At 46.8% G+C, this 115343-nt stretch carries 106 protein-coding genes (1 of these 106 running past the window's edge); 100 read left to right on the top strand and 6 right to left on the bottom strand.

Annotated features, from left to right (window positions below; genetic code table 11):
* The 73 genes from E0496_RS06220 to pduL form a co-directional block, all read left to right on the top strand.
* Window positions 1–226 carry the 3' portion of a response regulator gene (locus tag E0496_RS06220; protein WP_028611027.1) on the top strand. It extends 137 nt beyond the left edge of the window, so only the last 226 of its 363 coding nucleotides appear in the window; its start codon lies off the left edge, out of view; it ends in the stop codon at window positions 224–226.
* Between the two features lie 11 nt (window positions 227–237).
* Complete coding sequence (locus E0496_RS06215; RefSeq protein ID WP_141500767.1) at window positions 238–882, top strand: flagellar biosynthetic protein FliO; 645 nt, start codon at window positions 238–240, stop codon at window positions 880–882.
* Between the two features lie 37 nt (window positions 883–919).
* Window positions 920–1627 carry a flagellar type III secretion system pore protein FliP gene (fliP, locus tag E0496_RS06210; RefSeq protein WP_241674615.1) on the top strand — a complete coding sequence of 236 codons (708 nt, stop codon included), beginning with the start codon at window positions 920–922 and terminating at the stop codon, window positions 1625–1627.
* Between the two features lie 21 nt (window positions 1628–1648).
* Window positions 1649–1918, top strand: coding sequence for a flagellar biosynthesis protein FliQ (fliQ, locus tag E0496_RS06205; RefSeq protein WP_102712145.1), 270 nt, complete (start codon window positions 1649–1651; stop codon window positions 1916–1918).
* Between the two features lie 11 nt (window positions 1919–1929).
* Window positions 1930–2727: a flagellar biosynthetic protein FliR gene (gene fliR / locus E0496_RS06200; RefSeq protein ID WP_141500765.1), complete on the top strand. Its 798-nt coding sequence runs from the start codon at window positions 1930–1932 to the stop codon at window positions 2725–2727.
* A gap of 12 nt (window positions 2728–2739) precedes the next feature.
* Window positions 2740–3837 (top strand): flagellar biosynthesis protein FlhB, encoded by a 1098-nt coding sequence (gene flhB / locus E0496_RS06195; RefSeq protein ID WP_141500764.1) that lies wholly within the window; start codon window positions 2740–2742, stop codon window positions 3835–3837.
* A gap of 22 nt (window positions 3838–3859) precedes the next feature.
* Window positions 3860–5890: a flagellar biosynthesis protein FlhA gene (flhA, locus tag E0496_RS06190; protein WP_141500763.1), complete on the top strand. Its 2031-nt coding sequence runs from the start codon at window positions 3860–3862 to the stop codon at window positions 5888–5890.
* Window positions 5887–7101, top strand: coding sequence for a flagellar biosynthesis GTPase FlhF (flhF, locus tag E0496_RS06185; protein WP_141500762.1), 1215 nt, complete (start codon window positions 5887–5889; stop codon window positions 7099–7101). Before flhA ends, flhF begins: the two co-directional genes overlap by 4 nt.
* Entirely contained in the window at window positions 7098–7967 is an 870-nt protein-coding gene (locus E0496_RS06180; protein ID WP_141500761.1) for a MinD/ParA family protein, read from the top strand. Before flhF ends, E0496_RS06180 begins: the two co-directional genes overlap by 4 nt.
* Window positions 7968–7993: 26 nt before the next feature.
* Window positions 7994–9352: a protein-glutamate methylesterase/protein-glutamine glutaminase gene (locus E0496_RS06175; RefSeq protein WP_141500760.1), complete on the top strand. Its 1359-nt coding sequence runs from the start codon at window positions 7994–7996 to the stop codon at window positions 9350–9352.
* Window positions 9353–9394: 42 nt separating this feature from the next.
* Window positions 9395–11488, top strand: coding sequence for a chemotaxis protein CheA (locus E0496_RS06170; RefSeq protein ID WP_141500759.1), 2094 nt, complete (start codon window positions 9395–9397; stop codon window positions 11486–11488).
* A gap of 14 nt (window positions 11489–11502) precedes the next feature.
* Window positions 11503–11964, top strand: a complete 462-nt coding sequence (locus E0496_RS06165) for a chemotaxis protein CheW (protein ID WP_141500758.1) — start codon at window positions 11503–11505, stop codon at window positions 11962–11964.
* Window positions 11965–11967: 3 nt separating this feature from the next.
* Window positions 11968–12588 (top strand): chemotaxis protein CheC, encoded by a 621-nt coding sequence (locus E0496_RS06160; protein ID WP_141500757.1) that lies wholly within the window; start codon window positions 11968–11970, stop codon window positions 12586–12588.
* A complete protein-coding gene (locus tag E0496_RS06155) occupies window positions 12585–13079 on the top strand; it encodes a chemotaxis protein CheD (protein WP_139998387.1) in 495 nt (164 codons plus the stop codon). Before E0496_RS06160 ends, E0496_RS06155 begins: the two co-directional genes overlap by 4 nt.
* Before the next feature lies 1 nt (window position 13080).
* Window positions 13081–13524, top strand: coding sequence for a hypothetical protein (locus E0496_RS06150; RefSeq protein ID WP_141500756.1), 444 nt, complete (start codon window positions 13081–13083; stop codon window positions 13522–13524).
* Window positions 13525–13528: 4 nt separating this feature from the next.
* Window positions 13529–14314, top strand: a complete 786-nt coding sequence (locus E0496_RS06145; RefSeq protein ID WP_141500755.1) for a FliA/WhiG family RNA polymerase sigma factor — start codon at window positions 13529–13531, stop codon at window positions 14312–14314.
* A 14-nt stretch (window positions 14315–14328) separates the two neighbouring features.
* A complete protein-coding gene (locus E0496_RS06140; RefSeq protein WP_141500754.1) occupies window positions 14329–15735 on the top strand; it encodes a DUF342 domain-containing protein in 1407 nt (468 codons plus the stop codon).
* A gap of 34 nt (window positions 15736–15769) precedes the next feature.
* Window positions 15770–16096 (top strand): hypothetical protein, encoded by a 327-nt coding sequence (locus E0496_RS06135; RefSeq protein ID WP_141500753.1) that lies wholly within the window; start codon window positions 15770–15772, stop codon window positions 16094–16096.
* 36 nt (window positions 16097–16132) lie between these two features.
* Window positions 16133–16699, top strand: a complete 567-nt coding sequence (locus tag E0496_RS06130; protein ID WP_141500752.1) for a DUF6115 domain-containing protein — start codon at window positions 16133–16135, stop codon at window positions 16697–16699.
* Window positions 16692–17288 carry a hypothetical protein gene (locus E0496_RS06125; protein ID WP_141500751.1) on the top strand — a complete coding sequence of 199 codons (597 nt, stop codon included), beginning with the start codon at window positions 16692–16694 and terminating at the stop codon, window positions 17286–17288. The genes E0496_RS06130 and E0496_RS06125 overlap by 8 nt, the downstream gene beginning before the upstream one ends.
* Window positions 17289–17467: 179 nt before the next feature.
* Window positions 17468–18166: a 30S ribosomal protein S2 gene (gene rpsB / locus E0496_RS06120; protein ID WP_141500750.1), complete on the top strand. Its 699-nt coding sequence runs from the start codon at window positions 17468–17470 to the stop codon at window positions 18164–18166.
* Between the two features lie 127 nt (window positions 18167–18293).
* A complete protein-coding gene (gene tsf, locus E0496_RS06115; RefSeq protein ID WP_141500749.1) occupies window positions 18294–18944 on the top strand; it encodes a translation elongation factor Ts in 651 nt (216 codons plus the stop codon).
* 104 nt (window positions 18945–19048) lie between these two features.
* Window positions 19049–19777 carry a UMP kinase gene (gene pyrH, locus E0496_RS06110; RefSeq protein WP_140000146.1) on the top strand — a complete coding sequence of 243 codons (729 nt, stop codon included), beginning with the start codon at window positions 19049–19051 and terminating at the stop codon, window positions 19775–19777.
* Window positions 19777–20331, top strand: a complete 555-nt coding sequence (frr, locus tag E0496_RS06105) for a ribosome recycling factor (protein ID WP_141500748.1) — start codon at window positions 19777–19779, stop codon at window positions 20329–20331. Before pyrH ends, frr begins: the two co-directional genes overlap by 1 nt.
* Before the next feature lie 61 nt (window positions 20332–20392).
* On the top strand, window positions 20393–21157 hold the full coding sequence (locus tag E0496_RS06100) for an isoprenyl transferase (protein WP_141500747.1): 765 nt from the start codon (window positions 20393–20395) through the stop codon (window positions 21155–21157).
* Window positions 21158–21184: 27 nt separating this feature from the next.
* Window positions 21185–21979, top strand: a complete 795-nt coding sequence (locus tag E0496_RS06095) for a phosphatidate cytidylyltransferase (protein WP_141500746.1) — start codon at window positions 21185–21187, stop codon at window positions 21977–21979.
* A gap of 18 nt (window positions 21980–21997) precedes the next feature.
* Window positions 21998–23137, top strand: a complete 1140-nt coding sequence (locus E0496_RS06090; protein ID WP_141500745.1) for a 1-deoxy-D-xylulose-5-phosphate reductoisomerase — start codon at window positions 21998–22000, stop codon at window positions 23135–23137.
* Window positions 23138–23225: 88 nt separating this feature from the next.
* A complete protein-coding gene (gene rseP / locus E0496_RS06085) occupies window positions 23226–24500 on the top strand; it encodes an RIP metalloprotease RseP (RefSeq protein WP_141500744.1) in 1275 nt (424 codons plus the stop codon).
* Between the two features lie 10 nt (window positions 24501–24510).
* A complete protein-coding gene (gene proS, locus E0496_RS06080) occupies window positions 24511–25959 on the top strand; it encodes a proline--tRNA ligase (RefSeq protein WP_141500743.1) in 1449 nt (482 codons plus the stop codon).
* 42 nt (window positions 25960–26001) lie between these two features.
* A complete protein-coding gene (locus E0496_RS06075; protein ID WP_141500742.1) occupies window positions 26002–30309 on the top strand; it encodes a PolC-type DNA polymerase III in 4308 nt (1435 codons plus the stop codon).
* A 169-nt stretch (window positions 30310–30478) separates the two neighbouring features.
* The gene (gene rimP, locus E0496_RS06070) at window positions 30479–30940 is read left to right on the top strand and encodes a ribosome maturation factor RimP (protein WP_141500741.1); all 462 of its coding nucleotides are present in this window, start codon (window positions 30479–30481) and stop codon (window positions 30938–30940) included.
* Between the two features lie 38 nt (window positions 30941–30978).
* A complete protein-coding gene (gene nusA / locus E0496_RS06065; protein ID WP_141500740.1) occupies window positions 30979–32076 on the top strand; it encodes a transcription termination factor NusA in 1098 nt (365 codons plus the stop codon).
* Between the two features lie 51 nt (window positions 32077–32127).
* Window positions 32128–32442: an RNase P modulator RnpM gene (gene rnpM / locus E0496_RS06060; protein WP_141500739.1), complete on the top strand. Its 315-nt coding sequence runs from the start codon at window positions 32128–32130 to the stop codon at window positions 32440–32442.
* Window positions 32429–32761: a L7Ae/L30e/S12e/Gadd45 family ribosomal protein gene (locus E0496_RS06055; RefSeq protein WP_139998422.1), complete on the top strand. Its 333-nt coding sequence runs from the start codon at window positions 32429–32431 to the stop codon at window positions 32759–32761. Before rnpM ends, E0496_RS06055 begins: the two co-directional genes overlap by 14 nt.
* 61 nt (window positions 32762–32822) lie before the next feature.
* Complete coding sequence (gene infB, locus E0496_RS06050; protein WP_421923340.1) at window positions 32823–35384, top strand: translation initiation factor IF-2; 2562 nt, start codon at window positions 32823–32825, stop codon at window positions 35382–35384.
* Window positions 35385–35391: 7 nt separating this feature from the next.
* Window positions 35392–35748: a 30S ribosome-binding factor RbfA gene (rbfA, locus tag E0496_RS06045; protein ID WP_139998426.1), complete on the top strand. Its 357-nt coding sequence runs from the start codon at window positions 35392–35394 to the stop codon at window positions 35746–35748.
* On the top strand, window positions 35745–36734 hold the full coding sequence (locus E0496_RS06040) for a DHH family phosphoesterase (protein ID WP_141500737.1): 990 nt from the start codon (window positions 35745–35747) through the stop codon (window positions 36732–36734). The genes rbfA and E0496_RS06040 overlap by 4 nt, the downstream gene beginning before the upstream one ends.
* A gap of 3 nt (window positions 36735–36737) precedes the next feature.
* Window positions 36738–37652 (top strand): tRNA pseudouridine(55) synthase TruB, encoded by a 915-nt coding sequence (gene truB / locus E0496_RS06035; RefSeq protein ID WP_141500736.1) that lies wholly within the window; start codon window positions 36738–36740, stop codon window positions 37650–37652.
* A gap of 45 nt (window positions 37653–37697) precedes the next feature.
* Window positions 37698–38657 (top strand): bifunctional riboflavin kinase/FAD synthetase, encoded by a 960-nt coding sequence (locus tag E0496_RS06030; protein WP_141500735.1) that lies wholly within the window; start codon window positions 37698–37700, stop codon window positions 38655–38657.
* A 203-nt stretch (window positions 38658–38860) separates the two neighbouring features.
* Window positions 38861–39130 carry a 30S ribosomal protein S15 gene (gene rpsO / locus E0496_RS06025; RefSeq protein WP_053375765.1) on the top strand — a complete coding sequence of 90 codons (270 nt, stop codon included), beginning with the start codon at window positions 38861–38863 and terminating at the stop codon, window positions 39128–39130.
* Between the two features lie 151 nt (window positions 39131–39281).
* Window positions 39282–41381 (top strand): polyribonucleotide nucleotidyltransferase, encoded by a 2100-nt coding sequence (gene pnp, locus E0496_RS06020; RefSeq protein ID WP_141500734.1) that lies wholly within the window; start codon window positions 39282–39284, stop codon window positions 41379–41381.
* A 204-nt stretch (window positions 41382–41585) separates the two neighbouring features.
* The gene (locus E0496_RS06015) at window positions 41586–42587 is read left to right on the top strand and encodes a polysaccharide deacetylase family protein (RefSeq protein ID WP_141500733.1); all 1002 of its coding nucleotides are present in this window, start codon (window positions 41586–41588) and stop codon (window positions 42585–42587) included.
* A 125-nt stretch (window positions 42588–42712) separates the two neighbouring features.
* Window positions 42713–43981, top strand: coding sequence for a M16 family metallopeptidase (locus E0496_RS06010; RefSeq protein ID WP_141500732.1), 1269 nt, complete (start codon window positions 42713–42715; stop codon window positions 43979–43981).
* Window positions 43962–44405, top strand: a complete 444-nt coding sequence (gene dut / locus E0496_RS06005; RefSeq protein WP_277755829.1) for a dUTP diphosphatase — start codon at window positions 43962–43964, stop codon at window positions 44403–44405. The genes E0496_RS06010 and dut overlap by 20 nt, the downstream gene beginning before the upstream one ends.
* 122 nt (window positions 44406–44527) lie before the next feature.
* A complete protein-coding gene (dpsA, locus tag E0496_RS06000) occupies window positions 44528–45427 on the top strand; it encodes a dipicolinate synthase subunit DpsA (RefSeq protein ID WP_141500730.1) in 900 nt (299 codons plus the stop codon).
* Window positions 45424–46011 carry a dipicolinate synthase subunit B gene (locus E0496_RS05995; RefSeq protein WP_141500729.1) on the top strand — a complete coding sequence of 196 codons (588 nt, stop codon included), beginning with the start codon at window positions 45424–45426 and terminating at the stop codon, window positions 46009–46011. The genes dpsA and E0496_RS05995 overlap by 4 nt, the downstream gene beginning before the upstream one ends.
* 32 nt (window positions 46012–46043) lie before the next feature.
* Window positions 46044–47078: an aspartate-semialdehyde dehydrogenase gene (locus E0496_RS05990; protein WP_141500728.1), complete on the top strand. Its 1035-nt coding sequence runs from the start codon at window positions 46044–46046 to the stop codon at window positions 47076–47078.
* Between the two features lie 58 nt (window positions 47079–47136).
* Entirely contained in the window at window positions 47137–48351 is a 1215-nt protein-coding gene (gene dapG / locus E0496_RS05985) for an aspartate kinase (protein WP_141500727.1), read from the top strand.
* Window positions 48352–48378: 27 nt separating this feature from the next.
* Window positions 48379–49254 carry a 4-hydroxy-tetrahydrodipicolinate synthase gene (dapA, locus tag E0496_RS05980; protein ID WP_141500726.1) on the top strand — a complete coding sequence of 292 codons (876 nt, stop codon included), beginning with the start codon at window positions 48379–48381 and terminating at the stop codon, window positions 49252–49254.
* A 440-nt stretch (window positions 49255–49694) separates the two neighbouring features.
* On the top strand, window positions 49695–51374 hold the full coding sequence (locus tag E0496_RS05975; protein ID WP_139998450.1) for a ribonuclease J: 1680 nt from the start codon (window positions 49695–49697) through the stop codon (window positions 51372–51374).
* Window positions 51375–51564: 190 nt separating this feature from the next.
* Window positions 51565–52299, top strand: a complete 735-nt coding sequence (locus E0496_RS05970; protein ID WP_141500823.1) for a ClpP family protease — start codon at window positions 51565–51567, stop codon at window positions 52297–52299.
* Window positions 52296–52508 carry a YlzJ-like family protein gene (locus E0496_RS05965; RefSeq protein WP_141500725.1) on the top strand — a complete coding sequence of 71 codons (213 nt, stop codon included), beginning with the start codon at window positions 52296–52298 and terminating at the stop codon, window positions 52506–52508. The genes E0496_RS05970 and E0496_RS05965 overlap by 4 nt, the downstream gene beginning before the upstream one ends.
* A gap of 81 nt (window positions 52509–52589) precedes the next feature.
* Entirely contained in the window at window positions 52590–55283 is a 2694-nt protein-coding gene (locus tag E0496_RS05960; RefSeq protein ID WP_141500724.1) for an FtsK/SpoIIIE family DNA translocase, read from the top strand.
* 118 nt (window positions 55284–55401) lie between these two features.
* Window positions 55402–56190, top strand: coding sequence for a spore cortex-lytic enzyme (gene sleB / locus E0496_RS05955; protein WP_141500723.1), 789 nt, complete (start codon window positions 55402–55404; stop codon window positions 56188–56190).
* Window positions 56191–56320: 130 nt separating this feature from the next.
* Window positions 56321–57613, top strand: coding sequence for an EF-P 5-aminopentanol modification-associated protein YfmF (yfmF, locus tag E0496_RS05950; protein WP_141500822.1), 1293 nt, complete (start codon window positions 56321–56323; stop codon window positions 57611–57613).
* A gap of 3 nt (window positions 57614–57616) precedes the next feature.
* Window positions 57617–58903: an EF-P 5-aminopentanol modification-associated protein YfmH gene (yfmH, locus tag E0496_RS05945; RefSeq protein ID WP_141500722.1), complete on the top strand. Its 1287-nt coding sequence runs from the start codon at window positions 57617–57619 to the stop codon at window positions 58901–58903.
* Window positions 58900–59646, top strand: coding sequence for an elongation factor P 5-aminopentanone reductase (gene ymfI / locus E0496_RS05940; RefSeq protein WP_141500721.1), 747 nt, complete (start codon window positions 58900–58902; stop codon window positions 59644–59646). Before yfmH ends, ymfI begins: the two co-directional genes overlap by 4 nt.
* Before the next feature lie 107 nt (window positions 59647–59753).
* Window positions 59754–60005 (top strand): DUF3243 domain-containing protein, encoded by a 252-nt coding sequence (locus E0496_RS05935; RefSeq protein ID WP_141500720.1) that lies wholly within the window; start codon window positions 59754–59756, stop codon window positions 60003–60005.
* Window positions 60006–60212: 207 nt separating this feature from the next.
* The gene (locus tag E0496_RS05930) at window positions 60213–60959 is read left to right on the top strand and encodes a DUF3388 domain-containing protein (RefSeq protein ID WP_421923302.1); all 747 of its coding nucleotides are present in this window, start codon (window positions 60213–60215) and stop codon (window positions 60957–60959) included.
* 18 nt (window positions 60960–60977) lie between these two features.
* Entirely contained in the window at window positions 60978–61904 is a 927-nt protein-coding gene (locus tag E0496_RS05925) for a helix-turn-helix domain-containing protein (RefSeq protein ID WP_141500719.1), read from the top strand.
* 30 nt (window positions 61905–61934) lie between these two features.
* Window positions 61935–62429: a YajQ family cyclic di-GMP-binding protein gene (locus tag E0496_RS05920; RefSeq protein WP_139998467.1), complete on the top strand. Its 495-nt coding sequence runs from the start codon at window positions 61935–61937 to the stop codon at window positions 62427–62429.
* Between the two features lie 157 nt (window positions 62430–62586).
* Entirely contained in the window at window positions 62587–62730 is a 144-nt protein-coding gene (locus tag E0496_RS35515; RefSeq protein ID WP_161601327.1) for a hypothetical protein, read from the top strand.
* On the top strand, window positions 62727–63302 hold the full coding sequence (gene pgsA, locus E0496_RS05915; RefSeq protein ID WP_139998469.1) for a CDP-diacylglycerol--glycerol-3-phosphate 3-phosphatidyltransferase: 576 nt from the start codon (window positions 62727–62729) through the stop codon (window positions 63300–63302). Before E0496_RS35515 ends, pgsA begins: the two co-directional genes overlap by 4 nt.
* A 90-nt stretch (window positions 63303–63392) precedes the next feature.
* Window positions 63393–64643, top strand: coding sequence for a competence/damage-inducible protein A (locus E0496_RS05910; RefSeq protein WP_141500718.1), 1251 nt, complete (start codon window positions 63393–63395; stop codon window positions 64641–64643).
* A 267-nt stretch (window positions 64644–64910) separates the two neighbouring features.
* A complete protein-coding gene (gene recA, locus E0496_RS05905) occupies window positions 64911–65963 on the top strand; it encodes a recombinase RecA (RefSeq protein WP_139998473.1) in 1053 nt (350 codons plus the stop codon).
* Between the two features lie 79 nt (window positions 65964–66042).
* Window positions 66043–66747 carry a RecX family transcriptional regulator gene (locus E0496_RS05900; protein ID WP_241674612.1) on the top strand — a complete coding sequence of 235 codons (705 nt, stop codon included), beginning with the start codon at window positions 66043–66045 and terminating at the stop codon, window positions 66745–66747.
* Between the two features lie 181 nt (window positions 66748–66928).
* Window positions 66929–68473, top strand: coding sequence for a ribonuclease Y (rny, locus tag E0496_RS05895; RefSeq protein ID WP_139998475.1), 1545 nt, complete (start codon window positions 66929–66931; stop codon window positions 68471–68473).
* 90 nt (window positions 68474–68563) lie between these two features.
* The gene (locus E0496_RS05890) at window positions 68564–69358 is read left to right on the top strand and encodes a TIGR00282 family metallophosphoesterase (RefSeq protein ID WP_141500717.1); all 795 of its coding nucleotides are present in this window, start codon (window positions 68564–68566) and stop codon (window positions 69356–69358) included.
* Window positions 69359–69495: 137 nt separating this feature from the next.
* Complete coding sequence (locus E0496_RS05885; RefSeq protein ID WP_006036664.1) at window positions 69496–69756, top strand: stage V sporulation protein S; 261 nt, start codon at window positions 69496–69498, stop codon at window positions 69754–69756.
* Between the two features lie 114 nt (window positions 69757–69870).
* Window positions 69871–70812 carry a dipeptidase gene (locus E0496_RS05880; RefSeq protein WP_141500716.1) on the top strand — a complete coding sequence of 314 codons (942 nt, stop codon included), beginning with the start codon at window positions 69871–69873 and terminating at the stop codon, window positions 70810–70812.
* A 182-nt stretch (window positions 70813–70994) separates the two neighbouring features.
* Window positions 70995–72752, top strand: a complete 1758-nt coding sequence (locus E0496_RS05875; protein WP_141500715.1) for a 2-oxoacid:acceptor oxidoreductase subunit alpha — start codon at window positions 70995–70997, stop codon at window positions 72750–72752.
* Window positions 72730–73596, top strand: coding sequence for a 2-oxoacid:ferredoxin oxidoreductase subunit beta (locus E0496_RS05870; protein ID WP_141500714.1), 867 nt, complete (start codon window positions 72730–72732; stop codon window positions 73594–73596). The genes E0496_RS05875 and E0496_RS05870 overlap by 23 nt, the downstream gene beginning before the upstream one ends.
* A gap of 101 nt (window positions 73597–73697) precedes the next feature.
* Window positions 73698–74273, top strand: a complete 576-nt coding sequence (pduL, locus tag E0496_RS05865; protein WP_141500713.1) for a phosphate propanoyltransferase — start codon at window positions 73698–73700, stop codon at window positions 74271–74273.
* Between the two features lie 107 nt (window positions 74274–74380).
* Here pduL and E0496_RS05860 read toward each other — a convergent pair whose 3' ends face one another.
* A complete protein-coding gene (locus tag E0496_RS05860; RefSeq protein WP_141500712.1) occupies window positions 74381–75874 on the bottom strand; it encodes an MDR family MFS transporter in 1494 nt (497 codons plus the stop codon).
* A 188-nt stretch (window positions 75875–76062) separates the two neighbouring features.
* Between E0496_RS05860 and E0496_RS05855 the strand changes: the two genes are divergently transcribed.
* The 5 genes from E0496_RS05855 to E0496_RS05835 all read left to right on the top strand — a co-directional run bounded on the left by E0496_RS05855 (window position 76063) and on the right by E0496_RS05835 (window position 80675).
* Window positions 76063–76665 (top strand): TetR/AcrR family transcriptional regulator, encoded by a 603-nt coding sequence (locus E0496_RS05855; RefSeq protein ID WP_206669717.1) that lies wholly within the window; start codon window positions 76063–76065, stop codon window positions 76663–76665.
* Window positions 76666–76732: 67 nt separating this feature from the next.
* Complete coding sequence (miaB, locus tag E0496_RS05850) at window positions 76733–78325, top strand: tRNA (N6-isopentenyl adenosine(37)-C2)-methylthiotransferase MiaB (protein ID WP_141500710.1); 1593 nt, start codon at window positions 76733–76735, stop codon at window positions 78323–78325.
* Window positions 78326–78348: 23 nt separating this feature from the next.
* On the top strand, window positions 78349–78843 hold the full coding sequence (locus tag E0496_RS05845) for a YlbF/YmcA family competence regulator (protein WP_141500709.1): 495 nt from the start codon (window positions 78349–78351) through the stop codon (window positions 78841–78843).
* Between the two features lie 178 nt (window positions 78844–79021).
* A complete protein-coding gene (locus E0496_RS05840) occupies window positions 79022–79528 on the top strand; it encodes an RNA polymerase sigma factor (protein ID WP_241674611.1) in 507 nt (168 codons plus the stop codon).
* The gene (locus E0496_RS05835; protein WP_141500708.1) at window positions 79521–80675 is read left to right on the top strand and encodes an anti-sigma factor; all 1155 of its coding nucleotides are present in this window, start codon (window positions 79521–79523) and stop codon (window positions 80673–80675) included. The genes E0496_RS05840 and E0496_RS05835 overlap by 8 nt, the downstream gene beginning before the upstream one ends.
* 75 nt (window positions 80676–80750) lie before the next feature.
* On the opposite strand, the gene E0496_RS05830 is transcribed toward E0496_RS05835, so the two are convergent.
* Complete coding sequence (locus tag E0496_RS05830; protein WP_141500707.1) at window positions 80751–81365, bottom strand: biotin transporter BioY; 615 nt, start codon at window positions 81363–81365, stop codon at window positions 80751–80753.
* A gap of 107 nt (window positions 81366–81472) precedes the next feature.
* Between E0496_RS05830 and E0496_RS05825 the strand changes: the two genes are divergently transcribed.
* Together E0496_RS05825 and E0496_RS05820 are read left to right on the top strand one after the other, a co-directional pair.
* Window positions 81473–82339 (top strand): ATP-binding cassette domain-containing protein, encoded by an 867-nt coding sequence (locus tag E0496_RS05825; protein ID WP_141500706.1) that lies wholly within the window; start codon window positions 81473–81475, stop codon window positions 82337–82339.
* Window positions 82329–84095, top strand: a complete 1767-nt coding sequence (locus tag E0496_RS05820) for an ATP-binding cassette domain-containing protein (protein ID WP_141500705.1) — start codon at window positions 82329–82331, stop codon at window positions 84093–84095. Before E0496_RS05825 ends, E0496_RS05820 begins: the two co-directional genes overlap by 11 nt.
* Here the strand turns inward: E0496_RS05820 and E0496_RS05815 are convergent.
* Complete coding sequence (locus E0496_RS05815) at window positions 84069–84677, bottom strand: HAD-IA family hydrolase (RefSeq protein WP_141500704.1); 609 nt, start codon at window positions 84675–84677, stop codon at window positions 84069–84071. The genes E0496_RS05820 and E0496_RS05815 overlap by 27 nt on opposite strands.
* Window positions 84674–85888, bottom strand: a complete 1215-nt coding sequence (locus tag E0496_RS05810) for an MFS transporter (protein ID WP_141500703.1) — start codon at window positions 85886–85888, stop codon at window positions 84674–84676. The genes E0496_RS05815 and E0496_RS05810 overlap by 4 nt, the downstream gene beginning before the upstream one ends.
* A gap of 166 nt (window positions 85889–86054) precedes the next feature.
* Here E0496_RS05810 and lepB point away from each other — a divergent pair, with 166 nt between their 5' ends.
* From lepB to E0496_RS05765, 9 genes are all read left to right on the top strand, one after another.
* Window positions 86055–86597 carry a signal peptidase I gene (gene lepB / locus E0496_RS05805; protein WP_141500702.1) on the top strand — a complete coding sequence of 181 codons (543 nt, stop codon included), beginning with the start codon at window positions 86055–86057 and terminating at the stop codon, window positions 86595–86597.
* A 16-nt stretch (window positions 86598–86613) separates the two neighbouring features.
* A complete protein-coding gene (locus tag E0496_RS05800) occupies window positions 86614–87555 on the top strand; it encodes a DUF4184 family protein (protein WP_141500701.1) in 942 nt (313 codons plus the stop codon).
* Window positions 87556–87745: 190 nt separating this feature from the next.
* Window positions 87746–89224, top strand: coding sequence for a sensor histidine kinase (locus E0496_RS05795; protein WP_141500700.1), 1479 nt, complete (start codon window positions 87746–87748; stop codon window positions 89222–89224).
* Window positions 89202–89891, top strand: a complete 690-nt coding sequence (locus E0496_RS05790) for a response regulator transcription factor (protein WP_141500699.1) — start codon at window positions 89202–89204, stop codon at window positions 89889–89891. Before E0496_RS05795 ends, E0496_RS05790 begins: the two co-directional genes overlap by 23 nt.
* 24 nt (window positions 89892–89915) lie before the next feature.
* Entirely contained in the window at window positions 89916–92939 is a 3024-nt protein-coding gene (locus tag E0496_RS05785; RefSeq protein ID WP_141500698.1) for an efflux RND transporter permease subunit, read from the top strand.
* A 346-nt stretch (window positions 92940–93285) separates the two neighbouring features.
* Window positions 93286–93513 carry a hypothetical protein gene (locus E0496_RS05780; protein WP_161601325.1) on the top strand — a complete coding sequence of 76 codons (228 nt, stop codon included), beginning with the start codon at window positions 93286–93288 and terminating at the stop codon, window positions 93511–93513.
* Window positions 93514–93668: 155 nt separating this feature from the next.
* A complete protein-coding gene (locus E0496_RS05775; protein ID WP_141500696.1) occupies window positions 93669–95627 on the top strand; it encodes a putative thiazole-containing bacteriocin maturation protein in 1959 nt (652 codons plus the stop codon).
* Window positions 95624–97561, top strand: coding sequence for a TOMM precursor leader peptide-binding protein (locus E0496_RS05770; RefSeq protein WP_141500695.1), 1938 nt, complete (start codon window positions 95624–95626; stop codon window positions 97559–97561). The genes E0496_RS05775 and E0496_RS05770 overlap by 4 nt, the downstream gene beginning before the upstream one ends.
* 31 nt (window positions 97562–97592) lie before the next feature.
* The gene (locus E0496_RS05765) at window positions 97593–99176 is read left to right on the top strand and encodes a SagB family peptide dehydrogenase (protein WP_141500694.1); all 1584 of its coding nucleotides are present in this window, start codon (window positions 97593–97595) and stop codon (window positions 99174–99176) included.
* A gap of 126 nt (window positions 99177–99302) precedes the next feature.
* Here the strand turns inward: E0496_RS05765 and E0496_RS05760 are convergent, their stop codons facing one another.
* Entirely contained in the window at window positions 99303–99854 is a 552-nt protein-coding gene (locus tag E0496_RS05760; protein ID WP_141500693.1) for a hypothetical protein, read from the bottom strand.
* A 162-nt stretch (window positions 99855–100016) separates the two neighbouring features.
* Here E0496_RS05760 and E0496_RS05755 point away from each other — a divergent pair, with 162 nt between their 5' ends.
* The 11 genes from E0496_RS05755 to E0496_RS05705 all read left to right on the top strand — a co-directional run bounded on the left by E0496_RS05755 (window position 100017) and on the right by E0496_RS05705 (window position 114563).
* Entirely contained in the window at window positions 100017–100349 is a 333-nt protein-coding gene (locus tag E0496_RS05755; RefSeq protein WP_141500692.1) for a DUF3889 domain-containing protein, read from the top strand.
* Window positions 100350–100435: 86 nt separating this feature from the next.
* Window positions 100436–100747, top strand: a complete 312-nt coding sequence (locus E0496_RS05750) for a YbjQ family protein (RefSeq protein WP_141500691.1) — start codon at window positions 100436–100438, stop codon at window positions 100745–100747.
* A gap of 209 nt (window positions 100748–100956) precedes the next feature.
* Window positions 100957–103332 (top strand): hypothetical protein, encoded by a 2376-nt coding sequence (locus tag E0496_RS05745; protein WP_141500690.1) that lies wholly within the window; start codon window positions 100957–100959, stop codon window positions 103330–103332.
* A gap of 89 nt (window positions 103333–103421) precedes the next feature.
* Window positions 103422–104354, top strand: coding sequence for an ABC transporter ATP-binding protein (locus E0496_RS05740; protein ID WP_141500819.1), 933 nt, complete (start codon window positions 103422–103424; stop codon window positions 104352–104354).
* Complete coding sequence (locus E0496_RS05735) at window positions 104351–105253, top strand: ABC transporter permease (RefSeq protein WP_141500689.1); 903 nt, start codon at window positions 104351–104353, stop codon at window positions 105251–105253. The genes E0496_RS05740 and E0496_RS05735 overlap by 4 nt, the downstream gene beginning before the upstream one ends.
* 130 nt (window positions 105254–105383) lie before the next feature.
* Window positions 105384–107135, top strand: coding sequence for a coiled-coil domain-containing protein (locus E0496_RS05730; RefSeq protein ID WP_141500688.1), 1752 nt, complete (start codon window positions 105384–105386; stop codon window positions 107133–107135).
* Between the two features lie 15 nt (window positions 107136–107150).
* Complete coding sequence (locus E0496_RS05725) at window positions 107151–108140, top strand: AAA family ATPase (protein WP_141500687.1); 990 nt, start codon at window positions 107151–107153, stop codon at window positions 108138–108140.
* Window positions 108137–109132, top strand: coding sequence for a DUF58 domain-containing protein (locus E0496_RS05720; RefSeq protein ID WP_141500686.1), 996 nt, complete (start codon window positions 108137–108139; stop codon window positions 109130–109132). Before E0496_RS05725 ends, E0496_RS05720 begins: the two co-directional genes overlap by 4 nt.
* Window positions 109133–109192: 60 nt before the next feature.
* Window positions 109193–111190 (top strand): vWA domain-containing protein, encoded by a 1998-nt coding sequence (locus E0496_RS05715; protein ID WP_141500685.1) that lies wholly within the window; start codon window positions 109193–109195, stop codon window positions 111188–111190.
* A complete protein-coding gene (locus tag E0496_RS05710) occupies window positions 111174–114101 on the top strand; it encodes a VWA domain-containing protein (protein ID WP_141500684.1) in 2928 nt (975 codons plus the stop codon). Before E0496_RS05715 ends, E0496_RS05710 begins: the two co-directional genes overlap by 17 nt.
* Window positions 114102–114251: 150 nt before the next feature.
* Window positions 114252–114563: a rhodanese-like domain-containing protein gene (locus E0496_RS05705; RefSeq protein WP_141500683.1), complete on the top strand. Its 312-nt coding sequence runs from the start codon at window positions 114252–114254 to the stop codon at window positions 114561–114563.
* Window positions 114564–114618: 55 nt separating this feature from the next.
* Here the strand turns inward: E0496_RS05705 and E0496_RS05700 are convergent, their stop codons facing one another.
* Window positions 114619–115278: a hypothetical protein gene (locus E0496_RS05700; RefSeq protein WP_175598017.1), complete on the bottom strand. Its 660-nt coding sequence runs from the start codon at window positions 115276–115278 to the stop codon at window positions 114619–114621.
* Window positions 115279–115343 lie beyond the last annotated feature (65 nt).

Here is a 115343-nt window from a genome sequence, read left to right as displayed (position 1 = left end):
GAAACCGGATCTGACAACAATGGATATTACGATGCCTGAAATGGACGGGATTTCTGCACTGAAAGAAATTAAAAAGCTGGATGGCAACGCAAAAGTCATTATGTGTTCAGCAATGGGTCAGCAAGCAATGGTTATTGATGCGATTCAAGCAGGCGCAAAGGATTTCATCGTCAAACCGTTCCAAGCTGATCGCGTTATCGAAGCGATCAAGAAAACTCTGGGATAACGGTAAGACTTATGCTTAACTTACCTTCGCGCATTTCAATGGTGTCTGCTCTTGGGATGGCGATATGGCCTCATTTTGCGGCTGCTGCTGCCTTAGACGGCAGCAGCGCAAACAATGATGAACAGATGGTGTTCAGTGGCACAAAGGATTTAGCGGGAAGCTTAGTCTGGGTTATCGTCGCGTTAGCGATCGTTATCGTATTAATTATATTGGTTATTAAATGGTTGTCTCAGCGCAGCCGAACGTGGGGGACGAATCGTTCGCTTCGTTCGCTCGGCGGTCTTGCGCTAGGACAAAACAACTCGCTTCAGGTAATTGAAATTGCAGGCCGCATTTACATTGTGGGCATTGGCGAGAATATTACCCTGATTGACAAGCTGGAGGAACCGGAGGAAGTTCGTGCGGTCATTGCCGCATTGGAACGACAGCAAGAGACGGTTTGGTCTAAAGATGTTGTTTCCCAGCTGTTAAGCAAGTTGAAAAACCGAAACGGGAAATCCGGTCCGGAGCCAACGAATGAGCAGTGGAACAATGCGGACTCATTCCAGAACTTGTTACATAGCAAGCTCAGCCAACAAGCTGATCGTAAGCAACAATTGGAATCATTGCTGCATGAATCTAAACCAAATGAACGGTTGATGGACGATGAAAAATAAGTGGTGGATATCAATCGTTGCTGTACAGCTGCTTGGAATGCTTATTCATAACCAAGCCTTTGCGGAGCCTTTGCCCGATGTTTCCATTAACATAGGAAACGGAAGCGGTGAAGCGCCTGGTACTAGCGCTTTATCCATTCTTCTATTAATAACAGTGCTCAGTGTTGCGCCTGCTATTTTGGTGCTTATGACAAGTTTTACTCGTATCGTTATCGTCTTGGGCTTTGTGAGAACATCGCTTGGTACACAGCAGATGCCGCCAAATCAGGTGCTTATCGGGCTTGCGATGTTTCTAACCTTCTTCATTATGGCTCCGACGTTCTCGCAGGTGAATGAAGTGGCACTACAGCCTTATCTTAAAGGTCAAATTTCTCAAACGGAGGCGTTTCAGGAAGCAGCCGTTCCTATGAAAAAATTCATGTTCTCCCATACCAGGGAGAAGGATCTGATGCTCTTTATGAATTACACCAAAACCGAGAAACCGGAAACCTTTGAAGATATACCAATTACGGTACTTATTCCTGCGTATGCCATTAGCGAGCTTAAAACTGCATTTCAAATGGGCTTTATGATTTTTATACCGTTTTTGGTTATTGATATGATCGTCGCCAGTACCCTGATGGCGATGGGTATGATGATGCTACCTCCGGTCATGATATCGTTGCCCTTTAAATTGCTGTTGTTCGTTTTAGTAGACGGATGGTATTTGATCGTCAAATCGTTATTATTAAGCTTCAACACGTGATTACAGCAGGGGGGACGCAAGATGAGTACTGATTTCATAATCGGATTGGCCGGGGAGGCCGTATTCGTAGTATTGAAAGCCAGTGCGCCAATGCTCGTTCTTGCTTTGGTCGTAGGTCTACTTGTCAGCATATTTCAGGCAACTACTCAGATTCAAGAGCAGACGCTTGCTTTTGTACCGAAAATCGTAGCTGTTTTCGTATCAATAATCATTTTTGGTCCATGGATTCTTAATACGGTTATCGACTTCACTTATAATCTGCTGAACAATCTTCATAATTACATCGGTTAGGTTGTGGGTGAATGAACGCGATCGTACAAGGCTTTCCTATTTTTTTGTTAATCTTTTGTCGAATAACTGCGTTTTTCGTCGTCGCGCCTGTCTTTTCTTCGCGAGGCGTGCCGAATGTATTTAAAATCGGTTTAGGTTTTTTCATTTCTTTTATCGTTTTTTTAACGTACGGCATGCAGCAAACGATTGTGCCGGATGCTGAATATATTCTTGTTCTGCTTCGAGAAATATTGATCGGCGTCCTCATGGGGTATGTCGTCTACCTGTTTTTTACTGTAGTACAAACCGCAGGAGCCTTTATGGATTTACAAGTCGGTTTTGCTATGGCTAACATTGTAGATCCTCATACGGGCACATCAGCCCCGCTGCTCGGTAATTTCAAATACATGCTGCTTATCGTTGTTTTTCTAATGATGAACGGCCATCACTTTTTGCTGACTGGCCTGATGGATAGTTACAAATGGATGCCGTTGTCCAATGAACTATTTAGTCGTTTGATGAGCGGCGGCATAACTGATTTTTTAACAAGGACGGTAGGCAATACTTTTTTGCTCGCTATTCAAATAGCTGCGCCGCTAGTCGTAGCTATGTTTTTGACGGATGTTGGACTTGGTTTTCTAACCAAAACAGCTCCACAATTCAATGTGTTCGTTATTGGGATACCGTTGAAGCTGATAATAGGTATGTTTTTGCTCATATTGTTAATGCCAAGTCTTGCTGGTCTGTTCGAAAGATTGTTTTCCATTATGTTTGATTCTTTGGAGCAGTTGTTCGGAATTGTGCAAGGACCGCCGCCTGAAGGGCAATAGGAGGATGCGATCGTGCGAGACTACCGGCTAAAGCTTGATCTACAGCTGTTTAGTCAAGAAAAGACTGAGCAAGCTACTCCGAAGAAAAGGGATGAAGCTAGAAAGAAAGGCCAAATTGCGAGATCCTCTGATTTGCCTGGTTCTTTTATCTTAATGTTTGTTTTTATGGGTTTCATTATGTTAGGGGACTACTATAAAAATAAGATTATGATGCTATTCAGTAGTTTATTTGAAGAATGGCTGTTGATGGAAGTTACCACTGGTAACATTATGGAGTTATTTAACGAGATTGCTATGGAGTTGTTACTCTTTTTATTGCCCATCTTTGCAATTACTATTTTAATTGGAATTCTCGGAAACGTTATTCAATTTGGTTTTTTATTAACGGGCGATCCCCTCAAAATGAAACTTAGCAAGTTGAACCCGATAAACGGGTTTAAACAAATTTTTTCAGCAAAAACGATCGTTGAGTTTCTGAAAAGTGTATTAAAGCTTCTTATCATCGGAGTGCTCGTTTATTCAGCAATATCGAGTGAATGGCAGCGCATATTAGTGCTTGCGAGTTTGCCCATTCAACAAATATTCAGCTTTACCGCTGGATTAACAGTGAAGCTTGGCATTGAGATCGGAGCCGTGCTAACCGCGCTTGCGCTCGCTGATTATTTCTATCAACGCTATGAGCATAACAAAAGCTTGAAAATGTCAAAGCAAGACATTAAGGATGAGTACAAAAAATCAGAAGGTGACCCGATTATTAAGGGGAAGATCCGAGAGCGGCAAAGAAGAATGGCCTTGCAGCGAATGATGCAGGAGGTTCCGAAAGCGGATGTTATTATTACAAATCCCACGCACTTTGCTATTGCATTGAAATATGATGCTACGAAAATGGAAGCGCCCAAGATCATTGCAAAAGGTATGGATCACGTTGCGCTTCGTATTAAAGAGATAGCCAAAGAAAACGGTGTGGTTACTATGGAAAATAAACCATTGGCCAGAGCGCTTTATGAACGAGCGGAAATAGGCGATGTCATTCCTCCGGACTTGTTCCAAGCTGTGGCTGAGGTGCTTGCATATGTCTATAAGATGAAAGGACGCGTGAAATCATCATAACACTACGGGAGGAGGCGGCGTCATGAAAGCAAGGGACTTTGTAGTACTTTTTGGCGTTATTGGAATTGTGCTCATGATGATAATCCCGATCCCAGTCCTACTACTAGATATCCTCATTATTCTAAATATTTCAATCGCATTAATGATACTGCTAATTGCCATGAATACGAAGGAAGCGCTGGATTTCTCAATCTTTCCCGCTATTCTCTTAATCACTACCCTATTTAGGCTAGCGCTAAACGTCTCCACCACTAGAAATATTTTGTCGCATGCAGAAGCTGGGGAAGTTGTAGCTACGTTCGGCAGCTGGGTAGGCGGCGGGCAAATTGCTATCGGTTTTATCGTCTTCCTCATCCTCGTTGTCGTCCAATTTATCGTTATTACCAAAGGTTCTGAGCGTGTTGCCGAGGTGGCAGCAAGATTTACGCTCGACGCAATGCCAGGTAAGCAAATGAGTATCGATGCGGATTTGAACGCTGGCTTGATCAACGAGCAGCAAGCAAGGGAGCGGCGGTCTAAGATTGAGCGCGAGGCTGATTTTTACGGAGCGATGGACGGTGCCAGCAAATTCGTAAAAGGGGATGCTATTGCATCCATCATTATCCTCGTAATTAACCTAGTAGGCGGATTTATTATTGGTATGGCCATTCATGATTTAAGCTTTGGAGAATCTTTATCTACCTTCTCAATTCTGACAATCGGTGATGGTCTGGTCAGTCAAATACCTGCACTGCTTATTTCAACGGCTGCCGGTTTAATAGTAACTAGGGCGGCATCAGATGGGAACTTGGCAGAGGATGTCACTTCTCAGCTATTCAAATACCCTAAATTGTTATTCATTGCAGCAGGTACAATCGGACTTCTTGGCCTTACGCCTATCGGCCCGCTCAGAACATGGCCATTTGCCATTATGTTAGCGTTTGGCGGGTGGTATATGCAGAAAGCGATTCACAAGCAGCAAGCCCAAGAGGAAATGCTTGTCGAAGAGCAGCAGATTGAAGAGGTGCGCAGTCCTGAAAGTGTCATTAGCCTTCTGCAGGTTGATCCGATTGAGTTTGAGTTCGGTTATGGACTTATCCCACTTGCAGATACACAACAGGGCGGGGATTTGCTAGATCGAATCATTATGATTCGTAGGCAATGCGCGCTTGAGCTTGGTCTTGTCGTTCCAGTCATTCGGATTCGGGACAATATTCAGTTAAAGCCAAACGAGTATGTCATTAAAATTAAAGGAAATACCGTTGCGCGCGGCGATCTGCTTCTTAACCACTATTTGGCAATGAGTCCCGGCTTTGAAGACGATTCGGTTGTTGGAATCGAAACGACTGAACCGGCGTTTGGGCTTCCTGCAATATGGATTGACGAGCAAATGAAAGAACGCGCGGAATTGTCAGGCTACACGGTTGTAGATCCTCCGTCCGTAGTTGCGACACATCTAACTGAAATTATTAAGCGTCACGGACACGAGCTAATTGGCCGTCAAGAAACGAAGCAGTTGGTTGAAAATGTGAAAGAGTCATACCCAGCGCTTATTGATGAATTGATTCCTTCTATTCTCACAATTGGTGATGTTCAGAAGGTTCTAGCTAAGCTGTTGCGGGAAAAGGTGTCCATTCGAGATCTGGTTACTATTTTTGAAGCGTTGGCTGATCACGGAAATTACACAAAAGATCCTGATATTTTGACCGAATATGTGCGACAGTCTTTATCAAGGCAAATCACGCAGCAATTCTCATCAGGTGGAGACACACTTCGCGTGATTACGGTAGGTCCTCAACTCGAAAAGAAGATTGCCGAATCGGTGCAGCAATCGGAGCAGGGTACCTACATTGCGCTCGATCCGGTATCTACTCAGCAAATCTATCAGAAGCTTAATGAGCATGTTAATCGTCAAATCCAATCTGGTCAGCAGCCCGTTGTACTGGCATCACCGACCATTCGCATGTATTTGAGACAAATTGTCGAGAGAACCATGCAGGATGTTCCTGTCCTTTCCTACAGTGAACTTGAACCGAACATTGAAGTTCAAAGCGTCGGGGTGGTGAATTTATGAGAGTAAAACGGTATATAGTCAATGCCTTGCCCGAGGCAGTTTCTATGATCAGGACTGAGCTTGGCAAAGATGCAGTTATTTTGAATACAAAGGAAATTAAGGTTGGCGGCTTTATGGGGATGTTTCGCAAGAAAAAGATGGAAGTGATTGCAGCCATTGAAACCAATCAGGCCAATCCTCCTTCGCAGCCGCAAAGGAACACAAATCCTCAAGTTGATGCAGCTGTTGAGAAAATTTTGCAAACGGCGCAGCGTGCTTCAGCAACTGCGGCCACAGCGGTAATAGAACCAATCGTTGCTCAGCCGATAAAGGAAAATCCAGCCAGAGTGGAACGTGAGCAGTTCATCATTGATGAGATCCGTGATTTAAGGGAATACATGGTCAAGCTATCCAAACAGCAAAGCAGCACTATTGCCATGAATGAACATTTGATTTTGCTTAAGGAGCATTTGATTGACCAAGAGATGGATGCGGAATGGATTGAGCGCTTGGTTCAATCGATAATTGATAAACAAACGGAAAATCGTGTTGAGTTTACCGGTGAACAGGTTTGGGATATGGCTGAGGCCCAGTTGGAGGAGTGGCTGCGACCTTATGAGGGAAGCGGCATCAGCAGTAATGCCAGAGTCGTTCACTTTGTTGGGCCAACCGGCGTAGGCAAGACCACGACCATTGCAAAGCTGGCAGCAGAGCAAACGATTAAAAATGGACGAAAAGTAGGCTTTATCACATCCGATACGTACCGAATTGCGGCGGTGGATCAGTTAAGAACGTATGCCAATATATTAAATGTACCGATTGAGGTCGTATTTTCTCAAATGGATTTACCTAGAGCGCTCAAGCAGTTGGAGGAACAGGAATTGATTTATATGGATACGGCGGGCCGGAATTTCAGGAGCGAGCTTCATGTATCCGAGGTAAACAGCCTGCTTCAGACAAACGAGCCTAGCGAAACCATTCTTGTCCTTAGCATGACAGGGAAAACGCGTGATATGGCTGCTGTAGCCGATCATTTCAGCAAATATGGTGTTCAAAAGGTGCTTTTTACAAAGCTTGATGAAACTTCGGTTTACGGAGCGATTTTCAACCTAATCATGAATTTCGAACTGCTGCCTACCTATTTGGCAAGTGGCCAGACCGTTCCGGATGATATAGAGAAGTTTCAAGTTAAGCCTTATATTCATAAGCTTCTTAGGGGCCAAAGCTTATGATGGACCAGGCCGAAGCTTTACGAAATTTAGTCAAAAAACAGGAGCTCCAAAATGAAGGCCGTACGACGCGCGTTATAACTGTAACCAGCGGAAAGGGCGGCGTAGGGAAGTCCAATTTCAGTCTTAATTTTGCCTTGGCACTTCAGCGGTTAGGGAAAAAGGTTCTAGTATTTGATGCAGATATTGGGATGGCTAATATTGATGTGCTGATGGGAGTTACATCTACCTACAACCTTTATCATTTGCTTAAGCAGGAAAAAACGATTTGGGAAATTGTCCAAGAAGGACCGGAGGGGCTGCATTTTATTGCAGGCGGCTCCGGATTTCGAGATTTAATGGACTTGTCGGTAGAGCAGCTTGATCGTTTTGCTGAAGAAATAAGCAAGCTTCACGGTCGATACGACATCATTTTGTTTGATACAGGTGCAGGACTCTCAAAGGAAACGGTGAAGTTCATTACCGCCGCCCAAGAGACAATCGTAGTCACCACTCCCGAGCCAACTTCAATTACGGATGCCTATGCCTTAATTAAAATGGTTAAGGGCATGGAAGTTGATGTTCAGTTTAAATTAATTGTCAATCGTGCTATGGATCATCGGGAAGGCAAGCAAACCGCAGAAAAAATCAGCATGGTTGCTGAACGGTTTCTACACTCGGAGTTGCCTCATTTAGGTATTTTACCTGACGACCCCAATGTATCTAAAGCGGTGAAGCGTCAAATTCCTTTTACAGTCGCCTACCCGGGAAGCGAAGCTTCGGTTGCAATTGATCGAATCGCTAAGCACTTTCTGGAGATTGCGCAAGGCTCTGCAAATAGCAGTGGCATCAAAGGATTTTTGCATAAAATGTTCAGACTCTCAAGATAATCCTTTGGAAGTGAGGAGGAAATGAAATGGCTCCTTATCGCATACTGGTTGTTGATGATTCCGGGTTTATGAGGAAAATAATTAGTGATTTAATTATTCAAGATCCTCAATTTACAATTGTAGCAACTGCAGTAAATGGTCAAGAAGCAGTAGAAGCGGTTCATAAATGGAAGCCGGATGCCGTTACACTGGATTTGGAAATGCCTTTAATGAACGGCATTGAAGCGCTGCAAATCATTATGAGAGAGCTTCCTACGCCTGTAATCATGCTCTCAGGGATAAGCGAAGACAATACACGTGAAACCATCAAAGCGCTGCAGTTTGGTGCGTTCGACTTTATAAGAAAACCGTCAAGCGCGATGTCGAACGATATTCATCATGTGGGTGACTTTTTGCTTGAGAAGCTGCGAATTGCCGTTTTAACCAAGCGATACCAGCCGATCATTTCGATTAGCGAAAAAGTTACAGCGGCATTTGAGGAAATGGCACCCTCTAAAGAAATGCCAGCTGTTTCAAAACAAAAGACAACATCACATGATGATCCATTGGCTGCAAAAATAAAAGCTGATGGGAAAGATCGAATCAAACCGGTCCTGCCGAAAGAAGGAAAGAAGCTTACCGAGAAAGCGGCAGATCCTCTACATAAAAAATTAACAGTGAAAAAGCCGGATGAAGCTTCAACGGTGAACAAGCAAACAAGCGAGTCTGTACGAACCATTTTGAACAACAAAACGCCAAAGATACCTAAAATCATGCAGGGAGAACCACCGGATGTTCATAAAAAAGCAGCCACCACTTCTACTGCATCTTTTAAACACATCGTAGCCATCGGAACCTCAACGGGTGGACCAAGAGCGCTTCATGAAGTCATTACTTCATTGCCGGCAGATTTTCCAGCACCAGTGCTCATTGTTCAGCATATGCCACCTAAATTCACCAAATCGCTTGCTCAGCGGCTAGACAGCTTTAGCGAGCTTCGAGTCGTAGAAGCAGAGCAGGGGGAACGTGTATCGGCTGGGGTGGTCTACATTGCTCCCGGGGGTTATCACATGGAACTCTCTAAGGATACTTCCGGCTATTCGATTCTTTTGACGGAACAGCCTCAACGCAACGGTCATCGTCCTTCTGTAGATGTACTCTTTGAATCAATATCCTCTTTTCGCGAGCTGAAGCGCCACGCGGTTATCATGACGGGGATGGGAAGTGATGGGGCCAAAGGCATGAAGCTTCTTGCTGAATGTGGAATTGATACCACGATTGCTGAAGCCGAGGAAACCTGCGTCGTTTATGGCATGCCGAGATCCGCTGTAGAAGCTGGTTGTGTGAATAAAGTATTGCCGCTGCAGCACATTGCTCCGCAACTTGTGCAAGTAGTGATGAAATAGATTGGATAAGCGCTTAAACATACTAACAGGAGGTGCTCGAAAATGGATATGAATGCCTATTTATCGATGTTTATTGATGAATCTAATGATCACTTGCAAGCATTAAATGAAAATTTGCTGCGGCTGGAAAGCGAACCTGAGGAACTCAGTATCGTTCAAGATATATTTCGTTCAGCTCATACGCTGAAAGGGATGTCCGCCACGATGGGCTTCGAGGATTTGGCTGCGTTGACGCATGAAATGGAAAACGTGCTGGATCTTGTTCGTAATAGCAAGCTTAAGATGGATAGCTTTATATTTGATACCTTGTTTAAAGGGCTTGATGCTCTAGAAGCCATGGTGCAGGATATTGTGGGCGGTGGAACAGGGAAAGCAGACGTAACGTCGATTGTCGCTTCCTTGCAAGTCATACTGAAGAGTGATTATAGCGCAGAAAAAGCGCCTGAGGCGCCTACAGTAGCTGCAAGCTCGTCTGGAGCAGCAACATCAAGCGCATCAGGGGCGATGCTGCTGGATGAGTTCCAGTCTTCCATTCTATTACAATCCGTAGAGTCTGGTCATAATGTTTTTCACATCCAAATCTCCATTCGTGAGAATTGTTTGTTGAAAGCTGTTCGTGCCTACATGGTCTTTGACCTGCTGGAGCGAAATGGAGAAGTTATTAAATCTGATCCTTCCGTGCAAGACATTGAGCAGGAAAAATTTGATTTTACTTTTACGGTGTTTACGATTTGCCGTCTTGGACAGGAAGACCTGCAAACGCAGCTTCTTAACATCTCCGAAATCGATGCAGCGGTCGTGACCTTGCTTGATGCAGAGTCTTTAGCTGTACTTAGCCAGTCCAACGCAGCCGCGGCTGTTGAGGTAGAGACGCCTACGCAGGCAGCGGTGCTGCCTGCTCAAAGCGCCACTAAAGAGGTTACCCCGCGAGAGGTTTCGCCAAGCAAAGCGGCAGCGCCTGCAGCGCAGGCAGCTCCGGCCAACGTTTCCAGAACGATTCGTGTAGACATAGAGCGGCTGGATACGCTGATGAATTTATTCAGTGAATTACTGATTGACCGCGTACGCCTTGAACAGTTATCCAGCGAAATTAAAAGGAATGACTTAACCGAAACGGTTGAGCACATGACGAGGGTGAGCTCGGATCTGCAAAGCATTGTTCTCAAGCTTCGGATGGTGCCTGTAGATTCGGTATTCAATCGATTCCCACGGATGATCAGAGATTTGGCTAAGTCACTGGATAAGAAAATCGATTTGGTAATTACCGGTGCGGATACTGAACTTGACCGTACGGTTATCGATGAAATTGGCGATCCGCTGGTTCACTTACTTCGTAATTCGGTTGACCATGGGATCGAGACACAGGAAGAGAGAATTGCAGCAGGGAAATCGGAGACGGGTACCATTCATCTACGTGCTTTTCATAGTGGAAATCATGTCTTTATTGAAGTTGAGGAAGATGGCCGTGGCATCCACCACGAGCGTGTTCTCAAAACAGCGATCAAAAATGGCGTTGTCACAGAGGAGCAAGCGAAGCTGCTTTCGCCAGACGAAATTAATATGTTGATTTTTGCAGCAGGTTTTAGTACTGCGGATAAAATATCTGACATTTCGGGACGAGGCGTTGGCCTTGACGTTGTGCGGTCTAAGATCACCTCATTGGGCGGAAATGTAACGATTGATTCCGCTTTCGGCAGAGGCACGAAGTTCTCTGTACAACTACCGCTGACGCTATCCATTATTTCAGCAATGCTGATAAAGCTTGGCTCAGAGAAATATGCGATACCGTTAACTTCAATTGTCGAAACAGGCATCATCCGCAAGGAGCAAATTTTGCATGTGCATGGCAATCAGATGATTGAATTCAGAAATGTCATTATTCCGCTCGTATCCTTAAGCAAAGTACTGGAATCACCTGATTTCAATGAAAATGAAGAGCAGGAAACTGAAATCGTAGTCGTTCGCAAAGGTGAAAAATGGGCTGCGGTGATGGTTGACGAATTTATTGGCCAAAGCGAAATCGTATTGAAAACGTTAGGCAAGTACTTAACGAACGTAGAAGCCGTGTCTGGCGCTACGATACTTGGAGACGGTTATGTCGCATTGATTATTGATCCGAACGCACTAATCAAATAAAGGGGGCTTTTACGATGGGAGAAGAATTAAAAGTTATCGTGTTCGCGCTCGGCAACGAAGAGTACGGAATTGAAGTAGACAAGGTTCGCACGATTGAAAGATTATCTCCGATTACACGTGTTCCAAAAACAGCTGCATTCATAAAAGGTGTCATTAATTTACGCGGCGTTGTCGTACCGGTTATTGATTTGCGTGGCCGTTTTAATCTGACAGAAACAACACCAACAGAAAACTCGAGAATTATCGTCGTAGCTGTGGCAGATATTGAGGTTGGATTTATTGTTGACGCTGCAAATGATGTCATTGATATCGATACCGATACGATCGATTTGCCGCCTGAAATTGTTGGTGGCATTAAAGCGAAATATTTAAGAGGCATTGCAAAGCTTGGTGAAGGTCGACTTCTCATCATGCTCAATTTGTCAGAAGTGTTAAACAAAAACGAAATTATTCAAGTCGAGCAGTTAGAGGGATAAAGCGTGAGTCTATTTAGCCGCTTTGAAGCTTTTGAGCTTGATGTTTTGAAAGAAGTCGGCAATATTGGGGCGGGTAATGCAGCAACCGCATTATCTCGCTTGTTAGATAAACCCGTTGATATGGCAGTACCAAAAGTTAGTTTGCTTCCATTCGAAGAGGTTGCTGAGCGTGTCGGCGGTTCTGAACAGATTGTAATCGCCGTGTTTCTTCGTGTAGAAGGAGAAGCGCCAGGAAACATGTTTTTTATTATTGAAGAAGAATCAGCAAAACGAATTTTGCGGCAGCTGCTTTCCATTAACATGGAAGAGCATGAAGGCTATACAGAAATGGAGCTTTCTGCCCTTTGTGAAATTGGCAACATCTTGGCTGGATCTTATTTGTCTTCGTTGGCTGATTTTACGCATTTATCGATGGCCCCATCCGTTCCAGCTGTAGCAGTAGACATGGCAGGTGCAATTCTTAGCTATGGTTTAATGCAGTACGGGGAGATGGGAGACTCGGCCCTACTTATTGAAACGACCTTTTTAGAGGATTGTCAATCGCTTGAAGGACATTTTTTCCTCATTCCGGACCCGGAGTCGTTTGAGAAAATATTCAGGGCTTTGGGAGTCGTTAGCGAATGATACAACAAAATTTGGTCAAAGTAGGCATGGCAGATTTAAATATCGCAACAGATGGAGCAATACTTAAAACGACCGGTTTGGGCTCATGCGTAGGGCTTACCCTTTATGACCCGGTTCGAAAAATTGCCGGTATGGCACATGTTATGCTGCCGTCTTCAGAAATTGCCCGTGAGACCAAAATGAATTTGGCCAAATATGCCGATACCGCTATTCCCGAGCTGCTAGATCGAATGATAGCAGCCGGTGCTTACATCGAACGGATGAAAGCAAAGATGGCTGGTGGTGCACAAATGTTTGCCATGTCGGGCCATACGGACTCCTTAAGAATAGGCCCGCGCAACGTAGAGTCTTGTACAGCGATGCTGTTGAGATTTAAAATCCCGATCTTGTCTCAGGATACAGGGGGAAGCTTTGGCCGGACGATTGAGTTTGACAGTGTTAGCGGTACGTTATCGATAAGAAGCGTTCAGTTTGGAACAAAGGAGATTTGATATGCTGGGAACATGGCGATGGAATGTCGTATTTGGAATATTAGGCACCGTGCTGACGGTAGCTTTCTCAATCGGAAACAATCCGATTACAGTTATGCTGCTTAGGAGTATGTATGCTTTCATCGCTTTTTTTGTTCTTGCGTATGGAGTAAGGGGCTTATTAGCATACATTCTTGTCCCTCCTTCACTAGTAGGGGAGCTTCCTGAAGAAATGGACGAGGAAGGCAAGGGCGCTCAGTTCGATCTTAAGACCCCGGACGAGGCGCAGGAATTAAACAATTTATTGAAATCGCAAATGCAAGAGGGAACATCAACGTCGTCTGCAGCTTCTTTATCTAACGAAGAAAAAGATTTTCGGCCGTTAACTCCTCCACAATTATTATCTACTAAAAATACAGAGCCTGAAGAATTGGTTAAAGCCATTCGTCACCTGACAGGAGAGTGAGTCGATGATTGAGCATAAAACCCCTCATCTGACAAACTTGCAGATGTGGCAAGCCTGGAGAGAACAAGGCGAGTTGGAAGCAAAGAAGAAACTGATCGAGCAGTACTTGCCGCTCGTTGATTATGTCACGAATCGCATGGCAATTGGGCTCCCAAAAAACGTAATTAAAGACGATCTTGCCAGCAACGGCGTAATGGGATTGATTGATGCGATCGAGAAATTCGATTATGGCCGTGGCTTGCAATTTGAAACCTATGCTTCATGGCGCATTCGAGGCGCCATTATTGACGGCTTGCGTCAGGGGGATTGGGTACCACGCTCTGTGCGGGAAAAAGCAAAAAAAGTAGAAGAAGCTTATCAGCATTTGGAGCAGCAATATTTACGATCGGTTACGGATGCGGAGATTAGCCGTTATCTCGATGTTTCCGAGAAAGAATTTATAACAATGCTGCAAGATATATCTGTAACTACCGTTTGCTCGTTGGAAGACCCGATTCGTGATGAAGAATCAGAGACAAGAATGTCGTTGCTCGTAGACGATAAAGCTAAAAACCCGGATCATAAAGTACATGAATTTTATTTGAAAGAATCATTAGTAAAAGGAATCGATCAACTAACGGAAAAGGAACGAACGGTTGTCTCCTTATTTTATTACGAAGAATTATCATTAAGTGAAATTGCAGAAGTAATGTCACTCTCACCTTCGAGAATTTCCCAGCTGCACTCGAAAGCGATTTTAAGGCTAAGAGGAGCTTTGGCTAAGCATAAAGATCAACTTATGGAGCATTAGAGAGGGGGGTTAAGGTGGATAATCTACAATTAGAATCGTACCTAAGCATCCAGACGTCAGCAGATAAGCTGTCTGCCTTTTTAACATTTAGCCGAATAACAGATGAATTTGAAAGTAATGGGGATGAGCTGGAACGGTTTTTGCGAAGTAAGGGAATCGTTTACGGCTTGCGTACTGATGTTCTTCACCAAATTGGGACAAATCCTCTTGCATATTGCAAGGAACAAACGTTAGTTGCCAAAGGGGACTCCCCTTTAAATGGTAAAGATGGGTTTATAAAGCTTGTTTTTGACATGGACAAAAAAAATAACGCCCCAACCGAGCTCGAAGATGGAAAGGTCGATTACAAAGAGGTCGTACAACTGAAAAACGTAAAACGCGGACAGTTGATCGCTGAACGTATCGACCCCGAGCCAGGGCCTTCTGGGAAAACCGTTACGGGGGAAGAGCTGCCGGCGAAGCTTGGGAAGCATGTTCGATTTAAAGTAGGCAAAAATGTGGTTTTGAACGATAATCAAACGGCGATGTATTCAGCCCTAGATGGTCTCATCTCTTTAACGGAGAAAGAAAAGATTAATGTGTTTCCGGTGTATGAAGTGAACGGAGATGTGGATTACAGCGTCGGCAATATTGATTTTGTCGGTACGGTCGTCATTCGTGGCAATGTACTCAGTGGTTTCCGGGTCAAGGCTTCAGGTGATATCCGAATTATCGGCGGGGTTGAAGGTGCTGAAATCGAGACAGAGGGCTCGATTGAAATTACCGGAGGGATACTTGCGGGTAACAAAGGATATGTCAAAGCTGGCCGCAATGTTCGTAGTACCTTCATTCAAGATGGAAACGTTATCGCCGGCGAGGAAGTCATTGTATCCCAAAGCATCATGCATTCGCATGTGAGAGCGGGTAAAACAGTGATTTGTTCGGGAACCAAAGGTTTAATCGTAGGTGGGCTGGTGCAAGCTGGCGATCTTGTTATTGCACGTATTGTTGGGAATTCGATGTCAACCGCAACTACCATTGAGGTTGGCGTTAAACCTGAAGACCGCGCAGAGCTGCTAGAGCTCAGAGCTAGTTTAAAGCAATATATGCAAAACCTCGACAAAACCGACAAGGCGCTTGTTATTTTAGACCAATTGGCAGCTGCAGGTCAGTTAACACCAGATAAGCTTGCATTGCGGATTAAGCTTACTGCATCGAAGCGCCAAATGACACTGGAGAATGAGGAAACAAAAAGCAGAATCCTTGAAATTGAAAGAACATTAGAGGATACCGACCGCTCAAAGATTAGTATAAGCAATATTGTTTTTGGCGGGACAAAAATTGTAATTGGCCGTTATACCAAGTTTGTAAAGGATTCTTCCCAGCGGGTCACATTCCAGTATTCCGATGGGGACGTTGTAATGATTCCTTACAATAAATAGCGTAAACGATGATTGGCCAAAGGGGTGAGTTGTGATGACATTCAAATCGATAGATTTGCAGATGTCAGTACCGCGCACGCAAGAATTTAGCGGTATGCATGGACAAGCTATTCATAAACCTGTAGCGGATCAGAATAAGTTGGCGGAACAAACAAGCAAGCAAACTGAGCTTTTAAGAGGTAAAAATACAGCTGTCGAGCAGTCAAATGGGCTTCATATCCGAAGTGACCATGAAGGACAGCAGGATAAAGGTCATAAACAAGCAAAACGCAATCATTCAGAGCAAGAGAGTGAAGATGGTGAGCAGGAGCCTAAGCCTACTCATCCGTTTAAAGGTCATAAATTAGATATTAAGCTGTAAAGCTTAAGGCGATCCAAGGAAGGCAGGTTAGGAACGATGCAGCCATACTTGCAATATATTGTATTACTCGGCGCGGTTGTCATTGTTGGCGCTTTTGTCATTCCTCGGAAAAAACAGGAAGCAGTTGTGCCCCCACAGTCGATGCAAAACATGGAAACGGCACTGGAGCAGTTTATGGAAAACATGGAGAAGGACAATGAGGAGCTCGTTTCACTCGTTAGAATGGCGCAGCAAGAGTCTAAATCCGATTCTGAGCGCAAGGAACAACGGATATCGGAGCTGGAGAAGAAATGCGAACGACTAACTGAACAATTGCAAGAATCCCGCTCCATTTCTGTCTCCTCGACAAATCAGGCCATGCCGCATTCCGAGACTCCCTCTTTTCTTATTTCCACACCAGAGTCAGACATTGCAAAATATGCAGAGCCGCTGCAAGAAGAAGTACCGAAGAAAGAAACGATTCATAGACGTTACCCTGATCTTTTTTTGCTCTACGAGCAAGGAAAATCGATCGAAATGATTTCAAAAAAGCTTGGCATGAACAAAGGTGAAGTCCAGCTTATTATACAGCTAGCCAAGCAAGAGGTGGCTGCTCATGCTTAAGAACCGTTTGTTTTTTATTGGACTGGGAGCTGGGATTATTGTAGGTGCACTACTTTTTCAATTAATGCTCTCAGGGGAACAGAGCAGAGAAAGATTAGGTCTTATGGGACAAGGTGTAGATGAGAAGCTGTATACACAAGCAGAGGTCGAGGCGTTGATCCAGGAAGAACGAGATTCCACACAAACTAAAGAAGAGCCTCAGCCAACATCGTCACCTGATGCTATCAAGGATGAGCCTGTTGCCGAGAATAATGCTTCTACAGATGCTCCTGCAATAGCGCCAACAGAAAACGTTACTGAAGCTCCAGTGGAACCCCCAGCAGCTGAGCTTGAGGCAATTGAGCATGTGATCCGAATCGAGCCGGGCTCGAGTTTGAGTAAGACTGCGGAGCTGTTAGCTGCGAATTTCATTATTGCCGACGAAGCCGGATTTATTAATCAAATGAAAAAGTCGAAAAAGCAAGTTCGGGCTGGGTATTTTTTGTTTCATGAGAATAGTACAGTAAAAGAAGCCATTACTGTAGTTACGGGACAACCTCTAACAAAAGCAGAAGCTGATCTAATTAATTCAAATAGAAAGACAAATTAATCTATCTTTTACGAAACGATTGTTGCACGGGATATGTATTTATGGTATATTAATTCACGGTGTTAAAAACGCACGCAGGTCAATTTTGTCAAACGGTGCTTCCGCCCGGCGGAAGTTTTGACGAAAGATGCGACTGGCGGAGGAGCACTAAAAAAACCATTATAGGAGGTGTTGGAGAAATGGCGGTTATTTCCATGAAACAGCTACTAGAAGCTGGGGTACACTTCGGTCATCAGACTCGTCGTTGGAACCCGAAGATGGATCGTTATATCTTCACAGAAAGAAACGGGATTTACATTATTGATTTGCAAAAAACGGTTAAGAAAGTTGACGAAGCGTACAACTTTGTTAAATCGATCGCTGCAGACGGCGGCACTATGCTGTTCGTAGGTACGAAAAAACAAGCTCAAGATTCCGTAAAAGAAGAAGCAGAACGTTGCGGCAACTTCTATATCAACCAACGTTGGTTGGGTGGAACTTTGACTAACTTCCAAACGATTCAAAAACGTATTGATCGTTTGAAACAACTTGAAAAATGGGCTGAGGATGGCACTTTCGAGGTTCTACCTAAGAAAGAAGTTATCATTCTTAACAAAGAAAAAGACCGTTTGGAAAAGTTCCTTGGCGGTATTAAAGGAATGAAACGTTTGCCAAGCGCGTTGTTCATCATTGACCCACGCAAAGAGCGTATTGCTGTTGCAGAAGCTCGTAAACTTGGAATTCCAATCGTTGGTATCGTGGACACGAACTGTGATCCGGACGAAATCGACTATGTTATCCCTGGTAACGATGATGCAATTCGTGCCGTTAAGTTGTTGACGTCGAAAATGGCTGATGCAATCGTTGAAGCTAACCAAGGCGAACAAACAACGGCTTAATTTAAAGGCTTTAGTTAGTCAACAAAGGGTGGTCAGATGGTGATAAACCTCTCACTGCCCTTTTTTCGAATGTAAATCACTAATTACGGGGCGACAAGCTCGCGTACAAATCATAGGAGGGCTTATAATGGCAGTTAGTGCTAGCGCGGTAAAGGAACTACGGGAAAGAACTGGAGCTGGAATGCTTGATTGCAAGAAAGCTTTGGATGAAACAAATAATGACGTTGAAAAAGCAATTGCAGTACTTCGTGAAAAAGGTTTGGCGGCAGCAGCAAATAAAGCTGGTCGTATTGCAACCGAAGGCGTAGTTGAATCGTATATTCATGCAGGCGGTCGTATTGGCGTAATCGTTGAAGTGAACTGTGAAACGGATTTCGTTGCAAAAACGGATCAATTCCGTGAGTTTGCAAGAGACGTTGCTATGCAAATCGCAGCAGCTAACCCGAAATTTGTTAGCCGCGAAGAGGTTTCTTCTGAAGAACTTGAAAAAGAACGTGAAATTTTGAAAGCTCAAGCGCTTAATGAAGGCAAACCTGAAAAAATCGTTGAAAAAATGGTTGAAGGCCGTATCTCGAAATACTACGAAGAATTCTGTCTTCTTGAGCAATCGTTCATTAAAGACCCAGACAAGACTATTTCTGTTTTGCTTAACGAAAAAATCAGCAAAATTGGTGAAAACATCTCGATCCGTCGCTTCGTTCGCTATGAGCTTGGTGAAGGCCTAGAGAAAAAAGTTGACAACTTCGTTGAAGAAGTAATGGCTCAAGTTAAACATTAATCCGAACGCACAGGCGGGGCGGGGCGTCCGCCCCGCCTGCTTGTATGATTAGAACATATTTTAAAGGACCTCATTCGACGAGGTGCATGATGGAGGTATTAACGTTGGAGCAGCCTGTATACAAACGTATTGTCTTGAAGGTCAGCGGTGAGTCGTTGTCAGGAAATGAAGGTTACGGCATTGAAGCAACAGTCATATCTTCCATTGCAGACCAAGTGAAGGAAGTCGTTGCTCTTGGCATAGAAGTCGCTATTGTTGTCGGCGGCGGCAACATCTGGCGCGGTATTGCTGGTTCCGCGAAAGGGATCGACCGGGCTACTGCCGATTATATGGGCATGCTGGCAACTCTTATGAATTCACTGGCGCTGCAGGATGCGCTGGAGCAAATCGATGTGCCAACACGGGTACAAACATCGATCGCTATGCAGCAAATTGCTGAACCATACATCAGACGTCGTGCTATTCGTCATTTGGAGAAGGGCCGCGTTGTCATTTTTGCTGCTGGTACAGGGAATCCGTTTTTCTCAACGGATACGACTGCAGCGCTGCGTGCAGCTGAGATTGAAGCAGAAGTTATTCTGATGGCAAAAAACAAAGTGGATGGCGTTTACTCTGCTGATCCATTTAAAGATAATACAGCAGAAAAATTCGAGGAGCTTACTTACCTCGATATGCTTAACCGCAATTTAGGTGTTATGGATTCAACAGCAGCCTCACTTTGCATGGACAATAATATTCCGCTTATCGTATTTGCAATTACGGAGAAAGGGAATATTAAACGCGTCGTACTGGGTGAGAAAATCGGAACGATAGTGAGAGGAAGTGCGAAATAATGCCACAAGAAATCAAAAAAAATGCTGAAGAACGTATGGATAAAGCCATTTCTGCGTTGAGACGTGATTTGTCGACGCTTCGCGCTGGCAAAGCAAATCCAGCTTTGCTAGATCGCATTCAAGTCGAATATTATGGGGCTATGACGCCTGTTAATCAATTAGCGAATATCAATACGCCAGACTCACGTACATTATTTATTCAACCTTGGGACAAAACTTCGATTTCTGCCATTGAGAAAGCGATTATGAAATCGGATCTGGGTTTGACTCCGTCTAATGATGGAACTGCGATTCGTATCTCAATCCCGCCACTCACGGAAGAACGACGTGGAGACCTTGTGAAAACATCGAAGAAATTTGGTGAAGAAGCGAAGGTTGCTATCCGCAATATTCGCCGTGATGCTAATGAAGGTGTGAAGAAATTGGAGAAGTCGACGATTTCTGAAGATGAATCGCGTGGGCATCAGGAAGATATTCAAAAGGCAACAGATAAATTTATTGCAGAAGTTGATAAAGTGCTTGTTGCCAAAGAAAAAGAAATTATGGAAGTATAATGATCTCTAGGCCCCTCCGATAGGTGGGGTTTGGTTTTGATTTCGGTTGGGAGGAAGTAAGATGATCGAGCGACTTTGGGCCAAACTAGGCAAATCGTCCTTACAGCCGACTGATTCTGTGGCCTTAGATAATGTGCCTGAGCACGTTGCGATTATAATGGACGGGAACGGTCGCTGGGCTAAAGATCGTGGATTGCCACGAATGGCAGGTCATCATTCCGGCATGAAAGCGGTCAAACGTATTACCATGGCAGCTGATCGGTTAGGCGTCAAATACTTGACCTTATATGCGTTTTCAACAGAAAACTGGAAAAGACCAAAAGCTGAGGTCGATTTCCTCATGAAGCTGCCGCAGCAATTTCTTGAAATCGAACTGGAAGAGCTGATTGCGAATAATGTTCAAGTTCGTATGATGGGCCATAAAGAAGATTTGCCATCATTCACTTTAAGCGCGGTAGAAGAAGCAATCGTCAAGACCGCTAATAATACTGGACTTGTATTGAATTTCGCTTTGAATTATGGAAGCCGTAAGGAAATGCTGGAAGCAGTTAAAAACATCGCAGCTGAGGTTCAACAAGGTCACTTGGCTATTGATGATATTGATGATCAAGTGATGGCGGACCGTTTGCTTACTCATGGCTTGCCTGATCCGGATTTATTGATTCGCACAAGTGGAGAGCTGCGCTTAAGCAATTTTATGATGTGGCAGCTGGCATACAGTGAATTGTGGTTTACGGATGTGTATTGGCCGGAATTTACAGAAGCGCATTTCCATGAGGCGATTTTGGAATATCAGCGTCGAGCACGTCGATATGGTGGATTGTAGCTTCAAGCAACGGAGTGTGACATTTCATTGAGACAAAGAATAATTACCGGAGTAATAGCAGGTGCAGGCTTCATCGGTTTCACTATTGCAGGCGGCTGGTTATATACCGGTCTGCTTATACTGCTTGCGTTGATCGGCACTACTGAATATGTGCGCATGAATGGCGTAGCATGGTCGCATCCGTCCGCTTTGCTTGGATATGCGGGTGTGCTACTGTTTGTGCTTCCATGGTCTGAGTGGGGAATTGTGATTCCTTCCGTACTGGCCATCGTTTGGATGCTTGCTTTCTTGTTGCTGGCATTAACCGTAGTTACAAAAAATAAAACGACAATCGACGGCGCCGCACTTATGTTGCTAGGCGCTTTATATGTAGGCTATGGCTTTGCGGCTATGCGTGAAGTTCGTCAAATTGAGGACCATGGCTTATTGTGGACCTTCATCGCTTTCGGATGTATATGGGCATCGGATATTGGTGCTTATTTCATGGGACGAGCTTTTGGGAAAACCAAGCTTTGGCCCTCGATTAGTCCAAATAAGACGGTTGAAGGCGCCTTGGGAGGCGTTTTATTTTCCTTAATTGTCTCTGCTGTTTTCGCTTTGAGCGTACCCGAAGTCATTTCCCTTCCAAAAGCGCTAGTGATCGGTCTGGTTGCTGCGGTGGCAGGCCAATTTGGGGATCTCATTCAATCCGCGTATAAACGCGTGAGAAATATTAAGGATACAGGCGCGTTGTTGCCAGGACATGGTGGCGTGCTTGACCGTTGCGACAGCTGGCTCATCGTGTTTCCGCTATTAGTGCTAACCGAGCTGCTGCCCGTATAAGTCAGGAGGATTTTTCGCATGAAAAAAATTAGTATTCTAGGTTCGACAGGTTCGATCGGCACCCAGACGCTAGATATTGTGGCGCATGATCCCGAGCGCTATAAAGTGGTAGGGCTATCTGCAGGTACGAATACAGATTTGCTGATCGAACAAGCGAAGCGATTCAAGCCAGCGCTAGTAAGCATGGCATCAAAGTCTGACGCTGAAGCCGTACGTCCCCATTTGCCGACTGGAACAAGGGTGGTGCACGGGGAAGAAGGTTTGATCGAAGTGGCAGCTGGTACGGACGCAGACGTCGTTGTGACGGCCATTGTGGGCAGCAGGGGCTTGCCTGCTACACTTGCTGCGATAAATGCGGGCAAAACGATAGGATTAGCTAATAAGGAAACCCTTGTTACTGCAGGACACATCGTAATGGAACGAGCACGTCATCTTGGCGTATCCATTTTGCCAATCGATAGCGAGCATTCAGCAATCTTCCAATGTCTAAACGGGGAAAACAGGCAAGCCATTAAGCAAATTACGCTAACGGCATCGGGTGGATCATTCCGTGACCGTACAAGGGATCAGCTTGCGGGCGTAACCGTTGATGAAGCGCTCAATCATCCAAACTGGTCCATGGGTGCGAAAATCACCATAGACTCAGCGACGATGGTAAATAAAGGGCTTGAAGTAATTGAAGCAAGATGGTTATTCGATGTTACATACGACCAAATAAATGTCATTATTCATCCGGAGAGCATTATTCATTCTTATGTAGAATTTACCGATCATAGCGTCATTGCGCAGCTGGGTCTTCCGGATATGCGTGTGCCTATCCAGTATGCTTTATCTTACCCGGAGCGAAATGTAACACCTACCCATAGGCTTAACCTCGCCCAAATCGGCAAGCTTCATTTCCGTGAGATGGACTTTACAAGGTATCCTTGTTTAAGGCTAGCTTTTGAATGCGGTCGTCTGGGGCAGTCTGCGCCAGCAGTGTTTAATGCAGCCAATGAGGTTGCGGTGGCGCGGTTTTTGAAAGGTGAGATTACATTTCTTGATATCGAGCGGATACTGGAGACAGTAATCGAACGACATGAGGTAACGGATATCAATGACTTGCAGACGATTGAAGAAGTGGACGCTTGGGCTCGCATGCTGGCAGAATCCGTATAAAATCGGTCAAATACCGGTTCTCTTGTATCGGACGGGAGAATAATGATAATCTATGTACAGGCCGTAACGAACAGGAGGCTTCAGCTTAATGCACATGATTCAAGTCGTCTTTTTGACTGTACTCGTCTTTTTCGTGATCGTAACGATCCATGAATGGGGTCATTACTTTTTCGCAAAACGTGCGGGTATACTGGTTCGGGAATTTGCTATTGGTTTCGGGCCGAAGCTCATCTCTGTCAAGCGCGGAGAGACAAGATATACACTAAGGTTGGTGCCGGCAGGCGGATTTGTCCGCATGGCGGGAGAGGATCCGGAAATCGTCGATGTCCAGCCAGGTCAAACGATTGCCATCCGCCTCAAAGATGATAAGGTGACAAGGCTCTACCTTGATCGTCTTGACGAGCGGAGCGGCGTCATACGCGGCGAGATCGTTTCGATTGATTTGGAAAACAAGCTGTCCGTCACTTTGGACGTTGAAGGAGAGAACGAAAGCTTCTCTGTACATGAGGCAGCTCTAATGATTTCCAAAGGCAAGGAAACACAAATCGCGCCACTGGATCGCCAATTTGGCAGCAAGACGGTAGGTCAGCGTGCACTTGCTATTTTTGCAGGACCTTTGATGAACTTCGTGCTCGCATTTGTGCTTTCCGCAACGTATATTCAAATGGTAGGCATGACTGTTGATTCGCCGGATAAGCTTCTTGTCGGACATATTCAAGAAGGCATGCCAGCATCAAAGGTGGATCTCAAAGAAGGCGACGTTGTAGACGCAGTCAACGGTGTGAAAATTGGAATAGACTACGACAAAATGATAGACATTATCGGAAAATCTGCGAATGTACCTGTCCGTATGGACATCATTCGTGACGGTAAGGCTCAGCAGATTGTAATCACCCCTGAGGCTAACGAAGAAGGTGTTGGCAAGGTAGGGATTAGCGCAGCGCTGCCTACTCGACCGGCTACTTTTGTTGAAACCTTTACAGGAGCCGGCAAGCTGATGAAAAATATGACGGTCAGTATTTTTGATGGCTTTAAAAAGCTGATTTTTGGTGAGTTTAAGCTTGATGATCTAGGTGGACCTGTCCGAACTATGCAATTCACTAGCCAAATTGCACAGCAAGGCATTGTTCAATTGACATCATGGACGGCATTGCTCAGCTTGTACTTAGGGATATTCAACTTGCTTCCTATTCCGGCACTCGATGGCAGCCGCCTTATTTTCCTAGGGATCGAAGCGGTCCGCCGCCGTCCCATTGATCCAAATCGCGAAAGCATGGTGCACTTTGTGGGTTTTGCCCTCATCATGGTATTAATGCTTGTCGTAACCTATAACGATATTTTACGATTGGTAAGAGGGGAGTAATTAGTCGCTTATGTCTAAAGATAAACAGTTCGTTACTGAAATTACGCCTCAAAGCGAAGATTTCTCCAGATGGTATATCGATGTCATCAAAAAAGCAGAGCTCATGGATTATTCACCTGTACGGGGCTGTATTGTATTCCGTCCCGAGGGCTATGAGCTATGGGAAAATATTCAGCGCGATCTTGATCGTCGCTTTAAAGAAACGGGACATCGCAATGCATATTTCCCGCTGTTTATACCGGAGAGTTTCTTTCAGAAGGAAAAAGAGCATGTCGAGGGCTTTAATCCCGAGCTTCCGTGGGTAACGGAAGCGGCTGGCGAGAAGCTGGAGGAGCGGCTTGCCATCCGTCCGACATCGGAGACGATGTTCGGCCATATGTATTCCAAATGGATTCAATCGTATCGTGATCTCCCATTGCTCATTAACCAATGGGCCAATGTGGTTCGTTGGGAGAAGCGCACTATGCCGTTCTTGCGCACAAGTGAATTTTTGTGGCAGGAAGGGCACACCGCCCACGAGACGGAAGTAGAAGCACGCCAAGAGACGATGCAAATGCTTGATGTGTATACCCAATTCGTAGAAGAATTTCTCGCGATCCCGGTTATTAAAGGCGAGAAAACACCTTCTGAACGTTTTGCAGGCGCAGTAGATACGTATTCGATTGAAGCGATGATGAAGGACGGCAAGGCTGTCCAAGCAGGCACATCCCATTACCTTGGTACGAAGTTTGCTGTCGCTTTCGATATTAAGTTTCTAGACCGTGAGAACACGCTTCAGTTCGCTCATACGACCTCATGGGGGGTGAGCACGAGACTGATTGGTGCACTTATAATGGTACATGGCGATGACAGGGGATTGGCACTGCCTCCAAAAGTAGCGCCAACGCAAGTGATTATGATTCCAATCGGTCCTGCGAAAATGCGTGAGCAAGTAGTTGGCCGAGTAGATGAGCTGCATGCCGAGCTTAAGAAAGCGGGCGTACGAGTACGCGTCGATGACCGTGCTGACGTTAGTCCAGGTTGGAAATTCAATGAATACGAGATGCGCGGCGTTCCGCTTCGCCTTGAGCTTGGACCACGTGATATGGAAAATGGACAAGTTGTTCTGGTTTCAAGAATCACTGGCGAGAAACGGGTCGTGCAGCAGTCGAATCTTGTCGCTGAAGTAGAAGCGATGCTGGAAGAAACACATCATGAGATGTTCAATCGTGCAAAGCAATTCCGTCAGGATAATTCGCGCTCCGTAGACACACTAGATGAAATGAAAAGCTTCCTAGAAGAACAGCGCGGTTTCGTTGAAGCCGGCTGGTGCGGATCGGCGGCTTGCGAGAAGCAGGTCAAAGAAGAAACTGGGGCTACGAGCCGGAATATTCCGTTTGAGCCAACTGTTCATAAGGAAACTTGCCTTGTATGCGGCGATTCTGCCAAGCATACAGTTGTATTTGCACGAGCTTATTAAGGACTGAAGCTAGTTCGGTTCGGATCTTAAGGAGTGTGTTTTATGAGCCAAACCGCAGAAAAACGTCAGCGCTTTGAAATGCTATTACAGCATGCAGCGCTGCCGCAGGAACTTATACAAACTTATTTTCAGGATGGTTATATTGATCAGGTTATAGTCAGCAACAGCAACCGGGAATGGACGTTTTGCATACGCAAAACGTCCATGGTGCCTTTACAGGCCTATAATGGCCTACTTCAAGCTGCACGTTTGAAATTCGAGCATATTGCTTCGGTGAGCTTTTTGTTTATTTATGATCCTGTCGTAGAGACAGAGTCCATCGTAACGCAATATTGGGGCTTGTTTATGGAGTGGGCGCAGCGTGAGATTGCGTCGGTCAACGGTTGGCTGCAAAAAGCTACCATAGCGGTTGAAGGCGATTTGCTGACATTATCCTTATTAGACAATACAGGTCTGGAACTTGCGCGCAAGAAACGTCTGGATGAGGAAATTATCCGTTTCTATCAAACTCATTTCGAGCGAACTTGCAAGGTGAAAATGATGGTCAGCGAATCTCGCCAAGAAATTCTTGATGAGTATGCGCTGCGCATTGTGCAAGAAGAACGTGAATATGTACAAGAGCTTATGGCTAGTTCTCAGTCAGAATCGGATCTCGTCGATGAAGGGGAGATCAGGCTGGCGGTCGGTTATGATATCCGGGAAGAACCAGTTCCACTCATGAATATCCTGGAGGAAGAAAAGAAAATAACGGTACAAGGTGCCGTATTTGGTCTCGATATGAAGGAGCTGCGTAACGGAAGCACGCTGTTTACCTTCAACGTTACCGACTTTTCTGATTCTATTGCGATGAAGATGTTTGCGAAAACGAAGGACGACGTGAAAATTTTGAGCCAGCTTGCCAATGGCAAATGGGTGAAAGCGCGCGGGCGTATCGAATATGACCGCTTCATGCAGGAGCCTGAGCTAGTCATGATGCCAAATGACCTGCATGAGGTCAAGTCGCCTCCTGACCGTATGGACAAAGCGGAGGAGAAGCGTGTAGAGTTCCACTTGCACACGACGATGAGTGCGATGGATGCCGTTACTCCCGTAGACACTTATATTAAGACGGCTGCCAAATGGGGACATCCAGCGATAGCGGTATCCGATCACAGCAATGTTCAGTGCTATCCAGATGCGAACAAATCAGCGAAAAAGCATGGTATCAAAGTTTTGTTTGGCGTAGAAGCAAACGTGGTTAACGATGCGGTACCAATGGTGCTCGAATCTCGGCCAGAGCCTCTAGCTGCCGCTACCTATATCGTCTTCGATATTGAGACCACTGGTTTGTCAGTCATCAACAACAAAATTATAGAGCTGGCTGGCGTTAAAATGCGCGACGGCAAAGAGATCGACCGTTTCTCAACGCTCATCGATCCGCATGAGAAAATCCCATATCATATCCAGCAGTTGACGAATATCAATGATGATATGGTGAAAGGGCAGCCTGAATTAGAACCTAAGCTGCGTGAGTTTATCGAGTTTATCGGAGACGATGTTCTTGTTGCGCATAATGCCAGATTCGATATTGGATTTATTCAAGCTAATTGCAAAGCGTTTGGCATGCCTGAGGTCAAAAATCCTGTTCTGGATACGCTGGAGCTGGCTAGGTTCATTTTCCCATCTCTCAAAAATCACCGTTTGAATACATTAGCGGATAAATATAAGGTCAGTCTTGAAAACCATCACCGAGCAGTAGATGACTCGCTTGCCCTTGGAGGCGTATTGTATGGGTTGATTGGTGATGCTGCGGAACGGAATATAACGAATTTGCATCAGCTTAACGATTATGTTGGCATTGATTTGTCCAATTCCCGTCCTTTTCATAGCAACGTATATGCCTTAAATGCAGTCGGCAAGAAAAACCTGTTCAAGCTGATCTCGCTATCTCATACCGAACATTTTAAACGCGTTGCGACGATGCCAAAGAGTAAGCTCGTGGCACATCGCGAAGGATTACTTGTCATTTCTGGCTGTGAGAAAGGCGAGTTTTTCGAAACCGTGTTGAACAAGTCATACGAGGAAGCTCTTGAAGTTGGACGGTTCTATGATGCGCTCGAAATCCAGCCTATTGATTTTTATATGCATTTGGTAGATAAGGGACTTGTCGGAAGCCGCGCCGAAATCGAGCAGGCCCACCGCCGGATTTGCCAAATCGGTGACGAGCTGGGCAAGCCTGTTATCGCGACCGGCAATGTACATTATTTGAATCCGCGGGATAAAATGTACCGGGATATTACGATTCACGGGATTACCGGCTTTAGTCCTCTCAAAAGCATACGCAAGCCCGACGCTCATTTCCGGACAACGGAAGAAATGCTGGAGGAGTTTGCTTTTCTGGGAGATGCGAAAGCCCGTGAAGTCGTTATAACCAATACGGTAGCACTTGCAGAGCGGTTTGAACCTTTTGACATGTTCCCCAAAGGTTTGTTTGCTCCAGATATCGAAGGAGCGGATGATGAAATTCGCAATACCTGTTATGACACGGCGAAGTCGATGTATGGAGAAAACTTGCCGCAGGTGGTTATAGATAGGCTGGAGAAAGAACTTATTCCGATCATTAAGTTTAAGTTTTCCGCCAACTATCTGATTTCTGAAAAATTAGTTAAAAAATCGAATGCTGACGGTTATTTGGTCGGCTCGAGGGGTTCCGTTGGTTCTTCGGTTGTTGCTACTTTTCTGGGCATATCCGAGGTTAATCCGCTGCCAGCCCATTATTTATGCAAAAATTCGGATTGCCGCCACAGCGAATGGTTTCTTGACGGAAGCATACCGAGCGGCTTTGACCTTCCAGATAAGCTTTGCCCTAATTGTGAGAAGCCGATGAAAGGCGAGGGACAGGATATTCCATTCGAAACTTTCCTAGGCTTCAAAGGGGATAAGGTACCGGATATCGATCTTAACTTCTCGGGTGATTATCAACCGGTTGCCCATAACTTTACGAAAATAATGTTTGGTGACAAAGCGGTATTCCGGGCAGGAACAATCGGTACGGTTGCCGAGAAGACAGCATATGGCTTCACAAAGAAGTATGAAGAAGAGCATAACAAGAAATGGCGGGGAGCGGAGCTAGCTAGGCTTGCTAGTGGTTGTACTGGCGTCAAACGCAGTACAGGACAGCATCCAGGGGGTATTGTCGTTGTTCCCGATTATATCGAGGTTGAGGATATTACTCCGGTTCAGTATCCCGCGGATGATGTAAATGCAGAGTGGAAAACAACGCATTTCGATTACCATGCCTTTGACGAAAACTTGCTTAAGCTTGATATACTAGGTCATGATGATCCGACTATGATGCGAATGCTGCAGGATTTGACAGGCATTGATCCAACGAGCATTCCTATGAATGATCCGAAAGTAATGAGCATGTTCAATTCCACTGCGGCGCTGGACATTCCCGGCGAACGGATTCGTTCTTCGGTAGCCACCTACGGCGTGCCGGAGATGGGGACAAAGTTCGTACGGCAGATGCTTCAGGAAACGCAGCCTTCCTCCTTTGCGGATTTGCTGCAAATTTCCGGCTTGTCTCACGGTACGGGGGTTTGGCTCGGCAATGCACAGGAGCTGATCAAGAAGGGAACATGCAACATCAAGACGGTAATTGGATGTCGCGATGACATCATGCTGTTCCTTATCTACAAAGCCGGGATGGATGCGGGTCTTGCCTTTAAGATTACGGAGAGCGTGCGTAAAGGTAAAGGGTTGACGCCGGAGTGGATCGAAGAAATGAAGCGCTGCAAGGTACCTCAATGGTATATCGATTCCTGTCTGCGCATCGAGTACATGTTCCCGAAAGCCCATGCTGCCGCCTACGTAATCTCTGCAGTCCGAACCGCTTTTTTTAAGTTGTATCACCCGATCGAATACTACGCTACTTATTTTACGGTAAGGGCTGATGATTTTGATTTGGAGCTGCTATGCCAGGGTTACGATGCGATACTTCGCAAGCTAATTGAAATTGAAGCGAAGGGCTTTAATGCTCTACCAAAAGAGAAAAATATGGTTTCCCAGCTGGAAATGTCATTGGAGATGACTGCTCGCGGCTTCTCGTTCAAGCCGATTGATCTCTATCGTTCCGATGCTACCAAGTTTCTAGTGGATGGGGATTCGCTCATTCCTCCGTTTGCAGCGATTGCAGGAATCGGGGATAATGCGGCACGGAATATTGCGGCCTCAAGAGATGGTGGAGAATACCTTTCCATCGAGGATTTCCAGATGAAATCCAAGGCCACGAAGACGATTATTGAGGTGCTTACTGGGATGGGCTGCTTCCGTGGATTGCCTGAATCCAACCAGCTTTCACTGTTCTGACAGGAGTCCATTTAGAAAAGATTTCTTGTCACTATAGTGCGGTTATGTTATAATTTTTCTGGCAATGATGATGATAAAGACTTTGATGCAGAAGAGTGGGGAAACCCACTCTTTACGTTTTGTAATTGGCAAAATGGCATAGTGCGTATAAACAGGAGGTCAACTGAATTTGAGTAATTCCAAAATCAAAGCTGACGTGGAGGAAATGGTCCTACCATACCTTAGCAGCAATGGATTTGAACTGGTTGATATTGATTATGTAAAAGAAGGTAGCAATTACTTCCTTCGTATATTCGTCGATAAGGATGGCGGCATTGATATTGATGATTGCGGCCGAATCAGCGAATTTATGAGCGAGCAGCTGGATAAGAATGATCCGGTAACTGACGTTTATTTTCTAGAGGTATCTTCTCCAGGCGCCGAGAGGCCTTTGAAGAAAGAAGAAGACGTACGTAAAGCTATCGGCAAACACGTTTACATAACGACATATGAACCGATTAGCGGCGCTAAAGAATTTGAGGGGCTGCTACTTTCATTTGACGGGGAAACGGCGGTTGTTCGTACTGGCAAGAAAGAGTACGCGATTCCTTATGTGAAGGTAGCTGGCGCTAGGCTTGCTATCGTGTTCTAATATTCGTTTTCTATATTGAGAGGGGGAAATGCAGTCCAATGAGCATGGATTTTATTGAAGCGTTACAGGAAATAGAAAGAGATAAAGGGATTACGAAAGACGTACTCCTAGAAGCCATTGAGGCCGCACTTATCTCCAGTTACAAACGGAATTTCAACACGGCCCAAAACGTCCGCGTTGATATTAACCGCCACACTGGCGTAATTAAAGTTTACGCGCGCAAAACCGTGGTTGACGAGGTACTAGACCCTCGGCTTGAAATTACGGTAGAAGCATCGCGTGAAATCAATCCTCACTATCAGCTCGATGATATTGCGGATATTGAAGTTACGCCGCGTGACTTTGGCCGTATTGCTGCCCAAACAGCAAAACAAGTCGTCACTCAGCGTATTCGTGAGGCTGAGCGCGGTTTGATTTATAATGCTTTTATTGACAAAGAGGAAGATATCGTTAACGGCATCGTTCAGCGCCAAGATGTCCGTAACCTGTTCGTTGACCTTGGAAAAGTTGAAGCGGTTTTACCTTTGACCGAGCTGATGCCAACCGATAAATTCAAGCATGGGGACCGTGTTAAGTCTTATATTACAAAGGTTGAGAATACAACCAAGGGTCCTCAAATCATTTTATCCCGGACGCATCCAGGTTTGCTCAAACGTTTGTTCGAGCTGGAAGTGCCTGAAATTTATGATGGCGTTGTAGAAATTCGTTCGGTTGCCCGCGAAGCTGGCTTCCGTTCAAAAATCGCGGTTCACTCTCGCAATACAGAGGTTGATCCTGTAGGTTCTTGTGTAGGACAAAAAGGTTTGCGCGTTCAGACGATCGTAAACGAGCTTAAAGGCGAGAAAATCGATATCGTTCGTTGGTCTGAAAGCGTGGACGAATATGTTGCGAATGCACTCAGCCCTTCAAAGGTGCTAGAGGTTATCGTATTCGAACAGGAAAAAATGGCTAGAGTCATCGTTCCTGACTATCAATTGTCGCTTGCGATAGGGATTAAAGGTCAGAACGCTAGGCTTGCTGCTAAACTTACAGGCTGGAAAATCGATATTAAAAGCGAAACGCAGGCAGAGCAGGAGTATGGCCGTCCGAAATCACTAACGACGGTTATGCACCAGGATTCTGTTTCGATCGATTAGATTTTGTTAGACCGATAAGCGTCAATTCAGCTGGCAGAGGAGGGGTGTACAATGAGACCGAGAAAAGTACCGCTTCGCAAATGTGTCGCTTGTCAGGAGATGATGCCGAAGAAGGAACTCATTCGGATTGTGCGGACACCGGCCGAAGAGGTGCAGATTGACCTGACAGGCAAAAAAGCGGGCCGCGGCGCGTATTTGTGCGGTAAAGTTAGCTGCTTCAAATTAGCCAAAAAATCCAAGGCGCTTGATCGTGCGCTAAAGCAGCATGTTGGAGAGCATATTTATGATCAGCTGGAACAGGATTTTGTAGCGGTAGAGGAGCAATTTATCGCCGGCAAGGAGCTGATAAGCGATGAGACAGAATAAGAGCTTATCACAGCTTGGCATGGCAATGCGTGCGGGCAAGCTGATTACTGGGGACGAAATCGTCCTCAAGGCAGTAAGAAACAAACAAGCGCATCTTGTTATCATTGCAGGAGATGCTTCAGAAAATACGAAGAAAAAATTTCGTGACAAATGCAGCACCTACGGAATACAACTCGCCGAAGCATTCGACCGTGAGCAACTAGGAAAGGCGATTGGTAAGCCAGAACGGGTTGTACTAGCGGTAACCGATGCGCAATTCGGAAAAATGATTGCGAGTCATCTGAGCCATAATACGGAGGTGGATCATATTGGACAATAAACAAGACAGCAAGGATAATAAAGATAAGCTGCGCGTTTACGAGTATGCCAAGTCACTGAATATGAGCAGCAAAGAAATTATAACGATTCTTAAACGACTTGATTTACCGGTCAATAACCATATGAGTGTTATGGAAAATGAAATGGTAAATAAGGTCGAAGGCTTTTTTCGTAATATTAAAGCCAATGCCGCAGCCAAGCGGGCACAGGAAACGACAAGCGTGTCTGTATCCTCCGCACAACCTGCCGCAAGCCGGCCGCAATCGCAGCAGCCAGCCCAGCAGGAACGGAAGCCACAGGCGGCGCAAGAAAACAAAAATACTAATCAAGACAGACAGGGGCCTATGAATTCTATTAATACGAAACCACAAACCAACCAGCAGCAGTCCGAACAGAGACCAGCAGGACAGCAATCCAGTCGTCCGGCGCAAACGTCAAGCAACAACCGTCCATCACAAGGCAACTCCAATTCGAGCCGTCCAAGTCAAGGACAAGGCGGTCAAGGCAATCGTACTGGGCAATCCAGCACGGGAAGCAGCCGTCCTAGCACGGGCCAAGGCGGCCAAAACCGTCCAGCATCATCAGGCCAAAGCCGTCCTTCACAAGGTGGTCAAGGCAATACAGCGAGCCGTCCAAGCGCGCCGCGTCAAGATGCAACCAGCCGTCCGGCATCGTCAGGTCAAAGCCGTTTTGATTCTAAACCGGCACAGGGCCAAGCTCGCGGCAATGACAATAAAAATGCTAGACCTGGTCAAAAACGTTTTGAAGACGGAAAACCAGGCGGTTACAGAGGCAACAATAATCGCGGTGGACAAAAGGGCCGCGGCGGTAAGTACCAACAGCAGCAGCCTCCACGTGAAAAAATTGATAATACACCTAAAAAAATCATTGTTCGCGGTACGATGACCGTTGGAGAATTGGCTAAATTGCTTCACAAGGATGCATCGGAAGTTATCAAAAAGCTGATCTTCTTGGGCGTTATGGCTACCATTAACCAAGAAATCGACATGGATGCTATTCACTTGATCGCTACCGATTATGGCGTAGAAGTAGAAGTGAAAATTCCGGTTGAGGAAGATTCCTTCGAAACGGTTGAAGAAAGTGACGAAGATGCAGATTTGGTATCACGTCCTCCAGTTGTTACGATCATGGGACACGTTGACCATGGTAAAACAACGCTCCTTGATGCCATTCGCAAAACGAATGTTACAGGTGGAGAAGCAGGCGGGATTACGCAGCATATCGGCGCATACCAAGTTGAAATTAACCATAAGAAGATCACGTTCCTCGATACGCCAGGTCACGAAGCGTTTACGCTTATGCGGGCCCGTGGTGCTCAAGTAACGGATATTACAATTATCGTTGTTGCAGCAGATGACGGTATCATGCCACAAACGATTGAGGCGATTAACCATGCCAAGGCTGCAGGCGTACCGATTATCGTTGCTGTTAACAAAATCGATAAGCCAGAAGCAAACACCGAAAAAATCAAGCAAGAAATGACTGAGTATGAGCTTGTTCCGGAAGAGTGGGGCGGCGATACGATTTTCGTCGAGGTGTCTGCGAAACAAAGAATTGGTCTTGAAGGCCTTCTAGAAATGATTCTGCTCGTCGCAGAAGTCAATGATTATAAAGCGAACCCGAACAAGCGTGCTCGCGCTACCGTTATTGAAGCTGAGCTCGATAAAGGTAAAGGTCCAGTTGCACGTATTCTAGTTCAACATGGTACTTTGAAAATCGGCGATGCATTTGTAGCCGGCAATTGCTTCGGACGTATTCGTGCGATGGTGAATGATAAAGGCCGTCGTTTAAAAGAAGTGGGACCTTCCACACCTGTAGAAATTACTGGTCTTACAGAAGTGCCGCAAGCTGGAGATCCGTTCATGGTATTTGAGGATGAGCGTAAAGCTCGTGATATCGCTGATCGCCGTTCTATTAAACAGCGTCAGTCGGATATGGGTGCCAATACGCGCGTAACGCTCGACGATCTGTATAACCATATCAAAGATGGTGAAATTAAAGATCTGAACGTTATTATTAAATCCGACGTTCAAGGCTCGTCAGAGGCACTTAAAGGCTCGCTCGCAAAAATCGATATCGAAGGTGTACGCGTTAAAATCATCCACAGCGGTGTAGGCGCGATTACAGAATCCGATATTATCTTGGCCTCGGCTTCCAATGCGATCGTAATCGGATTTAACGTTCGTCCAGATCCACAGGCAGAAGCGACGATTGCACAAGAGAAAGTTGACGTTCGGATGCACCGTGTCATCTACAACGTTATCGATGAAATTGAGCAAGCGATGAAAGGGATGCTTGATCCGATCTACAAAGAGGTTGTCATTGGCCATGCTGAGGTTCGTAATGTATTTAAAGTAACGAAAGTTGGCGCTATTGCAGGTTGTATGATCACTTCTGGTAAAATTATTCGTAACGCTGAAGCACGTTTGATTCGTGGTGGCATTGTTGTCTTTACAGGCAAGATTGAATCCCTTAAACGTTTCAAAGACGATGTGAAAGAAGTTGCACAAGGCTATGAGTGCGGCATAACGCTTGATCGCTTCAATGATGTCCGTGAAGGAGATACAATCGAAGCATTTGTCATGGAAACAGTAGAGAGGTGATTATAGCATGGCAAAAATCCGGGTAGGACGGGTTGGCGAGCAGATTAAGAAAGAGCTAAGCCAAATCATTCAGACTGAGCTTAAGGATCCTAGAATCGGATTCATCACTGTCACAGGTGTTGAAACCTCTAGTGATTTATCGCAAGCCAAAGTGTATTTGAGCGTACTTGGCAGCGAAGAGCAGAAGGAAGCAACATTGAAAGCACTTGCCAGCGGCACAGGTTTTATCCGTACAGAGCTAGGCAAACGGATGCGCCTTCGCCATACGCCAGTATTGCTGTTTAAGTTCGACAGCAGCATTGAATATGGAAGCCGCATCGAAGCATTGCTTGAGAATATCAATAACGGGAACGCAGCTCGATGATGGCTCAGAGCAGTTACTTGAAGCAGCTTGATCTTGCACTGGAATTTATGAGGAATGCTGATCATTTTCTAGTCGTATCGCATGTCCAGCCTGATGGCGACGCCATAAGTTCAACGGTCGTCGTGGGCTGGCTGCTTCAAAAGCTCGGTAAATCAGCTGTTCTGATCAATGAAGGCGAATTGCCTTCCAGGCTAAGCTTTCTTGATCAGTTCGATTCCATATTAAATTACAAAAAAGCAGCTCCACCGCAGCAGTTCGATGCGATTATTGCCGTTGATTGCGCCGATTTCAAAAGAATTGGTGAGGTAGCTAGCAGCTTTGCACCTGGTGCAAAGCTGCTTAATATTGATCACCATCCAACAAATAATGGCTTTGGCTCTGTAAACGTCATTCGGGCGGAAGCGGCAGCAACGGTTGAAATATTGTTTGACCTCATTGAGAGGACTAACATTGTATTGGATCTTAACTGCGCAACAGCTATTTATACCGGTCTGCTAACCGACACAGGAGGCTTTCGTTACTCCAATACAAGTCCTCGTGTGATGGATATTGCTTCGCAGCTTCTAGCGCTAGGCGTATCTGGAAATGATCTTGCTGATCATCTATTGGAGAAAATGACGATGGCAAAGCTCAAGCTGCTCCAAATTGCTTTAAATAGATTGACGTTTACGGATAATTTGGAGATTGGCTGGGTATTTATTGGCAAGGATGATCTTCGTAATACAGGTGCTGTACCCGAAGACCTTGAAGGCATCGTAAATTATGCTCTGAATGTTGATGGTGTGGAGGTCGGCATTTTATTTAAAGAAGCTGAGGATGGTTCTGTCAAAGCAAGCTTGCGTTCTGCCGGTAAGGCGAACGTAGCCGCAATTGCGCAACTTTTCGGCGGCGGCGGTCACGTGAGAGCGGCAGGTTGTCGGCTTGAAGGTTCGCGGGCAGATTCCGTTTCAGAGCTTGTGGAAGCAGTTAGAAAGGCGTTGGTTTAATCAATGGACGGCATCTTGGCGGTTTGGAAGCCCGAGGGCTGGACTTCCCATGATGTAGTTGCAAAGGTTCGCCGGATTCTGAAGATGAAACGTATTGGTCATGCTGGTACGCTTGATCCGATGGTAACCGGAGTACTTCCATTATGTTTGGGACGTGCAACGAGGGTTGTTGAATATGTTCAGGAGCGGCCAAAATCCTATGAAGCTGTATTGCAGCTTGGCATTGCTACGGATACAGAAGACATTACAGGTACAGTAATCGAGCGGCAATCGCACGTAGCAGTTACAGAAGACGACATTCGTCAAGCGCTGCTAGGCTTTGTTGGCGAGATAGATCAAGTACCTCCGATGTACTCTGCGGTCAAAATCGATGGCAAGAGGCTGTACGAGCTTGCAAGGGAAGGCAAAACGGTTGAGCGGAAATCGAGAAAAGTGACGATTCATCGCATTGATCTCATTGATGTACAGCTTGAGCTTGAACAACCTAAAATAACGTTTTCAGCGGTTTGTTCAAAAGGTACATATATCCGTACACTGTGTGTAGACATTGGCAAAGCGCTTGGCGTTCCTGCGACAATGGCCCATTTGACAAGAACGATGTCAGGTGGCATTACAAAGGAAAGCTGCTTAACTTTGGAACAAATTGAACAATTGCAACAAGCAGGTGAATTAAGCGAACATCTGCTGGCCGCGGATGAAGCGATTACTCATTTGCCTAGTATTGTCATTGCGGAATCATTTGGAAGATTGGCACTCCTTGGTCAGAAGCTTGGTTTAGTCCAGGTTGGACTTGAATCCTCAGCCATGGAAGATGGGCAGCTCATCCGTCTATATAACGATAAAAGCTTATTTCTTGGCATTTTTCAAATCGATTTGAAAGCAACTGTTCTAAGACCGGTTAAAGTATTCTCGGCTTAATTCTCATTGATACAGAAGTTAACAGGAAATGCAGGTGTTTCAGCGTTGGAAATTATACCATTAAGTTTTCCTTTAAACGGTTTGTCTACGTTATCGCTGGACAAGCCGCTTTCCATAGCTATCGGTCATTTTGACGGAGTTCATCGCGGCCATCAAAACGTCATTCGCCAAGCCGTTGCGCAAGCGAAAGAAGCCGAAATGCTATCAGCGGTCTTGACCTTTGATCCTCATCCGAAGGAAGTGCTTGGTCAAGGAGACCAATACTACCGTTGCCTTACGCCGCTTGAAGTCAAAACTGCATTATTCGCGGAGCTTGGCGTTGATCTTGTATTTATTATGAGATTCGATCAAGAGTTTGCTTCGGTTTCTCCAGAGCGATTTGTCGATGAAGTTCTTCGGATATTGCGTGCCAAACAGGTAGTTGTCGGCTTCGATTTTAATTTCGGTCATAGAGGTTCTGGCAATGCAGAAGCACTTCAGCGGCTCGGTCAGCCGGATATCGCTGTCCATGTGATTGAGCCATTATACGAAGATGGCAAAAAAGTAAGCAGCACCTATATCCGAGAAGCACTAGAAGTCGGGGATCTTGAACTGGCAGAGCGTCTCCTTGGACGGCCATATGAAGTGAAAGGGATCGTTATACATGGGGACAAGCGTGGTAGGACCATTGGTTTTCCTACTGCCAACCTACAATTTAACGCTCCGTATATTGCGCCAAGAATAGGTGTGTATGCGATGATTGCATGGATTGGAGATAAAGCTTATCCTGGTGTGTTGAATTATGGTTTGAAGCCGACGTTCAACAAAGACGACTTGTTGCCAGTAATGGAAGCTCATTTGTTCGACTTCCATGGCGATATCTACGGAGAACAAATGCGACTTCAGCTCATCTCGTTTATTCGGGCGGAGAAGAAGTTCAATTCAATAGATGAGCTTGTTCAACAAATTCAAACGGATTCAGGGCGTGCCAAAGAAATATTAGGCTATCTCGGCGAAGAGAAGTAATTTGCTTACTTAGCAAAATGCTTTTTTGTAGGGTACGGGTTATACGCCTCGACAAGTGCTCGCTTTATATGTTATACTATACAACGTTGTGAGTAGACATACTTTATGGTATGGACTACCCTATACTTAACCTTAGCTTGGGTGTCCGATCTCACCGACGGCAGCGAGGCTAATGGCGATTATCAAGAAGGAGGTGAATTGGGATGGCAATTACACAAGTACGTAAAAACGAACTGATTGAGACGCATAAGACACATGCAACGGATACCGGTTCTCCGGAAGTTCAAGTGGCTATCCTGACTGAAAACATCGTTAACTTGACTCAACATTTGCGGGAGCACAAGAAAGATCATCATTCCCGTCGTGGTTTGCTCAAGATGGTAGGTCAGCGCCGTAAGCTGCTTGCATACCTTAAAAACAATGATGTTAGACGTTACAGCGCATTGATCGAAAAACTCGGCCTACGCCGCTAAAACATGCGTAATGAAAAGCAACCTGGTTGTCCAGCCGTCCGGGAATAACGGATAAGCGGATTCGGGTTGCTTTTTGTAATAGGAAAACACTGGGAAAAAACTGCCATTTGCAGTTGAATATACTAAAACTAAAACCTATAGGAGGGATATAATGGTACAACGAATTGAGATGGAGCTAGGCGGAAGACCGCTATCCATCGAAACAGGCCGATTGGCCAAGCAAGCCAATGCTGCAGTAACTGTGCAATATGGCGATACAGTCGTATTGTGTACGGTAACAGCATCCGCAGGCCCGAAGGATTTGGATTTCTTTCCACTGACGGTTAACTACGAAGAGCGTTTGTATGCTGTCGGCAAAATTCCTGGTGGATTTATTAAACGTGAAGGCCGTCCAAGCGAGAAGGCGATTTTATCCAGCCGTCTTACGGATCGGCCTATTCGTCCGTTATTCCCTGAAGGATTCCGGAATGATGTACAAGTCATGAATATCGTCATGAGCGTTGATCAGGACTGTTCACCGGAAATCGCGGCTATGATCGGTACTTCTGCTGCATTGTCAATTTCGGATGTTCCTTTTGATGGTCCAATTGGCGGGGTTAACGTTGGGCGTGTGAACGGTCAATTCGTGATTAACCCAACTGTTGAGCAAAGCCAAGAGACGGACATTTTTGTAGTCGTTGCAGGAACTAAAGATGCGATTATGATGGTAGAAGCCGAAGCGAATGAGGTTACTGAGGCAGTGATGCTCGAAGCAATCATGTTCGGTCATGACGAAATTAAAAAAATCGTTGCAAAGATCGAGGAGCTTCAAGCGGTTGCTGGCAAGCCGAAAATGGAAGTTAAGCTACATACCGTAAATGAGCAAGTTAATGCTGATGTTCGCGCTTATGCTTCAGCTGGTTTGGTTGAAGCGATTAAGGTCGAAGAAAAGCATGCTCGCCAAGAAGCAATTGACGCTGTTAACAGCGCTGCGGTTGCCCATTTCGAAGAGCAATATATCGATACACCTGAGCTGCTTTCTGATGTTAAGGAAGTGCTTTATGATATCGTTAAGGAAGAAGTTCGTCGACTTATCTCTCATGACAAGGTTCGTCCTGATGGCCGTTCACTTGATGAAATTCGTCCAATCGACTGTGATGTTGCTATCTTGCCACGTACGCACGGAACAGGATTGTTCACGCGTGGACAAACGCAGGCACTAAGCATTTGTACACTAGGGGCAATGGGTGACGTGCAGATCTTGGACGGCATCTCGCCGGAAGAGACCAAACGTTTCATGCATCACTACAACTTCCCGCCGTTCAGCGTAGGCGAGGCTCGTCCTCTCCGTCCGCCAGGCCGCCGAGAAATTGGGCACGGTGCTCTAGGAGAGCGTGCGCTTTCCAAAGTTATTCCGTCCGAAGCAGAGTTTCCATACACGATTCGTCTAGTTTCTGAAGTGCTTGAATCAAACGGCTCGTCATCCCAAGCAAGTATTTGCGCAAGCACACTTGCGATGATGGATGCAGGGGTACCGATTAAAGCACCGGTAGCTGGGATCGCAATGGGTCTGATTAAAGATGGCGATCATTTTGCAATTCTCTCAGATATTCAAGGCATGGAGGATCATCTTGGCGATATGGACTTTAAGGTTGCAGGTACGGCTGAGGGCGTTACAGCTATCCAAATGGATATCAAAATTGCCGGCATTAACCGTGCTATCTTGGAGCAATCATTGGAACAAGCCCGTCAAGGCCGGATCTTTATCCTTGGCAAAATGTTGGAGAGCCTGCCGACGACTCGGACAAGCCTATCCAAATATGCGCCTAAAATTTTGACGCTTCGCATTAATCCGGACAAAATCCGTGATGTTATCGGCGCAGGCGGAAAAATCATTAACAAAATCATTGAAGAAACCGGCGTTAAAATCGATATCGAGCAAGACGGAATGGTATTTATCGCTTCTTCTAATGAAGAGATGAACCAAAAAGCAAAATCGATTATCGAAGGTATCGTCAAGGAAGTTGTCGTAGGTGAAATTTACCTAGGTACGGTTAAACGTGTAGAGAAGTTCGGTGCATTTGTAGAAATCCTGCCAAACAAAGATGGTTTGGTCCACATTTCGCAGTTGTCCACTGAGCGTGTAGCGAAAACCGAAGACGTCGTTAATATTGGCGATCAAATCAAGGTGAAAGTTACCGAAATTGATCAACAAGGCCGTATCAACTTGTCTGCAAAAGTACTTATGACACCTGAAGTATCCTCGCAATAATTGCAAGGACTGCAGCGAATATAAAAGCGAGACCATAAAAAGAGTCAGATTCGATCTGTCTCTTTTTGTTTTGTTTCTAGGGTGGAATAAATACGGAGGCTGTCGGCTGCATAATCTCGTCCATCATTTCATAAACATGGATTAATATGCTTCGTTAGGGTCAAGCTTTAGAAGCATGTGAGGCCGTTTATGGGAGTGTGAGAGATGTCGGTGAGAAAAGCTGCCACGATTGCTGCAAGCATGCTCATGTTAATCGTGTTTATAAGAATAAACGATGATGTATCGGGTTATCTTAGTTCCTTGAAGAATACTCCTTCAGTAGCGGTATCAACCATGCAGTTGACGTCTGAAGATGAGGAGCGTCAAAGATTGATGTCGATCATTTCAGCCGAAGCGGATCAACGCAGAATCGCTCCTGAGGATGCACGGATCGACCGGGTTTGGAAAGCCATTCCCGGTTATAACGGATTGGAAGTGGACATACCAAAGACATTGGAGGCTGCACTCAAAGAACCATCCCAATCGACGATACCGTATGTTTTCAAAGAGGTGGAACCCAAAGTTAAGTTAAATGATCTGGGGGCTTATCCGATTTATAGAGGCAATGCCAATAAAAAAATGATTTCTTTTATGATTAATGTGGCTTGGGGAAATGAATACATAGATTCTATTTTAAAATCACTAAAGCAAGAAAATGTAAAAGCGACTTTTTTTCTTGACGGCAGCTGGTTGAAGAAAAATGCGGAGATAGCTAAGCAGATCCAGGCCGAGGGCCATGAAATGTCTAATCATGCATATTCCCATCCGGATATGAGCGCTTTAAGCAGACAAGACCAATACAATCAAATAGCTAAAACAGAGGCTTTGCTAAAATCTACATTAAATGTTACGAATCGATGGTTTGCACCTCCTTCAGGTGATTTTAATTCCGCTACCGTGCAAATTGCTGCTCAGAGCGGTTTGCAAACGGTGTTGTGGACAATTGATACGGTAGATTGGAGAAAACCTCCAGCAGATTCGATCGTTCGGAAAATTGCGGCCAAACTGGAGCCTGGATCTTTAATATTAATGCATCCCACTGCATCATCGAGAGATGCGCTTCCGGGCATGATTGCTGCTGCCAAAGCGAAAGGTTATGCCATCGGTACGGTGAGTGAGACGCTATCTTCAAAGCGGATTCCTGCTGCTGTTGAGGGTACTGACTGATTCTGCTATAGTAATACCATTCATGTATATATTCACAAGCATATGATTTCAGTTTTGTACGATGGAGCTAGAACAGCAAGATAAGGAGAGCGGCTTTGCCGGACAAAACATGAGGAGGACTACTTATGAACAAATATACCCTTAGCAATGGTTTGCGCGTGGTTGTGGAATATATTCCTACAGTTAGATCCGTATCCTTCGGAATATGGGTCAAGACCGGCTCACGCTATGAAACGCCGGAAAACAACGGGATTTCGCATTTTATTGAACATATGCTCTTCAAAGGAACAGAGAAGCGAACGTCGAAGGATATCGCTGATCTATTTGACGGGATAGGCGGTAATGTTAACGCATTTACTTCGAAAGAATACACCTGTTATTTTGCAAAGGTGCTGGATGAGCATCTGCCACTAGCGGTAGATGCGCTCTCCGATATGTTTTTCAATTCACAGCTTGACGCGGAAGAGCTCGCAAAGGAAAAAAATGTGATCCTAGAGGAAATTTCCATGTACGAGGATACGCCTGATGACAAGGTCCATGATGAAGCTTCGCGCGCTGCATACGGAGATCATCCGCTTGCTTATTCCATTTTGGGGCTAGAGGAACGCTTGACGGCTATGACTTCTGAAACGCTTCGGGGTTATATGAACGATACATATACACTTGAGAATACAGTAATCAGCGTAGCAGGGAACGTAGAAGAACAAGCGCTTATCGCCTTGTTGGAAAAATATTTTGGGGGCTTTTCCAACAGCAAGCCGGCCAGTTCAATTGTAGGCGCACCCACCTTTCATGGAGATTATCTCTTTTACAAAAAGAAGACGGAGCAAAACCATTTATGCGTCTCCTTTCCGGGCTGCTCGATAACAGATTCCCATTTATACGCCATGATTTTGTTGAACAACGCATTAGGCGGTGGGATGAGCTCTAGACTATTTCAAGAGATAAGAGAGAAGCGTGGACTTGCTTATTCGGTTTATTCATACCATACTTCTTATGCCGATACGGGCTTGTTTACCCTTTACGCGGGAACGGCTCCAAAGCAAACGAAAGATGTGCTGGATCTGACAATGGAGCAAATCAATGAGCTTTCCGTTAAGGGGCTGGGTGAGGATGAATTGCACCGCGGCAAGGAGCAGCTCAAAGGCAGCTTAATTCTCAGCCTTGAGAGCACAAGCAGCCGAATGAACCGTTTAGGAAAGAATGAACTAATGCTCGGTTATCATTACACGTTGGATGAACTATTGAAACGCATCGATTCGGTTCAGATGTCGGATGTCGTTGAAGTAACGAAACGCATGCTGTCGGTTCCTTTTTCCGTAGCGATGGTTGGCTCGAATGATAAAGCAGCAGCGCAATTGGGGAGGAATCAATTTGTATCAGGTATTGTTTAAACGATTGGAAGGCAATGAGGATATTGCCATACCACAAAAAATGTCTGAATGGGCAGCTGGCTTTGATTTGCAAGCGGCGGTAGGAGACGAAGTTGTGCTCGCTCCGGGCGAACGCAAGTTGATTCCGACTGGCTTTGCTATGGCCATGCCAGGCGAGCTTGAAGCCCAAATCCGCCCACGAAGCGGATTAGCCTATAAGCATGGCATTACATGCTTGAATTCACCTGGAACCATTGATGCGGATTACCGCGGGGAGGTAAAGGTGCTCCTTGTCAATTTGGGTCAGCAGCCGTTTACTATTACGCGCGGAGAGCGGATTGCTCAAATGGTTTTCCAACTGGTGCCGTCCGTTAAGATCACAGAAGCGGATGAGCTGCCGGAAACCGTACGAGGCGCTGGTGGGTTTGGTCATACAGGCGTTTAAAACAGAATAGAGAATGAGAACAAAGATCGGGTCAACTGCCCGATCTTTTTTTCTTTTTCACCCCGCTCTGGGCGCAAGCATAAGATGATCTAGAGCTAGCAGCAAGAAAGGAGTGAAGCTTTATGCTAACAGGCGTCCATGTGCTCCTGCTTGGCGGGGATGCAAGGCAGCTAGAGGTCATACGCAAGCTGACGGAGTTGGATGCAGCCGTAACCGTCTCCGGATTTGATGGCTTGCATTCATCGCTGGATGGTGCTGTGCAGGCTGAATTCGAAGAGCAGCTGTTTGAGAACGTCGATGCACTTCTACTTCCCGCAGTGGGAACGGATGACCAAGGTCTGATCCACGCGGTATTCAGCGACCGTCAGATGCAACTGACGGAAAGCCATTTTGCAAAACTGCCAAAGCATTGCACCGTTTATACTGGGATGGCGAAACCTTATTTACGACAGCTATGCGAGCAGCACAGTCTATCAATAGTTGAGCTATTTGACCGTGATGATGTTGCAATATACAATTCCATTCCGACTGCGGAAGGCGCATTGATGATGGCGATTCAGAACACGGATATTACCATTCATGGTTCCTCCTCCATGGTACTCGGATTCGGCAGGACCGGCTTTACTATGGCCCGAACGCTGCAAGGCTTAGGGTCAAAAGTGAAGGTTGGCGTTCGTCGATCGGAGCAGTTTGCAAGGGCTTCTGAAATGGGTTTTGAGCCTTTTTACATCAGTGGTTTGTTGCAGCATGTAAGCAATATTGACTTGCTTTTTAATACAATTCCGACTATGATAGTCACAGCACAAATTATCGCAAATTTACCTTCGCGGGCCGTAATAATCGACCTCGCTTCGAAGCCTGGCGGAACGGATTTTCGCTTTGCGGAGAAGCGTGGAATTAAAGCGATGCTTGCACCCGGACTTCCCGGTATCGTTGCACCCAAAACAGCTGGACGTATTATGGCGGATTGTTTAACTCAGTTGATTTTGGACGATACGATTAAGCGGGGGAATGGGATATGAATTGGTCTGGAATAACAGTGGGCTATGCTTTGTCTGGCTCACACTGTACGTTTGCTGAGGTTATGCCTGAGATCAAGCGGTTTGTCGATGCAGGTGCGAATGTCGTGCCGATCGTCTCAAATACGCTTATGACGACGGATACCCGCTTCGGAAAGTCGGAAGACTGGCAGACACAGTTGAAAGATATTACGGGAAATGAGCTTATTTCGACGATTGTGCAAGCAGAGCCACTAGGCCCTTCCAAGCTGCTTGATGTACTTGTTATTGCGCCATGTACGGGCAATACGACAAGCAGACTGGCCAATGCGATAACCGATAGCGCCGTTCTAATGGCTGCGAAAGCGCAAATGCGTAATGGTCGGCCGCTGGTGCTTGCCATTTCAACTAATGATGGACTCGGTTTGAATGCTGCTAACATAGCGAAGCTATTGGTGGCTAAACATATTTATTTCGTTCCGTTTGGCCAAGATAACCCGGTGCAGAAGCCTAACTCGCTCGTTGCCAGAATGGATTTGGTTTTGGAAGCATGTGAAGCAGCCCTTGCGGGCAAACAACTGCAGCCTTTGCTGGTCGAACGGCATTAGCTCACACGTCACAAAGGGGGAGACGACAACAAATGTCGCAACAGAAATTGTTTAATGTTGCTGTAGTAGGAGCAACAGGCGCAGTAGGGGAACAAATATTAAAATTACTCGAGTCCCGAAACTTTCCTATTAACAAACTTAAGCTATTATCTTCTGCGCGTTCAGCAGGCACCAAAATAACGTTTAAAGGCGAAGAGCTTACGGTTCAGGAAGCTACTCCGGATAGCTTTAAAGGTATTGAGATTGCTTTGTTTAGCGCAGGCGGCGATGTGTCGAAATCTCTTGCTCCCCACGCCGTGGAGCACGGTGCCGTTTGTATCGACAACACCAATGCATATCGCATGGACATTAATACGCCGCTTGTCGTTCCAGAGGTGAATATAGAGAAGATTAGCGAACATAAGGGCATTATCGCTAATCCAAACTGTTCTACCATTCAAATGGTTACAGCGCTTAAGCCGCTTCAAGACCGGTTTGGCATCTCGCGCATCATTGTTTCCACTTACCAAGCTGTATCAGGTGCTGGAAGCCTAGCTATTGATGAAATGCTGCGTCAGACGCAAGCTTCTTTGAATGGCGAGGATATAAAGCCCTCCATATTGCCTGTTGGATCATTGCCGGTCAAGCATCAAATCGCATTCAATGCGATTCCACAAATCGACAAGTTCCAAGAGAATGGCTATACGCTTGAGGAAATGAAGATGGTTAATGAAACGAAAAAAATTATGGATGACGAGTCTATTGAGGTGACAGCTACTTGCGTACGCATTCCTGTCATTTACGGTCATTCCGAATCTTTATATGTAGAGCTTAAAAACGACTACGATTTGGAAGAGGTTAAGCAGCTGCTGGCAGATGCACCGGGTGTTACACTCGTTGACGACCCAGCAAACCAGCAATACCCTCTTGCGACTGACGCTGCCGGCATGCCGGACGTATTTGTTGGTCGCTTAAGACGCGATCTCGGTCTCGAGCGCGGACTTAATATGTGGATAGTATCCGATAACCTGCTCAAAGGCGCAGCATGGAATGCCGTACAAATCGCAGAACACATCGCAAAAGGTTAATGTATTAAGATAGGGTAATTTGCAGCTTCTTTCTGGATCGATCTTGGAGGATAAGTTCATGCGCATCCTGATTCAAAAATTCGGGGGCACCTCTTTATCTACCGATCACGCCAGAGAACATGTTATCCATCACATTAGCAGAGAACGCGGTAATGGCTTTGCTGTTGTTGTCGTTGTTTCAGCAATGGGCCGCAAGGGTGACCCTTACGCAACGGATACCCTTTTGCAGCTCATTCGAGATAACGGGGACAGCCTGCCGATGCGTGAGCGGGATATGCTGCTAGGCTGCGGAGAATTAATTTCCGCAGCCGCTTTATGCAGCTTGGCTCTAGCAAACGGTATTCCTTCTGTCGTTTTAACCGGCGGACAGGCGGGCATTATTACTGACGAACAATATGGGCAAGCCCGAATTAAAGAGGTTGTTCCAGATAAGGTACTCAGATATTTGCGTACAGGCTCAGTCGTCATTGTTACTGGATTTCAAGGAAGCACAGCGCAAGGTGAAACAACCACGCTTGGTCGCGGTGGCAGTGATACATCAGCTACGGCATTAGGCGCTGCGCTGCGCGCCGAGATGGTAGACATCTACACCGATGTAAACGGCATTTTGACAGCTGATCCACGAATTGTTGAGCAAGCGAAGCCGCTGCCTGTCGTTAGCTATGCCGAGATTTGCAATATGGCTAGGCAAGGCGCTAAAGTGATTCATCCACGTGCCGTGGAAATTGCTCAGCAAGCCCGTGTACCGCTTCGTGTCCGCTCGACCTTTTCAACCGAGACAGGCACTTTGGTAACGGATTCGGCCGAGCTTAGAGCAGAGCTAATTGTTAAAGATCGTCATGTAACGGGCATTGCCCATGTATCCGGTATAACACAAATATCGGTAAAGGCGATAGAAGGCCGAAATGATGTGCAGCTGCAGGTGTTTCAATCCATGGCAAAACATCATATTAGTGTTGATTTTATTAATGTAACGCCTAGCGGCGCAATTTATACTGTATTCGATCGGGATGCTGAGCGTGCCGTTCAGGTATTGAAGGATTGCGGTTTTTCACCGGCTGCCATTAATGGCTGTGCCAAAGTATCCGTAATTGGCGGAGGAATGAACGGAGAACCTGGCGTTATGGCGCGCATCGTGGAAGCGCTGACGGAGCAAGGGATTTCAATTATGCAATCCGCTGATTCTAATACAACGATTTGGGTGCTTGTACGAGAAGCAGATATGGCGAAGGCACTTCGCTCTCTGCATGCGAAGTTCGAGCTTCATCGATAGAGAGCAACACTTATAGGAGGAATTCAGATGGAATTTGGAAGATTAATTACCGCGATGGTAACCCCATTCGATGCGGACGGTCAGATTGATTGGCAAACGACAGGCCGATTGATTGATTATTTAATTGAGGAACAGCAAAGCGATAGTCTTGTCGTTTCAGGCACTACGGGCGAATCGCCGACGCTGTCTGATGAAGAGAAGCTGGAGCTGTTCCGATTTTCTGTCAAGCATGCGAATGGACGTTGCAAGATTATTGCCGGTACGGGCAGCAACAACACGGCCCATTCCATCCATTTGACGCAAGAAGCGGAGGCTGCCGGCGTTGACGGCATTCTGCTTGTAGCGCCGTATTACAATCGTCCGAGCCAAGAGGGATTATTCCAGCACTTTAAGGCTGTGGCAGAGGCAACAGCGCTGCCGGTTATTTTATATAACGTAGAAGGTCGCACTGGCGTGAACATCTCTGTAGAAACAACGCTTCGTTTGGCGCAAATCGATAATGTTGTAGCGACGAAGGATTGTGCTTCCATTGAACAGCTCATACAAATTGTGAGCGGTGCTCCCGCAGACTTTAAAGTTTATAGCGGAGATGACGGCGCAACACTGCCAGCACTAGCTGTGGGAGGCTACGGCATTATTAGTGTTGCAAGCCATATTATCGGTGCAGAAATGAAAGAGTTGATTGAAGCCTATGTCAGTGGGAATGTGAAGGAAGCTGCTTTGATCAATGGACGAATATTTCCAATTTTCAAAGGGTTGTTTTATTGTCCGCATCCGGTTCCTAATCCAGTCGCAGTAAAATATGCACTTGGCCTAAAAGATTTGCCAGTGGGCGGAGTTAGACTTCCGCTGGTTACAGTGAACGAGGCAGAAGCCGCATTCTTACGCAATTTACTCGCTTAAATAGACGTTTTTGTTGCCTGCAGCCGGTGCGTCCAGCATCGGTTTTATTTTTTTGGGTAGCATAGGGGATAACAGCTTTATCGGGTTTCACTTGTATTCCAGCTTTTTCTTCATGTATAATGAGTTCAAGTGACTGGGTGCGGCAAATATTTGGAAATGAACTTAACGTCAGAGCGGCATCTGACGAAACAAAGACATACTTGAAAATAGTTCGGCATCTCAACACAAAATGGAGCAGTCTTAAGCGAATTTTGCTTTTCCATAGGTAGACAAGACTTAAGGGACCGAATAGGTTCACTATTTCAATAAGTTTGGCCAAGAACACAACACATGATCACCGTTTCTAAAATGTTAGCGAAGCGCTTATTGCTTCACCAAATCTAAGAAGATGCTTACGAAGCAGCTATTGCTTCGCAAAATTTTAAGGAGGAAAGATACACTTGTCTAAGAAGAACAACCAAGATAAACTGCTCATTTTTGCACTAGGCGGAGTAGGCGAAATCGGAAAAAATATGTACGTCATCCAGTATAACAATGACATTGTTGTTGTAGATTCGGGCTTGAAGTTTCCAGAAGAGGACATGCTCGGCATTGATATCGTAATTCCGGATATTTCGTATTTAACAGAAAATCGCGATAAGGTTCGCGGAATTATTATTACGCACGGACATGAGGATCATATTGGCGGATTGCCATACGTACTGAAAAGCTTGAACGTTCCACTCTATGCTACCAAACTTACACTTGGACTCATTGAAGGTAAATTGAAGGAAGCGGGCTTGCTTGGGGAAACCAAACGTATTCTCATCAATGCAGACAGCGAAATTCAATTAGGAACGATTCGCGCTTCCTTCTTCAGAACGAACCACAGTATCCCGGATTCCGTTGGGGTTAGCCTCGATACGCCGGAAGGCACGGTCGTCCACACAGGAGACTTTAAGTTCGACCATACTCCGGTTAATGAACAATTCGCTGACTTGCAGCGCATTGCAGAAATTGGTAAACGAGGCGTTCTGGCTCTTCTATCAGACAGTACAAATGCTGAGCGTCCTGGCTATACGCCATCGGAAGCACAAGTTGGCGACAATCTTGAGGATATTTTCCGTAAATCATCCCAGCGCGTGGTTGTTGCGACATTCGCTTCAAATGTACACCGGATTCAACAAATCATCAATGCAGCCATCGCAACACGCCGCAAAATAGCTGTTGTAGGCCGCAGCATGGTAAACGTGGTTGGCATTGCATCTGACCTTGGTTACTTGAATATCCCTGAAGGCATGATTATTGAGCCGGAAGAAGTAAATAAATTAGCTGCCGATCGTGTTGTCATTTTGTGTACAGGCAGTCAAGGCGAACCGATGTCGGCACTTACACGCATGGCGCGTTCGACACACCGCAAAGTTGACATTTTGCCTGGCGATACGGTCATTATTGCCGCAACGCCAATTCCAGGTAACGAGCGTTACGTAGGCCGTACGGTTGATGAACTGTTCCGCTTGGGCGCAAACGTTATCTATGGAAATGGTTCTGTATCCGGAGTACACGTTTCTGGACATGGTAGCCAAGAAGAATTGAAGCTTATGCTGAACCTGATCAAACCAAAATATTTCATTCCAATTCATGGTGAATACCGTATGCTTCGTCAACATGCGAAGCTGGGTGAAGCGATTGGAATCGAACGTGAAAATATATTCGTCATCGATAATGGTGACACTGTCGAGTTCCAAAACGGCGCTGGCCGCAAGGGCTCGAAAGTACAAGCTGGCAACGTATTGATTGATGGCTTAGGCGTCGGTGATGTTGGTAATATCGTACTTCGTGACCGTAAGCTGTTGTCACAGGACGGCATATTGGTAGTTGTCGTTACGTTAAGCAAGCAAGACGGAGCAATTTTATCGGGTCCAGACATTATTTCTCGTGGATTCGTGTATGTTCGTGAATCTGAAGGTTTGCTTGATGAAGCTAACCGAATTGTAACATCAACGTTAACTCGCTTAATGAATGATAAAGTAAATGAATGGGCATCGCTCAAAACGAACGTTAAGGATGCGCTTGGACGCTTTTTGTACGAGCAAACCAGACGTCGCCCAATGATTTTGCCAATCATTATGGAAGTATAAACAAGCTAACAAAGCTTATCGAGAATCGCTTGCCCATCCCGCCATTGCCGCGGCGGATGCAAGCGATTCTTTTTTTGTGCAAGGCCATGGCAGCTTATGACCGTTTTTGTATAAATTCGGCGTTAGACCTCATACTATGACGAGCAATATTTCATTAAGAGGGGGACTGTACATGTATTGGAATACAAAAATGGATGTTACCTCAGAACAGCCGGAACCGAATGTGGATGAGAAAAGAAAGATGAATGCTGTTGTCGAAACGATCCAACAGCTTGGTCAGACGAGCGCACCTGCACTGACGGAATCCAATATATTTTGCATGACAATTATTGGTCAGGTGGAGGGACATCTGGTATTGCCTCCGCAAAATAAGACGACCAAATATGAGCATCTTATTCCACAACTGGTTGCCGCAGAACAAAACCATAAAATCGAAGGTGTCTTCATTATCCTTAATACGGTTGGCGGCGACGTGGAAGCGGGACTTGCCATTGCAGAAATGATTTCGTCTCTTTCCAAGCCAACCGTAACGCTTGTCCTTGGCGGAGGGCATTCGATTGGTGTACCAATTGCAGTTGCGGGTGACATGTCGTTTATTGCAGAGACAGCGACAATGACGATACATCCGATCCGATTAAACGGATTAGTCATCGGTGTACCGCAAACCTTTGAATATTTGGACAAGATGCAGGAGCGCGTTGTCCGTTTCGTGACCTCCCACTCGAATGTCACGGAGCACACCTTTAAAGAGCTCATGTTTAAGACGGGCGAGCTCACCCGGGATATTGGGACGACGGTGATTGGCTCTGATGCTGTAAAGCATGGATTAATTGATGCGGTAGGCGGTCTAGGTGAAGCGCTGAAAGAATTAAATCGAAGGATTGATTCTTCGAAAGCAGGTAGAATAGCGGTGAACAGCGTATGACGATATATACGAATATGCCCCTTGAGCTGGTGTTTGAGGGCTTAAATGATGAGTCCGTGCAAATACAGGAGGTTTGGTCCAGCGGAGTAAGGATGCAAGTAACGCCACTTGCACCCGGAATGGGGAAAATTGTACGTTTAATTGATTGCAGCCTGAACGATTATTTAAACCCAAATCTCATGCCTGGGATGATTGTGCATTACAAATAAAGTGCAAACGGATGTTCGTACGAATGTCTCATAGGCACATTTGTCCACCTATGGTATAATCTTTTACCAGAGGTGACGAAATTGGCCAAGAAAAAGAGAAGAAAAAAATCAATTGGAACTAATTTAAAATACGAAGTATATGGCATACTGCTGATTACCATTTCAATTATCGCGCTTTCGGGAGAGGCGGCCGTCGGGCGTTCGTTATCTAAGCTCTTCGGTCTTGTGCTAGGCAAATTTTATTTTGTGCTGGCTATCATTGGCATTGTTGTTGGGCTTATTGTAATGGTGAAGAGAGCTTGGCCTAGGGGATGGACAAACCGGCGAACTGGCATGCTTATCCTCGTACTGGCTTTTACACTAATGAGCTCAATATCCGAGATTGAACACAAGCTGAGTCCAACGACAGATTTGACGGGAACGCTTATTTTTAGACAATTGAGCAGTGATTTGCAATTATCTTTAATCAGCGTTCCCGCCGAAAATGATTTGCCTATTCGTGATAAAGAGATTAGCGGTGGATATGTTGGTGCTATTCAATATTCCTTGCTGTTTTCCTTATTCGGCTATTATGGTGCAAAGCTCATTATGTTTGTAATGTTTGCTATTTCAATCATGCTGATGACCGGTAAATCCTACGTAGAGCTAGGTAGATTACTTAGTACGCGTGCGGTCCGTATGTTCAAGCTCCTTGGGGTGAAATGGGAGAAAAGGGCATCTCAAAGAGCTGCGGCTGCAGCTTTTGCAAATGCAAATGCAAGCACAGCGGGCTCAGATGACGATGACACCATTGATGATGATGATCACGAAGGCTATGTGGCATCCCCTTCTAAGAAGAAACGATCGTTGTTTTACTCATGGAGACAAGATAACCAGCGCGAGCAGCAAGTCAAACCGGATGATGAACCGGATGAATGGGTTTTTGAGCCGGATATTGCTGGAAGCTCCGCGGGAACTAAGCCAGCTTGGCAAAATGATCTAGAACCGCCATGGGAGAAGCTGAACGAAGAGATACATAACGATAGCAACGATATAGATGTAATGCAAGATCATACTGCACCATGGGAAAATACCGGGGATGGATTAATTACCGATCAAGGGTTAAATCCGCCTCAAACGGATGAGCCTTGGAGGGAAGCTTACGGTGAAAATGTGCCAAGCGATCTGATAAGGGACGAGGTATCTGTTGATGATACAATATCAGATGATCAAGAGGAAGATTTGGATTCGGATGAATCCATGGACTTGCCAGAAATCGCTGCCGAGGGCTCTGAAGCATTGTTAATGGAAGAAAGCTTGATTCAGTCTGCGCCTAAACGGCCGATAGCTGACATCGAGGAAAACACCGCCAAGCCATACTTGCTGCCGCCGTTCTCCTTGCTTACTAAACCTAGCTTAATAGGTAAAAACGCAGATGCTTCGGATATGTACGACTCGCGCAGAAAGCTGGAAGCGACGCTGGAGAGCTTTGGCGTACGTGCTAAGGTGCTTGACGTGGTCCGAGGACCTGCTGTAACCCGTTACGAGGTACAGCCTGCTACAGGCGTAAAGGTTAGCCGTATCGTCGGCTTAACGGATGATATCGCTCTTGCTCTCGCCGCCAAGGATATACGAATGGAAGCGCCAATACCGGGTAAGTCGGCGATTGGAATTGAAGTGCCGAATATGGAGGTTTCCGTCGTGACGATGCGGGAGGTTATGGAGACGGCCACTTTCCAAAATGCAACGTCCAAATTATCGATCGCATTCGGAAGAGATATCTCCGGTCAAACCATAGTAGGGAATCTGGCAAAAATGCCCCATTTGCTTGTAGCTGGAGCAACAGGTTCAGGAAAGTCAGTATGTATTAACGGAATTATTACGAGCATTTTATACAAGGCAACGCCAGAGGAAGTTAAATTTCTGATGATCGATCCGAAAATGGTTGAATTGAATGTATACAACGGAATTCCTCATTTGCTCGCTCCAGTTGTCACCAACCCTAAGCGTGCCTCGCTGGCGCTGAAGAAGATTGTAGTTGAGATGGAAAGCCGCTATGAGCTTTTCTCTAAATCAGCAACGAGAAATATCGAGGGCTATAATACCTTGATGGCAGACAATCCGGCAGCGGTTTTGCCTTACATCGTGGTCATCGTGGACGAGCTTGCGGATTTGATGATGGTTGCCGCTAATGATGTTGAGGATTCTATTGCAAGGCTTGCGCAAATGGCGCGTGCCGCAGGAATCCATCTGATTATCGCAACGCAGCGCCCATCAGTTGATGTTATTACGGGTGTCATTAAAGCTAATATTCCATCCCGTATCGCGTTTGGCGTATCATCGCAGGTAGATTCGCGGACAATCTTGGACATGGTGGGGGCGGAAAAACTGCTTGGACGCGGCGATATGTTGTTCTTGCCGGTAGGAATGTCTAAGCCCATAAGGGTACAAGGTGCTTTCCTCTCTGACCAGGAGGTAGAGACGCTGGTCAATTACTCTCGCGGCCAAGCGGAAGCTGAATATAAAGAGGATCTTGTGCCTGAGCTTGAGGAAGAGACAACTGATGGAAATGAAGCGGTAGATGAGCTGTATGATCAAGCCGTTCAAATTATATTAGATGCAAAGCAGGCTTCCGTTTCCCTGCTGCAGCGTCGAATGCGAATCGGTTATACGAGGGCAGCCCGATTGATTGACCAAATGGAGGCCCGATCTATCGTTGGTCCGTATGAAGGCAGCAAGCCTCGGGAAGTGCTAATAACGATGGATGAATTTCAGGCAGGCCGAGCAAGCTCGTAATTTCCGTAGTTAGCAGATAGCGGAATATTGTGCATAGAAGCGGGGCGAATTTCTCATACTAAAGTTAGGTAACGCTACCTTAAGCGAACTAACTTGCATGAGAAAGGCAGATCCCAACATGAGAAATCGTTTGATACTATTGACCTCGATTATCGTGCTGCTGTTGTTCGGCTCCTTTTCCTTGCTCCGTGGAGAGCATAACGAGGCAACAGAAACGTTCAGCAATGCTACCTTAACGGTAGGATCATCAGGTCAGGATGTGTATGAATTGCAAGGAAGACTTAAGCATCTCGGTTATTTTAACGGGAATGTAGATGGGAAGTTTGGAGCTGCAACGAAAGGTGCTGTATCGTGGTTTCAGTGGAAATTCGGACTAAAATCGGATGGTGTAGCTGGCTCGAAGACAAAGCTTAAGTTGTGGGAAGCTACAAAAACCTGGAAGCCAACAGCTGCAACTACGACTCCTGCTTCAAATTCCGGATCGAGCGGGAAAGAGAACGATAGCTCAACTGGAAATAAAACAGACATCGCAAAGTCTAATCGTCTGGGATTGACGGAAAATGATTTGAAAATGATGGCAAATGCAGTCTATGGCGAGTCCCGCGGTGAACCTTACGAGGGTCAGGTGGCTGTAGCAGCCGTTATTATCAATCGTTTGAAATCTCAAAGCTTTCCCAATACGATCTATGGTGTCATTTTTCAGCCAGGTGCCTTTACGGCAGTAGCTGACGGGCAGATTTGGCTAACGCCAAACGCGAAAGCCAGAGAGGCTGTGGAGGATGCTATTAATGGTTGGGATCCTTCAGGCGGCTGCATTTACTATTTTAATCCGGACACTGCAACCTCCAAATGGATCTGGACGCGGACGCAAATCAAAACGATTGGCAAACACATATTTTGTATGTAACTATAAGGCTTTTTACGAAAGGAAGCAGCCGTTACTGCCAAGTGCAGCAGCGGTTGCTTCTTCCATTTGGTCTAGGTTAGAATGGAATAGAGATTTGCTAATTGGAATAGATTTACTCTATAACACGCTGATGGAAGGAGCAAGCCGAGTGACCCAATTCGAAAGAGGGCAGCTGCAGCGAATCCGTTTGCATGTACTGCCTACAAAACGATTCAAAACGTTTGCTATATCCTTATTTGCGGGACTTACACTTGATGAAGCAACGGTAACGCCGGTAGCGCTCATTCCGTTCGTTCTGAGAAGAGGCACAGCGAATTTACCAGAGACGATTGCATTCCGCGAGAAGCTAGATGATTTATATGGCGCAGGTTTTGGCTTTGACGTATATAAAAGGGGCGATTCGCAGATAGTCCAATTCCGCATGGATGTCATCAATGACGAGTTTGTTTCTTCTAACACTTCACTGCTGGCTGAATCGCTTCATTTTTTGGGCGATGTCGTTACTGATCCTCTTTTAAACAACAAGGCTTTCTTTCAGAAATATGTGGATGCAGAGAAAACGACGCTGAGGAAACGCCTTGAAGCGATTGTCAATGATAAGATTCGCTATGCAGCAGAGCGGTGTCTGGAAGAAATGTGCGCAGATGAGCCTTATCGTCTCCATCCGTTAGGAAAGCTGGCTGATATTGAAGCTATTACTCCGGCATCACTTTTTGAGAATTACGAGCAATGGCTGGAGAACGCCGCTCTGGATCTTTACGTCGTTGGAGATACGAGTTTGGAAGAGGTTACCCGTCTTGTTACGGAAGCCTTTCAAATAAAAGAAGGTTCACCTTCATCTTATACGGTGCCCGATGTCCGACATGCTGTTCAAGAAGTGAAGAAAGTAACCGAACGGATGGAGATCAGCCAAGGTAAGCTTAATATGGGTCTACGAACAAATGTAGGCTACGATGATGATGCTTACCCTGCTGCCCTCATGTACAATGGTATATTGGGCGGATATCCTCATTCCAAGCTGTTTCTAAACGTACGGGAGAAGGAGAGCCTGGCTTATTACGCAGCCTCGCGCCTGGATGGCCACAAGGGTCTATGTACCATACAATCGGGAATTGAGTTTGCCAATTACGAGCGTGCAGTTACGATCATTGAGGAGCAGTTGGAGAGTATGCGCCAAGGACAGCTATCGGAGCTTGAGCTGAACCAAACCAAAGCGATGATAACCAATCACTTGCGAGAGCTGCAGGATTCCGCCTACGAAATGATCGCTTACGATTTCAACAGCGTGTTGACCGGTAAAGAGCGAAGTGCTCAGCAACTGCTTGAGCAGGTCCAGGCTGTTACCGCGGAAGATATCGTTAACGTCGCCAAAGGCGTGCAGCTCGATACGATCTACTTCTTGCGCGATCGAAAGGAGGCATAGCCGATGGAAACGCTCAGCTATCCAAATGTACAGGAGACCTTGTATCGTGAAGTGCTTGATAATGGGCTTGAGGTTATCGTGCTTCCGAAGGAAGGCTTTAATAAAACCTATGCGACCTTTTCAACCAAATATGGTTCTGTTGATAACCGCTTCTCTGTAGGTGATCAGGAACCAACTAAGGTGCCTGACGGAATTGCCCATTTTTTGGAGCATAAAATGTTCGAAGAGCCTACGGGCGACATATTTGCAACCTTTGCCTCCCAAGGAGCATCGGCTAATGCGTTCACAAGCTTTGATAGAACGGTCTATTTGTTTTCCGCAACGGAGCAGATAAACACCAATTTGGAAACACTCATTAATTTTGTCCAAAATCCCTATTTCACCGATGCGAATGTCGAAAAAGAAAAAGGGATAATTGAGCAAGAGATCAATATGTACCGAGATAATCCTGATTGGAGAGTTTATTTCGGACTGATTGACGCGTTGTATCATGAGCACCCCGTTCATATTGATATTGCGGGAACGGTTGAATCCATATGGCAAATCGATAAAGAAACACTCTACCGTTGCTATGAAACGTTTTATCATCCTTCAAATATGATTTTGTTCGTTGTAGGCGGCGTAAAGGCGGAAGAGGTATTCCAGCTTGTACGTGACAATCAAAACAGTAAATCGTTTGAGCCGCAAGGCCCGATTGAACGTTTTTTTGACAAGGAACCAGACACGGTGAAAATCAAGCGTAAGGTAACCGAGCTTTCTGTCTCGTTGCCGAAATGCATGCTTGGCTTCAAAGAGAAAAAAGTCGGTTTAACTGGCGATGATCTTCTCCGTCAGGAAATCACGACCAAGCTGATGCTGGAGTCTTTAATTGGATCTAGCTCGAAGCTCTATCAGGAGCTGTATGAGAAGGATTTGATTTCCGACTCGTTTGGCCATGAATACAACTCCAGCACAGGATATGCGTTTTCGGTTATTGGTGGTGATACGCCAAATCCTGATGAGCTAATCAAGCAAATACAATCCGCTGTAGAAGCGGTAATAGAGCACGGAATTGAACCTGCCGCTTTCGAGAGAGCCAAAAGAAAAAAAATCGGTGGATACTTGCGCATGCTAAACTCCCCAGAGGCGATTGCGGGTGAATTTACAAGATACCGGTTCCGGGATAGCAATATGTTCGATGTGCTCGATTATTATGAGAAGTGTACGCTTGATGAGATCAACGAGCGTTTGCGTGAGCATTTTGATTTTGGCCAATTAGCTGTATCCATCGTGGAACAGCCTTCAAAATGAAGACGCTGCAGCAAATGACTGTATTGATTACTGGGGGAGGCCGTGGAATCGGAGCAGCCATTGCTAAACGTTTCGCGGCTGAAGGAGTCAATATAGTCATTCATTATTTGCACTCTCATGAGACAGCTAATGAGACGGCTCGTACCTGCATGGCTCTTGGAGCCAATGTTCTTACGATATCTGCGGATCTGCGCTCCAAAGAACAGCTGGAGAGAATGCGCGAGAAGCTCGAGAGCCATCAGATGCTGCCGGATATCCTAGTCAATAACGGAGGGATTTCTCATTACGGCATGCTGATGGACGTGACCGAAGAAGAGTGGGACGATGTCATGGCGGTCAATTTGAAGGGGATGTTTTTGTGTTCGCAACTCTTCATGCCCAATATGATCTCTCAGCGCTATGGACGAATTATTAATGTATCCTCCATTTGGGGAATGTCGGGTGCATCCTGCGAGGTGCTTTATTCTACAACCAAAGGCGGTATGAACGCTTTCACAAAGGCGCTGGCCAAGGAGCTGGCGCCGACAGGCGTTACAGTTAACGCAGTTGCCCCAGGTGCAGTAGAGACCGAAATGATGGACGGGTTCAACGCGGAGGAGAAGGCGGCGATACAGCAGGAAATTCCGGTGGGTCGCTTCGGCTCCACGGACGAAATCGCTTCGCTCGTTTATTTTTTAGCGCTGCCTGAGTCCTCATACATTACTGGACAAATCATAAGTCCTAATGGAGGTTGGCATACCTAAATGCCTCAGCCGCCATTTCGGACAACCTTCCTGCATAATTAGAAAGACAATGACACATCATAAGACCGTTGATGATTCTTTTCTATACCTTTAGGAGGCGAAGGAGCATGTCAACTGTCCTTTCTAATTTTGCAACATGGAAGCATTTTTTGGCTGAACGTGTATCGCAGGCAAAAAAGATCGGAATGACGGATGAAACGATTGTTTCCTTGGCTTACGAGATCGGAACCTTTCTCGATGAGAAGGTCGATCCGAAAAATGAGGAAGAACGCGTGTTGAAACAGCTATGGGATGCCGGCGACGAAGCTGAGCGCAGAACGCTCGCTTGCCTTATGGTGAAGATCGTCGAAAAATCATAGTTCACTCCGCGTACATGGGCCATTTCGTCAAATGAACAGAAGCAGGAGAGCCTCCCATCAGGAGGCTTTTCTGCAATGTTTCTTTTTGGGTTGCAGGATTATGACGGAAATTGTAGAATTATGTTTCATGACGCTTCTTCATCATTTACATACTTCTATATGACAAGGTTTAGGACGGTGACAGCTTTGGAGTCGAAACAGTGGTACATGGAATACAAGATACATAAGAATCGACCTGGTTTGCTTGGGGATATTGCCTCATTATTAGGGATGCTCGAAGTTAACATTATGACGATTAACGGCGTTGAAGATAGGACTCGGGGCATGCTCCTTCAGACGGATGATGACGAGAAAATCGAATTGCTTGGCAAAATGCTTCAAAAGGTTGATAATATTACTGTAAACAAGCTTAGAACACCTACCATTGTTGATATTTTAGCCGTTCGCCACGGACGTTATATCGAGCGCGATTCGGATGATCGCAAGACGTTCCGATTTACAAGAGACGAGCTTGGAATTTTGGTCGATTTTTTGGGTGAAGTGTTTAAACGGGATGGAAATCAGGTTATAGGACTAAGAGGGATGCCGCGTGTGGGCAAAACTGAATCTATCATCGCAGGCAGCGTATGTTCCAATAAGCGCTGGACATTCGTTTCCTCAACCTTACTGAGGCAGACGGTTAGAAGTCAGCTATCTGAGGATGAAATGCAGCCAAATAATATTTTTATCATCGATGGAATTGTCAGCACAATTCGCTCAAATGAGAAGCACTATGGTCTGCTTCAAGAAATTATGGCGATGCCGTCTACCAAAGTGATCGAGCATCCGGATATTTTTATTAAAGAATCCAATTACGATTACAGCCATTTTGACATTATTGTTGAATTACGCAATACGCCAGATGAGGAAATATCGTATGAATCATTTACTGCACACTATACAGACGATTTCTAATCGGAAGGAGGCCGTCTCATGTCTGATTTAGGTGAATTGCTTCGCAAGGCTAGAGACCAGCGTGGATTAACGCTTGATGATATTCAAGAAACGACTAAAATTAGAAAACGGTACTTGGAAGCGATTGAAAGTGGAGACCACACGGTTTTGCCTGGTCCTTTTTATGTACGGGCATTTGTGAAAAATTACTCAGAAGCGGTTGGACTCGATCCAGATGAAGTGCTTCGTTTGTATCAGCATGAGGTGCCTGCGGCGCCGGTTGAGCAAATTGCGGAGCCGCTCGTCGTAAGAGCGCCTCGCCGGGTTAAATCGCAATCTTCGGAGAGGCTTGGGAAAATCGGGTTCAACGTGGTGATGTGGTCCTTTCTTATTCTAATTGTCGTTGTCCTTTGGGTGTATGTGATCAATAAGGACAATGGAGACTCTAAACAATTGGATGAAACGACTAAAATTACCGATGCATCGGAGCCACCCGTTGAGAATGCTGGAAATGGGACGGAGACTGGCAATGGAAACACGCCAAGCAACGAGCCAACTGCGACTCCGCCACCAACTGAAGCACCTACAACCGTTACTTTCGGGAGTAAAGTTGGCAAGGCAGACCAATATGATATCGGTCCTGCGGGCGTCACGCATAAGGTCGAAGTGAAGGTCGTTGGAGGAAGAAGCTGGCTTGAAGTTCGCTCTGGCAGCAACACGGGCGAAAAGCTTTACTCCGCCAATGCCGAGGATGGTGTTGTAGAATCCTATGAATTGACGGGTCCGATTTATATTAATGTAGGCAGAGCGGACTTGACTGAAATTACGGTAAATGGCGTGATTGTACCGGATGGTGATCGTGCCGGCTCCAAGAAGCTGCTGCTAACCCCTGTGGGTGGCAACACGTCTACGGAAGGCGGGGCTACTGAAGCGCCTGCCAATAATGACACGACAAAACAAGAATAATGATTTTTGTAACAAAGGAGAGGTTTTAAAATGGCTTCAGAAAATGCATTTGATATTGTATCCAAGGTGGATATGCAAGAACTTGCCAATGCAATTAAACAAGCGGAGAGAGAAATTGAGACCCGCTTTGATTTTAAAGGCAGCAAAAGCTCTATTGCACTAGAGAAGGAAGAACTAGTCGTCGCTTCCGAGGATGATTATAAGCTAAAGAGTGTACTTGATATTCTATTGTCCAAAATGGTTAAGCGCGGGGTTCCGATCAAAAATCTGGATTACGGGAAAATAGAAGGCGCTTCTGGTAATACGGTTCGCCAGCGCATTAAGCTTAGACAAGGGATCGAACAAGATGTTTCAAAAAAAATCAATATTCTAATTCGTGATTCCAAGCTTAAGGTGAAGAGCTTGATTCAAGGCGATCAGATTCGTGTATCGGGTAAAAGTCTCGATGATTTGCAAGCGGTCATGAAGCTGCTTAGAGAAGCCGAATTGCCCGTTGAACTTCAATTTACGAATTATCGGTCATAATAATGAGGCTTCGTTTCAGCGGTTACCGAGAAACGAAGCTTTTCGTTTTCGTGAAAGTACAGGTCAATCTTGAGGTTTTAGCTGCTTTTGACACGTGTATTGAGCATGTATTATACTGGATTAAACAGCTTCACGGAAGGATCTGGGGGATACATAGATGAGAGAAAGTAAGATTTTAGTCATTCATGGCAGCTTGGTATGTGCTCTGCCTGTGGTGGCAACGGCAGCTTTGACTTACGAACAGAGGGTTCGCGTTACGCACACCTATGAGATCGATTTAGCTAAGGAGGGAAATGCGTGAATCTGGCGAACCGCATTACACTAGCCAGAATATTTTTGGTGCCGGTTATTATGTTTTTCCTGCTAATTAAGATGGATTTGGGGTCGTTTACCATCTCAGACTTCTCCATTACATACAATCAAATCGCAGCGGCACTCATCTTTATTGTGGCGGCAAGCACAGACGGATTAGACGGATATATTGCACGTAAGAACAAAATCGTAACGAACCTCGGCAAACTGCTAGATCCGTTGGCGGATAAGCTTCTTGTTGCCGCAGTGCTTATTTCGCTTGTGGAAATGGACAAGCTGAATGCTTTGATTGCGATCGTTATCATTAGCCGCGAATTTGCAGTTACTGGCCTCCGCCAAATTGCACTCTTGGAAGGTTCTGTTATGGCTGCGAGCACATGGGGCAAATGGAAGACTGCGATCCAGATTACAATGATCATTGCTCTGCTGATCAACAATTTCCCTTTCAATTTCATTGATTTCCCGTTTGATGTGGTAGCAAGCTGGGTAGCCGCAGCAATTACGGTTTACTCTGGCATTGATTATTTTTTGAAGAACAAGCATTTGATTCCGGTGGAATAACTCGAAGCATCTTTCCGCATCGCGGGGAGATGCTTTTGCATATCAGGCTCCGGATGCCTGCATTCTCGTACCAAGAAAGGAACTAAACAGATGAAAGCGGAAATTATTGCAGTCGGAACTGAGCTGCTTCTAGGTCAAATCGTCAATACAAATGCGCAGTTTTTATCGCAGAAGCTTGCAGGACTAGGCATCGACGTTTATTTCCAAACGGTGGTCGGGGATAACCCTGAGAGGTTGCAGCAAGCCATTGAGATTGGGCGGAGCCGTGCGGATCTTCTCGTATTCACTGGGGGACTTGGACCAACGCAGGATGATCTTACCAAGGATGTACTCGCAGGTTATTTAAATCGCAAGCTGCTAATTCATGAACCTTCCATGGCGCAAATCGAGCAGATGTTCAGCTCGCGCGGCATTCATATGGTTGAAAGCAATCGGCGCCAGGCACTGATGATTGAGGGCGGCGAGCCGCTTGAGAATACGACTGGCTTAGCAGTTGGTAACGGGTTATCTGTCGATGGAACTCTCTATTTGCTGCTGCCTGGCCCACCTCGCGAGATGAAGCCAATGATGGACGGTGCTGCAGAAGTGTGGCTTCGCTCCGTGCTCGGGGAATCAGAGCCTCTTTACTCACGGCTGCTGAAATTTGCGGGTATAGGCGAATCAAACCTTGAGGCAAAGCTGCTTGATCTAATAGATGGTCAGGTAGATCCTACGATCGCTCCTTACGCCAAAGAGGGGGAGGTGGCTATCCGTGTATCGACCAAAGCATCAAGTATGCTGGAGGCCGATCGGAAGATTGACGAGACGGTATTGAAAATCAGCGAGAGAGTCGGCGAATTTATGTACTCGCAGCAGGATATCCCCATCGAGGAAGCGGTCATCCACCTGCTCAGAGCCTCTGGGCGCAAGCTGGCAAGCGCTGAGAGCTTAAGTGGGGGTTTGTTAGGGGAACTTGTTACGAGCGTTCCTGGGAGCAGTGGGGAGTATGTAGGAGGGGTAATTACCTATACCAATCATATGAAGCATCAATTGCTTAGCATTCCGTTAACACAGTTGGAAGGCGAGGGTGCACCAGGAGCGATTAGCGATACTACTGCTGCACTGATGGCGGAACGAGTACGAGATATTTGCAATGCGGATTTCGGTATTTCGCTGACGGGCGTTGCAGGTCCAGCGGAATCCGAGGGCAAGCCTGTTGGTCTTGTTTACATGGGTCTTGCAGAAAGAGGCAAGCCTACGGTCGTTCATACGCTGAACCTTAGCGGCGGAAGAAATATGATCAGGCTACGAGCAGTTAAATCTGCTTTTTACCGTTTGTGGCTAGCATTGCAGGCACGCTAAGAGCGAGAGTAGGCGAGTCAACGGCATAAGGTCGGGACTGCTGATGCTGCTAACTGCGGCAGAAATAATGTTTGTCAATTGCGGGACAGGCCGCTATAATAAAAATTAGTTATCGGAAGAACCGTGGCGAAGAATACTTTGCTGCGGTTTTTTTATGTCCATTTGAGGGGGCGAAGCTAAAAGGCGAATGTATGTTCGAAAAAATGCTTGTCAACCCGTCAGAAAAAAGGTATCATTACATTATAAACAAAGAAGGATGTGAGTTTCTTGTCGGATCGTCGCGCTGCACTAGAAATGGCTTTGCGTCAAATTGAGAAGCAATTTGGTAAAGGCTCCATCATGAAATTGGGAGAATCCACACACATGCAGGTAGAAACCGTGCCTAGCGGTTCGCTTGCTCTAGATATTGCATTGGGAATAGGCGGTTTTCCGCGTGGACGTGTTATTGAAATATATGGACCGGAATCTTCAGGTAAAACGACGGTTGCGCTGCATGCGATTGCAGAAGTTCAACGAATTGGCGGACAAGCTGCCTTCATCGATGCAGAGCATGCACTAGATCCTCTTTACGCAAGCAAGCTTGGCGTTAACATTGATGAATTATTGCTTTCGCAGCCGGATACGGGAGAACAAGCTTTGGAAATCGCTGAAGCTCTTGTACGAAGCGGTGCGGTAGATATCGTTGTTATTGACTCCGTTGCTGCCCTTGTGCCGAAAGCTGAAATTGAAGGCGATATGGGGGATTCCCACGTAGGTCTTCAAGCACGGTTGATGTCACAAGCTTTGCGCAAACTCTCAGGAGCAATCAGCAAATCGAAAACCATTGCAGTTTTCATCAACCAATTGCGTGAGAAGGTAGGCGTAATGTTCGGTAACCCGGAGACAACGCCAGGGGGACGCGCTTTGAAGTTCTATTCCAGCGTACGTCTTGATGTGCGTCGGATCGAGACACTGAAGCAAGGGAACGATATGGTCGGTAACCGTACTCGTATCAAAGTTGTTAAGAATAAAGTCGCTCCTCCTTTCAAACAAGCGGAGATTGACATTATGTACGGCGAAGGAATTTCCAGAGAAGGTACGCTTGTGGATATCGGCGTGGAGCTGGATATCGTACAGAAGAGCGGTGCATGGTTCTCTTATAACGGCGAGCGTCTCGGCCAAGGCCGTGAGAACGCCAAGCAATACTTAAAGGATCATAAGGATGTTGCTGAGGTAATCGAGAAACAAATTCGTGATGCTAGCAATCTGTCTGCATCTGCAACTCAGGCTAACTTCAAGGCTGAGGAAGAAGACGATGAAGAATTCGAAGATTTGGAATAAAGTGGTCTAATAGTATATCTGCCGATGCTTCGCCGTCCTGTTAGGGACGGCGAAGCTGTGTTTAGAGAGGATGTAAGGTGTGCCCCACAGCGAGTCAAGCAATGCGGAAGAATGGATGATCTTGTCTGTTCGACAGGACAAGAAGGAACGGAAGCTATACCATCTTTTTGCTGAGTCAGAAGAACCGACGCTTTCCGTGCATGAAGATATGCTCGTACGGTTTCGGCTGACAAAAGGGCAAGTCTTAACGGAGGTTCAAATCGAAGAAATACGTACGGAAGACGAAAGATACCGAGCTTATGTGCTAGCAATAGCCTATTTAGGACCAAAACCAAGAACAAGAAAACAAATTGAGCAGTATTTAAATCGCAAAATGTTTGAACCTGACAATATTCAATATGCGCTAGACCGTTTAGAAAGAGAGCATATTGTGGATGATGAACAATATGCACGTCAATTTGCAACAAGCCGGCTGAAGAACAGCTCCAAAGGGCGGCGCTTTATCAAGCAGGAACTGCAAATGCGAGGTGTGTCGAAAGAAGCCGCAGCCGAAGCGACAGATGCTTTGGACCACGAGGTTGAATTATTGTCAGCGAAGAAGGCTGCCGAGAAGAAATGGCGTTCCATAAAAGGCGAACCGTTCGAGCGCAAGCGCAAGCTCATGGGCTATTTAATGCGTAGAGGGTTCTCGAGTGATATCGTGAAGGAAGCGATCAAGTCGATCGATCTGACTGGGGAAGAGGAAGCATTCGAGGAAGATGATGGGCTTTTGCTTGACAATTGATTTTATGAAAAGATAAAATGAGGTTGTATTCCTTCAATCTTGAATCAATTTTCCTTCCAAAAGTTGATTCAAAACGATTATTTTCGTCAAATTAGTAAATGTTGAAACGGTTTGAAGCCGGTTGAAAACCTAATATCATCCCAAGCAATGCCTTGGTGTATGCAACAAGGAGGTGAACAAGATGCCTAGTGAGGTCATTTGGATCTTGATCTGTCTCTTTGTTGGCGCAATTTTCTTTGGGATTGGTTATTTTATTCGAAAGTCGATTGCCGAGGCTAAAATTTCAAGCGCTGAGCAAGCTGCTATTGTAATCGTAGAAAATGCGAAAAAAGAAGCAGAGGCTCAGAAGAAAGAAACCGTGCTAGAGGCAAAAGATGAAGTCCACAAACTTCGTTCCGAAGCCGAGAGAGACATTCGTGAACGACGCAACGAAGCTCAACGTCAGGAAAGACGTTTGCTCCAAAAAGAGGAGTCGCTGGATAAAAAGTTAGAAGCGCTAGAACGCAAAGAAGAAACTGTTGCCAATAAAGAAAAACGGATCGAAGAAACGCAAGAGCAGATCGATTCCATTTACAAGCAGCAGCTTAGTGAATTGGAGCGGATATCGAGTCTGACAACGGAAGATGCAAAATCGATCATTTTATCCAATGTTGAGCAGGAAGTACGACATGAAACAGCACAAATGATTAAAGAGATCGAGCAGCAAGCGAAAGAAGAGGCCGATAAGAAAGCCCGTGATATTATATCACTTGCGATCCAGCGCTGTGCGGCTGATCATGTGGCTGAGACAACGGTTTCCGTTGTTACTTTGCCAAATGAGGAAATGAAGGGCCGTATCATTGGGCGTGAAGGCCGAAATATCCGTGCTTTGGAAACATTGACTGGTATCGATCTTATTATTGACGATACACCGGAAGCGGTCATTTTATCTGGTTTCGACCCGATAAGACGCGAAATTGCCCGCACTTCTTTAGAAAAGCTTGTGGCTGACGGTCGTATCCACCCTGCAAGAATTGAAGAAATGGTTGAAAAATCCCGTAAGGAAGTGGACGAGCGCATCCGTGAATACGGTGAGCAAGCAACTTTCGAGGTTGGCGTTCACAGCTTGCATCCGGATTTAATCAAGATTTTAGGTCGATTGAAATATCGTACAAGTTATGGCCAGAATGTATTGAAGCACTCCATGGAAGTTGCTTACTTGACTGGATTGATGGCAGCAGAGCTTGGCCAGGATGTAACTTTGGCAAGGCGCGCAGGATTGCTGCATGATATCGGTAAGGCGCTAGACCACGAAGTGGAAGGCTCACACGTTGAGATCGGCGTTGAGCTTGCTAAGAAATACAAGGAGCATCCTGTTGTTATTAACAGTATTGCTTCCCATCACGGTGATACGGAAGCCACTTCCGTTATTGCGATGCTCGTAGGAGCGGCTGACGCCTTGTCGGCAGCACGTCCAGGAGCCCGCCGTGAAACGCTTGAAACGTATATTAAACGACTGGAGAAGCTTGAAGATATCTCTGAATCGTTTGAAGGTGTTGAAAAATCGTACGCGATTCAAGCTGGCCGCGAAGTGCGCGTCATGGTGCAGCCAGAAAAAATCGATGATACTGAAGCTTTCCGCCTTGCACGTGATATTACGAAAAAAATCGAAAGCGAGCTCGACTACCCAGGACATATTAAAGTTACGGTTATTCGAGAAACACGCGCGGTTGAATATGCGAAATAAAACACAAACAAATATTAGCTTTACAGAAAAGTGGCTGCTCGTTAGCCACTTTTCTGTTTGCAGGCGCTCAAAAAAAGGAAGTGTATCAACATGAATGTATTATTTATCGGAGATATCGTTGGAAATGTGGGAAGAAGCGCTTTGAAGCGCGTATTGCCTGCATTAAAAAGTAAATATAATCCTCATATTATTATCGCAAATGGAGAGAACGCCGCAGCTGGCCGCGGAATTACTGCCACTATAGCTAAAGAATTTTTCGAATGGGGAATCCATGGCATAACCATGGGTAACCATACGTGGGATAATAAAGATATTTTCGAATGGATCGATGACGAGCCCCGTCTTGTTCGTCCAGCGAACTATGCTGAAGGCGCGCCTGGTCAAGGCATGGCATTAATAAAAGCAGGCGGCAAGCAGCTTGCCATTATTAACCTGCAGGGCCGAACCTTTTTGCCGCCAATTGACTGCCCATTCCGCAAGGCGGATGAGTTGATTGAAGAAGCGCAGGAGATGACAAACAACATCCTTGTTGATTTTCATGCGGAAGCGACATCAGAGAAAATAGCAATGGGTTGGCATTTGGATGGCAGAGCATCAATCGTTCTAGGTACGCATACGCATGTTCAAACTAATGATGATACGATTTTGCCTGGAGGAACAGCTTACATAACGGATGTGGGCATGGTTGGGCCAAAAGAAGGCGTACTCGGAATGGAACGGACGGCTGTACTTCATAAATTTATTACACAGCTGCCTGTTAGGTTTGTGGTAGATGAAGGAAAATGGCATTTGCATGCGATTTCGGTACAAATTGATGATGCAACGGGACAAGCACGTAAAATTGAAAAGATACGGCTGACAGAAGACGAATGGCTTCTCATGTAATGAGCGGAATCTTTGAAAAGTTCCGACAATTCAGAACAGTTTGTTAATAGAGACAATAAAAGCAGGAATTTTTTAATCTCCCTCGAATACTATTTAAAAGTGGAATCCATCCAACAGTCCAAGGGGAGGTTCTTTTTATGGATGTATTAAAAGTTTCAGCAAAATCCAATCCAAATTCCGTTGCAGGTGCGCTAGCTGGCGTTCTTCGTGAACGTGGTGGTGCGGAACTGCAAGCCATTGGAGCTGGCGCGTTGAATCAAGCGATCAAAGCAGTTGCAATCGCTCGCGGATTTGTCGCACCCAGCGGGGTGGATCTAATTTGTATTCCAGCTTTTACAGACATTGTGATTGACGGGGAGGACCGAACAGCAATCAAATTGATTGTTGAACCTCGGTAGCAAGTCCAAGCGGCGTTAAGCAGCAAGCCAATTGGATTAAATGAAACGTTTCGCCTGTTTACGTCGTAGACAGGTTTTTTTGCTATGAACTAAGCCTGTGATGGAGGCGATGTTGTGAACGTGGTTGATTTTCATTGTGATGTGCTTTGCAAGTTGTTAATGGATGAGCAATTAACGTTTCGCGCAGGCAAGCCGGAAAGTTTGGATGTTACATACGAGCGCCTGAAGGCAGCAGGCACGGTTCTGCAAACCTTTGCTATCTATATTCCCCAATCCTTAAATGGACGGTTAGAGCCTATTCTGGAGAGCGTGGACAGGTTTCATCAGTTGATCCTAACTTGTGAGGATATGATATGGGTAAGGACGGGCCAGGATTTGGACTTTTGCATAAACAACGGAAAAATAGGCGCGTTATTATCGCTTGAAGGTGTTGACGGCCTCCAAGGGCAAATGTCGATGCTGCGAATCATGTATCAGCTTGGCATCCGGGCAGCTGGGCTCACTTGGAATCATGCGAATTGGGCGGCTGATGGTGCAATGGAGCCGCGAGGCGGTGGATTAACGGCCAAAGGTAGAACGTTTGTTGAAGAATGCAATCAACTGGATATCCTATTGGATGTATCTCATTTATCTGAAAGAGCGTTCTGGGATGTCGCTGAACTGTCGGCCAGGCCATTCATTGCTTCCCATTCCAATGCCAGAGCCATATGTGATCATCCTCGTAACCTGACAAACATGCAAATTGAGGAGATAATTGCAAAGGAAGGATTAGTCGGAATCACCTTTGTACCTTGGTTTGTTTCTCAAGCAGAAGTGGTTAAAATGGACGATTTGTTGCGCCATATTGAGCATATATGCGAGCTCGGCGGAGAAACCCATATTATGCTTGGTTCTGATTTCGACGGCATCGATCGCTACATCAAAGGGTTGACGCACCCAGGGGAGCTCATCTCCCTTCAGGATGCGCTGCTTAAAAGGTACTCCAGTAAACAAACGGAACAATTTATGTCAGGAAATGCCCTTCGATTCCTCAAAAATAGCCTTCCTAAAGCTTAGAGTTGTCCCATCTGTTTGCGGTATGGAATCAATCGAAACAAATTATGTTTTCATTAAGCGTTTACATCTTGATTTTTATGTGATTGCGCTTTAAACTTGTTGTGACTGTTATGACTTATACGATATAATAATTAATTGATAATGATTATTAGCACGTTCTAGAAAAAGAGGAGTTGGGCATTTTGATTAGTCAATTGTCTTGGAAGATCGGGGGACAACAAGGGGAAGGCGTCGAGAGTACGGACCGAATCTTTTCCACGGCGCTTAATCGCTTGGGCTATTATTTATATGGATATCGACATTTTTCTTCGAGGATTAAGGGTGGACATACCAATAATAAAATACGGATAAGCACAAGACCGATTCGTGCGATTTCGGATGATTTGGATATTCTTGTGGCGTTTGACCAAGAAAGCATCGATTTGAACGCGAAGGAGCTGCGTTTAGGCGGGGTCATCGTTGCGGATGCCAAATTCAACCCTGCGATTCCAGAGGGTATAGATGCAAGATTGTTCGCGGTGCCAATTACGAAGATGGCGGAGGAGCTTGGCACTTCGCTAATGAAAAACATGGTTGCCTCAGGTGCTTCTTGGGCGCTTCTTGGCTTGCCGCTAGAAGTATTCAATAAAGCAGTGGAAGAGGAATTTGGTCGCAAAGGCGCAGCCATTGTAGAGAAAAACATTGAAGCGGTAAAACGAGGAGCTGAATTTGTTCTAGAGCAAGCGGGAGGACCACTTGACGAGTTCAAGCTTGATGAGGCGGATGGACAGCAAAAGCTGTTCATGATCGGAAACGAAGCCATTGGACTTGGTTCAATCGCTGCCGGCTGCCGTTTGATGGCTGCTTATCCGATTACACCAGCATCAGAGATAATGGAATATTTAATTAAGAAGCTTCCTAAGTTCGGCGGTACGGTTGTACAGACCGAGGACGAAATAGCAGCTGTTACGATGGCGATTGGCGCCAATTATGCAGGTGTGCGCACGATGACCGCATCGGCAGGCCCTGGCCTTGCCCTAATGATGGAGGCTATTGGTCTTGCAGGCATGACGGAAACTCCGCTCGTCATTGTCAATACCCAGCGTGGCGGCCCTTCGACAGGTTTGCCAACCAAGCAGGAGCAATCTGACCTGAATGCCATGGTTTACGGCACGCATGGTGAAATTCCGAAAATCGTTATCGCTCCGGCTTCGATCGAGGATTGCTTCTATGATACGATCGAATCATTTAACCTTGCGGAGCAATATCAAGTTCCGGTCATCTTGATGACTGACCTCCAGCTGTCGCTGGGCAAGCAATCCTGCGATCAGCTCGATTACGACAAAATTGAAATCAAACGCGGCAAGCTCGTACAGGATGTTCCTGCGCTTGAAGGCCATGATTTGTTTAAACGCTATGAACTGACTGAGGATGGCGTCTCCCCGCGCGTGCTGCCGGGCGAGAAGGGCGGTCTGCACCATGTTACAGGCGTTGAGCATGACGAGACAGGTCGTCCGTCCGAAAATGCTTTGAACCGTCAGAATATGATGGATAAGCGTCTTGGCAAGCTGGACAATATGTATATCCGTGATGCTATCCGCGTCGATGCGCCTCACGAAACGCCTGAGCTGCTTATCATCGGAATGGGCTCCACTGGTGGTACCATCGATGAAGCTAGAAGCTTGCTCACGCAAGATGGCATAACAACAAACCACATTACGATCCGCCAGATTCATCCGTTCCCAACGAAGCCTCTGCTTCCTTACTTGCAAAATGCAAAAAAAGTGATCGTCATCGAGAACAATGCGACCGGACAGCTGGCTGGCCAAATTAAAATGAATGCAGGTTTCGCCGAAAAAATCGAAAGCTTGCTTAAATATGACGGCAATCCATTTCTGCCTTCCGACGTTCACAAAGCATGTAAGGAGTTGAGTCTAGATGGCAACATTCAAAGAGTTTAGAAATAATGTAAAGCCGAACTGGTGCCCAGGCTGCGGAGATTTCTCCATTCAAGCGGCTATTCAGCGCGCAGCGGCAAATGTAGGGCTGGAGCCTGAAAATTTGGCTGTCATCTCGGGAATCGGCTGCTCCGGCCGGATATCAGGTTATATTAATGCCTATGGGTTCCACGGCATCCATGGACGCGTGCTTCCGATTGCGCAAGGCGTAAAGCTTGCCAACCGTGAGCTTACCGTTATTGCATCTGGCGGCGACGGCGATGGATTCGCTATCGGTATGGGACATACAGTACACGCGATTCGCCGTAACCTGAACGTGACCTATATCGTTATGGATAACCAAATCTATGGTTTGACTAAGGGTCAGACTTCTCCGCGCAGCGCTGAAGGCTTCAAAACAAAATCGACGCCGGAAGGTTCCATCGAGACGACGCTGTCACCGCTTGAAATCGCTTTGTCAGCAGGCGCTACGTTTGTTGCCCAGTCGTTCTCAAGCGATTTGAAGCAATTAACTAAGTTGATTGAAGAGGGCATCAATCATGAAGGCTTCTCGCTCATCAATGTATTCAGTCCGTGTGTTACCTTCAATAAAATCAATACGTACGACTGGTTCAAAGAAAACATCGTGAACTTGGAGCAATTCCCAGAATATGATCCTTCCAACCGCGTTCAGGCAATGAATAAAATCATGGAAACGAACGGCTTGCTTACAGGTCTGATCTATCAGAACAAAACACGCAAATCCTATGAAGATCTGGTTACAGGCTTCAAACAAGAAGGACTTGCTAAGCAAAATATCAAGATTTCCTCCGAGGAATTCGATAAGCTTGTTGCCGAATTTAAATAAATGGTATGATAAGCATACGGCCTTACGGCCGTATGTTTTTTCATGTGGGCTTGTTCAGCAGGTTCAACAGATTAATTACTTCATAGCAGGAGAGTGACAACATGATACATAAGGAAGTTACGATTGGCGTATCAGCAAGACATATTCACTTATCACAAGAGCATGTCGAGCTATTGTTCGGCAAAGGATATGAGTTAACCGAGATGAAGCCACTCTCACAACCGGGGCAATATGCGGCCAACGAAACGGTGGCGGTCGTCGGTCCGAAGGGAACCTTCGCAAAGGTGAGAATTCTTGGACCCGCAAGGAAGCAGACACAGCTGGAAGTATCGCGTACAGACGCTTTTGCTTTAGGCGTTAACCCTCCCGTACGAGAATCAGGGGATACCAAGGGTTCAGCCAGTATCAAGCTGCAGGGCCCTGCAGGTGAGGTTACGATTGAAGAAGGCGTTATCGTAGCTGCTCGTCATATTCACTTTCATACAAGCGATGCAGAGCGCTTCGGAATTGCGGACAAGCAGTCGCTTCGTGTCCGTTTTGCAGGAGAGCGCGGCGTGGTGTTTGAAAATGTTGTTGCACGTGTATCGGAACAATTTGCCCTTGATATGCATATTGATACCGACGAAGCCAATGCGGCAGGCGTGAAAAATGGAGATAAAGCCGAAATTATCGACTAGTTTTGATCCAACTAAATAATGGTTGAAAAAAAAGACTGCTTCCCAGTGGTTCGTCAGTGACGACCAGGAAGCAGTCTCTTTAACATATCGATATGAAGAAAAAGCAGTTAGTGACCCATCATCATGGTCATCTCTGGTTTTTCATCTGGATTCGTGCCCTGTTCTTGCTTAGGTCTGCGAAGCAGTAAGCCAACAATGACGCCCACAATGGAAATCACAGCAAGAATGAAGAAGGTATCCCCATAGGAGGAATAAACAACATTCGGACCTGGAGCGGTCGTTCCGTAGTGCTCCATTCTGCTCGCTAGAATCGTTGACAAGCCTGCAATAGCAAAGGAAGTCATAACCTGCTGTGCAGCAGCCGTAAGCGATGTTACGCGGCTAACGAGCTCCCTCGGAGCGGATTGCATAATATGCGTATTCAGCGGCATCATCGACAAGCCCATTCCTGCGCCTAGCATAGCGAGTGGAATCATCAGCGTCAATAGTGTTGTATCCGCCGAAATTTGGCTAAGGATGAAGCCTGCAATTGTCACGATGGTTAAACCAGCAATAACGACTGGACGTGCACCGAAGCGGTCAAATAGCTTGCCTCCGATCGGCATGAAGATCCCGGCAGCGAGTGCTTGTGGCAGCAAGATTAGTCCGGTATCAAATGCAGAGTAGCCTTTGGCAATTTGCAAGAAAATAGGTACTAGGAATAGTGTGCCGAACAAAGCAATTTGAACAATCCACTGTAGAATGATGCCGCGAGTGAAATTGCTTGATTTGAAAACGCGAAGCTCAAGCAGCGGTTCTTTGCGGCTAAGCTCAACGATAATGAAGATAATCAAAGCCACACCGCCAACAATCATTCCCGTTAAAGCTGCGGGTGATGTCCAGCCGCTTCCTGCGCCGCCCTCGCCGCCGCCAGCGGAGCTTACGCCATAAGCAAGCATGGCAAAGGCAAGCGGAGCAAAGATCATACCAAGGAAGTCGAGGGAAGGCACGCGCTTACGCTCTATTTTCGGCAGCGTACGAAGACCGATAATGACGGCAACGACGCCAATTGGTAGATTGATAATAAAGATCCAATGCCAAGATACATAATCAACAAGCCAACCTGCAACTACAGGTCCAAGAGCAGGAGCAAGCAGCATCGGGATTCCGATCATGCCCATGACTGCACCTTGCTTGCCTGGAGGGCTAAGCCTGAATGTGAAGGCCATTGCAATTGGAGCAACCATTCCTCCGCCCAGACCTTGAATGATACGGAATACAATAAGCTGTTCAGCTGTACTTGCGAGAGCACACAGCGCTGAACCAAGGGTAAACATGATAATGGAGAACAAGAAGACTTGTTTGGCTCCGAATCGGTCGGACATCCATCCCGCGAGCGGGATAACAGCCGCCTGTGCCAGCGCGTAGCCAGTTATCGTCCATTGAACGAGTGACATCGGGCTTTTGAAATCAGCCATTAAACCAGGCATTGCGACATTCATTGCGGTGCCGTCGAGAATGACCATAAACATACCGACGATGATGGCGATGAGCGGAGCAATAATGTTCCGGATCGACATCGGATCGCCTTTGGGTGCTGCTTTTTGTGAAGCTGAAGCCATTTCAAATCCTCCCATCCCTATATAGGGGTCTTTTCTTTCCAATTGTTGACCTTCTGTGACCTGTCAGGCTACAATGAAAAGATGACCGCTTCTATGTGCGGACAATTGTCCGCACTACTGAATAATAATGACGATTAGGCAAATTGTCAATCGTTCATTTGCGAATGCGGAAAGAGGAGATAGGAATGATGACTGTACCAGAACAGGGCAGAACGAAACAAGAACTGAGCAAAGCGATTTTGCATACGGCAAATCACTTGTTTTCGGAGCATGGGGTAGAATCGGTCAGCATGCACCAAATCGCCAAATCGGTTGGAATCGGACAAGGCACGCTATATCGGCGGTATTCAAATAAAGGTGACTTGTGCATGGATATGATGAAAGAGAACTTTGATCTTTTCATCAATGAGATCGATGAATATATGAAAGCAAACGTACAACTGTCAGTACAAGAGCGGTTGAACATGGTCATGCGCAAAATCATTGCTTTTATTGACAAACAGTTCAAATGGCTGGGCGTCGTGCAGTCGTTTAACAAGCCGGAAGATCACAAGGCTGATTTTTTTCAATCGCCGCCTTATCTCTATTTGCACGCAACCATTTGCAGACTATTGAATGAGGCTCTCGAGTCAGGGCTGATTCACTCGATTGATCCTGACTACACAGCACATTCCTTTATTTCGGTGCAATCACCGCATACATATAGGCAATTGCGCTATGTGATGGGGTATTCCTGCGAGGACATTCAGGACCGGTTTTGCTCGACCTTTATTGACCCTTTATTCCGTTAACTGGTATAATACTGAATTGGGCTATATGAACAGCAACTATTTGCACCCATAAGGAAGTGAATCGGCATTGACGAAGGAAAGTAAGCAGCTAGCTACGGATACGAAGCAAGGCCAGCTTAAGGATTATTCTAAATATTTCGATTTCAGCGACGCTAAAGTGATTGATCAGGATGAGAATTCAACGACCTACCGCATTAAAGGAAGGATCGTCAATATAAATGCTGCTCCAAGCCATAAGGATGAGAAGAAACGCGGCAAAGAGGATATCGAGGTGCATTATGATTTTGCGATTCCGGATGAGCTGCGGACGATGGGTGTCGGCAAGCATTATTTGATCCAAACGTACGGCTGCCAAATGAACGAACATGATACTGAAGTGATGAAGGGCATGTTCGAGGAAATGGGTTATACGGCTACGGACGATCGGCACCTTGCAGACGTCATTTTACTTAATACCTGTGCCATTCGCGAGAATGCAGAGGACAAGGTGTTCGGTGAGCTAGGTCATCTTAAGACGCTCAAAACCGAGAAGCCTGATTTGCTCCTTGGCGTCTGCGGCTGCATGTCGCAGGAAGAGTCGGTTGTTGGGCGTATTTTGCAAAAGCACGCTTTCGTTGATATGATCTTTGGAACGCATAATATCCATCGACTCCCTCACCTGCTCCAAAATGCCTATTTCAGCAAGGAACTGGTTGTTGAGGTATGGTCCAAGGAAGGCGACATCATTGAAAATATGCCCAAGAAACGCGAAGGTATGCGTGCCTGGGTTAATATTATGTACGGCTGCGACAAGTTCTGCACGTACTGCATCGTGCCATACACTAGGGGCAAAGAACGCAGCAGACGGCCCGAGGATGTTATTGCCGAGGTTCGTGAGCTGGCAAGAAAGGGATTCAAAGAAATTACGCTCCTCGGCCAAAACGTTAACGCGTATGGCAAGGATTTTGAGGATATTAAATACCGTTTTGGTGATCTAATGCAGGACATGTCCAAGATCGATATACCGAGAGTTCGCTTTATGACGAGTCATCCGCGTGACTTTGATGATCATTTGATCGAGGTGCTCGGAACTGGCGGCAATCTTGTGGAGCATATCCATTTGCCTGTTCAGTCCGGCAGCACTGAAATATTGAAGCGGATGAGCCGCAAATATTCGCGGGAGATGTATCTTGAGCTTGTAAATAAAATAAAAATAGCGATTCCGAATGCGATGCTGACTTCAGATATTATCGTGGGTTTCCCCGGTGAAACGGATGAGCAGTTCGAGGATACGATGACGCTTGTCAAGGAAGTCGGCTTTGACTCCGCGTATACGTTCCTTTATTCTCCGCGCGAGGGTACGCCTGCTGCTGGGATGGAGGACAACGTGCCGATTGAAGTGAAGAAGGCTCGACTCCAGCGTTTGAATGCACAGCTTGCAGCTAATGCTAGAGAGAAGAACGAGCAGCTGTGCGGACAAATCGTAGAAGTACTCATTGAAGGCGAGAGCAAAAACAACGCGAATGTCCTATCCGGACGTACGCGCACGAATAAGCTTGTCCATTTGGAAGGGCCTAAGGAATGGATCGGCCAGTTTATCATGGCAAAGGTAACCGAAGCACAAACATGGTATATCAAAGCGGAAGCAATTGAAAAGAATACTCAAGAAGCCGTTAGATAACGGGAAAATAGGAGAGATGACAAATGGCAGAGCAGCATACAGCAGACAATCAGGCAGCACAATGCGATCATGATCATGAGCATGGCGAGGGCTGCGGTATCCCGAGCTTCCATACGCGTGATCTAATTGTTCGCGAGGATATTTCTACAAAAGCGAAAGAATTGGCGGATTTGATTTTTACTTCGGAGGAAGTGCAGCATTACCGCCGCGCAGAACAGCAAATCAATGGCAATGAGCGTGTACAACAGCTGATTACGAAGATCAAGAAGAAGCAGAAAGAAGTCGTTGCCTTTGAAACGACCTTCAAAAACGCCGATATGGTTAAGAAAATAGAAGGCGAGATGGAAACGCTGCAGGATGAGCTTGACGGCATCCCAATCGTTAATGAATTCCAACAAAGTCAAACGGACATTAACTATTTGCTGCAGTTGGTCATTTCTATCGTTCGCGACACCGTTTCCGAGAAAATAAATGTCGAGGATGCTTCGGAGCCAGCTCCTGAGGAATGCAGCGACTAAGCAGCATTAAAGACAGCGGTTTTCAAGTATTCGAACAAAGCCGATTTTCGTGCCAGCCGTAAGTGCTGCAGCATGAAAATCGGTTTTTTTTGCGAAATCAGCTGTGAAACTGTAACTTTTTGCAATCTCAGACGTGTATGGGTAGGCAAGAGCAGAATGAGCAGGGAAATGATAGGAGGTGGCAGAGCCGAACAGTCTGGATGAGCTGTATATGATCTATATGAAGGATGTTTTTCATTATTTGCTCTATCTCTGCCAGGACCCTTTTGCGGCAGAGGATATTGTGCAGGAAACCTTCTTCCGCGCCTATCTTTATTTGGATAGCTACAAAGGGGAGCGGGTGAAGCCGTGGTTGTTCCAGGTCGCGCATCATGCGTTAATTGATTACAAGCGCAAGGAAAATCGTGCGAAACCGCAGGAGCCTTCTTTCTTCGCGGATATATCGGATCCAATTACGCCGGAATTGCAGTTCCTGCGCAAAGAACGAATAAGCGAATGGGGTCAAGCCATTGGAAAGCTCCCCTACAAGCAAAAGCAGGCGCTGCTGTTGCATGATTGGCACGAGCTGACCTATCAGGAATCGGCGGACATTATGGGAATCGGCTTGTCCTACTATAAGGTAATCTTATTTCGGGCGAGACAGGCGCTGCGTCAGCAGCGTGCAGAGGGAGGCAGCGATGACTGAACGTTTTAAGCAGCAATTAAAGGATTATGCAGATGGAAAGCTCAGTGGCGAGGAACAAGCAGCGCTGGAGCGGGAAATAGCAAAGCTGGAGGCGTACCAAGAGCACATGGAGGAAATGCTGGAGAAAAGCGACCAACAATTCCATTATGAAGCAAAGCATGAGTCTCCGGAAATGAACCCGAAGAAAGCAAGACGGTTGATGAACAAAGGAAAACGGAACGCTCGATTCTGGAATGTAGGTACGGTTATTGGTTTATTGGTTATATTAGCCTTTTTGAATTCAGTCATTTCATCGGTTTATTATTCTACGGGGAAACCGAACCGCCAGGAATATTACCGCGATGTTCTGAGCTCGGCTGTAGCTGTTTCCAGGCCGAATATGAGCGTAGCTTTGAGTAGTGGTCCTACCGGTATTCTGAGTATGAAATATTCCGGAATGATGAATAAACAAATTGGTACGGAATATGTAGCGATGGGAGCGTATGAGCAAACGATAAGAATGAATCAATCCATTGGCAATGGAATTGATCCTTATCGGCAAGGGGGCAGAAGTATCGGCGTTTATTTTCATCTGCCGGAATCAGTGGACCAAGAAAGAAGCAGTGTACAGTGGAATCGTCTAAGCATGCTCCCAGAGGGGACGGTAGCGGAGGCGTTTGTATCGCTTGACCGTTATTATACGACGGACGAAGCGTTGAAGCTTTTGAGCGATTTTGATCTGAAGTTGTTATGGTTGGCTGTATATACGGGTGAAGATAAAGGAGCGGACGCCGGTTTTGTATACCAGCCGCTAGGCTTTCCGCTTAATCCGATTTGGCACTATGACGATATAGAATCGATTGTTCGGGATGGTTCAATGACAACGACGAAGTATCCTGCCATTCAAGAAACAGGGGACGGAGAGCGGAGAGATCAAAACTTTATCGATACGCTTAAGCTCTTGCAAAAGCAAAAGTCGATCACAAGCTCGGTTGTTCCGTACTCTCTAATTAAAAATGGGCTTGCTTACGTGGAAGATAACGGGGTAAGCATTTACGGACTTGTCATTACTGGCCCTTCAAAGGAGCTGCTAAAGCTGCAGGAGGCAGCCGTAATAAAGGATATTCAGCTCGGCGAGGTTCGTTTGTGGAATTGGACGCCTGAATAAACAAAAAACGCTTATCTGGGCATGAACATTGTTCATGTAGATAAGCGTTTTTGTTGTGTTCGGCACAAAATTGATTTATGCCGTATAAACCGATTCTTGAGCTTTGCCGCTGACGGTTGACGAGCGGATGTGGACGATGTAAGGTGTTAAGGAGATAGCCAGAAGCGTGCCTACAAGGGATTTCAAAGCATCGCCGATCAAGAACGGGTAGAAGCCGACAGCCATCGCTTTCGGGAACGAAAAGCCTAGCACATGCATGAGCCAAGGTATGCCTGGAATATAGGAGAACAATGAGCTGAACAGTTCGAATATAAGGAAGAAAACGATAAAGGAAATCAACTTATTGGATTTGGAGCTGCTGCTGCGAAGGTAGGCACCGACAGCGAAGCTGACTAACATTGCGCAAAAAGGAAAAGCGAAGATAAAGCCGGCGGTATGGCCTGTTAATGTTGGTATCCCTCCTTGGCCGCTGAATAGCGGAAGGCCGAATGCGGCAAGCACGATGACAACAAATATGCTGAGAAAGGCGTTGCGCGGTGTCAGAAACAAGCCTGCGAGCACGACACCTAAGGTTTGCAGCGTAATCGGAACGAATGAGCCTCCTAGCTTGATTGTCAGTGAGCTCATGACGATAAATAGGGCTGCGAATAAAGAAATGAAGACAAGCGATCGAATATTATTGCTTTGCATAGCGGTTACGACTCCTTTATGTAGTTGCGATTTTATTGTTAACCATTTATATTTAAATTAGGTTAACAAATCGAATTGTAGCATAGCCAAACGTTTTGGGGAAGAGGTTGGGTGAAATTTTTTTGGAGCATATCGTTCAAATCGAATTGAAGCAAGTGACGGTTATTCCGCCGTTGATGCACGAAGGGCAGAAGCGCAAGCCGATCATTCAAAATGTATCTATGATGATCCATAAAGGGGAATGGATCGCGCTGATTGGACGTAACGGAAGCGGGAAAAGCACGCTTGCCAAAGTGGCAGCAGGCTACCGCGCTGCTGGCGTGACGGGAAAAGTTGCGAATCATTTCCACTCGGCTGGGAAGGGCAAGCCGCTTCCGATCGTTATGCAGCAGCCGGAGGCGGCAATGGTAGGCGCAACGCCTTGGGAGGACGTCCTGCTTATGCTAGAGCAAAATGAGCTGCCCGCTGGCATCATCCCTATGGAAGCAGAGCGTGCTTTGCAAAGCGTAGGCATGGGAGAGCGGCTTCACCAGCCGCTTGGCACGTTATCGGGAGGACAGAAACAGCTTGTTGCCATCGCCGGATGTATTGGAATGCAAACGCCATTGCTCGTGCTGGACGAGGTAACAGCGATGCTTGACCCTGAGGCATCCAGCACAGTATTAAAACAGGTAAGGGAACTGCATGAGAAAGGCGCAACGGTTATTTGGATCACTCAGAAGCTGGAGGAGCTGCTGGAAACGGACCGGTTAATTGCGATGGACGAGGGTACAGTTCTATTTGACGGGCAAGCGGGTGCCTGGTTTGAAAGATCTGCACCATCAGCGAAGGACAGCCTTTGTGAACAGCACGGCTTTGAAGCGCCATACGCCGCTCAAGTGGCATGGGAGCTTGAAGAGCGCGGCATCCGGCTAACGCCTTTTCCTTTTACAGCTGAGACGCTTGCGAAGGCGGTGAGCTGCTATGGGCGCTGATTGGAAGCTGAGCAGCGTTGACGTCTATGCCCAGAGCGGCGCAGCACAGAAACAGCTGTTGCATGAAGTGAATCACACCTTTAAAGCAGGACAAATAACGCTGTTAGTTGGACGTAATGGAGCTGGGAAATCAACGCTGCTTGAAACGATGACAGGCCTTCACAGCATTCACAAAGGCTCGATTATGATGGGAAACGAATCCCTTTGGATAAAACGAGGAAGAAAAGAGCGCCTAAACCCTGAAGTGACAATGAAGCTAGGGCTCGCGATGCAAAATGCCCAATCGCAATGGTTTGCTGCCAGTGTGCTTGAAGAGCTGAGGTATTCGCTGAAACCCTATCAGGTGAGTGGCGAAGCTGCGGAAGCGAGAATGGAGAGGGCGCTTAACGAGGCTGGATTGCCGCCAGAGATGTTGACGCAAGATCCATGGACGCTCAGCGGCGGCCAGCAGCGAAGGCTCTCACTTGCCTGCTTGCTGGCGTGCGAGCCGGAATGGCTGCTGCTCGATGAGCCGACGGCGGGGCTTGATGCCGTCGGCATTCAACGCCTGTGCGCGGTATTGGCAGCGCACAGGGCGTCAGGGCGCGGAGCGGTCGTAGCCACGCACGACCTCGACGCGCTGCTGCCGCTGGCGGACGCGGTCGCCGTGGTCAGCGGCGGCACGGTCCGCGCAGCGGCACCTGCGGCGGCGATGAAGCATGCCGCCGCCGCGCCGCAGGCGCTCCGCGTGCTGGCGGAGCTGCACGCGGAGGCGGCTTTGCCGCTGCTGGCGCAGGAGCGCAGCGGCGGAGCGCCGTGGCCAGCTCCAAGTGAGGTAGCCGCAGCGTTAGCATTGGCATTAGAGCGACGGTCAGCCGAGCATAAACTGTTAGAAGCAGAGCAGCTTAGCGTAGCTGTTCATAAAGCTATTCAGGCGGCTGGCCCTAATGATTCTTCTAGGTCTAAACAGATGATGCTCGCGGAAGAAGAGGCAGCCAATGTAAGCGAGATGCCAAAGGAAGCGATCAGCCAAACGAGTGGACTGCAGTCCACTCGTTTTGACCCGCGAGCACTTATTTTATCTTATTTAGTATTGGCAGCAAGTATATTCATGCAACAATCCGGCTTGGGGCTGCTGCTGGCTGGGCTCGCAACGGTGCTGCTTCTCATTCCGTTTCGAGCGTTCATTCGGCCATGGATCGGCATTCTGCGCGCATATGCCATAATGATTATGATATTTTGTGTGGTAGGCGGAATAGGTCTAGAACCCCTTTCCTTTGATTCCGAGAAGGCTTGGCCGATTGTGCTTCGATTCGGCAAGCTATTTCTGATTATGATGCTTGGCATGCCGCTCCTTAATCTGATGACACCTTACCGGCTTCAGCGCGCCATTGAGCAGACCTTTGGCTGGCTTGGCAAGCTTGGGGTGCCGATTCATTCTTTCGCATTAATCGTAACGCTTATTTTTCGGTTTATTCCTTTGCTTACAGGGGAGTGGGAGAGATTTGCAAAGCTGGCGCATGCCAGAGGGAAGGCAGATACGCCGCTTCGCAAAGTTCCTCTCAAAAACGTACATGCCGTACTTATTCCATATGTCCGGTCGATTTTGCGGTTAGCGGAGCAAATGTCAGATGCCCTAGAGGCACGAGGATTTGGTTATAAGAAGGGAAAACCGGTCTACGCCTTCCGTCTCCGCTTTGACCGCTCCGATGCCTGGTTGCTAGGCATTGCGGGAGGTTGCGGATTGGGACTAATTATCATTAGAAGCTTGCTCTAACGCTTGCTCTAACAAAGGTTGTACAAGCGAAATCCATAAACCAGCTTCATCGGCAAGCATCGTGTGCCAGCCGTGCAGCGCTGCTTGAGCTACATTTTTGGACTGGTCATCAATGAATAAAATATAGCTTTCTCGTGGAAAATGATATGCTGCTTTATTGAAAATAGCCGGGTCTGGTTTCTTAAGCGCCGTCTGGCTGGAAATGGTTATGCTTTTTAAATAAGGCTGTATGGGTTGTATGATATTCGCTACCCATCCAGACAGGTGATTGCTAAGTAGATGAATATCCGCTATTTTGCTCCATGCAGCGATTTTCCTTAGCGCAGGCAGTGGCTGGAGACTTCGATCAATCATTGTTTTCGCATGTTCCTGAGTGAGTAATGGAGCATAAGCACTTACCCAATGCCAAAAATCGTGTTCTGAAATTTCACCAGTCCACAATTGGCTGCTTATTTGATTTTTATATTCACAGTATAATGCCTCTTCAGATAGCACAGTTTCCGCAGCAAGCAGCTGCCAAAAGAGGGGCGACAAATTCGTTGCCAGTACGCCTCCTATATCCAGAACGAGTTGAGGTCTCATGATCTGCCTGCCTCCTCGGCATATTCTCCGTCAACTTTGACGACGGATTTTCGTTCGCTCAGCGCCCATACAAGCACGAGTATGAATGCAGCGGCACCTAGCAGCGAGCCAAATAGGAAGCCGCTGTTCAGGCCCCAGCTTTCGTTGAGCCACCCCGCGAGAAAAGGCCCGGAGAACATCCCGACAGCATATAGCGCCTGGTACAAGCCCATGGCTGTTGCCCGTCCGGCATGCTCGACATCACGAATGGCGAGCCCTAGCAGCAAAGGCATGTGTAGTCCTTGAGCAAAGCCATTTATGGCTTGGGTGATGACAAGCATCTCCATCGAACCGGTAAATGCCATGGCAGCTGTACAGACTGCACTAATGAAAAAGCCTGCTCCGATGGTGCCCCAGTAGCCGAAACGCGGAGTAAACCATCTCGCTGTTACCAATGAAGCGAATGCATGAGGTAGCATAAATGCAAATACGAGCAGAGTTAGCTTCACGCCATTTGCACCCATTTCGGCCGCTTTCAACGGTGTGAATCCGAACATCGTTATAAAGAGTACACCGTGCGCAAGGATAGACAACAGCGATACCTGTAGCAGCGTTTTGGTTCGCACGACGTTTTTGATCATGGCAAATGACATGCCTGGCTGTTCGCGTTGATTTGCTCGTGGCTCTTTAAGCATCAGTGCCAGCAGCAGCCCGATGATGGCGATAATGGCACCAAGGGTAAAAGGTGCGTTCGGACTAAAGCCGTCCGTGAGCCATCCGCTAAGCAGCATGCCGATCATTTGGCCGGAGACGGTCATCACGCTTATATTGCCCATGGCTCGGCCGGTTTGTCCACTTCCAAAATAGCTCGCATATAGCACCGTGAAAGCAACCCAGGTAGATGCGCATACGCCAGCCATCAGCCGACCTGCCAGTGGCCATATCCAAGGGCCAGGGATAAGAAACAGCAGGCAGCTTATTCCAGCGGTCAGCATGCCAAGCAATATGAACGGCTTGCGCTTGCCGAAGCGGTCCGATAGGATGCCTAGCGGAAACCGAACAAACATCTGGACAAGACCATAGCTGCCAAGTACGATGCCGATAAAGGGCAGGGAAAAGCCGCGATCACTTAAGTAGGGCGATAGGGTTGGAACGTAAACATACATAGAAGTCCAGTACAAAATAGTGATTGTCGTAAACAATAGTCTTTGTGTAGCGGGTATGGCATTCATGGCTCATAAAAACTCCTCTCGCTATCACTTTATCGCATGGCAGCTTCCGTTGTCACTTCCTATTTTGCCAGCCTATATGGAAACTTTCTCCAAAGTGCTGCGTATGAATGATGTGGCTTTTTATGTACAATTAGAATGTAAATATCAACTGAAGAGGTGAAGGCTGATGCAATTGGAGACAAAACACAAAAAAAACTGGCTGAAGGAATTACGGGAATGGACGGTATCGCTTGGCATAGCCGTTGCTGTAGCCATGTTGTTCCAGACTTATGTCTATGCGCAATCAGAGGTTCAAAATGTGTCCATGCAAAATACGCTTGTGGCAGGGCAGCGCTTGATTGAAGATAAGTGGTCCTATCATTTCCATGAGCCGCGCCATGGGGATATTGTCATCATAAATGGTCCAGAGAGCGAGCTTCGCCTAATCAAACGGGTGGTTGGCATTCCTGGAGACATCATTGATATGCATGATGGGGATGTATACATAAACGGAGAGAAGCTGGACGAGCAGTATGTAAAAGGACAAACCTTTGCGGGGAGCGTGACGCTTCCCTTCACAGTAGAAGAAGGTCAGTTATTTGTCATGGGAGATAACCGTGAACATAGTTTGGATAGCCGTGCAATCGGGCCGATTTCAAGATCAAGTATTGAGGGTAAAGCCGTATTCCGGATATGGCCGCTTCCTAAATTCGGGACGTTGAACGAATAGAAGGAGCTGATATATCATGCCCTATACGTTAGCTCATCCTTTGTTTGCTGCACCGCTTCGAAAAATTTTTCCTTATTTAAGTTTAACCGGATTGATTCTGGGCAGTATGGGGCCAGATATGGAGTATTTTATAGCCATGCAGCCTTTTCAAACGATCGGACATTCTTTTGCTGGCTTCTTGCTGCTGGTTCTCCCCATGTGTGTTGCTTTTGCCCTTGCCTTTCACAAGATTATAAAACCTTCATTGCCTGATCTTCTTCCTAATTTCGGAGTCATACGGGCATATGCTAGCTTCCTAAACCGGCCGTGGCATTTATCTAAAGGGAAAGATTGGCTGCGCTTCATCATTTCGTTGTATATCGGGTTTTTGACCCACGTATTTGTCGATCATTTTACGCATAGCAGCGGGTGGTTCGTTCAGCGCCTGCCTTTCCTGCAAAGCTTAATCATGGGGGACTACGTGTACCATATACTCCAAATGTCGTTTTCGCTGCTGGGCCTGGCAGCTCCATGCTTGTATTTGCTGTTGAGCTATTCAGCTTGGCGCAAGAAGGAACAGGGATTAATCACAAGCCATCATGCACAAAGCCCCCTTAAACACTGGGGGCTTCTGCTTTTTCCGGCATTAGCGCTTTTTACAGCGAAATTAATGGGATCAGGCAGCATTTTTTCCATTAGCATATGGGCTGTTGCCCCAATTACCTCAGCTTTATTCGGACTCTATGCTGCTTCACTGCTGCTAGTGGCAGCAAAAAATCAAAAGATCATGAGAGCGATCTTTGTTCTTATCATATTGGTTCTATTAATGGGCTTCTATAAATATTGGTCGGATCAGACGGAGTTTTCCATCTCGTTGTGGGTGCTGTACCAATTCGGATTATCGACCGTTATCGCAACCGGAGCTATTTTATGTCACAAAAATCCTAAATTTAATGATATGAATTATTCGCGTCCTTAATTATAAGTCATGTAAAATATCCTATATAAGTTGAACGAAAGCGAACAAAACGAAAAATTTCATTCAACTTATATAGTCATTAAAACCAAACGTAATAATTTTGTAAGAATTGGTTACAAGTTCGTTTAGAAATAGCCGTTATGATGAACCATAGATTAAACAATATCCAACTAGCGAGGCGTGAACGTGATTGTCCATTCGAGTAAAGCTGTATATGTCTTACTTGGCCATGGTGTTTGTGCCGGTGATTCTCATGATTGCTTTTATGCTCTTCTTTTTTTATGCCGGCGGGATTGAGGATGTACGCGAAGCATTCGACAAAGAACGCAAAGAGCCATATCTTCAAGCACTTGTGTACGGCGAGCTGTCTTACGTGCTGGAAAATGACGCCGGAAAGCTGGAAGACAAGGAGTATCTTAGTGATATTCAACAGAGGCTTGGTGATCTGTGGGCGGGATACCTCTTCTCGAAGGATGGAAAGATTACATCGGTTGCTCCATTCCTGGAGCAGGTAGCGCCCGGTCAAAATTGGCAACGGCTGCTTGAGGAGCCTCCGGCTACAGTCGCTTTCAGCTCGTACCGATTTGAAACGTACAATATCGATTTCAAATATCCCGACGGAAGCGATGGCAGAGGCGTTCTGTTCCGACGCAACGACACAGTCCCCATCTACTGGAGGCCTGTCGGCACAGCTTTTTCATTGGCATTCATTGGCTTAACGAGTTTGCTGCTGACCTACTTTGTGTCCAGAAGCATTATAAAGCCAATCAAGAAGCTGGAAGCGGCCGCACTGCAAATTAAGGACGGTGATTTATCCCGCAAGGTGGAAGCCACCACACGAGGAGAAATTGGTCAGCTCAGTATTGCATTTGAGGAAATGAGAGTGAGATTAAAGCATTCGATTGACCAAAGCCTTCAGTATGAAGAAAATCGAAAGATGCTGCTCTCACATATTTCACATGATTTAAAGACGCCGATATCGGCGATTAAAGGTTATGTTGAAGGAATTATGGACGGAATTGCGAACACGGACGAGAAACGGACGCGTTACATGGAAACGATCTATCGCAAGGCTACGGATATGGATCAATTGATTGATGAATTGTTTCTTTTCTCGAAGCTCGATCTCCAAACGGTCGCTTTTGATCTTAAAGTGATGGATTTCAGCCGGTATATGGAGCATTTTATGGACGAGCAGCGCTTTGATTTAGATAAATCTGGCGTCACGCTTCATTATACAGCGCATGAAGTCGGCTCGATTTTCATTGCGGCGGATCCGGATAAGCTAAGCCGGGTGCTTACCAACATTTTGAACAACTGCGTCAAATATATGGGACAGCAATCGTCACAAGAAACTAAGACGATTATAGTGCGAGTGAAGGAGCTTGATCAATTTGCTTTAGTGGAAATTGAAGATACGGGACCAGGAATTGAAAAGGAAGATCTCCCATACATCTTTGACCGTTTCTACCGAGCCGAGCAATCCCGTAACTCAGAGACAGGAGGAAGCGGGCTTGGCCTAGCGATTGTTAAACAAATTATTGAAGGGCATGGCGGCATGGTTTGGGCGGAAAACGCAGAGCATGGGGGTGCCCGGTTCTGTATGAAGCTTCCTAAATCAGGTGCTGTCAAAACGGTGGATGAGCATGAAGAGCATACTGATTATTGAAGACGAAAAAGCCATTGCCGAGCTGGAGCGCGATTATTTGGAGAGCTATGGCTTTGACGTGCATATTGAAGGGCGAGGCGATGTCGGACTAGAGAAAGCACTGGAAGGAAAGTTTGACCTCATTATTCTCGATGTGATGCTTCCTAAAGTAGACGGATTTGAAATTTGCCGCCAAATCAGGCAGACGGTCAATATTCCGGTGCTTATGGTTACGGCAAAGAAAGAGGATATTGACAAAATCAGAGGACTTGGCCTTGGCGCAGATGATTACATGACTAAGCCGTTTAGTCCGAGCGAGCTAGTTGCACGAGTAAAAGCCCATTTGGCGCGATACGAGCGGTTAACCGCAGACAAGACGGAACGAGGTGATCATATTCGCATACGAGGGATTTTCATTGATAAGCCTTCCCGTAGAGTGATGATTCACGAGAAGGAAGCGATGCTTACCTCGAAGGAATATGAGCTGCTTCTCCTGCTTGCTTCGTTTCCTAATCGCGTTTTTGAGAAAGAAGAGCTGTTCGAGCGGATTTGGGGTCTTGATTCGAACGGCGACGCAGCTACGGTTACGGTCCATATTCGGAGGCTGCGCGAAAAAATAGAGCATGACCCATCCAAACCGCAATATATTGAGACGATTTGGGGAGTAGGCTATCGATTTAAAGTATAGATAGAAGATGAGGAGTGGAATATTTTGAAAAGCATCATACGATTTTCGCTAAACAACAAATTTGCTTTATGGATCTTGACTCTGCTTGTACTGTTTGCAGGACTTTATTCTGGATTGAATATGAAAATGGAAACACTGCCAGATATCACAGTACCAATCGTAAGTGTTACGACGGTATATCCCGGCGCAGCCCCTGAAGAGATCATGGAAAAAGTTACGAAGCCAATCGAGCAGCGTACCCGTAATCTAAAAGGCGTAAATGTCATCAGCTCAACCTCATACGAGAATGCTTCATCTGTCGTCATTGAGTATACTTATGAGACGGATATGGACAAAGCCGCTGAGGAAGTGAAAAATATACTGAGTGAGGTAGCGCTGCCTGATGGGGCACAGGATCCTTCGGTCTCAAGACTCAGCCTCAACGCTTTCCCAGTATTGTCGCTCAGTCTGTCTAATGACAATATGGATCTGGAGCAGCTTACAAATGAATTGCAGGAAAATGTTTTGCCGCGCCTGCAAGGCATTGACGGCGTAGCCAGTATCCAAGTTTCCGGACAGAACGTAAAGGAAGGCGAATTAGCCTTTAAAACCGATAAGCTAAAACAAATCGGCTTGACAGAGGATATGGTCAAAGGCATTATTCAAGCCTCGGCTTTATCCGTTCCGCTTGGTATTTATGAATTTGGCGACTCTGAGAAAGCCATTCTCGTCGACGGCAACATTTCCAGCGAGGAAGATTTGAAAAATCTAGTTGTCGTGCCAGGCGTCAAACTAAGTGATGTTGCTGATATCACTATCGTCGGCAAAGCAGAATCGATCTCACGCACAAATGGCAAGGATGCTATCGGAATCAACGTTGTGAAATCCGCGGATGCCAATACTGTCGATGTCGTGAATAATGTTAAAGAGGAAATTAAAGAGCTGGAAAGCAAAAACGAAGGATTATCATTCGTTATGACACTTGATCAAGGCAAGCCGATCGAGGATTCCGTCCACACGATGTTAAGCAAAGCCATCATTGGGGCCTTGTTCGCAGTTATCATTATTATGATTTTCCTGCGTGACATTCGTTCTACCATTATTGCTGTTGTGTCCATTCCATTGTCGATCCTGATCGCGCTGCTTATATTAAGCCAAATGGACATTACGCTGAATATTATGACACTTGGAGCGATGACCGTTGCTATCGGTCGGGTTATCGATGACTCTATCGTCGTCATAGAGAATATATATCGCCGAATGTCGCTCTCTACAGAGAAGCTAAAGGGCAAGGATTTGATTCTTGACGCAACCAAAGAGATGTTTGTGCCAATCCTAGCTTCAACGATCGTAACCATTGCAGTATTCGTTCCGCTTGGTCTTGTATCCGGAATGATTGGACAAATCTTCCTGCCATTTGCTTTAACGATCGTCTTTGCTTTGCTGGCATCACTATTGGTAGCCATTACGGTTGTTCCAATGTTAGCTCATATGATGTTCCGCAAAGGCATGAAGCCAGGCAAGGCACATCACGAAAAACCGAGCCGGATGGCCGAGTGGTACAAAGGTGTGCTGAAATGGTCGCTTAATCATAAACTGATTGCTTTTGGCTTGGCCGTTGTGCTTCTAATCGGAAGTTTGTTCCTTGTGCCTGTCATCGGCACAAGCTTTATCGCAGGCGATGAGCAAAAAATGATGGTTGTTTCTTATAATCCTGCACCAGGTGAAACACGTGAGCAGGTCGAGAAAATGGCGCTTGAAGCCGAAAAACAATTGCTTGATCGTGAAGGCATTAGGGTTGTGCAGTATGCCGTTGGCGGACAAAATCCATTTAGCCCAGGAGCGTCAAAGCAAGCCTTATTCAACTTAAGCTACGATGAAGATTATGCGGATTTCAATGCAGAGAAAGAGAAGATTGTGCCGCTTCTCCAAGAGCTTGGCGGGAAAGGCGAATGGAAGCAGCAGGACTTCACAGGCGGCGGTCTAGGCGGCTCTGGCGTATCAATGCTCGTTTACGGAACGGATATGAAGGCTCTTCAACCCGTTGTTGATGATTTAATGACGAAGCTGGCTGAAAATAAAAATTTGAAAAATATTGATTCCAGCTTGTCTGAAACTTATGAACAATATCGATTGGTAGCCAATCAAGAGAAGCTTAGCCAAAATGGTTTGACTGCCGGGCAAATTGCAATGGCCCTTAGTCCTGTTCGCGAACGTCCCGTACTTACTACCATAGAGAAGGACGGGGAGCAGTTCAACGTTTATGTGAAGGTGGAAACCAAAACCTACACGAGTAAGGCAGATCTTGAAAATGTCATGCTGACGTCTCCACAAGGAGCAGAAGTTGCGCTTAAAGATTTGGTTACGATTGAAGAAGGAGAATCTCCAAATACGATTACCAGACGCGATGACCGGATTTATGCAGAGGTTTCTGCGGATGTAACCGTATCTGATGTAGGTAAAGTGTCTACAGAGCTTCAAAAAATGATCGATGAAACCGATTTGCCAGCTGGCGTTGATATTGATATGGGCGGCGTAAGCGAACAAATTAATGAGTCGTTTACTCAGCTTGGCCTGGCAATGCTGGCAGCTATCGCTGTTGTATATCTAGTACTAGTCATTACTTTCGGAGGCGGATTAACGCCATTTGCAATCCTGTTCTCCTTACCGTTTACGGTAATTGGAGCATTGGTGGGGCTTCTTATTGCGGGTGAAACACTCAGTGTAACCGCGATGATCGGGGCGCTGATGCTGATCGGTATCGTAGTTACGAATGCCATCGTACTCGTTGACCGCGTCATTCAGAAGGAAAAAGAGGGCATGACTGTGCGCGAGGCTTTACTAGAAGCAGCAGGCACGCGCCTTCGTCCAATTCTAATGACGGCTATAGCAACGGTAGGAGCATTGCTGCCGCTTGCCTTCGGTTTTGAGTCAGGTGGTCTGATCTCCAAGGGAATGGCAGTTACTGTCATCGGTGGTTTGACAAGCTCAACGCTGTTGACGTTAATTATCGTCCCTGTCGTATACGAGTTCCTGAACCGTAAACGCAAGGTTAAGACAGCTGAATAAGTTATCATATCGAAATGCAGAGTTTAATGAATAGGCAGCCTCCATGGTCATTGACCAAGGAGGCTGCCTTCTTTGATCTCTGAGAGCTGTAATATACGTGGTCTATTAATAACGCAACTAGGCAAATGCAACAGTAACACTAGCGGAGCTAACTTCATACGTATATGTCATGAACAATCAACGACATTAGACCGTTTCAACCGGATGTATCTATGCCATTTCTCATTTGTCTAACGCGTTGATAAACTCATGAACACATAACGGAGGTTACGGAAAATGGATGAGTTTAAAAATGATTTGCAACATTTGAATATGGATCCTTACAAAACAAGTGGGATGACACCAAATGCCGGCCAAGGGCAAGTCGATCCTAACCAAGCGCGTTTATGCGTTGGATTTTGCATTGGATTCTGCATTGGATTTTGTTCTTGTGGCGGTTGTGGTGGCTGCGGCGGCTGCGGCGGCGGTTGCGCACGATGTGCTGGTTGTGCTCGATGTGGAGGCTGCGCGCGATGTGCTGGTTGTGCCCGCTGTCGTTGAGCAACTGTTAAGCAATCGTTGTCAAAAAAACTAGTCCAAAATAAAATGCGAAACGCCTCTACAGCCATCCAGCTGTCAGAGGCGTTTTTTCTGTATATCAACTGGCATGACGGACAAAGGGCGCTACATACCTTTTAAAGAGGAAAAACGTCAGTCTAGGTGACGATTTACGATAAGGAGGAATGGACTTTGAATCCTTCTACGCGTCTTAAAGTAAGAGGGGATACTTTTTTTCTGCCCGGATCGGACGGCAGCGTCTATTTTCGCAACAACATTGGTTCATTTCGGATGGAAGGCGCCTCTATCAATCAATGGATAGAAAAGCTGATGCCTATATTTAACGGCGAGCATTCTATGCAAGAAGTGACTAGCGGATTGTCGGAGCCCTATCAAAAAAGGGTATATGAAATTGCGGAGGTTCTATTCGCGAATGGATACGTTAGAGATGTCAGCGGGGACCAGCCGCATCAGTTGGATGAAAGCGTGCAAAAGAAATATGCTTCACAAATTGAATTTTTAGACAGCTTTGAAGGCTCAGGCGGTTATCGCTTCCAGCTATTTCGCGAATCAAACGTTCTGGCCGTCGGATCAGGCTCTTTTTTTGTTTCACTGGTAAAAGCGTTATTGGAAGCCGGTATGCCCCGTATTCAGCTATTGATTACCCGTTCTGGGATCACTGACCGAGAACGGATATTTGAATTAGCGGAGCGTGCGCGCCTCTCAGATCAGCAAGTTAGAGTGGACGAGATACTCATGCCCTCGGAAGGGAGCGTGGATTGGAAAGAGGCAATCCAGCCGTTTGACGCCGTTTTTTTTGTAGCTACAGCGCCTTCGGAAACAGAATTAATAGAAATTCACCAAGCTTGCAGAGATGAAAAAAAGGTATTGCTGCCAGCCGTTGTTTTAGGGCAAACGGGCATAGCTGGTCCGCTCGTACATCCGAAATCGGATGGCTGCTGGGAATCGGCTTGGCGCAGAGTTCATCAAGTCGCTATCAACAATGCTTTGGCGGACCCTTCGGTTTCTTCTACAGCGGAAGCATTGCTTGCGAATGTTGTTGTATTTGAATGGCTAAAAATATCCGCGGAGGTGATTCGGCCCGAGCTGAATAACAAATTGTATCTGTTAAACCTGGAAACGTTGGAAGGAAGCTGGCATCCTTTTTTAACTCATCCGTTAGTGAATCGTGTTCCCGCGGCTGCTGTGATCGATGATGTGGTGGCAATAGTAGAGAGTGAGGCTGAAGAGCGTACGGCTAATAGCAAGAGCCTGATCACTTATTTTAGCCGGTTGACCTCATCTGAAACCGGCATATTTCACCTTTGGGAGGAAGGGGATTTGCTGCAGCTTCCATTATCGCAATGCCGTGTTCAGATTGCGGATCCCTTATCGCTTGGGCCTAGTGAGCTGCTGCCAGAGAGGATCTACAACGGTCTTAATCATGAAGAAGCGCGGACAGAAGCTGGTTTGGCAGGGGTAGAGTCATATGCAGCGAGATTGGAAGAGATACTTTTTGATGCAAAGAGCAAAGCTGACAGCGATGCTTTGATGCAAGGGAGTCGTGTATTCATCGGTATCGGAGCGGGACGTTCGGCTGCAGAGGGGGTAAGCCGCGCCTTGCAAAAATGCTTGAATCAAGAGCTTATTCAAAGCCTCAAGGAGCAGCCGCTTACTATATCGCTGGCAACGCTGGATGTTGTGGGGGATGAACATATTCGTTTTTATTTAACCTCGCTAAATACTATGAAAGAAAATCCGGAGTGTGGCTTCAGCGATGATGTGATGGGTTTCCCAACAGCATGGGTAGGCATAAAAGGCAAATGGTACGGGGCTGTTGATTTTAATCAAACAAAGGCTCTGCGAAGGGCGCTGCAGCAAGCATTGCTAGACATTCAAAATAAAGAAAATTCAAGTGTCAGGAACAGTCTATGCCTAACCACAGTTCACACAAAAAAAGAAGAAGTAAGCAGCTTCTCCATTACGAAGGATGATACACAAACGTATCGAGAAAGCTTATTATCAGCTCTAAAACAATTAAAACGGATGAACAAAAAAATAATAACATACGATTTGGCCGTTGAAGCCTTTATGAAGGAGGAATTGGCAGGGGTGTTCGGCGTATCGCTTCGAGAGGAGGAAGACCTGTGAGCGCTACTGTAGCGATTGTAGGAGAAGGACTGCTTGCTGAGCTTGTATGCGCTGAGCTGTTAGGGGATTATCATTTGGCTTGGCAAAGTGACTTTAGCCCGGAAGTGTCGACAGATGTTAGCCTTGCTCTGGTGTTAAATGACGGTTATGATCCTTCCGAACATATGCAGGCAGAGGACGCGTTCCAAAAATCCGGGATTCCCTGGCTCCGTGGTTTCGTTACTTTTGGAGAGGGGATGATCGGTCCGCTGGTTGTTCCGAATGCGGAGGGATGCTCCCAGTGCGCGGATTACCGGCGTTTAATGGCGGGAAACGACCGAAAGGAGATGTGGGAACTTCAACAGCTGCTGTATGGAGGAAGTTTTCCTGATCTGTGGGCTTCGCGCACGGGTCTCTCGCATATGGCCAAAATGATTGCCATGGAAGCACGCAGGGTATTGACCGGTTCTCCTGCGCGTTTGCAGAATCATGTCATGATCGTTCATCTGCAATCACTGAACAGTTCATCGCATTTCTTTTTGCCTGATCCGCTATGCCCCGTTTGCGGAAGCCTTCCGGAGGATTCGGCGGAAGGAGCACGAATCTTGCTGCAGCCAAGCTTGAAAATAAGCGAAAGCAGCTATCGGTGCCGATCAAAATCGGAGTTGAAAGGCTTGCTTTCCAATGATTATATGAACACGAGAATTGGTTTTTTGAACGGCAAGATGATCGATCTCGCGTCGCCGTTTGCGGATGCCAGCATTAATTTGCCTTTATTCTCAAGCGATGAGGGTTGTGCAGGACGAACGCACTCCTATGCAGATAGTGAAATGACTGCAATCCTGGAAGGTTTGGAGCGATATTGCGGTATGTCTCCGCGCGGAAAAAAGACGGCTGTACGCGATAGCTTCAACAGGCTAAAGGAGCAAGCGCTCGATCCTAGGCTGGTCGGTGTTCACGATAAGGCGATGTATGAGCGGTCCGACTTTCCGTTTCAGCCCTTTGATCCAAGCCAGTCCATCGACTGGGTATGGGGGTACTCCTTTTTGCAAGAGCGACCGCTGCTCGTGCCGGAGCTGCTTGCTTATTACAGCTCGGGATGCGGTCATGGATTTGTATATGAAACCTCGAATGGCTGCGCTTTGGGCGGCAGTCTAGAGGAGGCGGTCTTTTACGGCATCATGGAAGTCGTGGAACGCGATGCCTTTTTGTTAACCTGGTATGCTAAGCTGCCGCTTGTTCCGATTGATCCCTATTCGTCGGGGAACCTGGAATTAAAGCTAATGGTTGATCGGTTAAGAGAGGTTGCCAACTACGATGTACATTTGTTTAATGCCACGATGGAAAATGGCATTCCGAGTATTTGGGCGATCGCCAAAAATAAAACGGACAAAGGCGTGAACCTTATATGCGCTGGAGGCGCTCATCCCGACCCGGTACATGCGGCAAAAGGAGCAATCCATGAGCTTGCAGGCATGCTGTTATCCTTGAACGAGAAACTCGAAGAAAAACGTGAACATTACGAGCAGATGTTAAAGGACCCCAATTTGGTCAAACAAATGGATGATCATTCGATGCTGTACGGGCTGAAGCAAGCGGAGGAACGCCTGCATTTCTTGCTTGAGAATAAACAACCAGCGCGAACGTTCGCAGAGGAGTTTAAAACAAGGGAGTGGAATGCGGATTTAACGGAAGATTTGACAGCGATTCTACAAGCGTTCAAACAGCTTTACATGGATGTCATTGTCATAAACCAGACCACACCGGAAACGATGCGGAACGGTCTTCATTGCGTTAAAGTATTAATTCCGGGAATGCTTCCTATGACTTTCGGCCAGCATTTGGTCCGTTTGACGGGGCTCGACCGTGTTCTAAACGTCCCTGTCCTGCTTGGGCACGCAAAGGAACCCCTGACAACTGAACAGCTAAATCTGCACCCTCATCCGTTTCCATAACCGGTGAGCACAGCCTTTAGGAGGGAAATGAATGAGTCTGAAGGTTTTTTTGCATCAACTGCAATTTGACCCGGACAAAACAAGGCTGGGAGAGCGAGAGACCGATTGGGAGGATGCTCCGTTAACGTATAAGCTCTATCGGAGGCGACCGATATACCCACTCTCAGCTGACATTCCGTTTGCGCTTGGCACAGGTGAACGGGCAGCGATTTCTCTTCACGATATTAGTCATTTCCTCTGGTATACTTTTGGGCTGACTCAGCTGAGCCAGTCCGTCGATGACGCTAGAGAGGGTGAAGAGTGGGGAAGCCCACTGCTGCACTGCAGACGCTTCGTTCCTTCGGGCGGGGGATTGTATCCAAGCGAGCTTTACCTTTATCTAAAAATGGAGGGGCTGCCGCTTGGAGTTTATCATTACGACGCTGCGCACCATCGCTTGATTTTGCTTCGAGAAGGCGACTATGATAATTATATAAGCGAGTCGCTTGGGCGTCGCTGCGCGATAAAAGACTGCTTTGGCGTCGTATTCGTATCGACCGTGTTTTGGAAAAATTACTTTAAATATTTTAACTTTTCATACCGCCTACAGGGGCTGGACGCCGGACTGCTTATTGGACAGATGACAGTGGCAGCTAAAGCATTAGATGCAGAGACAGGCGTTTATTTTCAATTTCTGGATCAAGCCGTTAACCATTTGCTCGGGTTGACTGATAGCAAGGAAAGTGTGTATGCAGTCATCCCACTTCATGCGAATGTAGAGCAAAAGGACAACTGGTTTAAACAGACCAATATAGAAAAAGGGCATAAGACTTCATCGGAACTAGTTACAATGCTGGCACCTGCCGAGCATGAGCACTACATGCGTTCCCAGCGGGTGCTGCCTTATCCTATGCTCCTAGAAGCGAACCGGGCTTCCATTATGGAAAGCTCTAGGTTGTTCCGAACCATACAGGCGGAGACTGCCTTAAAAGGTTTGGGTGAGGATATTGCTCTGCCAGTTTTGGAGAGCCGAGCAATTGATTTTGATTCTGCATGCCGGAACCGATATTCACCGGAAAATGATTTTGTATTGCGGCCAGTAAGCCTTATCAACCTAGCCGCCCTTCTTCAGAAGACTTTCGATGAAACTAGACATTTCAACGACTTGGATGAAGTGCATCAAAACCCAGCGGCCCGTATTTCGTTGTATGGATGTTTCTACGGCGTTGAAGGGCTGAGTGATGGAGCGTATCTCTATAACGATGCAGCGAACGAGCTGCGGCTAATTCGTCCTGGTGATCACAGGCAGCAATTGCAAGAAGGGCTGTCGCTTGCCAATGTGAATATGTATCAGGTGCCGCTCTGCTTTCATATTGCAGGCGACATCGATTATTTTCGCTCGCAGCTTGGTTACCGGGGGTATCGGATTCAGCAGATGGAAGCGGGTATGCTTGTTCAGCGCCTGCTGCTCGCTGCTTCCGACATAAGAATGGCAGGACGTCCACTGCTTGGCTTTGATGCCAATGGAAGCAACGCGATCTACGACATGATTCCGCGAAATCAAACAAGCTTGATCCAAATTCCAATTGGCCATTGCCGCATTCGCCCGCGGCTTGAAGGCAGCTTGTCCCGCTAGTCGATTAGGCGTGTGACATCAAATCGATGCAATCGAGTAAAGAAGAGCCTTGACCTCCGTCACTTAGCGGAGATCAAGGCTCTTAGGAATGGACTAGCATTAGATAAGCTCTTTAAAATGATGAATCTACTTCAGTTCTGGCTTGCCTTGGGGAGCACACACGACTGGGAAGCAGATTTGCTGAGGATGATGCCATGAGTGGTGCCAATGATGCTGGTCGCCGAGTGAAGCATTATCCCATCCTTCGAATGAATGATGATCTTCATCCATAGGGGAGTTCCAGTCACCATGCATAGCTGGATGGAAATCCATCATTTCGTGCATGGGATGCATACCATACATGGCATGCATATGGTGCATTGCATGAAAGTCGTGCATAGCCTGCATTTGATGCATGGCATAGTAGTTATGCATAGCGTGCGTGTGATGCATACCATGATAATCGTACATCGGGTGCATGCCATAATCGTGCATTTCGTGCATGCCATAGTCGTGCATGTCACCGTAATCGTGCATTGCCCCGAAATCTACCCAGCAGTGGCATTGGACACTTGGCGCTGCTGCTGTTTCAGCCTGAATAGGCTTATTAGGCAAACTTTGGTTTGGTTGTATGGACATGTTGTTCTCCGGCATAGCCGCATTCGGTTGCATTTGCATGTAAGGCTGATTTTGTATCATGGTGGGCCTCCTTCAGATCATAATTTAAAATATGCTTCAAATGAAAAAAGGGCACTTATCCCTATAAAATGGGCTTTTGACTGAAGGGGCAGGATGCATAGGACGAAACCAAGAAGGTGAGGCTAGATAGGATAATAATCGTCCAGAAAGGTTGTCTGCAATATGCTGCGCCATATCGTAATGAAGGCCGTGTTTGTATTGTTAAGCTTAGCCCACTCGGAAGTCATGTCAACGGAAGAGACGGCACTGTATGCCGAACCGTCGTATGCCAAGTGGGGAAAACTGGCGGTTGAGGAAACGTCTAAGGCTTATCATGGTGCCTCAATCACGGATTATAAATACGAGGGAAGAAAACCATTGGCTGGAGGCCAGGCAGAAGAGCATTTTATGCTGTGGCTCCGCACCGATGCGAAAGAATTCGGAGTTAGGGTAAGTATTACGATTCAAACCGGCTCTGATAAGGCTATTAAAATAAAAATTAATGAGCTTAATTAAATAATTGAAACAATCGTTTAAGGTGCACCGTAATACAAGGCAAAACGATATTATACGCTTCAAGCAGAAGCGAGAGGAGCCTGACGATGCTGATTACGACAACGCCAACGATTGAAGGAAGACCGATCCAGGATTATATAGGAATCGTAACGGGGGAAGCTATTATGGGAGCGAATGTGGTTCGCGATTTTTTTGCCTCGATTACGGATATTGTGGGTGGACGCTCCGGCGCCTATGAAAGCAAGCTTAAGGAAGCACGGGATGTGGCAATCGGAGAGATGAAAAACCAAGCCGGAAAGCTTGGTGCCAACGCCATTGTCGCGATTGACATTGATTATGAAGTCGTCCGTGAAGGAATGCTTATGGTTGCTGTAAGTGGAACTGCTGTAAGGTTCTAATGAATTTGAAAGGGATAAAAGCGACAATCGTTGTTTGCCTAACTAGAACTAGGTAAACGACAGGTTGTCGCTTTTTTTGTGTGTTTATGATCAAGATAAGATATCTTTCGACAAACATAATTGGAAAAATAAGCAACCTTTCCATTGTAAAAAACGTTAAAATAAGGATGGACACCCAATAGTGTATCGAAAAAGAGAGGGGTTGCAAGGTGAAACGATTTTTTAGAAAAGGATTTCAATCGATTGGATTTGCGGTACTCTGCTTCGTGCTGGCGGTTTGCCCGGTTTTATCTGGCAATGTGAAAGCAGCGGAGCAAGGCAGCGGTATCTCTCTAGAACTTAGCTCAGGTTTTCAGGGCTATGTTAAACAAAATGAGTGGTATCCCGTCAGGCTGACCCTGACGAACAATACGGCTCAGGATTTGAAGGGTGAGCTAGTCATCACTAACCAATCCTCAAGAAACGGAATGACTGTCGATACCGTCATTCCTGCAGAACTGCCAAGGGGGACGGCTATTCAGCTCACGGCGTCTATCCCGGGAGATGTGCTTAACAAAGACAACAGCAGTATTCATTTTTACAAGGACTCATTCAAATCAGGAAAAATTATTCCGATTATCGGAACCAGTTACATAGATGTTCGGGCAACGAGCAGTTATACAATTGGCGTGATTTCCCGCGATCCGGATACGTTGAACTTCATGCCTTCGTTGAATCAACGAGGCTACGACATTACGGTTATTCCGGTTTCGGAGAAGGATTTGCCGGATGATCCCATTTTGCTTAATACGCTTAGAGTACTCGTCATTAATGATGTTGCGACCGCTGATTGGAGTGAGCGCAAAATAATAGCGGTAAAAAATTGGGTGAAGCTCGGAGGTACGCTAATCCTCTCAGGTGGAGCCGGTTACGACAAAACCGCAGAAGCCTTTAAAGAGATTGCACCGATTGAGGCGACCGGTATGTCGTCCTTGACGAGTGCAGATTCGCTGAAAGGCTACGGCGGAACGGAGCTTAAATTGGATGCCCCAGTGGCTATAGCGACAGGGAAAATTACAGATGGGATCGTAGAGCTATCGGAAGGTGGACAAGCCTTGACCATTTCTCGCAAGCTGGGATCAGGGAGCGTGTTGTCTGTGGCGTTCGACCCATCGTTAGCTCCGTTTTCTACGTGGTCAGGGAGTGCGATGTTATGGGCAAAGCTATTGCAGAATTCACTGTCTCCGATTCAAGCCGTAACATCAATGCAAGCTACCAATGATATGTATTGGAGCATGGATTCCATTATTAATGAATTTCCTTCCATTAAACCTCCCAATTTCATGCTGCTGATGTTCATGTTTATTGGTTACATGATTGTTGTTGCGCCTATTCTTTATATTTTGTTGGCCAAAGCAGACCGCAGAGAATGGTCATGGTGGCTAATACCTCTGTTATCCGTCGTTACCGGATTCGTTCTATTTTTCTTCGGCGCAGAGGACAAACGGAATATGTCCGCGCATACCGTTGAAATCGTTGAGCTTGTCGGTCAGGGAGATGCCATTCGGTCAGGAGCAACCGCTGTGTTTATTCCGACAGGCGGAACGGTAAAAGCCCAGTTTGATGAGAGCGTCAGCATCATTCCTTATGCGAACCAATTCCAAAACGGAAATCTAGCGCTGGACGGCAAAACACAAGTGATTTCCATAGATGAAAAAACAGAAGCGCAATGGCGCTCTGTCCCTTATTGGTCTACCCGGAAACTTTGGATCGACAGAAGGGTGATGGGGGAAGCGGGACAAATTAAGCTATCATACAAAAAGAACAGTAATGATATCGAAGTGACTGCTACCAACGAGACGATGAGCGATCTTACGCATGTCTCGCTGCTAATCAATGGACAAGCCCAGCTTATCGGTGATTTGAAGCGTGGCGAGAGCGGCAAGGCGACCGTATCAATAAATAACTGGAATGTCTCTGGCTATTATTCTTATGGATCATCGCTCTTTCCGAACTCATCTTATCGAAGCAAGGATGAATTCAGACGTGAGCGGCAGCTCTTAGATAATTTTATCAATCGCAGAAATGGGGGATTTTCGGCACCCGATTCTCTGGTGATTGGTTTCAGCACAGATCATGAGCAAAATTACAAGGTAAATGGCAGCAGCGTGAAGTCTGATAATTTAAAAATGTGGGTTCAAAAGCTGAATGGAGCTTTTGTGGATGGCGATCGGGCGATTGTGCCGGCCGGACATATTACGCCTATCATCACGGAGAATAATGTAAACCGCATGGATAATCATGGCGACGGCATGTATTCCTTTGGGGAAGGCGAAGTCGTATTTGAATATATGCTTGCCGATAATGAAGAAATTTTATACGACAAGCTTGAAATTATACTGAACAACGGTGCGCTAGGGTCGAATCTGCTCCTGTCGGTATGGAACGAGACAGAGGGTGCGTGGACGGATTCTGTTGACGTTGCGGCAGACCCGAACGAATATATCATTAATCATCAAATGCTTCGAATGAAATATACGATAAAAGGCAGCGCGGATACTGGCTTGCCATTAATCGCTTTGGAAGGAGAGGTGAAAAGCCGGTGAGCAAAAACAGTGAGATCGAAATTATAAACGTTGACTTGCTGCAAAATACAAGCGATGAGTTGAAGGAAGCGGCAGATCGTGAAGTGCCCATGATCGAAATCAAGCAGTTGCGAAAAGTATTCGGGAGTTTCCAAGCGCTGAAATCGATTGACCTGACGATTCCCAAAGGTACGGTGTTTGGTTTTGTCGGTCCGAACGGAGCGGGAAAATCGACAACGATGTCCATTTTGGCGACGTTAATGATGCCAACCTCCGGATATGCAAAGGTTGATGGGTTTGATGTAACGCTGCACCCGCAAGAGGTGAGGAAAAGAATCGGTTATATGCCAGATTTCTTCGGGGTGTACGACCAATTCAAAACGGTAGAGTATTTGCATTTCTACGGAGCTAGCTATGGCATACCAAAAGCTGAGCGCGAGGAATTGATTCCACAGCTGCTGGAGCTTGTCAATTTGAGTGATAAAAAGGACGCCTACGTGGATACGCTCTCCCGTGGAATGAAGCAGCGGCTCTGTCTGGCCCGCTGCCTTGTGCATGACCCTGAGCTGCTTATTTTGGATGAACCGGCTTCGGGGCTTGACCCGCGCGCTCGTATCGAAATGCGCGAAATTCTTCGGGAACTTAAGGCGATGGGCAAAACCATTATTATTTCTTCTCACATTTTGCCAGAGCTAGCTGAGATGGTTGATGAGATTGGCGTAATCGAGCATGGCGAGATGATTGCGATCGGAAACGTGGCGGATATTCAAAACAAATTGCGAGTGAAGCGCTTCTTGCATGTGAGATTGCGAGATCGGGAAGAAGAAGCGGAGGCATTTTTGCGCGACCGACCCTACGTTAACCGGATTTTGCGCGATGAGCGCGGCATTCAGATTCACTTTGGCGGTCAGGATGCGGAGCAATCGGAGCTGTTGCATGAAATGGTCTCGGCAGGCTTTCAGTTGATTTCATTCAGCGAAGCGCAAACGAATCTGGAGGATGTATTCCTAGAAATTACGAAAGGAGGCGAAGGAATCGAATGAAAGAGCAAGCAGCCGTGAGAAAACAGGATATCAGTTGGAGGAATAAGCTCATAAACCCAGTGCTTAACAAAGAATTTAAATTAAGAATGCGAACGCCGCGCGCGATGTGGACACTGTTCTTTTATTTGTTCGCTATTGGTTTAATGGCGCTTAGCGCGATTTATTTAACGGAAATCAATTCCGGCGGGGGACAATCCTTTAATCCGGAAGAGAGCAAGGTGCTGTTTTATTTTCTGAGTATGGCACAGCTTGGATTAATTGCCTTCATGGCGCCTGGATTAACCGCCGGCGTCATTAGTGGGGAAAGGGAGAAGCAGACGCTGAATTTATTGCTGACCACGCAGCAAAGCTCGGCAACGATCGTGCTCAGCAAGCTTGTATCCTCCTTAAGCTTTATGGTGCTAATCGTGGTGAGTACGATTCCGGTGTACAGCATGATGTTTTTGTATGGCGGCATTTCGCCAAGTCAGCTTATCCTTGTTTTTCTGTTTTATCTGTTTATTATGTTCGTGCTGGGTTCCTTCGGCATTTTATTTTCTTCCTTGTTTAAGCGGACCATGATTTCCGTCATCGTAACCTACGGCGTTACTTTGTTTATTTTTGGCGGAACAGCGCTGCTGTTTTTTGTTGTAGTCAGCATGGTCGAACAAAACCCATATTCAAATACGGCCACTTATAGCTGGGTAGGGCATTTTATTGCTTGGAATCCTGTGGCTGCATTGTACAGCATTTTGGACCCTTCCATTTCGGAGCAGGCCTTTACGGTGAACATGGGTTCTCCTTCAACCAAGCATGCACCTATGGCGTTATGGCAGGAATTTATGATTATTTATACGGTTCTATCGGTTATTGCTTTATGGGTAGGCATTCGCAGCTTGCGTCCGCGTTTGAAACTCTAATCGGATTATGATGATTATGTGGGCGTTTATTCTTTTTCCATTGAACGGAATGGGTATATTTCAGAGCGAAACGAGCTTTAACGTCTAAGACGGTAGCTGCCGTTAAGGCTTGGAAGGGGCGGTTATGCATATGAAGTCGTTGGTTGAGCTGCTTGGCCCTGTGCGAATAAGATTGACGATGTTTACGGTTAGCCGGTTTGCGCTAATAGGCTTGCTAGGCGGCAGCTCGGCAGCACTAGTTCTGTTAGGGAGCAGTAGATTGGTTCCGATATTGCAAGCTCGTTCGTGGGGGATTGCGTTGGTCGGAGCTGGCGTTGTCATAGGCATCTGCTTCGGCCTATGGAAACGCGCCACCTTAAAGGATGCGGCGAGGACGATGGACCGGAAGGAAACGGAAGACGCGATCGCCACCGCGCTTGACGGCTTGAAGCAGGAAGACAAAGAAATAAAGCCGATCGTCAGGCTGCAGCGGGAAGACGCGATTGCAGCTGCTGAGCGTTATGTAAGCAGCCTGCGTACTAGCTTGCCCTGGCCTTCATGGCGAAGCTGGCGGCCACTAGTATATGGCGCAGCGGCAGTAGGGTTGGTGATGGCTGCGCTGCTCGCCTTGCCTAATCCGCTCGATGAGCGGGCGGAAGCACTCGCCCAAGCGAAGGATCGGGTGGCGGCGCTGGAGCAGGAGGCGGAGAAGCTCGCCGAGCTTGCAGAAGCAGCGGAGCTGCCGAAGGAAGCGAAGCAAGAGCTGCTTCAGCCGCTGGAGGAGCTGCGAAGCAAGCTTGACGCGCTGAGCGGCAGCGGTGTTGAAGCGCTGGAGCAGCTGGAGGCTGCGATCCGCGAGCTGGAGCAGGCCGCGGAGGCGGCGAAGCAAGCCGCGCAGCGGATGGAGACTGCGGCGAATGCGATGAGCAAAGAGCCAAGCTTGCGGCAGCTCGGTCAAGCTTTGCAGGACCGAGACGCCGCAGGCATGAAGCAGGCGATCAGCGATATGCGATCGCAGCTGCAGCGATTGTCGCCAGAGCAGCGTGAAGCGCTGGCGGAAGCATTGGAGCGGCTGGCGGCAGAGCAGCCGCAGGAAGAGGCCGCCGCAGAGCTAGCGGCGGCGCTTGAACAGGCGGCGCAGCAGGTGCGCGCCGCAGGAGAGGACGGGGCGGAGGGCGAAGCCGCCCCGGCAAATGGCAGCGACGGCGATGGTCTCGCCGCGCTGGAGGATGCGCTCGCCCGCGAATTGTCGCAGGGCGAGCTGGAACAGCTGGCCCGGAGCATGGCGGGCCAGCTAGAGCAGAGCGGCCAGCAGCTCGCACAGCAGCTGGCTGCGCAGGGGGGCGCGGTGCCGCCGGGCTGGCAGAGCGCTGTAGGTACGGGCGGCACGCCTGGTTCTTCATCTGGCCCCGGGGGCCAAGCGTCCGGCCCAAGCTCAGGCTCTTCATCCAGCCCAAGCGGTTCAAGCGCTGGCTCCGGGTCTGGTTCAGGCTCTGGTTCTGGACCTAGCTCTGGAACTGGAACTGGAACTGGCTCTGGTTCAGGAAATGGCTCTGGTACCGGCTCTGGCACTGGCTCGGGATCTGGCTCTGGAAGCGGAAGTGGTTCAGGTTCAGGTGGCGGAGCAGGTGCCGGTCTCGGCTCGGGCGGAAGAAACCTGATTACGACACCTCGCGGCCATGCGGGCTCGGGAAACGTGCAGCAGGATGGCGGCCCAGCCTCCGGAGGGCAGACGGAGACCGGCGGTCAATCGCCGATGATTGATGGCATGACGCGTCCCTACGAGGAAGTGTACAACGAATATCAGGCCGAAGCGAAGAAGTCATTAGGGCGGTCTCAGCTGCCGGACAGTATGCAGGAGAAGGTCAAACAATATTTTGAACAAATCCAACCGAATCGTTGATGGAGATGATGCCAAATGATTGAAACAAAAGCGCAATTGGAAGAGGCTGCCGCGCGCATCGCCTTGCTCAGGGAAGAGATTGGCCGTGTCATCGTGGGTCAGCAAGCGGTAGTTGAGCAGCTTCTATGGTGTCTGCTGGCAGGCGGACATGCCCTGCTTGAAGGAATACCTGGCCTAGGCAAAACCATGCTTATCCGAACAGTTGCGGACAGTGTTGCGCTGCAATTCTCAAGAATTCAATTTACACCCGACCTCATGCCTTCAGATATTACGGGGACTACCTTGATAGACTTTGGCTCGCAAGGAAGTGCAGCCCACCGTTTTCAGCCAGGACCGATCTTTGGCAACCTTGTTCTTGCCGATGAGATTAACCGGGCAACGCCGAAGACGCAAAGCGCGCTTCTCGAGGCCATGCAGGAAGGGACGGTAACGGCAGGCGGAGACACCCATCGCTTGCCGAAGCCATTCTTCGTGCTAGCTACGCAAAATCCGATCGAGCAGGAGGGCACTTATCCGCTGCCTGAGGCCCAGTTGGACCGTTTTCTGCTGAAGATCGGCGTCGATTACCCTAGCCGCGAGGAGCTGAAGGAGATCGTACTGCGTACGACATCAACCTCTCAGCCGCAGGCATCTGTCGTAATGAGCGCAGCCGAGCTGACGGATCTTCAATTGGCGGCGAAGCAAATTTTGGTAAGCGAGGATATGCTGGATCTAGCGGTTAAAGTGGTGATGATGTCGCATCCGCACGAGCAGGATGCGCCTGATGACATTCGGAAATATGTCCGTTTCGGAGCAGGACCGCGCGCTTTGCAAGCGATCATATCGGTTAGCAAGGTCAGGGCGCTAATGGCAGGGAGGCTTCACATTTCATGGAATGACATTCGGCAAACTGCGCTCCCTGTGCTGCGGCACCGCATCGTACTTAGCTACGAAGCACAGGCCATGGGTATAACGAGCGATCGAATGACGGAAGCCATTCTTCATTCCATTGAGGCTGAACGATGACGGTCCCATCAGGACAAGGAAAACCTGAGAGCCTCACTGGTAGCGCGCTAACCCCCCAGCAAGCGCTGCAGCTTGTCTTTCCAAATTCTTCGCTGCTTGCTGAGTTGGAACGATTGAGAATTAACGCGGGCGTGCGAATCAAGGGAACATTGGCGGGCAAGCGGCGCTCCAGCTCACTCGGCGGGTCTCAGGAATTTGCGGATTATCGCCCTTATTCTCCAGGTGACGATATTCGGCGAATCGATTGGAATGTTTATGGACGGACCGGCAAAGCTTTTATGCGCCAATATTGGGACGAGCAGGAGCTGCATGTGCATTTATATGTGGATGTGTCACGATCCATGGCTTTTGGCGATGAGGAAGGAAACAAAGCTTATTATGCTTTGCGATTAGCGGCATGCCTTGGTTATATCGGGCTTAGCGGCGATGACCGTGTCTCCATGCAATTGTTCCGGGATCGCATCATAGGAGAACTCCCCCCGCTTCATGGCCGTGCGGCTTCTGCCAAGCTGTTTCAATTTGTGGCTGAAACGATGCAGCAAACCAAAGAGGCGCCCCCAACAAATGAATCGATTCCGGTTACGACGGATATGGCGTCACCATTTAAAGCTACAGCAGCACTTCCGCGCCGGGCAGGCACGACTTGGATTTTTACCGATGCCATGTTCGAGCAGGGCATTCATGAAGCACTGGTAACGTTCATTGCAGCTAGGCAGCATGTCGTTCTTGTTCATCTTTTATCTCAAGATGAGATTGTGCCCAATTTGAGCGGTGAGCTTAACCTGATTGACAGCGAGCGTGGAACGGGCAAGGAAGTAGCCATCGGCCATAAGCTATTGAAGGAGTATAGTGAAGCAGTAGCAAGCTTTCAACACGAGTTAAAGCGCATTTGCGCTGAGCTTGGCGCTGCGTACCTATTTGTTAATACGGATACTCCGCTCGAGGAAACGATCAGGACGACCTTTCTCTCCGCGAATGTGTTGAACAAATAACTCGAGAAATAACGAAGTTCACTAATTAACTGCAAAAATCAAAGAAAAGGAGGGGAATGGATGCAGTTTTTGTCAGCCGCGTCTGCCTGGTTCGCAGCTTCGTTGCCTGTAATCGCGGCCATGTACATTTTGAAGAGAACCTATGAAAATAAAGAAATTTCAAGCCATTTATTATGGCGAAAGGTTCTGCAGGAGCAAGAAGCGAATCGGCCTTGGCAAAAGCTGCGCAGCCGGTGGCTTCTGATTTTACAACTGATTGTGGCGTTGCTTATCGTATTTGCTCTAATGGAGCCTGTATGGTTGAGGGCTGCACAGCCTACGGCACATGTCGTATTGCTGGTTGACCGTTCGGCGAGCATGGCGGCCAAGCCAGGCTACCAGGATACTGATTTTTTAGCAGCTACTCGCCTTGAACTAGCCATTCAAAAAGCAAGCCAGTGGTTAGATCGGCAAGCGGCTGGCCGGCCTATTACCTTAGTTGCGACAGGAGCTCAGCCTGAAGTAATAGCCAGTAGACTCACGAACAAGGAGCAGATCAAGGAGCGCCTAGAGTCGATTCTTCCGTTTTACGGAAAATCCGATAATGCGGGAGCGCTCTCGCTGGCAGATTCGCTTTTGCAGGAGGATCCGTCGGGAGAAACCGTTATTTTTACAGATGGTTACTGGTCTGATGCTGAAGAAGCGAATAAGCTGAGATTGAAAGCCCCCGTTGACCTGGTTATGGTGGACGAAAAGCAGCCGCTGGGCAATTTGTCGATCTTATACTTTGGCGTCAAAGCGGATAAAGGGGAAACGGGGACAAGCAACGGGGTCATAACGGTACGCAACGACAGCAGGCAAGACCAGACGGTCAAGCTTGAAGTATATGCTGAGTCTTCAGAGAAGGAGTCTATCCTTGCTGCAGCACCCAGCATAGCCATTCCAGCAGGAGAGTGGCAAAGCGTCGAAATAGCATCTCTCCCGCCAGCGCTTTATTATAAAGCGCATATTCAACAGCTTAATGACGCGGTACAGAGTGATAACGACGCTTATCAGTTCCCCTCAGCTCCTCGCAACCGGCAAGCGCTGCTCATCACCGATGGAAATTTGTTTCTGGAAAAGGCGCTGCAACTGGCTGGAGTTGAACCTGTAAAAGTTAGTCCTAGCAGCGCAGCTCCTGTAGGCGAGCAAGCAGCCAAGGTGGATTGGATCGTGTTAGATGGTTCCAGCGAGCGGTTAAGCGGTGATCCAGAGTGGTCTAAGCTGTTATCGGACAAGCCGCTTTGGCTTATCGACCATCCCGACCAAACGGATAAGAATTCCGTCATTCCGGCAAACACGCGAGTGGAAACAAAGGAGCATCCGGTTACGTCATATCTTACTTTTGCAGATACGCACATCGGAAGATTAGCCTTACCCAATTCGGCAGATCTCGCATGGGGAGATGCCGTATTAAGCTATGGTGGTATCCCGGCAGTTTATGCAGGGACGGACCAAGGAAAACCAAAGCTTCGTTTCACCTTTAACCTCCAAGAAACGGATTTGCCGCTTCGACATGAATTTCCAGTACTCATCGTTCAGGCTGCTCAGTGGATGAGCGTAGGATCGCAGCTTGAACTTGGAGCAGCGGTGGCGGAGAAACCGCTTGAATTGTCGCTACATTCAGAAACGGTTAGCGCAGCCTGGGAGGCTGTAGAGCTGGCTGGAGGCGGATTGCCTGCCGAGCAGCAGCGGTATGGAAAGAAGACGGAGCTGGCTTTGGACTTGTCCACCCAGCAGACGGCTCCTTCTGTGCCTGGGCTGTTTCGACTTATTGAAAGCAATAAGGATGGCGCTGTGGTGAGCAGCCGCCTCCTTGCGGTAACCGCTGATCATTCGGAGCTGCAAAGCATTGATTCCGCTTCTGAGACGAAACTTGAATTAACTGCAATATCCGATAGCGAAGCAGAGAGATCTTCAAGTCCCGCTATTAAGCAGGAGCAAGGGCAAAAGCTGTCTCTTCAGCTGTACGCAGCGATTGCATTGCTGCTCATGATGGCCGCGGAATGGGAGGTGTACCGCCGTGGGTTTTCAAGCTAACCTGCCTTGGGCGCTATTGCTTCTGCTGCCTTGGTTTTTTTATTTGATATGGGCATCCAAAATGACGGTGCGACTGCGCGGCAAGCGAAAAATCGTTTCAATTGCCATACGCGGCTTTATTCTATTGCTGATTATCGCAATGATCGCTGAGATTCAGCCTTACATTGACAAAGAACAGCGGAATGTCGTATTCGTTGCCGATCGATCTGCGAGCATGAGGGCTGATACGGGGGCTGGCGAGTGGATTTCGGAAGCTTGGAGGTCGAAGGCATCAAAGGACCGTGGCGGCATCATATCCTCGGGACTGAATGCAGCTGTAGAGAAAACGTTGACACCGCAGCCTCTCACCGTTGAAGACGGATTTGTTTTCCATGCGGATGTAAATCAGCAGTTTACTGATCTATCTCAGGGCTTGCAACTGGCTGCGGCTATGCTGCAGAAGGATGGCGGAGGACGGATCGTCCTGCTCTCCGATGGGGCGGAAAATGCAGGCGATGTACGCAGGCAAGCGCGGATGCTCGCAAATTCGGGTATTTCCGTTGATGTCGTACAACTGGAATCTACTGTGGCAACGGATGCGGCCATTGAGGAATTGATCGTCCCAGCAGCACTAAAGCAAGGAGAAACGTTTACATTCGAGCTCGCTATCAGCAGTACTGCAGCAGGCACGGCGCAGCTTCGTCTCTATGATGACCAGGCGGAGCTATCGATTTCGGAGCTTCAGCTGGAGAAGGGGGACAACCGCTTTGTCTTGCAAAGCGTTGCTCTTGCCCCAGGTTTTCATCGGTTTAGAGCCGAGCTGTTCATGTCAGGAGATGAGCAGTCCGCGAACAATACGGCACATGCCATTAGCAGGGTAAGTGGTCCGCCTTCCGTATTGATCGTTGAAGGAAGCAGCGGGACATCAGCCAATATTGAAGCAGCGCTGAAAGCATCCGTGATCCGATATCAAACGATTTTGCCTGAGCAATTATCCGTAGAACTAGCCGAATATGCAGCGTACGACAGCATTATTTTGAATAATGTTTCCGCCACTCGTATTGCGGAGAAACCGATGGATTGGATCGCAAAAGCTGTCAGTGATTATGGCGTTGGACTTGTTATGCTCGGAGGCGATGAAAGCTTCGGTCTGGGCGGATACTTCAAAACGCCGATTGAGCGGGCCCTTCCCGTCTATATGGATTTGCAGGGCAAAAAACAAATTCCATCGCTTGGGCTTGTTCTTGTCATTGACCGTTCAGGCAGCATGATGGATGGAAAGCTTGAGCTAGCGAAGGAAGCGGCAATGAGAACCGTCGAACTGCTCAGGGATATCGATACGGTTGGCGTGGTTGCTTTTGATTCCTCACCTTGGTGGGTTGTCGAGCCTACGCAGCTTTCGGACCGTGAAGCCGTTCTGGACAAAATACAAGGCATTCAAGCCGAAGGCGGCACGGAAATCTTCTCGGCGCTAAGCAGGGGCTATGAGGGTTTGGCAAAGCTGGATGCTCAGCGCAAACATATGATTTTGCTTACGGATGGCCAATCTGGAATGAACGCCAATTACCAGCTCATAACGGACCAGATGAACGAGCAGAACATGACTTTATCTACGGTGGCGGTTGGAGATGGAGCTGATCAGCAGCTGCTAAAGCGGCTTGCGGACAATGCGAAGGGCCGCTACTATTTTACGAAGGATCAAAGCACGCTTCCGGCTATCTTCAGCCGTGAGACGGTTATGATGTCAAGAACCTATATCGTTGAGCAAACCTTTACTCCAAGCATCGGTCAAGCAGGAGATTGGTCCTCACTATGGCAAAATGGGATCCCTTCCATAAACGCTTATATCGCGACGACGCCTAAAGAAACGGCCGAAATCGCTCTTTGGACGCCCGATAGTGATCCGCTTCTCGCTCGCTGGGCCTACGGTTCGGGAAGAACGGTTGCGTGGACGAGCGATTTAACAGGGAAATGGTCCGGCAGCTTTGTACAGTGGTCCGATCTTCCCAAAGTATTCGTCGACTGGGTCAAATGGACATTCCCGCAATTTGAGAGCACTCCTTATTCGATCACTACTCAAATGGATGGCAGCGCAGCGACACTGCACGTTCGATCCGAAGCGGGTGGAGAAGGGGCAAACAGTGGCCTAACAGTGGGAATTCAAGATCAAGCGGGCAATAATGAACAAAAACGGCTGATGCCGGTGGCCCCGGATGAATACGAGACGCGGCTAAGCATCACAGAACCTGGCGTATATTTGGCCCAGATCGGTCAATCATCAGGCTCATCGGCCATTCAAAACGGGACAACCGCAGGTTTTGTTATTCCATATTCGCCGGAGTATCGAATAACGAATGTGAACGGACCGACTGTAATGAAGCAAGTTGCGGAGATTAGCGGTGGCAGGGTACTTGATGCAGCTAACCCAGCGATGGCCTTTGAGTTTGATCCACTTTCCTCTCGACAAGCCTATGACCCTGCAAGGGTGTTATGGATGATAGTGCTGCTGCTGTGGCTTATCGATATCGCGATTCGAAGGTTGTCTATCCCTTGGGGAAGCGTGTATAAGCTAGCTGTGCAGCCGTTTCGTTCCAAAAGAATAGTCCGTGCTCAAAAGTTAGCGGTGCCCAATGCTCCAACCGGCAGCCTGACCCGATTGAATGTGCGCAAGTCGGAAGCAACTCGTTTTTATAGTGGAGATGACCGGTCCGTCAATGTTGAGACTCTATCACATACAGGGTTGAAACAAGACCTAGCTAAGAACGGCCAATCAGCAGCAGTATTTCAGAACCATAGCGTTTCTTCGGATAAGAAGCCTGAGGAGCGAGCAGGAAGCCGGTCGGTAAAAGAGGCTCCCGTACAGGAAAGTACGGTAGAGAGTAATGTTACAATTAATCGATTGCTCGCTGCCAAAAACAAGAACAAACGGTAGCGGCTTCTGGAGTGGAGGAGTGTTGTTGCATTATGCAGGAAGCTCCTTGTGATCAGTGATACTGCTTGCGGTTATGGACATTAAAGGTCCTTCGCGATACAATGCTGTTGTGTAGACAACTAATCTTTTATGCTTGAAGGGATGGGTAATATGTATACGGAAATAACGGCAGCTGAGCTAGACAGCCAGCTGAAAGAAGGAAAATCCATAAATTTGATCGATGTTCGTGAACCAGACGAATGGCAAGAAGGACATATTAAGGAAGCACGGAGCATCCCGCTTTCGGAGCTGCAAGAGCGTCTAAATGAGCTTAAGCAAGGTGATCAGGACATTGTTCTGATTTGCCGCAGTGGAGGACGCAGTGGCAAAGCATGCGATTTTCTCCACGCACAAGGCTATAAAGTCGTTAATGTTGCCGGCGGGATGCTGCAATGGCCCGGGGAAGTAGCATTCGGCGAATAAGCATTCTGATTTTTTTTCATCTTGAGAAAACCCTGCATAAGGGTTTTTTCTTTTTTTAATTTGAGGATATATCATTTTGACTTAAAAATTTCATTAAATCATTCCTCAGCTGCACAATCTCATTGTTAGCATTATTCGCATAATCCGGCAACATCATGTCACTAACCATTTTAGTTCGTAGCCATGTCATAAAGAAAAGATCCAAAAATAAGTTTGGAAATGTAAGCACCATTTTAAGCATGGGTGGATCAATTGAAACGCCAGCTTTTTGTATTGCCCTTAGATACGCTTTTAAAGTGACTGTTATTTTGCGTGCCGTCTTTCTGGTTCTGGCTGTTTTTTTGTCAATGATCTTATTCTCAGAATGCAAAAAGCTCAACATGGCGATGTCTGATACGGAATGTGTGATTAGATACGCCTGCATATCCTTTTTAATAACGAAGGGAAGCTTTGCTGTTTTAAATAATTTTGCTAGGTTTTCTATGCGTTCTGTCACTACACCATTAATTTCACCAAATGCAGTTGCCGCTATAATTTTTGGTAAGTATCGAGCATGCAATACTCCATCTTTAATCTGTCCGCCGAAGCCGGGGAAAGCCGGTAAAAGTCTATCCCCTACGATATCCAGCCAGGAAGAAAATCCAATTGAATTACTAGGACGTGTCTGAAAACTAAATGATTTTGTAGTATAATTTGAGAAAAACGATTGGAGCATCCACCATGATTCAAAGAAGGTATGAACTAAGTGATGAACAATGGGAACAAATTAAGGATATGTTC

Source organism: Paenibacillus luteus (assembly GCF_006542765.1).
Lineage (GTDB): Bacteria > Bacillota > Bacilli > Paenibacillales > Paenibacillaceae > Pristimantibacillus > Pristimantibacillus luteus.
The sequence above is the reverse complement of the archived record's forward strand: the minus strand, read 5'-3'. Positions and strand labels throughout refer to the sequence as shown.

Excerpts from the sequence above, each read along its gene's own strand:
- E0496_RS06215 (WP_141500767.1), top strand. The coding sequence starts at position 238 with ATGCTTAACTTACCTTCGCGCATTTCAATGGTGTCTGCTCTTGGGATG.
- fliP (WP_241674615.1), top strand. The coding sequence starts at position 920 with ATGCTTATTCATAACCAAGCCTTTGCGGAGCCTTTGCCCGATGTTTCC.
- fliQ (WP_102712145.1), top strand. The coding sequence starts at position 1,649 with ATGAGTACTGATTTCATAATCGGATTGGCCGGGGAGGCCGTATTCGTA.
- fliR (WP_141500765.1), top strand. The coding sequence starts at position 1,930 with ATGAACGCGATCGTACAAGGCTTTCCTATTTTTTTGTTAATCTTTTGT.
- flhA (WP_141500763.1), top strand. The coding sequence starts at position 3,860 with ATGAAAGCAAGGGACTTTGTAGTACTTTTTGGCGTTATTGGAATTGTG.
- flhF (WP_141500762.1), top strand. The coding sequence starts at position 5,887 with ATGAGAGTAAAACGGTATATAGTCAATGCCTTGCCCGAGGCAGTTTCT.
- E0496_RS06180 (WP_141500761.1), top strand. The coding sequence starts at position 7,098 with ATGATGGACCAGGCCGAAGCTTTACGAAATTTAGTCAAAAAACAGGAG.
- E0496_RS06175 (WP_141500760.1), top strand. The coding sequence starts at position 7,994 with ATGGCTCCTTATCGCATACTGGTTGTTGATGATTCCGGGTTTATGAGG.
- E0496_RS06170 (WP_141500759.1), top strand. The coding sequence starts at position 9,395 with ATGGATATGAATGCCTATTTATCGATGTTTATTGATGAATCTAATGAT.
- E0496_RS06165 (WP_141500758.1), top strand. The coding sequence starts at position 11,503 with ATGGGAGAAGAATTAAAAGTTATCGTGTTCGCGCTCGGCAACGAAGAG.
- E0496_RS06155 (WP_139998387.1), top strand. The coding sequence starts at position 12,585 with ATGATACAACAAAATTTGGTCAAAGTAGGCATGGCAGATTTAAATATC.
- E0496_RS06150 (WP_141500756.1), top strand. The coding sequence starts at position 13,081 with ATGCTGGGAACATGGCGATGGAATGTCGTATTTGGAATATTAGGCACC.
- E0496_RS06145 (WP_141500755.1), top strand. The coding sequence starts at position 13,529 with ATGATTGAGCATAAAACCCCTCATCTGACAAACTTGCAGATGTGGCAA.
- E0496_RS06135 (WP_141500753.1), top strand. The coding sequence starts at position 15,770 with ATGACATTCAAATCGATAGATTTGCAGATGTCAGTACCGCGCACGCAA.
- E0496_RS06130 (WP_141500752.1), top strand. The coding sequence starts at position 16,133 with ATGCAGCCATACTTGCAATATATTGTATTACTCGGCGCGGTTGTCATT.
- E0496_RS06125 (WP_141500751.1), top strand. The coding sequence starts at position 16,692 with ATGCTTAAGAACCGTTTGTTTTTTATTGGACTGGGAGCTGGGATTATT.
- rpsB (WP_141500750.1), top strand. The coding sequence starts at position 17,468 with ATGGCGGTTATTTCCATGAAACAGCTACTAGAAGCTGGGGTACACTTC.
- tsf (WP_141500749.1), top strand. The coding sequence starts at position 18,294 with ATGGCAGTTAGTGCTAGCGCGGTAAAGGAACTACGGGAAAGAACTGGA.
- frr (WP_141500748.1), top strand. The coding sequence starts at position 19,777 with ATGCCACAAGAAATCAAAAAAAATGCTGAAGAACGTATGGATAAAGCC.
- E0496_RS06100 (WP_141500747.1), top strand. The coding sequence starts at position 20,393 with ATGATCGAGCGACTTTGGGCCAAACTAGGCAAATCGTCCTTACAGCCG.
- E0496_RS06090 (WP_141500745.1), top strand. The coding sequence starts at position 21,998 with ATGAAAAAAATTAGTATTCTAGGTTCGACAGGTTCGATCGGCACCCAG.
- rseP (WP_141500744.1), top strand. The coding sequence starts at position 23,226 with ATGCACATGATTCAAGTCGTCTTTTTGACTGTACTCGTCTTTTTCGTG.
- proS (WP_141500743.1), top strand. The coding sequence starts at position 24,511 with ATGTCTAAAGATAAACAGTTCGTTACTGAAATTACGCCTCAAAGCGAA.
- E0496_RS06075 (WP_141500742.1), top strand. The coding sequence starts at position 26,002 with ATGAGCCAAACCGCAGAAAAACGTCAGCGCTTTGAAATGCTATTACAG.
- nusA (WP_141500740.1), top strand. The coding sequence starts at position 30,979 with ATGAGCATGGATTTTATTGAAGCGTTACAGGAAATAGAAAGAGATAAA.
- rnpM (WP_141500739.1), top strand. The coding sequence starts at position 32,128 with ATGAGACCGAGAAAAGTACCGCTTCGCAAATGTGTCGCTTGTCAGGAG.
- E0496_RS06055 (WP_139998422.1), top strand. The coding sequence starts at position 32,429 with ATGAGACAGAATAAGAGCTTATCACAGCTTGGCATGGCAATGCGTGCG.
- infB (WP_421923340.1), top strand. The coding sequence starts at position 32,823 with ATGAGCAGCAAAGAAATTATAACGATTCTTAAACGACTTGATTTACCG.
- rbfA (WP_139998426.1), top strand. The coding sequence starts at position 35,392 with ATGGCAAAAATCCGGGTAGGACGGGTTGGCGAGCAGATTAAGAAAGAG.
- E0496_RS06040 (WP_141500737.1), top strand. The coding sequence starts at position 35,745 with ATGATGGCTCAGAGCAGTTACTTGAAGCAGCTTGATCTTGCACTGGAA.
- truB (WP_141500736.1), top strand. The coding sequence starts at position 36,738 with ATGGACGGCATCTTGGCGGTTTGGAAGCCCGAGGGCTGGACTTCCCAT.
- rpsO (WP_053375765.1), top strand. The coding sequence starts at position 38,861 with ATGGCAATTACACAAGTACGTAAAAACGAACTGATTGAGACGCATAAG.
- pnp (WP_141500734.1), top strand. The coding sequence starts at position 39,282 with ATGGTACAACGAATTGAGATGGAGCTAGGCGGAAGACCGCTATCCATC.
- E0496_RS06015 (WP_141500733.1), top strand. The coding sequence starts at position 41,586 with ATGTCGGTGAGAAAAGCTGCCACGATTGCTGCAAGCATGCTCATGTTA.
- E0496_RS06010 (WP_141500732.1), top strand. The coding sequence starts at position 42,713 with ATGAACAAATATACCCTTAGCAATGGTTTGCGCGTGGTTGTGGAATAT.
- dpsA (WP_141500730.1), top strand. The coding sequence starts at position 44,528 with ATGCTAACAGGCGTCCATGTGCTCCTGCTTGGCGGGGATGCAAGGCAG.
- E0496_RS05995 (WP_141500729.1), top strand. The coding sequence starts at position 45,424 with ATGAATTGGTCTGGAATAACAGTGGGCTATGCTTTGTCTGGCTCACAC.
- E0496_RS05990 (WP_141500728.1), top strand. The coding sequence starts at position 46,044 with ATGTCGCAACAGAAATTGTTTAATGTTGCTGTAGTAGGAGCAACAGGC.
- dapG (WP_141500727.1), top strand. The coding sequence starts at position 47,137 with ATGCGCATCCTGATTCAAAAATTCGGGGGCACCTCTTTATCTACCGAT.
- dapA (WP_141500726.1), top strand. The coding sequence starts at position 48,379 with ATGGAATTTGGAAGATTAATTACCGCGATGGTAACCCCATTCGATGCG.
- E0496_RS05970 (WP_141500823.1), top strand. The coding sequence starts at position 51,565 with ATGGATGTTACCTCAGAACAGCCGGAACCGAATGTGGATGAGAAAAGA.
- E0496_RS05965 (WP_141500725.1), top strand. The coding sequence starts at position 52,296 with ATGACGATATATACGAATATGCCCCTTGAGCTGGTGTTTGAGGGCTTA.
- sleB (WP_141500723.1), top strand. The coding sequence starts at position 55,402 with ATGAGAAATCGTTTGATACTATTGACCTCGATTATCGTGCTGCTGTTG.
- yfmF (WP_141500822.1), top strand. The coding sequence starts at position 56,321 with ATGGAAGGAGCAAGCCGAGTGACCCAATTCGAAAGAGGGCAGCTGCAG.
- yfmH (WP_141500722.1), top strand. The coding sequence starts at position 57,617 with ATGGAAACGCTCAGCTATCCAAATGTACAGGAGACCTTGTATCGTGAA.
- ymfI (WP_141500721.1), top strand. The coding sequence starts at position 58,900 with ATGAAGACGCTGCAGCAAATGACTGTATTGATTACTGGGGGAGGCCGT.
- E0496_RS05935 (WP_141500720.1), top strand. The coding sequence starts at position 59,754 with ATGTCAACTGTCCTTTCTAATTTTGCAACATGGAAGCATTTTTTGGCT.
- E0496_RS05930 (WP_421923302.1), top strand. The coding sequence starts at position 60,213 with ATGGAATACAAGATACATAAGAATCGACCTGGTTTGCTTGGGGATATT.
- E0496_RS05925 (WP_141500719.1), top strand. The coding sequence starts at position 60,978 with ATGTCTGATTTAGGTGAATTGCTTCGCAAGGCTAGAGACCAGCGTGGA.
- E0496_RS05920 (WP_139998467.1), top strand. The coding sequence starts at position 61,935 with ATGGCTTCAGAAAATGCATTTGATATTGTATCCAAGGTGGATATGCAA.
- E0496_RS35515 (WP_161601327.1), top strand. The coding sequence starts at position 62,587 with ATGAGAGAAAGTAAGATTTTAGTCATTCATGGCAGCTTGGTATGTGCT.
- E0496_RS05910 (WP_141500718.1), top strand. The coding sequence starts at position 63,393 with ATGAAAGCGGAAATTATTGCAGTCGGAACTGAGCTGCTTCTAGGTCAA.
- rny (WP_139998475.1), top strand. The coding sequence starts at position 66,929 with ATGCCTAGTGAGGTCATTTGGATCTTGATCTGTCTCTTTGTTGGCGCA.
- E0496_RS05890 (WP_141500717.1), top strand. The coding sequence starts at position 68,564 with ATGAATGTATTATTTATCGGAGATATCGTTGGAAATGTGGGAAGAAGC.
- E0496_RS05885 (WP_006036664.1), top strand. The coding sequence starts at position 69,496 with ATGGATGTATTAAAAGTTTCAGCAAAATCCAATCCAAATTCCGTTGCA.
- E0496_RS05870 (WP_141500714.1), top strand. The coding sequence starts at position 72,730 with ATGGCAACATTCAAAGAGTTTAGAAATAATGTAAAGCCGAACTGGTGC.
- pduL (WP_141500713.1), top strand. The coding sequence starts at position 73,698 with ATGATACATAAGGAAGTTACGATTGGCGTATCAGCAAGACATATTCAC.
- E0496_RS05860 (WP_141500712.1), bottom strand. The coding sequence starts at position 75,874 with ATGGCTTCAGCTTCACAAAAAGCAGCACCCAAAGGCGATCCGATGTCG.
- E0496_RS05855 (WP_206669717.1), top strand. The coding sequence starts at position 76,063 with ATGACTGTACCAGAACAGGGCAGAACGAAACAAGAACTGAGCAAAGCG.
- E0496_RS05845 (WP_141500709.1), top strand. The coding sequence starts at position 78,349 with ATGGCAGAGCAGCATACAGCAGACAATCAGGCAGCACAATGCGATCAT.
- E0496_RS05835 (WP_141500708.1), top strand. The coding sequence starts at position 79,521 with ATGACTGAACGTTTTAAGCAGCAATTAAAGGATTATGCAGATGGAAAG.
- E0496_RS05830 (WP_141500707.1), bottom strand. The coding sequence starts at position 81,365 with ATGCAAAGCAATAATATTCGATCGCTTGTCTTCATTTCTTTATTCGCA.
- E0496_RS05820 (WP_141500705.1), top strand. The coding sequence starts at position 82,329 with ATGGGCGCTGATTGGAAGCTGAGCAGCGTTGACGTCTATGCCCAGAGC.
- E0496_RS05815 (WP_141500704.1), bottom strand. The coding sequence starts at position 84,677 with ATGAGACCTCAACTCGTTCTGGATATAGGAGGCGTACTGGCAACGAAT.
- E0496_RS05810 (WP_141500703.1), bottom strand. The coding sequence starts at position 85,888 with ATGAATGCCATACCCGCTACACAAAGACTATTGTTTACGACAATCACT.
- lepB (WP_141500702.1), top strand. The coding sequence starts at position 86,055 with ATGCAATTGGAGACAAAACACAAAAAAAACTGGCTGAAGGAATTACGG.
- E0496_RS05800 (WP_141500701.1), top strand. The coding sequence starts at position 86,614 with ATGCCCTATACGTTAGCTCATCCTTTGTTTGCTGCACCGCTTCGAAAA.
- E0496_RS05790 (WP_141500699.1), top strand. The coding sequence starts at position 89,202 with ATGAAGAGCATACTGATTATTGAAGACGAAAAAGCCATTGCCGAGCTG.
- E0496_RS05780 (WP_161601325.1), top strand. The coding sequence starts at position 93,286 with ATGCCGGCCAAGGGCAAGTCGATCCTAACCAAGCGCGTTTATGCGTTG.
- E0496_RS05765 (WP_141500694.1), top strand. The coding sequence starts at position 97,593 with ATGAGTCTGAAGGTTTTTTTGCATCAACTGCAATTTGACCCGGACAAA.
- E0496_RS05760 (WP_141500693.1), bottom strand. The coding sequence starts at position 99,854 with ATGATACAAAATCAGCCTTACATGCAAATGCAACCGAATGCGGCTATG.
- E0496_RS05755 (WP_141500692.1), top strand. The coding sequence starts at position 100,017 with ATGCTGCGCCATATCGTAATGAAGGCCGTGTTTGTATTGTTAAGCTTA.
- E0496_RS05750 (WP_141500691.1), top strand. The coding sequence starts at position 100,436 with ATGCTGATTACGACAACGCCAACGATTGAAGGAAGACCGATCCAGGAT.
- E0496_RS05740 (WP_141500819.1), top strand. The coding sequence starts at position 103,422 with ATGATCGAAATCAAGCAGTTGCGAAAAGTATTCGGGAGTTTCCAAGCG.
- E0496_RS05735 (WP_141500689.1), top strand. The coding sequence starts at position 104,351 with ATGAAAGAGCAAGCAGCCGTGAGAAAACAGGATATCAGTTGGAGGAAT.
- E0496_RS05730 (WP_141500688.1), top strand. The coding sequence starts at position 105,384 with ATGAAGTCGTTGGTTGAGCTGCTTGGCCCTGTGCGAATAAGATTGACG.
- E0496_RS05725 (WP_141500687.1), top strand. The coding sequence starts at position 107,151 with ATGATTGAAACAAAAGCGCAATTGGAAGAGGCTGCCGCGCGCATCGCC.
- E0496_RS05720 (WP_141500686.1), top strand. The coding sequence starts at position 108,137 with ATGACGGTCCCATCAGGACAAGGAAAACCTGAGAGCCTCACTGGTAGC.
- E0496_RS05715 (WP_141500685.1), top strand. The coding sequence starts at position 109,193 with ATGCAGTTTTTGTCAGCCGCGTCTGCCTGGTTCGCAGCTTCGTTGCCT.
- E0496_RS05705 (WP_141500683.1), top strand. The coding sequence starts at position 114,252 with ATGTATACGGAAATAACGGCAGCTGAGCTAGACAGCCAGCTGAAAGAA.
- E0496_RS05700 (WP_175598017.1), bottom strand. The coding sequence starts at position 115,278 with ATGCTCCAATCGTTTTTCTCAAATTATACTACAAAATCATTTAGTTTT.